Genomic DNA, 114,134 nt, shown 5'->3' with positions numbered 1-114,134 from the left:
TCAGAAAAAGCGTAAGCGTATCCGAAAGCGGTTCGGCTGTCAGCCAGTTGGCATAAGCAGGTCGGTCACACGACGCTGACACTCGGGCAATCCGAATGCTTCGTCGTATCCCACCCCCACCAGATAAAGTCCACCCGGTGCAAAGGTTGGCGGTGCGAGCGTACGATTCCGCTCGGCCAGCAAGGATTTCATCCATTCCGGCGAATAGCTTCCTTTTCCGATATAGACCAGTGCGCCGACCATGTTGCGGACCTGATGATGCAAAAAGGCATTCGCGCTGAACTCGAACAGGATGGTCTCTCCGACGCGACGCACTTCAGCGCGTTGCAAGGTTTTAACTGGGGATTTTGCTTGGCATTCCGCCGCGCGGAAGGCACTGAAATCATGCTCGCCCAGCAGATAGCTTGCAGCTTCCCGCATGGCTTCGGCATCCAGCGGCAAATGAAACCACCCCGCCTTGGCAGCCATGATGGCAGGTGCAACGGGGCGATTAAGCAGAAGATATTGATAACTGCGCCGGTATGCGGAAAAACGGGCATGGAACTCATCGGGCACCATTTGTGCCCACAGGACGCGCGCACCTGCCGGCAAGAATGCGTTGACGCCTCGCACCCAGGCCGTCATGGGGCGCTCTACCGTGACATCGAAATGCGCCACCTGCGACATCGCATGCACGCCCGCATCCGTGCGGCCGGCTGCGTGCACGGTGACGGAATGGCCGGCCACTTCCCGGATCGCTTTCTGCAGATGATCTTGCACGCCGCATCCGCTCGGCTGGCTCTGCCAGCCGCAGAAACCGCTGCCGTCGTACTCCAGGCCGACGGCTATCCTCATAACATGTACCCCACGATCAGAATGATGGTCAGGAATCCAACGCCCCAATCCATGCGCGTGAACCGCGGAAGATGAAACTTCACGGTATCCATGCCTGCCCCCTCCTCGGAATTGGAGGCCGACTCGAATCGCTCCCAGAATGCAGTTTTACTCTTGGGGCGCTCTGTCTCCACGTAATGCATCGTCAACCAAAGCCGGGCCGTGAAGCGATCGACGGATATGCCGACGTAACGCAATGGCCGAATCAGCTGATAGATCCCGGCCATCATATCTGCTCGCGGCGTAATCCCCAGCAAGATAGCAAGCCCGACCAGCATTATTGCCAGACGCATCGCCTGTAGCAAACCTTGCCGTATCCCCTCATACGTCGGCGCATAGATATCCCAACCTCGAAGATATTCTCCCGGCGTGGTGAAGGCATAGACCAGAAGCAGAGTCAGCAAAAGCCAGCGCGAACGCAGCAGTATCCGAGTCAGCAGACCGATATGCCAATACATGGCCGCCACGAGTAGCACCGCACCTGAAAGTGCGAGTACATATGGCTCCATAAACTGAACTGCTATTGCCAACAACATCAGCAGGAGAATACGCAATGAAGGGTGCATGACCATCGCTTGCAAGCCTACTCAATCGAAAACGAAAGCACAGCGGCACTTCTCGCCCCGCCCGGAACAGGCTCTAAATGAAAAGGCCGGGCATATGCCCGGCCCTGTCGCATAGGTTCGCAAGCTTTATGCCAGCGAATCCAGCAGTTTCTGAGCACGTTCGCGCTGTTGCGGGCCGCCTTCCTGCAACACCTCTTCCAGCAACTCACGCGCACCCTCGGTGTCGCCCATATCCATATACGCCGTTACCAGATCGAGTTTGGTATCGACATCGGACGATTCCGTACCGGAAAGTGTGATCTCCTCGGTAGCGGGTTCGGCTACGCTCGGTGCAGGCTCACCGATCTCCAGGCTGATGCCGGAAAGGTCCAGATCAGGAATAGGCGCCGCCGTGGCGGGAGCTTCTTCCGCTGGGGCTTCAGGCTCGACATCGAGATCAAAGTTGAAATCGAGCGCGCTTTCCTCTTCCTTGGGCGGCTCTTCGAAAGCGATTTCATCGACCACTAATTCAGAAGGCTCGGGTTCAGCCACTGGCTCGGGCTCTGCTGTCGGCACCGGCTCAATGGACTCAGCAACTTCAGGCAAATCAAGCGCAGGAGACTCAGCAGGTGCCGTTGCCAATTCGACAGACTCTTCAAGCGTTTCCGGCATTTCGAATTCGGCGGCAGTTGCCACATCTTCGGCCGGCGCCGCAGGCTCTATCGTCTCCGGAAATACAAATGTTTCCTCTTCGCCAAGGGATTCGGTACCCGGTAATGTCAATTCAGGCAGATCGAAGCTGATTTCTTCTACTTCCCCTTCGATAGGCTCCGTAACCGTCAGGTCCGGAAGAGAGAGATCGCTTGCCAGAGATTCCTCCGCCGTTTTCTCAAGCGCTGGCACCGGCTCTTCGGAAAGCTCGGCAGCATCGGCCACATCCAGCGCCGGCAAGTCGAAGGATATTTCCTCCACTTCCTCAGCAGCCGGCTCCATTTCCGGTAGGCTCAAATCGGCAGCGCTCAATTGCACATTGCCTTCGGCCGCCGGTTCCGGCAATTCAAATTCCATGCCCATGTCGGACGGCTCTTCTACCGCCATCTCCTGAGGCTTCCCGGTTTCTGCGGCAGGAGCAGAAAAAGCACCCAGATCCGGCAAAGGCTCAAGCTCTGCAGTACCTTCGTCATCCTTCTCGATACCGGCCGGCGACTCGCCATCGGCATCAGCCAGCATGCCAAGATCGAAGTCCAGACTGTTATCCTGCACATCTTCTTGCACCGGCTCTTCGGCAGCTGCGCCTGATGTCACGCCGATCGCCGCAGCAGCAACGGCAGCCCCAGCAGCCGCCTGAATGGCAGCAGAACCGGAAGTCGTGGCCGATGCGCCTGCACCCTCTTCGGTCGCTGCATACATCGGATTTTCGGGTTCCAGCCCGCGGCCCATCTCGGCGATCTTGTGCCAAATCGGATCGGTGGTGCCCAGCGTGGCATATAACTCGCCTGCCAGGGTTTCGAATGCGGCGGCATCCTTGCGGTTGGCGTAGATCTCCAGCAATTTCAGGTGGAGCTCGTAACGCTTCGGTTCCTTGCTTATTGCGTCCTTGAGGATCTCTTCAGCCTGAGCATCGCGACCATAGGCCATATACACTTCTGCTTCGGAGATCGGGTCTACGTCGCTGGTATCGATCATTCCCGCGCCGTTGCGATGGGAAAAATCCGACATGAATGAGGTTTCGCCGGTATCGACCGCCGCGCCCGCAGTGCTGCCGAATACCGTATCCGTCTTCAAGCCGCTGGAAGTCAGTATTCCCTTCTCGAAATTATCGAGATTCTTTCTGCGCTGCCTGCGCAACAACAGCCATCCGCCAAGCAGGAGAATCAATACGCCTCCGGCTGCGCCCAGTTTCAGCGGATCCTGCAAAAGCTCGTCAAGCAGACTGGTTTCCTGTGTAGGTTCGGCGGTTGGTTTAGCCGGCGCCGGTGCGGGTTTGGCAGGTTGGGCAGCTGGTTGCCCGGCTGGAGGCTGCTGGCCTTCCGGTTGTGCAGGAGCGGGAGTCGGAGCCTGCTCGGCGCCAGGAGATTGCTGTGCGGACTGCGCCTTCTGCAACTCGGCCAGCATCTGGTTCTGGACCAGCAGCAGTTTTTGCATATCCTGAATCTGCTTTTCAAAAAAAGCGATCCGCTCGTTGACTTCGTCAATCGCTTTTTCCTGTGAAGTGGATTCTTCTTCCAATGCCCGCATCTTTTCTTCGGCAATCGCGGCATTGCCGCTACCTGCCGGGCCTGCCTTGCTGCCGCCAGCCTCGCTCCTGGAAAGCTTGACGACATCTCGTGGACCGGAAACGGGAGGAGCCGCCTTGTCTTCCGCCTGCGCAGTGATCTTGCCGCTGGAAGATTGGGGTTGCTCGTCCGCGGGTGCAGATTTCGATTGCGCGACCGCTTGGGCCACATCGTTGCGATAGGCATTCCAGTTGGAAGTATGGACGCGCACTTCCTGCAAGGCGTCCTGCGGCTTGATCGCACGCAACTCCTCTTCGCGAGGAGCGCGCATGATCTGGCCGACCTTGAGCTGATTCATGTTGTCGCCCATGAACGCTTCGCGGTTGTTTCGATACAGGCCAACCAGCATTTGTTCAAGCGTGACGTCGTCGACCTGCATGTGGCGCGCAACATTGCGCAGCGTGTCGCCGCGCTTGGTGACGTACGTATCTACAGGGGCCGCGGAGGATGCCGGCTTTGAAGTTCCGGCTACAGCGGATGCGCTTTTAGTAGTGTTTTTTTTTGAGGGGGCCGTCACCGACGGCAATCTGGCGCCTTCCGCTGCTGCCTCGGGATTCGAAGCCGTGCGGTCGCCGTAACCGGGAGGATCCAGCAAGGCGGTATATTCGCGCAACAGTCGTCCTGTCGGCCAATCCACCTGAATCAGCATGTCAAGAAAAGGTTCGTTGACCGGTTGCTGGCTGCTGATCTTGAGTATGGGCGTGCCATCCGGCTTCTTGCCGAGTTCGACGCGTACGCTACTGAGCGATGAAGCACGCTCCACGCCCTGTTCGGCATAGGTTTCGGAGGGTGCGATGCGTGCCGACAATGAAGAAAGCTCTTCCTTGTTTGCCGCAATTTCGATTTCGGCATTCAGCGGCTCCCCCAACCCCGACATTACCGTCATTTTTCCCAAACCGGCAGCACCGGCCGAGAACGGCATCAGCGCTAGGCATACTGCCAGGGTAATCCGCTTGATTTTGGAGTTATGCACTATCCCACCCTTAATCCAAATTTTGTCTTTATCACGCTAACATCAATTAGTTAGACATGCAAGCTCATCCCACACATGAGAAGAGGTTATGAAAATATACGCTAATGCGACGATTCCGAATGTTCGCAAAACTGATGATCAGGTTTCCACCAGAATACGCATCATTCTGCGTAAAGGCTCTGCCGCACCCCACAATAACTGATCACCCACGGTGAACGCAGAGAGATATTCGCTGCCCATGTTCATCTTGCGCAAACGGCCCACCGGCACGGCAAGAGTTCCGGTGACTGCAGTTGGGGTCAGTTCGTGCATGCTGGCTTCGCGCTCATTGGGCACAACTTTTACCCAGCTGTTGGCAGAAGCGATGATAGCGTCGATTTCGTCCAATGGCACGTCGCGCGTCAGCTTGATGGTCAGGGCCTGGGAATGACAGCGCATTGCGCCGATGCGTACGCACAAACCGTCGATAGGTGTCGGATTGGCTTCGCGGCCGAGAATCTTGTTGGTTTCGGCACCGCCCTTCCATTCTTCCTTGCTTTGACCATTGCCCAAATCCTTGTCGATCCAGGGGATCAGGCTGCCGGCAAGAGGCACGCCGAAGTGCGCGGTCGGGAAACGTTCGTCGCGCAGGGTACCGGCGACCTCGCGGTCGATATCCAGGATCGCTGAGGCTGGATCGCGCAACAGATCGCCCGCCACGCGATGCGCTTCGCCCATCTGCTGAAGAAGCTCGCGCATATTCTGCGCACCGGCGCCGGATGCGGCCTGATAGGTCATGGAAGTCGCCCATTCCACGAGGTTTTCGCGAAACAGCCCGCCCAGCGCCATCAGCATCAGCGACACGGTGCAATTGCCGCCAATCCAGTTGCGGCCGCCCTTGGCGAGCGCGTCCTGGATGACGTTGCGATTGACCGGATCGAGAATGATGACGGCATCCTTTTCCATGCGCAGCGTTGAGGCGGCATCGATCCAGTGGCCGTTCCAGCCATCGGAACGCAGCTTCGGGAATATCTCGGTGGTGTAATCGCCGCCCTGGCAGGAAACGATAATGTCCATCGCCTTCAATTCGGCGAGACTCCTGGCATCCTTGAGCGGAGGCACATCACGACCGACATCCGGACCCTTGCCGCCTGGGTTGGAGGTCGTGAAGAACACCGGCTCGACCAGGTCGAAATCGCGCTCCTCGCGCATGCGCTGCATGAGCACCGATCCCACCATTCCGCGCCAACCGACAAAACCGACTTTCAACATGATGTTTTCCTGTAATTACAGCGCCGCGACCACCGCGTCGCCCATGGCATTGCAGCCAACCTTGTTCGTGCCTTCCGTCCAGATGTCGCCGGTGCGATAGCCTTGTGCCAGCGCCTTCTTGACGGCATCCTCGATGCGCACCGCATTTGTTTCGTCATTGAAAGTGTAACGCAGCATCATGGCGGCCGACAGAATGGTCGCCAGCGGGTTGGCAATGTCCTTGCCCGCGATATCGGGTGCGGAGCCGTGGCTGGGCTCGTACATGCCCTTGTTGTTGGCATCCAGCGAGGCCGACGGCAGCATGCCGATGGAGCCGGTCAGCATCGAGGCTTCATCCGACAGGATATCGCCGAAAATGTTACCGGTGACCATCACGTCGAATTGCTTGGGCGCACGCACTAGTTGCATCGCGGCGTTATCGACGTACATGTGGGAGAGTTCGACTTCCGGATACTCCGCGGACAGCTCGATCATCACCTGACGCCACAGCTCGGTGGTCTCCAGCACGTTGGCCTTATCCACGGAACACACTTTCTTGTTGCGCTTCATCGCGATATCGAAAGCCACGCGGCCGATGCGCTTGATCTCGGATTCGTTGTAGCGCATGGTGTTGATGCCTTCGCGCTCGCCGTTTTCCAAAGTGGAAATGCCGCGCGGCTGGCCAAAATAGATGTCGCCGGTCAGTTCGCGCACGATCATGATATCCAGGCCGGAGACCACTTCCGGCTTCAGCGTGGAGGCGGAAGCCAGTTCCGGATACAGCAGCGCCGGACGCAGGTTGGCAAAGAGATTCAGTTCCTTGCGGATGCGCAGCAGGCCGCGCTCAGGACGCAGGTGGCGCTCCAGCTTGTCGTACTTCCAGTCGCCGACGGCGCCGAGCAGTACGGCATCAGCTTCTTTCGCCAGCTTGAGCGTGGCGTCCGGTAGCGGATCGCCCGCTGCTTCATAACCAGCGCCGCCGATGGGGGCCTCTTCCATTTCCATACCGATATTCAGCGCCTTCAGCACCTTGACGGCCTGCGCCACGATTTCGGGACCAATGCCGTCGCCCGGCAGAACTGCGATTTTCATGAAACTCTTCCAGATGAATTAATTAAACAACCAGGGCTGCAATATTGCTTAATTAAACAGCCAAGGCTGTTTAATGCGATGCCGACCTTCGAATGCCTTGATCTTGTCCACTTGCTGCAAGGTCAGGCCGATATCGTCGAAGCCGTTGAGCAGGCAGTATTTGCGGTGTGCGTCCACGTCGAAGGCAAATGACTCGCCGGAAGGCGTGGTGACCGTCTGTTTCTCCAGATCGACAGCCAGTCGATAACCTTCGTTTGCCGCTACCTCATCGAACAGCTTGTCGACAATCGACGCCTCCAACCTGATCGGAAGAATGCCGTTCTTGAAACAGTTATTGAAGAAGATATCCGCAAAGCTCGGCGCGATGATCGCGTGGAAACCGTAATCCAGCAACGCCCACGGCGCATGCTCGCGGCTGGAGCCGCAGCCGAAGTTTTCGCGAGCGAGCAGCACGCTCGCACCTTGATAACGCGGCTGATTCAGCACGAAATCCGGGTTCAGCGGGCGCTTGCTGTTATCCATGCCGGGCTCGCCATGGTCCAGATAGCGCCATTCATCGAAAGCGTTCGGGCCGAAACCGGAGCGTTTGATCGACTTCAAGAACTGCTTGGGAATGATGGCGTCGGTATCGACATTGGCGCGATCCAGCGGTGCGACCAAACCATCAAGAGTGGTAAAACTGTCCATTAATAACTCTTTTTCTCTTCGGCCTTGTTTTCGATCTTGTCGCCCAGCTTGGAAACATCCTTGCCCAAACCTTGCATGGTATTGCAGCCCGGCAAACCAATAACGCCAACCCCGATCATGCCCAGCATGACGAATTTTAGAATTGCTGTTTTTTTCATGGTAACTCCCAGATATTATTGATAATTTCTGACATCCACAAAATGCCCGGCAATCGCCGCCGCCGCAGCCATTTCCGGACTGACCAGATGCGTACGACCGCCCTGGCCCTGACGTCCCTCAAAATTGCGATTGGACGTCGCGGCGCAACGCTCCCCCGGCTCCAGGCGGTCGGCGTTCATCGCCAGACACATGGAGCAACCCGGCTCGCGCCATTCGAAACCGGCATCCTTGAAAATCTTGTCCAGGCCTTCCTTTTCGGCTTGCGCCTTTACCAGTCCGGATCCGGGCACCACCATTGCCAACTTGACGTTGGCGGCAACACGCTTGCCCTTGGCAATCGAGGCGGCTGCGCGCAGGTCTTCGATGCGCGAGTTGGTACACGAGCCGATGAACACCTTGTCGATGGCGATATCCTCGATGGCGGTGTTGGCCTGCAAGCCCATGTAGGCATAGGCGCGCTCCCAGTCGCCGCGCTGCACTTCGTTGCGCGCCTGCGCAAGATCCGGCACGCGGCCGTTGACCCCGACCACCATTTCCGGCGAGGTACCCCAGGTCACCTGCGGCTGGATGTCGGCGGCATCGAGTTCTACCACGGCATCGAACGAAGCGCCGTCATCGCTTTTCAGCGTGCGCCAGTAGGCCACGGCATTTTCCCACTGTTCGGCACGCGGAGAGTACGGGCGGCCCTTGAGATAATCGATGGTGGTATCGTCCACGGCCACCATGCCGGCGCGCGCACCGGCCTCGATGGCCATATTGCACAACGTCATGCGACCTTCCATCGACAATGCGCGGATCGCCGAACCGGCGAATTCGATCGCATAGCCGGTGCCGCCTGCGGTACCGATCTTGCCGATCACGGCCAGTGCAATGTCCTTGGCCGTGACGCCTTTTTGCAGCGCGCCTTCCACCTTGACCTGCATCGCTTTGGATTTCTTGGCGACCAGGCATTGCGTTGCCAGCACGTGTTCCACTTCGGAAGTGCCGATGCCGTGCGCCAGCGCGGCGAAGGCGCCGTGCGTGCTGGTGTGCGAGTCGCCGCACACCACGGTCATGCCGGGCAGCGTTGCGCCCTGCTCGGGGCCGATCACATGCACGATGCCCTGACGCAGGTCGTTCATCTTGAATTCCGTCACGCCGAATTCGGCGCAATTATTGTCCAGCGTTTCCACCTGCAAGCGCGAGATCGGGTCGGCGATACCCTGGCTGCGATCCGTCGTCGGCACGTTGTGGTCGGGCACGGCGAGGATACTGCCCACACGCCACGGACGGCGGCCAGCCAGCTTCAACCCTTCGAACGCCTGCGGGCTGGTGACTTCATGCACCAGATGGCGGTCGATGTAAATCAGGGCTGTGCCGTCGGACTCTTCATGGACGACATGGGATTCCCAGAGTTTGTCGTAAAGCGTTTTTGCGGTCATATCGTTCTAAATAAATTAATCGCGGAAGTTACCGAATTTCAACGGGAAATCCGTCACCGACTTCTTTACATGCGCGATGGCATCTTGCAGCATATCGCGCTTGGCACCATTGACGCGTACCGTGTCGCCCTGGATGCTGGCCTGTACTTTGAGGCCGGAATCCTTGATGAGTTTCACCAGGCGCTTGGCAAGATCGCTGTCGATGCCGTCGCGGATCTTCATCTCCTGCTTGACCTTGTTGCCGGATACTTTTTGCACATCCTGCAGGTCGAGCCGCTTGCTGCTGTCGGGCTCCTTCTTTTCCAACGCAGGGAAGAGAATATCCTTGATCTGGTCGAGCTGAAAATCCGAATCGCCGAACAGCGTGATCAGATTGTCCTTTTCGTTGAGCTCGACGTTGGCCGACGTCCCCTTGAAGTCGTAACGATTGGTGATTTGCCGTTGAGCAACGTCAATCGCATTCTTCAGCGCGACCATGTCGGCTTCGGATGTAATATCAAACGATGGCATAGAATTCTCCTGACCCGGTATCGGCGCCGCCTCTGCTAGGCGGCTTGCGCGCAGACAGTACGATTAGTACGGCAAGCGCAAGCAACAACGCAGAGGCAAGCAGCCATCACTCAAAATGACAGACGTAATCCAGCGTTTCGACAGTCTCGATATCGAAACTGGAATTGCCCGGCACGGAGAACTTTTCGCCGGCCTGGTAGGTATTCCATTCCTCTTCGCCCTTGAGGCGAACCTTGCACACGCCGGCATTGATTTCCATCAGTTCCGGGGAACCGGTATTGAAGGTCAGGCTGCTGGGGAAAATAACGCCTACGGTGCAGCGCGTACCGTTAGGAAACATGACGGTATGGCTGACGCACTTGCCGTCGAAATAAACGTTGGCTTTCTTCTTGACGCTGACATTGTCGAACTGGGCCATGGAATCCCCCTAGGAAGCAATTGAAAGCCTTGGATTATCGCAGAAAAACATTCTCTCGACTAATGCCCCATGTTCCTTGACGCTACTTTTTCAGGCAAGATGCTTCGATAAAAAATACCAATAGCGAAGGAAGTATATGCCTGCCCAGTTCATCTCCTTTTTACGCAGCATCCTGTCATTGATATTGATGGCCGCGCGCGTTGCGGGACGAGGGCTGGGGTGGACTTTACGGCACATGCTGGGATCGCTTTCCTGGCAGGCGCCAGGCTGGGCTGGCTGGATGGGCGGACAATTCGCACAAGGCCGGCATTGGGCCGCACGCAACCCGAAACGGGGCGCGGCCATTTTGTTGGGCCTCTTGCTGGCGGCAACAGCCGGGTGGTACGGGGTGAAATGGTATCAAAGCCAGCCCAAACCGGTGCTGACCAAATATGAGGTCAAGCCACCCGCCGTGACCACTTACGACGAGAGCGGCAAGGCCAGCATTCATCCGCTGATTGTCGCATTCAACGAATCCGCCGCGCCTGTCAGCATGATGGGAAAGCCCGTCGCCGACGGCATCAGGATGCATCCCGATTTTGCAGGCGAATGGGCATGGGACGATGACCGCACGCTGGTTTTCCGTCCAAAATCCGACTGGCCGGTGGATGCGGTTTTCGATGTCGCGCTCGACAAGAAAAAACTCTTTGCGCCGCAGGTCAAACTGGAAGAGTATTCCTTAGAGTTCCGCTCCGCGCCTTTCAAGACGGGAATTTCGCAAACGGAGTTCTATCAGGATCCCGTCGACCCCAACCTGAAAAAACTCGTCGCTACCGTGCAGTTCAGCCATCCGGTGGATACCGACGAGTTCAAGGAACGCGTCAGTCTCAAGCTCGGCGGCGGCCTGAGTTTTCTTGGGCTGACCGACGACCCGAAAGCGACCATCAGCTTCGACAAGCTCAAGCTGCAAGCCTTTATCCACTCCGCTCCGCTGGCGATTCCCACCGAGGATACGCGGCTCTCCATGACGCTGGATAAAGGCATCCGTTCCAGCCGCGGCGGCAACAAGACCGAGGCCGAGATCAGCCGCGACATCATCGTGCCCGGCCTCTATAGCCTGCATTTCGGCAATATCGGCATGACCCTGGCGGACAATGAGCGCTACGAGCCGGAGCAGGTGTTGCTCGTCGGCGCCAGCGCCACGGTAAGCGAGGCTGCGCTGAAAGACCGCGTGCGCGCCTGGCTGTTGCCGGAATTCAACCCCAAGACGCCAGCGGAAAATCGCAAAGAGCTCTACAACTGGTATAGCGAGGAAGTCTCCCGCGATGTCCTGGCGCAATCCCAGCCGTTGACGCTCACGGCCCTGCCCTCTGCCGACGAGTTTGAAGCCACGCACAGTTACAAATTCAAGGCGCCTGTCGGCCGTTCGATTTACGTGGTGGTCGATGGCGGTGTGCGCGCGTTCGGCGGCTATCAATCCCGCAAGCCGTCCATCGCCACCATACAGGTACAGCCGTATCCGCAATCGGTCAAACTGCTCTCGCAGGGCGCGCTGCTTTCACTCTCCGGCGACCGCAAGCTGGCCTACATGGCACGCGGCCTCAAAGGCGTGAAGGTGGAAATCGGCCGCTTGCTGCCCAACCAGTTGCATCATCTGGTAGACCAGAACCACGGCGGTTTCGCCACGCCGGATGTTTACGAAAGCGTGCTGGATACCTTGGTGGAACGTTCAATCGACGAGCGCCCGCTGCCGGAAAACGAGAACGGCAAACCGACCTACGATAGCCTGGATTTCGGCACATACCTGCGCGAGAAAACCACTCATGCGGGTGGAGTGTTCATGGTCAGGCTGCAAGGCTACGACCCCAAGCATCCTTACAACACCGAAGGCGAGCCGGATACGCGCTTTGTACTGGTCACCGACCTCGGCATCATCGCCAAGAAGGCCGTGGACGGCAGCCAGGACATATTTGTGCAATCCATCCGCAGTGGCGAGCCGGTCAGCGGTGCGAAGGTGGAAATCGTCGGCCGCAACGGCCAGGCGACGATGACGGAAACCACCGATGCCGGCGGTCATGTGCGCTTCCCGCACCTCAACGATCTGCGGCGCGAGAAACAACCGCTGATGATCATGGTGAGCAAGGATAGCGACGTTTCATTCCTGCCCATCAACCGCTACGACCGCGAACTCAATATGAGCCGCTTCGATGTCGGCGGCATCGACAACGCCGTTTCGGCTCAGCAGCTCTCCAGCTACGCCTTCACCGACCGCGGCATTTACCGCCCGGGAGAAACCGCGCACATCGGCATCATCACGCGCACCGCCAACTGGGCGGGGCAACTTGCGGGCATTCCGCTGGAAGCCGAAATCACCGACCCGCGCGGCCTGCCGGTGTTGAAACAGCGCCTGCAGCTTTCTGCCAGCGGATTCGAAGGTTTGGATTACGCCACGCACGACACTTCCGCCACCGGCGATTACCACGTCGGCATCTATCTGGTGCGCAACGACAGGCGCGAGCAGGAAATCGGCAGCGCCAGCTTCAAGGTGCGCGATTTTGAGCCGGACCGGCTGAAGGTCAACGCCTCGCTGGCCGACCGCGCCGTCGAAGGCTGGATCAAGCCGGAAGAAGCCGTTGCCAAGGTCAAGGCCATGCACTTGTTCGGCAGCCCCGCCAACGGCCGTCGCGTGGAAAGCGAAATAACGCTGAGCCCCACCCTGCCCGCGTTCACCAGATACAAGGAATACAGTTTCCAGGACAAGTTCAAGCTGAAAGATCCGTTCAGCGAAAAGCTCGCGCCGGCGATCACCGATCCCAACGGCGAAGCCACGCTCAACCTCAACTTGCAGCGCTTCGCCCGCGCCACTTACCGCCTGTACCTCTCTGCCAAAGTATTCGAAGCGGAAGGCGGACGCGGGGTGGCGGCGGAATCCGCGGTGCTGGTATCGTCGGCTCCATATCTGGTCGGCACCAAGACCGACGGCAATCTCAACTACATCCAGCGCGATGCCCAGCGCGCGACCCGCTGGCTCGCCATCGACCCGACGCTCAAGCCTATCGCTGCCGAGCGGCTCACCCAGCAGTGGATAGAGCGCAAATATGTGTCGGTATTGGTGAAGCAGCCCAACGACACCTACAAGTACGAATCGCGCAAGAAAGAAATCGTGCGCGAAACCAAGCCCTACACCCTGCCCGCTGGCGGCGCGGACCTGCCGCTCATTACCTCCGAGCCGGGTGATTTCGCGCTGGTATTGAAGGATGCGAGCGGCAACGAGCTCAACCGTGTCGAATACAGCGTGGCCGGCGAGGCCAATATCAGCCGCTCGCTGGAACGCAACGCCGAATTGCAGCTAACGCTCGACAAGAACGATTACGCGCCCGGCGACACCATGGAAGTCAGCATCCGCGCGCCCTATGTCGGCGCCGGACTGATCACCATAGAACGCGACAAGGTGTATCAGCATGTCTGGTTCAAGACCACGACCACCAGCTCGGTACAAAAAATCGCACTGCCCAAGGATTTCGAGGGCAACGGCTATGTGTCGGTGCAGTTTGTGCGCGACCCGGGCTCGGACGAGATTTTCATGAGCCCGCTGTCGTATGGCGTGGTGCCGTTCGCGGTCAACCTCGACGCGCGGCGCGAGCCGATCAAGGTGGTTGCGCCAGAGGTGATCAAACCCGGCCAGACCGTGGATTTCAAGGTCAGCACCAGCCAGCCGTCGCGCGTGGTCGTGTTCGCGGTGGACGAAGGCATCCTGCAGGTCGCGCGCTACAAGGCGCCCGACCCACTCGGCTTCTTCTTCCAGAAGCGCGCCTTGCAGGTCAATACCACGCAAATCCTGGACATGATCCTGCCGGAATTCCAGCGGCTGATGAATGCTGCCGCGCCCGGCGGGGACGGCGATGCCGTGCTCGGACGGCATCTCAACCCGTTCAAGAAAAAACGCCAGCCGCCGGTCGCATACTGGTCGGGCATCGTGGACGTGGACAAGAACGGCAAGACACTGCGCTATACCGTGCCGGACAGCTTCAACGGCAAGCTGCGCATTTTTGCAGTAGCGGTAAATCCCACGCGTATCGGCGTGTTCGACGGTGGCACCGAAGTGCGCGGCGACCTGATCCTCTCGGCCAACCTGCCGGCAATGGTCGCGCCCGGCGACGAGTTCCTGGTGTCGGTGGGTGTGTTCAACAACCTGCGCGGCGGCAGCACCAGAACGCCGGTCGCCGTCAGCCTCAAGGTCGATCCGGCGATTACCGTGCTCTCCGCACCCAAACTGAGTCTGACGATCCCGCAGCAGCAGGAAGTCGCGGCGGAATTCCGCCTCAAGGCCAACGACGTGCTCGGCCCGGCCAACCTGCGCTTCATCGCGCAGGCAGGCGACAAGCAAGGCAAGGCGGCAGACGCGATCAGCATTCGTCCCGCCGTGCCTTTCGCCACCAAAATCAGCGTGGGCCGCTTCGACCGCTCCACATACGCCCAGGCGCTCACCCGCAACCTCTATCCGCAATTGCGCGACGTGGAGGCCGGTGTTTCCCTGTCGCCGCTGGTATGGGCGCAAGGACTGGATGGCTTTCTGGAGGCTTATCAGTATTCCTGCACCGAGCAACTCGTGAGCAAGGGCATGCCGGCACTGGTGCTTGCGGGAGGGCGCAACGCCCGCACCGACACTTCGGGCTTCGGCAAGGTAATCCAGATTCTGCGCGAACGGCAGAACGACGACGGCAGCTTCGGTCTGTGGTCGGCCAACCTGCAAGTCGAACCCTTCACCTCGGTGTATGCCGTGCATTACCTGATCGAGGCAAAAGAGCGCGGCATGCCCGTACCCGCCGACATGCTGGACAATGCCAACCGCTGGCTGGAAGCCACCGCCACCGCCGGCAGCGAAGGGCTGACCGGCGCCCGTACGCGCGCCTACGCCATCTACCTGCTCACCCGCCAGGGCCGCGTTACCAGCGGCATGACAGGCGCGCTGCAACAGGAACTGGACGCCCGCTATGCCAAGGAGTGGCCGCAAGACCTCACCGCCGCCTACCTCGCCGCCAGCTACAAGTTGATGCAGCAGGATGGACTGGCCGTGAAGCTGCTGAAAAACATCCCGTGGCGGAGCAACGAAACCGTCAAGGATGACGGCTACGCTTATTACGACCCCTTGGTGCATGACGCACAACTGCTCTACCTCACGTCCAGACATTTCAAGGATCGCCTGAACAGCGTGCCGGAAAAAGTCATCGCCAACATGGGCGACGCCGTTACCGAAAACCGCTACCACACGCTCTCGGCCGCCTACCTCATCCTCGGCTTCGACGCTTACGCCGCAGCCGGCGGTCAGGGCACCGGCAAGCTCGCCATCGCGGAACTGGACAAGGCCGGCAAAAGCACGCTCATGGCGCTCTCCGAAGGCCTGCTCAAATATGGCAAAGTCTCGACGCAAGCGGCCCGGCTCCAGTATTCCAAGCAAGGTGACGCCCCAGCGTTCTATGTCCTCTCCGAAAACGGCTTCGACCGCAAGGCGCCAGTTGGTACGGTGTCCGAAGGTCTCGAAATCGCGCAGGAAATCACCGGACTGGACGGCAAGCCGATCGTCAAAGCCAAGGTCGGCGAGGAGTTCCTGGTCAAGCTCACCTTCCGCAGCACCCGCCGCGACAAGCTATCGCAAGTCGCGATTGTAGATCTGCTGCCCGGCGGCCTCGAACCGGTACTCCGCGCCCGCGCCGAAGCGCAACAGCCGGAATATCAGGGCGACTACGACGGCGGCGAAATCCCGCCCGCCCCCGCCTGGCAATCGCCCATGGGCGAAGCCGGAAGCTGGCAACCGGAATATGCTGACATTCGTGACGATAGGGTGATCCTGTACGGGACGCTTAGCCGGGATGTCGGCCAATTCACTTATCGCGTCCGCGCGACCAATGCCGGCAAGTTCTTCGTCCCGGCGCCGTTTGCGGAAGGGATGTATAACCGCAGGCTGCAAGGGCTTGGGAAAGGCGGGGTGCTAGAGGTAGTGAAACCTTGATTGGCGGCCAACGGTTAATCAAACGTACTCACTACGTTTATTGCGCACAACGGTGGGCGGCAATATTAGCGCTCGTCGTTGTCGCGTTTGCCGCACTCCGTCTCTGGCCCCAGCCGCCTCTTTCCGTATACGCCCCCTCTTCCACTGCAGTTCTGGCCGCTGATAGCGCCTTGCTCCGCCTGACACTGGCGCAGGACGAGCAATATAGGCTGTGGGTGCCGCTGGAAAATATTTCGCCTACGCTGGTTGAAGCGGTGAAATTACAGGAGGACCGCTGGTTTTACTGGCATCCCGGCGTCAACCCTCCCGCCCTGCTGCGCGGGGCGTGGGAAACATACTCCGGCGGTAACAAGCAAGGCGGCTCTACGCTGACCATGCAACTGGCGCGGCTGATGTATGGGCTGAGTACGCGCACGCCGACGGGCAAACTGCGGCAAATCGGCCATGCCTTATGGCTGGAGGCACGCTACAGCAAGCATGACATGCTGGAGGCTTATCTCAACCTTGCGCCATATGGCGGCAACATCCAGGGCGTCGGCGCAGCGAGCCTGATTTATTTCGGCAAGACGCCGGATCGGCTGACCTTGCCGGAGACGCTGACGCTGGCGGTGATTCCACAGCGGCCCAATCACGCCGATCCGCGTCCGGCGCGCAACCGGCTGTTTGCGCGCTGGCAGCAGCACCATGCGGTATCGGCCAGCGAACAACGACTGATGACCCTGCCGCTGCCCTTGCGCAGCATCGGACAATTGCCGTTTACCGCACCGCATTTTGCGGAACAGGTGCTGTGGCAATCCGAAGCGTATCGTCACGAATTGCAGACGACGCTGCAACCGCGTCTGCAAGCCTTGCTGGAGCGGCAGATCAGCCAGTACATCGCACAAAACGGCGCGCGCGGCTTGCGCAACGCAACGGCGATGTTGGTGGATACGCGCAACCAGGCGGTGGTGGCGATGGTGGGGTCGGCGGATTATCGCAATACGGAGATCGACGGGCAGGTGAACGGCGTGCTGGCGAAGCGTTCGCCCGGCTCCACGCTCAAGCCTTTCATCTATGGGCTGGCGTTTGACCAGGGCGTGATCCATCCGCAATCCATTTTGAAGGATGCGCCCACGGCTTTCGGGCCGTTCCAGCCAGAGAATTTCGACGGGCGCTTCGTCGGACCAATTTCAGCACACGATGCCTTGATCCATAGCCGCAACATTCCGGCGGTGCATGTCGCCAGCAAGTTGAAACAGCCCAGCCTGTACGACTTCCTCAAGACCGCCGGCGTCTCGCGCCTGCGATCCGAGCAGCATTACGGGCTGGCGCTGGTACTGGGCGGCGGCGAGGTGACGATGGAGGAGCTCGCGACGCTCTACACCATGCTGGCGAACCAGGGCACACTGCGGCCGTTGCGCTACCTGGCGGACGACCCTGCCGGCGACAGCATCCAGCTCCTGAGTCCGGAAGCCAGCTACATGACGCTGAACGTGCTGAGCGACAATCCGCGTCCGGACAGCGTGGCGATGGCGCGCGGCAACCGCTGGAACATTGCCTGGAAAACCGGCACTTCCTGGGGGTTCCGCGATGCGTGGAGCGTGGGCGTGGTCGGGCCTTACGTGCTGGCGGTATGGATAGGCAATTTCGATGGTTCGTCCAACCCGGCGTTTATCGGCATCGAAGCCGCCGCGCCCTTGTTCTTCCGTATTGCCGACGCGCTGCCGATCACCTTGCCGCAAGACCGCGACCCGCTACGCCTGCCGCCGCGCAAGTTGAAGAAAATCCCGGTCTGTTCTGCCAGCGGCGACCTGCCCAATGCCTGGTGTCCGCAAACCACCGACACCTGGTTCATTCCCGGAAAATCGCCGATCCGCGTCAGCAACCTGCACCGCCCCGTGGTGGTGGACAACCGCACCGGACGCGCCGCGTGCCCGCCTTACGACCCGGCGGCCACGCACACCGAAATCGCCGAATTCTGGTCGTCGGACATGATGCGTTTATTCCGCGAAGCCGGCATGCCACGTCGCGCGCCGCCCACGGCCGGTTGCGCCGGGGCAGGAATCGCCAGCGACGAGGCCGACGTCCCGCATATTACCTCGCCCCTGCTCAACGTCGCCTACACGCTACGGCTTTCCCGTCCGCAGGAAACCATTGCCCTCCAAGCGACTGTGGGAGCCGACGCGCGAACGCTCTACTGGTTTTCGGACAAGGCCTACCTGGGCAGCCAGCCGGCAAACAGCGGCGGCATCGCCTGGAAGCCGGACAGCGCTGGCTGGCACAGCCTGACGGTAGCAGACGACAAGGGACGCAGCGCAAGCCGGGATGTGCGGGTGGAAGTGGTGCCATAGTCCGGTCAGGACTGGGCTTTGGTTTTCGGCTGAAACGCGAGGCAGGACGTGCCGGAAGTTTCCAATACATCGAGGCACGGCTTGCGCTTGCCCTTGAACCCGAGCGCGTGGCAAGCATACGGAAAACTTGCCTCGTAGGTGATGTAGTAATGCACGCAGCGTGCCGCAATCGGGCGCTTCTTTCGATACCGCTTTCGTTTTCTGTTGCATCTGGATTATCGGGAAACCAAAACCGTGCAGGGCACCGTAGCGCAGGCGTTTTGCCTGCGCTAGAAGTACTCCTCGCTACAAACAACAACGGCGGCGTACCGCGCTGTGGATACGTCGCCGTTCTGTATAACCGCTCCGCTTATTTCTTGCGGCTGCGCAGGTTAGCAGCGATACGCATGCGCAGCGCATTGAGCTTGATGAAACCGCCCGCGTCCTTCTGGTCGTAGGCGCCGGCGTCGTCTTCAAACGTGGCAATGGTTGGGTCGAACAGCGAATCGGTCTTGCTGTCGCGGCCGACGACGATCACGTTGCCCTTGTACAGCTTGACGCGCACGAAGCCGTTGACGCTCTTTTGCGTATGGTCGATCAGCGTTTGCAGCGCGACGCGCTCCGGGCTCCACCAGTAGCCGTTGTAAATCAGGCTGGCGTAGCGCGGCATCAAATCATCCTTCAGATGCGCCACTTCGCGGTCCAGCGTCAGCGATTCGATGGCGCGGTGCGCCTTGAGCATGATGGTGCCGCCCGGGGTTTCATAGCAGCCACGCGACTTCATGCCAACATAGCGGTTTTCAACGAGATCAAGACGGCCGATACCGTGCTTACCGCCCAGGCTGTTCAGCTCGGCCAGTAACTCGTGCGGCGCCATCTTCTTGCCGTTGAGGGCGACGGGATCGCCGTTGACGTATTCGATATCCAGATATTCGGCGGCATCCGGAGCCTTTTCCGGGCTGACAGTCCAGCGCCACATGGATTCCTCGGCTTCGGCGGCCGGGTTTTCCAGATGGCGACCTTCATAGCTGATGTGCAGCAGATTGGCGTCCATGGAGTATGGGCTGCCGCCCTGCTTGTGCTTCATTTCGACTGGAATGCCGTGCTGCTCGGCATAGGCCAGCAGTTTCTCGCGGGACAGCAGGTTCCACTCGCGCCATGGAGCGATGATCTTGACGCCAGGCTTGAGCGCATAGGCACCCAGTTCGAAACGCACCTGGTCGTTGCCCTTGCCGGTCGCACCGTGCGAAATGGCATCGGCGCCGGTCTCGTTGGCGATCTCGACCAGGCGCTTGGCGATCAGCGGGCGCGCAATCGAGGTACCCAGCAGGTATTCACCTTCGTACACGGTGTTGGCGCGGAACATCGGGAACACGAAATCGCGCACGAATTCCTCGCGGAGGTCGTCAATGTAGATTTCCTTGACGCCGAATTTCCTGGCCTTTTCGCGCGCCGGTTCCAGCTCTTCGCCCTGGCCCAGGTCCGCGGTGAAGGTCACGACCTCACAGTTGTAGGTATCGGTCAGCCACTTCAGGATGACCGAGGTGTCCAGCCCACCGGAGTAGGCCAGCACCACTTTCTTAACATCGCTCATACTTCATTCCTTAATCACAATTTTTATTGAATCTCGTCAACGCTTACGCGGCTCAATCCGTAAAGAGTTCGAACGCCACCAGAAAGCTTACGGATACCATGATCGCCATACCCAGCAGGAACAGGCGATCCGCATACCGCTCGTATTGCAGGGATTGTTCCTTGTGGCGGATCGACCAATAGGACAGGAAAGTGCTCGACAGGAATGCGAAACTGTCGATCGCCAGCAGCTTGTCTGCCCAGTTTGAAATGGCTCTGTCCGGCGCGATCTGGATAACCGACACGACGGTGACGCATACCCCGACCATTGTCGCGGCCACTGGCAGAATGTGGTTGGACAGCCCGACCGGCGTTTCTCCCTGCCGCATTAGCTCTGCACTCGCCCCAGCAGCAAATATTCCATCAGTGCTTTTTGCGTATGCAATCTATTCTCCGCCTCGTCCCACACCACACTGTGCGGCCCGTCGATGACTTCCGCCGCAACCTCCTCGCCCCGGTGCGCCGGCAAGCAGTGCATGAACAGCGCATCCTTGGCCGCGACACGCATCATGTCGCCATCGACCTGCCAATCGGCAAAGTCGCGCATGCGCTCTTCGTTCTCGGCTTCGAAGCCCATCGAGGTCCAGACGTCGGTGGTCACCAGATCGGCGTCGCGCGCGGCCTCCATCGGATCGGCGAATTCTTCGTAGTGCTCGTGGCCGTAGAGTCCGGCACGCTCCTGCTCGACCTCGTAACCGGGGGGCGTGGATACATGCACGTTGAAATCCAGCACTTCCGCCGCTTGCAGCCAGGTATTGCAGACGTTATTCGAATCGCCGATCCAAGCCACCGTCTTGCCCTGGATCGGGCCGCGATGTTCGATGAAGGTGAAAATATCGGCCAGGATCTGGCACGGATGGTATTCGTTGGTCAGCCCGTTGATCACCGGCACACGCGAGTTGGCGGCAAAACGCTCGATGATTTCCTGCTCGAAGGTGCGGATCATTACCATGTCGCTCATGCGCGAAATCACCTGCGCGGCGTCTTCCACCGGTTCGCCGCGCCCCAATTGGGAATCGCGGGTGTTGAGATAGATCGCGGCACCGCCCAGTTGCTGCATGCCAGCCTCGAACGACAGGCGCGTGCGGGTGCTGGCCTTCTCGAAAATCATCACCAGCGTGCGGTCGAACAGCGGATGGTAAGGCTCGTAGCGCTTGAACTTGTCCTTGATCCATTTGGAGCGTGCGAACACATGTTCCAGCTCTTCTTTTGAAAGATCCTTGAACTGAAGAAAATGTTTGATCGACATGATTATTGGCTCAGAAAGTTTTTCACCAGCGGTGCCAGGATATCCACCAGTTGCTGTGCTTCCGCCTTGCTCATCACCAGCGGCGGCAACAAGCGGATCACCTTGTCGGCGGTCACGTTGATGAGCAGACCGAGGGCCAGCGCCTGTTTGACCAGCTCGCCGCAAGGACGATCCAATTCGATACCGATCATCATGCCGGCATTGCGGATGGTGACGACGCCAGGCACGTTCTTGAATTCCTCGCGCAAGGCGTGATTGATGAAATCACCGATTTCCACAGCCTTGGCACCAAGTGATTCTTCCTCGATAGCCGTCAATGTCGCCAGCGCGGCACTGCACGCCAGCGGATTGCCGCCGAAAGTGGAGCCGTGATTGCCCGGCTGGAATACGTCGGCCGCCGGCCCCTTGGCCAGGCAAGCGCCAATAGGCACTCCGGAGCCCAGGCCCTTGGCCAGGGTCATTACATCCGGATAAATCCCGCTATGCTGAAAGGCGAACATCGTGCCAGTGCGCGCGATACCGCTTTGCACTTCGTCCAGCATCAGCAGCCAGCCGTTCCGGTCGCAAATCTCGCGCAAGCCTTGCAGATAGGCCTTGGCATCCTGGGGAATCACCACGCCGCCCTCGCCTTGCACCGGCTCGACCAGCACGGCTACGACATTCGAGTTGTGTTCTGCCACCTGCCGTACAGCTTCGAGATCGTCGAAAGGCACGCGAACGAAACCCGCCACCAGCGGCTCGAAACCGGCCTGCACCTTGCGGTTGCCGGTGGCCGACAAGGTCGCCATCGTCCGGCCGTGGAAGGCCTTGTCCATGACGATGATTTCCGGGTGTTCGATGCCCTTCTTGTGACCGTGCAGACGCGCCAGCTTGATGGCGGCTTCATTGGCCTCGCAACCGGAATTGCAGAAGAAGATGCGGTCCATGCCCGACAGCGCGCTCAGGCGATCTGCCAACCGTGCCTGCTCGGCGATGTTGTAGACGTTGGAGACATGGATCAAGCGTGCGGCCTGCTCGGAAATGGCCTTGACGAGCGCGGGATGCGCGTGCCCCAGGCCATTGACCGCGACGCCCGCCAGGCCGTCGAGGTAGCGCTTGCCTTGATCGTCCCACAACCAGACGCCTTCGCCCCGAACAAAAGTGACCGGTTGCCGGCCATAGGTATTCATTAAATGTTGCGACATATCAAATTACCAAAAAGTAAAAATGCACACGGCGGCAAAAGCCGCCGTGTGCAGCAATTGCCAGTTAAGCTTAAAACCCGAACAGCGCTCGATGCGACAATCCGCCAGCCATGAAGAACAGCATCGGGATGGAAAGCATCATGTTCGTTCGCGATGCAAGGAATGCGATTCGTCGCGCCTTGTTTTTCTCTTCGTCGGTCGCGGGCTTGATGCCCAGGATTTTCTTCTGGTTCGGCCAGATGAGCCCCCAGACATTGAGCAGCATGATGGTACCCAGCCATGCGCCGATACCGATGGGAGCCATTTCCGGCTGCAAGGTGAACGCCGCGGTAAATCCTGCGCCCAGCAAAGCCGCGCCAGCCAGCCATGTCACCAGGGAAGACCAGCGGAACCAGAACAGCGCACGGGGAGCAACATGCTTGGTAATGCCGGCTGCGGTGCCGTCAGCTGCGGCATCCTTCAGTGCAGGCACCTGAACGAGGTTGAAATAGTAAAGCAGGCCGATCCAGGTGATACCGGCCAGAAAATGGATCCAACGCGCGAGTGCTGGCAGGAGTTCCATGATTACACCCCCGCCAGAATGAAATTCTTGAGGAAAAAATACAGGACTATAGTCAGAATCAGGCCGGAAACGATCGTTCCCGGAATGGAATCCAGTGGATTTTTCATTTTTTCTCCCTGTTCAATAATAGTGTTATGGTGAATTTCGAAGCGTATCGTAAAACACGCGGCCGGGCAAGAAAGAAGCTGCGCCAACTATCGATCAATACAGCACTTTTCGGCTGTACGGATGACGAATGAACATGCACGCGACACTTTGACTTCAAGAGGTTTTCATCTTGTAAAAATCCCCCATTCAGGCAAAATGCCGAGTTCATCATTTTCGGCCGGAAATCGGCCAATTCCTCCGTGTTCTCCGGATGAAGTTTGCATATGTCCCTAGCGAAAATTACCCCATTAAAACGCCCGACCCAGCCGCAATTGCCGGTTTCGTGGTACGTCGACCCCGAAATTTACGCGCTCGAACAAAAGGTGCTGTTTCCGCACGCGCCGAATTATCTCGGCCATGAGCTGATGGTCCCCAATGCCGGCGATTATCACTCGCTGGAATGGATGAACCACGGCAAGGCGCTGGTACATAATAGCCAGGGCATCGAGCTGATCAGCAACGTCTGCCGCCACCGCCAGGCCATCATGCTGAAAGGCAAGGGGCATGCGCAGAATATCGTCTGCCCGGTACACCGCTGGACTTACGACCTCAAGGGCGAACTGATGGGCGCGCCCCACTTCGACGAGAAACCCTGCCTCAACCTCGGCAAGACGTCGCTGCAAAACTGGAACGGCCTTTTGTTCGACAGCAAGCGCAATATCGCCGATGACCTCGGCAAGCTGGGGTTCCTCAAGGATTTCGATTTCAGCGGCTTCATGCTCGACCGCTTGATGATCGACGAATACAGCTTTAACTGGAAGACCTTCATCGAGGTCTACCTGGAGGATTACCACGTCGCGCCATTCCACCCCGGCCTTGGCAACTTCGTCGATTGCGACAACCTCAAGTGGGAATTCGGCGAGTGGTACAGCGTGCAGTCGGTAGGCGTAAATCGCGGACTGGAAAAATCCGGCTCGCCGGTTTATCGCCACTGGCAGGACCAGGTACTGAAATACAACGACGGCACGCTGCCGAAATACGGCGCGATCTGGCTGGTGTACTACCCTTTCCTGATGCTGGAGTGGTATCCGCACGTGCTGGTGGTTTCCCATATCATCCCGCGCGGCCCACATGCCTGCACCAATGTGGTGGAGTTTTATTACCCCGAAGACATCGCGCTGTTCGAGCGCGAGTTCATCGAAGCCGAACAAGCGGCTTACATGGAAACCGCCGTCGAGGATGAAGACATCTGCCAGCGCATGCACGATGGACGCAAGGCGCTGCATGCGCAGGGCCTCGACGAATTCGGCCCGTATCAGCATCCGATGGAAACCGGGATGGAGCATTTCCATCTATGGGTAAAATCCCAGCTGGAACCGCACCTTTAAAATAAGCGTCAGCTATCGTTCCGGGCTGCCACGGGCAGAACCCGGAATCCAACGGCCCTGAATAACAGTTTGGAACCGAATTCCACCGCCATCGGCTGTGCCCTTTAATTCTGGAAGCCGGCTCGGCATCACCTTGACATAGTGAGTGGTCGTCAGCGTATACCGGACAAACGGCCTGGGCATGCCCGGTCAAGGCTCTTGAAAAATCGCCCCAAGCGCCTACACTGTAATCAGCCGTCAAGAGCCTGTTTCCATAGGTATCCGCATTGCGAGAGGAAGAAAATGATCACCATCAATCAAGAATCGAACAACCTCGTCATCGCCATGGTGCTGAGCGAATTCACGCTGGCCGACTTCAAGGAACTCGAAAAAGCGGCCGACTATGCACTGCAATCGCAAGACAAGGCCAGCCTGCTGATTGATCTGAGCGATATGCTGGGTTTCACCGTCGACGTGGCATGGGAGGAAATTCGCTTTGCACGGCAGCACGCCAAGGACTTCGACAGGATCGCCGTCGTGACCGACGACCAGTGGGTGCAATGGAGCACCTGGCTCGCGCGCATCTTCACGGATGCCGAAATGCAGGTATTCGATGATTACGTCACCGCGCTGGCGTGGGTGCAAAAAGGATAGGCGCGTCATTTCAGGTACCGGTCATCCGCATTGCCCACTGATCGCCCCTTGATGCGAACCCCGAAAACGCAGCCGCTAGCCAGGCTGCCCCATCGCAAGCCTTCTATTTTGGTTTTACTCTGCTCTGCCGCCCTGGTATCCGGCTGTATGGGCGGTTCCATTGCTCGCCAGATCGCGAGTTCGATCGCCATGCAGGTCGCCGATAAAGCGGTCGGGCGCGCGCTGGACGAACCGCAAGTCGAAGAGCAAGGCAAAACCAATCAACTGCTGATCAGCCACGGCCTCGATCCCTATCAGGATGCATTCCTGCGCGCGAAACTCATAACGCCGCCAACCGTGCCGCCGGCATCGCCTCCCTTGCCTCAACCCGATCCAGCCGAGTCGGCGGTGCCTCTGGTAACGCGTTTGGCCACAGTAGAAGTTTGGGGACTGGTGCTCGGAGATGAAAAGCGCTCGATGCTGGAAAATATCCGTGATCTCGGCATCACGGCGCTTCCACCGGAAGAGGCGTGGGATCAATGGCAACTCGCCGAAGGCGGAATTCAGGGAGACCACAGCCGGCCGTTATTGATACTGGTGCCGCCGGAACTCGGAAAATTGCGCAGCGGCGATCATGCCGTGATCGAACTCGGAATGACGAACGGGTTTTATGTGGCCCAGGATCGATTGGAGTAGCAGGCGTCCTCGCCTGCAACAAACCATTATTGATCGAAATGCAGGCGAGGACGTCTGCTCTACGGTTCTATCAGCCCGCTACGCATTGCAATCAACGCGATTTCCGCCTGATTGCCGGCATTCAGTTTTTGCTTGATGTTGTAAAGGTGGGTGCCGATGGTGCGTGGCGAGAGGCATAGCGTTTCGGCGATTTCATTGGTGGATTTTCCGAGCGCCAGCGCCATAAAGACTTCGAACTCGCGGGCGGAAAGTACATCCACCGGATTTTTCTCGCCCGATAGCTGCTGCAATGCCATTTGCTGAGCGATGTTGGCTTCAAGATACATCTTGCGTGCAGCCACCATGCGGATAGCCTTGATCAACTCTTCCGGCGCGCTGCGCTTGGTCAGATAACCCAGTGCCCCGGCGTTCAAAACACGCTTCGGATGCACGGAGTCCTCGTGCGCGGAAAGAACAAGAATGCGAGCCGACGGGTCTTTTGCCATGATGCGCTCGATAGCCTCCATGCCGCCGATGCCGGGCATGGTGATATCCATCACCACCACGTCGGGATGAAACTCGCCGTAGAGCTTGACGCCTTGCTCGCCGCTCTCGGCTTCAGCCACCACCTTTACATCCGGCGCCGCTTCCAGCAGCAGTTTGAACCCCATGCGCACAACCGCATGGTCGTCCACCAGCATTACATTGATCACACCGCTCATTTTTTCTCCCGTTTTGGCACTGTTACGCGGATACAGGTGCCCTCTCCCATTTGGGAATCCAACTCGAATTGACCATGCAGGGCTTGCACACGTTCGCGCATGCCCAGCAGGCCGAAATGCCGGGTTTGGTCCACTTGGCATAAATTCATGCCGACGCCATTATCCTTGACTGTGAGCATCAGGTCGCCGTTTTCGTCACGGGACAGCACGATATCGAGCTGCGTCGCATCGGAATAACGCAGGGCGTTGGTTACCGCCTCCTGCACGATACGATATAAATTGATGTTGAGCGACTCGCCAAGATGATCGAGATCGCCGAAAAATTCCAGGCTGAAACGCAACTCGGGGCTTTGCCGTTGCCACTCGGCGACCGCATCGTGCAAGGTTTCCTTGAGCCCGAGGTTATCCAGTGCGCCGGGGCGCAACTGCCGGATGATGTTGTGCATGCCGTCGTAAATATGTTCGGCGGCGGCGGCGATGGTTTTTGCATTGGCCTCGACATCCGGCATCTGCTCGCGGGTTTTGTTGCCGATGGCAACAGCGAAAGTCTTGATCGCGGTGACATACTGGCCCAGTTCATCATGCAATTCGCGCGCGAGATTGCGGCGTTCTTCCTCGATATGGCGCTGAATCAGATGCGTCAGCTGGCGGTTTTCCTCCAGCCGCCGCTCGGCCTCTTCCGCCAGCTTGCGCTCGGTAATATCGCGCATGCTGCAAATTTCGCCAATCACCCGGTCATCGTGCGGGTCCACCAGCGGGCCTGCCGACAGCGACACATCCACAATCCGGCCTTCGCGCGTCACGCGCTGGGTATCGTAATTTTCGATGGTACGGCGCGCGGCGATGGATTCGAGATTCTGCCCCAGCTCGGCCTCCTGCCCCTCAGGCGTCAGAATAGCCGCCGACTTGCCGATAATGCTGTGCGAAGGATAGCCGAACAGCCGCTCCGCCGCAGGATTCCAGAACGAGATATTGCCGTCCATATCGTGAATCATGATCGCATCGTTGGTCTGCTTCACAATCAGCGCCAGCCGACGGTTCTCTTCGGTGCGCGTTTCCAGCGACCCCGCCATGCGATTGAAGCTCTGGCCGATCTGGTGAAACTCCGGCAGGCTGAACTCCCCGAGCCGCACGCTGAGATCGCCGTGCTCCATGCGATGGATCGCGCCGAGAATATTTTCCACCGGACGCACCGCGCGCCCCAGCATCCAGTACACGCCGATATTGAGCACAAAAAACAGCCCGCCAGCCACCCACAGCAACGGCTTCATTCCGCTCCAGGCCTCGCGTATCGCCCCGCTCGGGTTGGAAACCACACGCATCACGCCATAACGGATACGACGCTGCACGATCTCCTGCTCCGGCGCCACCAGTTCCACAAACCATTGCGGCGGATTCTCGTCAGCCTTGAATGTCGACTGCGGCGACTGGTAAATCAGCCGCCCCTGCATGTCGTAAAGGTAGATATCGGTACTGCGTACCCGTCCTAGGGATTCGAGGAATTGCTGCAGCAAGTCATGCGTCGTACCCCAGTCCGGGTTGATGAACGCGCTCACGATCACCCGATCCAGCATCTGCGTCGTCACCCGCGTCGCCGACTCCACCCCTTCGCGGATCGAGACCCGCGTCTCCTTGACGAGAATCGTACCCATTGCCGCCATGAACAGCAGCAGCATCACGGTAATCAGCAAGTTCAGGCGAAAACGCAAACTCATAGCGTATCCAGCGGATTCACGTCACCGCGCCTGTCTTTATTCAATACATGGGTATAAATCATCGTTGTGCTCACGTCGAAATGCCCCAGCAATTCTTGGACAATCCGAATATCGTAACCGCTTTGCAGAAGATGTGTGGCAAAAGAGTGGTGCAGCGCGTACAGCGTAACGGGTTGGACAAGGCCCGCCTTAATCTTTGAATACAGAGCTAATGTTATTAAAAATCAGCTTACTTAAGGTTATACATCCACGAAACCACGCTTGTCAGTATTTATTCAACGTTAGCATTGCCTGCCATGGCCAATACACAGCCTCCCGTCCATGTCACCCAACACTTCTGATAGTGTCCTCAACCTCAGCATTTATTTATCATCTCCGCATGCTCAACCCACATTACAAACCTAACCAGGTAATCAGGCTGGGCGCGCGAAAGCGCGCCCCTTATGTCAAACGTTCGCGATGATTACGTTCCACGTTTCCGCTGAACATATGAAGGCACAAAACCGCAAGGCGATTTATGCCATGATCGTCCTTGCCGCTTTGGCAATCGGATCCATTTCACTGCTTTTGAAAGCCAACGACATAGGTGGCATGATCTTTCCTACTATTGGAGTATTTCTCTTTGCTCCTCCTATCGGAAGAGCCTACAGGACCATCAAGGAAGGTGCTGCTTCGTATCCAGTTGTTGAAATTGATGACTCAAGTGGGGAGCTCATCGTTAAACACAAAGATATTAGTGTTGTCGTCGATGTAGCGCGGAATGCAAACCTCAGAGTCCAGTACAAATCGGGTCGTTTGGTATCTGCGATAGTTAAGACATCTTCTGGCGAGCTCATGCGATTTGAAGGTTACGAAAATCTAGAAGCACTTGTTTCATTCTTAGAGTCCGTTACTCCAAAGGAAAACATAACCCGTGCAAGTTTCTATCATCGCTAACCCCACTGTAAGCGGACCTGCGCGAAAAACCGCGCAGGCCGCTCACTTCCACGTTAGGCCTATAAAACATGCATGCTTTTCGCATCGTCCTTCAAATCATTTTCGGGCTGCTCTCGGCACTTATTATTTTTGTTTTTATGAGGGCGCCGAACGCCAACTACACCTCAAATCTCTCCATGTTGGCATTCATCGTCTTGATCATTCTTCTTCTTGGCCCTTGGTGGCCAAATCAAGAAAACATCGAGCGTTGGACCCATAAGTGGAAACTACAACTCCCCACTGACAATCCACAGGTCGCGAGTTATGTTGTTAATTTCCTTTGCGCTGCATATGGCTTCTACAAAGCGTGGGAAACCTATGAGAAGCCCAACAAAACACTCTGGCGTCTTGAGAAGACAGCTTACTCAATTGCGGGAATACACGGAGTAATTGCCTTCTGGCTTTTTCTAGCCATCGCGTGCCTTGCTTATGGAATGATTGCGTATGGCAAAACAAAATAGGCCTAACCTGCCGGTCGAGAGGGACCGCCCAAAAGCTGCGCTTTTGGATCCCCTCCGCGGCTTCGCTGCTCCGGCGGCCTCTCACCTAGCACGTTGGGCCCAAAAACTGTGATCTCCAAATTATTGGTCATTCTGTGCTGTATTGGTCTGGGTGCTTGTCGTGGCGCATCTGAATCAGAAACCGAAGTTCTCTTGGAATGCCGCTCACCAAATGGAAAAGCCGTTGCAATTTTCTATCGAGAATTTGGTGGCGGCGCTGCAGGCTGGCAATATGAGATAGTTACCGTACATCAGCCAGACGATCATATTCCATCGAAAGTGTTAAAGCTCAAGAGTGGTTACGAAGTTACTCTCCGTTGGATAGATTCGAAGCGACTTGAAATTGGATATCCAGACTCGGCGCGCGTAGATCATTGGCAAAACTGGTTTGGACGAATGGGGGATGGCAAAGTCGAATTACTTCGTCTCGCCTCAAAACACGGAATGTTCGTTGACGAAAAGAGCGGATGCAAAAAATGATCGTATTATGGTCTGCTATTCAGCCCAACAATGTTGGTCAAACGGGACGCGCTAAACGTGCGCCCCTTACTTAAGCGTTAGACATGACTTACTAATTGATGAATGTCATTTATAAAATTCTTTATCCCAACGGAAAAATTTATATTGGTCAAGATCGCACTAATTCCATTAATTACTTTGGTAGTGCAGACGATAACTTGATCGCCAAAGACTTCAGTCCGGAACAAAGACAAAGTTTTACTATCACACGCGAAATTTTATGGGAGTCAGAAATAGCCTCCCGTTCGGAAGTTTGTCAAAAAGAAGTTGAGTTTATAAAACTTTACCGATCGAATGATCCATCTATCGGATATAACCAATGGCCAAAATTTGAGGCTCCATATGATCCAGCCTAACCCATCCATCAAGCGGCACGCGTTAAAGCGCGCCCCTTATATCAAACGTTAGCGCCTCATACCATGAAGTTCATGGTCGCCATCTTTCTTCTGCTCGCATCGGGTATTGCCTTCGCCCAAAGCCCCTCGCCCACCACAGTTCGCGAGATCAATCAGTTGTTCGTGGCTCTTGAAAATTCCAAGTGCGAGTTCAATCGCAATGGGGCTTGGTACAACGCTCAAAAGGCGACCGAACACCTTCGCCGGAAATACGACTACCTATTCAAGAAAGGCCTGGTCACATCCACGGAGTCTTTCATTGAGCTTGCGGCCGCAAAGAGCAGCATGTCGGACAAGCCGTATCTCGTTCGTTGTGGCAACGCGCAGCCAATTCCAAGCAAGTCGTGGTTCACCGGCAAGCTCAAGGAGTTGCGTGCGCGACCTGCCGGCGCTAACAATTCATTCAAGCCGACGCCGCTTCGCGGCGCGGCTTAATTCAGGCGTTAGGCATCAGCCAACCCTGTATGGACGATCCAAGATTCATCTTCGCAACGCAGGAAGAGTGGGAGGTTTGGCTTGAGCGAAACGGGAGTGCCTCGTCAGGTGTATGGCTCCGCCTAGCGAAGAAAGGTACAGCCGATGCAACCGTCTCCTACGCCGATGCGCTGGAAAGTGCACTGTGCTACGGATGGATCGACGGTCAGAAGCAGGCAGAGAGCGAGCACCATTGGCTTCAACGATTTACGCCTAGGGCAGCCAGGAGCATTTGGTCGAAGATCAACAAGGCAAAGGCGGAAGCTCTCATTGCATCGGGCCGAATGCGCCGGGCCGGCTTGGACGAAATCAATCGAGCCAAGCAGGACGGTCGTTGGGATGCCGCGTATTCATCCGCGGGCAATGCAACCATCCCAGACGACTTGCGAGAGGCGCTTGACGCGAGTCCGAAAGCGAAGGCTTTCTTTGCAACGCTCAACAGTCGGAATCGGTACGCTGTTCTATTCAGGATCCAGAATGCGAAGAAGTCCGAAACCCGCGCAAAGAAGATTGCTCAGTTCGTCGAAATGCTCAACAACAGTGAAAAGCTCTATCCATGACTCCGCAACTGATGCCTCACCCTTTCTTCAAGCGGACCTGCCTACGGCAGGCCGCTTAAGTCAAACGTTAGGACTTCACAAATGGTTGTCTCGAAAGAACTAGCTTCTGCGATAAGCAAATCCGGAGAGACCTTTATCAAGGACATAGGACACGTGCTTGATATAGCAAAAGAGTTATCGCCACCTGCTGAGTTCGAACAACTCAAAAAAGCCATTGCTAACGTCCTGGGTACCATCGAAGTTGATTTATTAGGCCCTCTATATCGCATGCATCCTGACCTTGAGCCCGAATATATGAAAGGATGGGAAAATGAATCCTAACCTTTCCATCAAGCGGGACGCGCTAAAACGCGCCCCTTACTTTCAACGTTAGGCGTCAATCGAAAGGAAGGCATGAAAATGACACGCGTCCGAGTTGAGAGCTTTACCATTTCGCTTGACGGATACGGAGCTGGTCCGAATCAGGACATCAGGAATCCGCTCGGCGTGGGTGGGGAAGATTTGCACCAGTGGTTAGTCCCGACACGCACGTTCCAACGGACCCTATTTGGCGCCGACGGTGGCACAACGGGGATCGATGACGACTTCGCTGCGCGGGGCTTCAAGAATGTTGGCGCCTGGATTCTCGGAAGAAACATGTTCGGACCGATTCGCGGTTCCTGGCCCGACATGAACTGGAAAGGCTGGTGGGGGGACAACCCACCCTATCACGTTCCAACTTTCATCTTGACTCATCACGCGCGCCCGCCCATCCAGATGGAAGGCGGAACGACATTCCACTTCGTCACAGGCGGTATTCACGAGGCGCTTGACCGGGCACGCGACGCAGCCAACGGAATGGATGTGCGCATTGGCGGCGGACCTAACACTATCCAGCAATATCTTCGTGCGGGCCTCATCGATGAGCTGCACCTCGCTATCTCGCCGGTCCTGCTGGGCGGAGGCGAGCGACTGTTCGAGGGGATTGACATGCGTGCGCTGGGATACGAATGCGTTCAGTTCGTTGCGTCGGAGAAAGCCACCCATGTTGTACTCCGGCGCCAAGGGGACAATGACGCCTAACAACCGGTTGGTAGCGGACGGTGCTGAACCGGAACGTTGGCCGAGAGAATCCTCGGCACATACTCTCACCTCTTTGAAACGATTGAATAGCAAATGGCCTCCGATTTAGCCTTCGTCGAATACGTCTGCGATCAGATGCGCGCCGCCGGAACAATTGCATTCCGCAAGATGTTTGGTGAGTACGCGATCTATTGCGAGGGAAAGGTCGTCGCTTTAGTTTGTGACAATCAATTATTCGTTAAACCGACATCGGGTGGACGTTCCTTTGTTGAACGAGTCGCCGAAGCACCACCATATCCGGGCGCCAAGGCTCATTTCCTGATCGGCGAAGAACTAGACGACCAGGAGTGGATATCGAACCTCATCAGGATCACTGAGAGAGAACTTCCGCTACCGAAACCAAAGAAGCCAAAGCGCTCGTGAGGCAAAAGTGAGGCGTTGTCCTGGCTGCATAAAATATCGGCTAACTCTACGGTAACCTGTGAACTCAGTCGTTGGATATCACGAGGAGAAATTTACATGAGCCTCACGATCAAACGCATTTATGAGCCTGCCGCACCCAAAGACGGATTTCGCATTCTGATCGACCGGATTTGGCCACGCGGTTTGTCAAAGGCCAGCGCAAGCGTCGATCTATGGTTCAAAACCTTGGCTCCGAGTACTGAATTGCGTCAGTGGTTTGGGCACGATCCGGAAAAGTGGGTGCAGTTCCGGCAACGCTATTTTGCCGAACTTGACGGTCAGGCAGAGGCTGTCGATCAAGTGCTCAAAATGGCGAAGCGACGGCGAGTAACACTGCTCTACGGTGCGAAAGATACTTTGCACAATAATGCCGTCGCGCTCATGGAATACCTTGATCGTGGGGTCTAGCAATTCGTTCAGGCCGCTGCCGCCCATCGGCTCGACTTGCTGGAAGAACAGCCCCAAGGCGAAAACGTAAGCTCATCATGACGTAAGGTATTGCGACGCCGCAACCGTGGCGGTGGCGCTACCGGCATGATTGCCTGCAAGTTTTCATTATCTCCGGTTTGTAACCTAGTATTTCTACTAGTGCCCAGAGAGCTCTCTCCTCGACTAACATCCATGTATCTTCCAATTCAATCTTCAGCCAGGAATGTCCATGTATTCAGCCACCTTCATCTTCGATATCAAACAATTTGATGAAGATTTTTACGAGCTTGAGCAGGAAATCGCAAATCTTGCAAAACAGACGGTGGGCTACCTTGGCGAGGATACCTGGGAAAACGCGGATACCGGCCGCATAGGAACCGTCTACTACTGGGAAAGCATGGATGGGCTGCAGCAACTGATGAAAGATCAAAAACATATGGCAGACAAGATTTCTCAATTCGGATGGTTGAATGGCTACCATATTGTCGTCTCCCGCGTTTTGCATACTTACGGAGACGGCGTTATCTCGCACCCCACGACAGCGCCCGTGAACTGTTAATTCAATCCAGCAAAGATGTCACGCTATTGCGGTGGATAGCAATGCGGCTAACCACCGCAATCCGCTATCTGGCTGATATCCCATATATCAACTCAAACACAGGAGAACCCTCATGCATCCCATCGTTCGGAAAACACTCGGCGGCTTGTCACCCCAGTATTACTTTCGCCAGTTCTTTTTTGGCCTGGTTGTGGCTTCCTTCGTCTTTTTCATGTCTACCCAGGGCGGTCGAACAATGCCAGCGAGCATGCTGTTCTTTACGATTATCAGCACATTGCTTTACCCGTATTCGCGCTTCGTCTATGAAAGCATCGTCGGCTTCATCATGGGATCCAACGTTTTCTTTGTTAATGCCATTTTCATGCTGGTGACAAAGTTCATCACCATGGCAATGTGCTGGGCATTTGCCTTGCTCGTAGCGCCTATCGGGCTTGCTTATCTTTATTACCACCACAGCAAGGTTGAGCGCTAAGAGGTCACCTCGGTACTATGCAAAACAATTTGCGGATGGCGGCTACGATTAACAACACTTAATCCATCCAGCGGAGCGTGTTAAAACATGTCCGCCACTGATCGATTACTCTATCAACCTAGCCGCCTTAAGGAATAAAAATGCGTATCTTGATGCTCGGTGCAGGTGGAATTGGCGGCTATTTCGGCGCGAGGATACATCACGCCGGCGGCGACATTACATTTCTGGTAAGGCCGGCACGGGCACGCGGCTTGTTGGAGGATGGCCTGCATGTCTTGAGCCCGCTTGGCGATGTACACATCGCTCCAAAACTCATCACCTCGGTTCAAGACAGCACTGCGGGAAAATTCGACGCCGTGATCCTGTCGTGCAAGGCATACGATCTTGACTCGGCCATGGACACCATTGCGCCTGCGCTTGCCTCTGACGGCATTGTCGTTCCCTTGCTCAATGGCATCGCCCATCTGGCCCGCCTGGATGAGCGATTTGGCCATGCAAGAGTATTGGGCGGCCTGGCACACCTTGGCGTGACGCTGACGGCAGAAGGAAAAATCCGACATCTCAATGAACTTCATCGCATGGTTATTGGTACGCGCGCCGCGCCAGCGCCTTCGCCGGTCGCCGCGCTTGCCAAGGTGCTGGGTAGCACCGACATCGACTTTCACTTGTCCGGGAATATTGAAGGCGAGATGTGGGACAAATTCGTTTTTCTTTCCGCACTGGCAGGGGCTACATGCACGATGCGGGCTTCGATTGGCGATATCCTGCAAACCGCTACTGGAGAAGATTTCATTCTCGGGCTGCTGGTTGAGTGCAGTGCCGTCGCCCGGAAACACGGCCACATGCCAGGCGAAGAGCGCCTTGCGCAATCCCGGATGCAGCTCACCGCACGAGGCTCCACGAGCACGGCATCCATGCTGCGGGATATCGAACGAAATGGGCAAACAGAAGCCGACCATATCCTGGGCGATATGGTGCACCGGGCAATGGCTCACGGTATTGATGCTCCGCTCCTGAAGGTCGCCTACACTCATCTGCAAAGTTACGAGGCGCGCAGGCGCCGCGAACAGTCCTGACCTTGCAACCAGCCGGACTGCTCAAGAAGCCGCGCAGCCCGGCCTCCGCGTTGGATTCTTCCGCTGGCGGAAACCCAGCCCTGTGCTTTCAAGGTGAGACGGCGCAAACTTGTCTCTAATATTCTGCATTTGGGAGCCCGCAATGAGCATCCAACTCGACCACACGATCATCCCGGCGCATGACAGCAAGGCCGCAGCGAAGCTGTTAGCCTTCATTCTCGACGTTCCCTGGGCAGAGTCGGGCACCGGCCCTTTTTGTCCCGTGTATATCAACGACGGCCTGACCTTCGACTTCGATCAAACTGAAGGCCCCTTCCCCATCCAGCATTATTGCTTCCGGGTCGGCGAGGCCGAATTCGATGCAATCGTTGAAAGACTGAAAGCCCATGGGATCGCATACAGAAGCACTCCGCACGGCCCGGTGGATATGCGAATCAATACAGAACACGGGGGCCGGATCGTATACTGGAATGAGCCCGACGAGCACGTATGGGAGGCGCTGACCGTCAGTTATGCTCGACAGCCATCGCATTAAATGCAGGATTGACGTGTAACATACATCCTTGAATTTGAAGCGCAATGATGGACCTTACCCAGGGAGAGACAACCATGACTTACGATAAAAAATACCTTGTATGGGCCTTGTGTTATGCAGTCGCCGGGATGGGAGTGGGCATTTTCATGGGGGTATCGCAGGATCCCGCGCAGCATGTGACCCATGCGCATATCCTGCTGGTCGGATTTGTGACGTCGCTGATCTATGGCGTCATCCACAAGCTGTGGTTAACCGACAAGATGCCCAGGCTGGCCATGGCGCAGTTTATCGTGCATCACGCGGGCGCGGTGACGATGTTTGTCGGGCTGCTTTTGCTTTTTGCCAATGTATTGCCTTTGGCGCAGCTTGACCCCGTGCTCGCACTGGCTTCGCTTACGGTGACGCTGGGTGTTGTACTCATGCTGGTCATGGTGGTGAAAAGCAATACGCTTGAAGCCTGATTGTTAACTCGTTGCTTCTTTCGAGCAGTCCATACGTTTATGCATACAATCAAAAATATTTGTGTTTATTGCGGTTCCAGCCCGGGGCGTCACGAAAACTATGCGGGCGCGGCCAGGATACTTGCGGAATCGCTGGTGAAGCGCGACATCGGACTGGTGTACGGCGGAGCGAGTGTGGGAATCATGGGCGTGGTGGCCGATCATGTGCTGCATCTGGGCGGGCGGGTTGTAGGGGTCATTCCCGAGGCGCTCGTAAGCAAGGAAGTTGCGCACCATCACTTGACCGAGCTGCATGTCACGCAATCCATGCATGAGCGCAAGACGCTGATGGCCGAGCTTGCGGACGGGTTTATCGCCCTCCCCGGCGGCATCGGCACGCTGGAAGAGATTTTTGAGATCTGGACGTGGGCGCAGCTCGGGCTGCACCACAAGCCGTGCGGCCTGCTCAATGTGCAAGGGTACTACGATCCCTTGCACGCATTTCTCGATCACACCGTGGCGGAGCAGTTCGTCAGACCCGCTGTGCGCAGCATGTTGATGGTTGAAGATGAGCCCGAAGCACTTCTGCAACGCTTTCTGGATTACCGGCCGCCTGTTGTGAAAAAGTGGGTGGGCGAGAAGGAAACCTGATCGTCGTACCCATGCGTCCGACGAGCCGCTAAAGCCCCCGCTCCACCATATCGATCAGCCGCTGCCCCAGCGCCTCGGCCTGCGCCTGCCCTGATCCGCGCATCGGACCGTCGATCAACAACATCGCCAGCCCATGTACGGCGGACCAGGCGAGAAACTCCGATGCCACTCTTCGCTCCGCCGGAAGCTCCCCGGCAGACACCAGATCGTCTAGCGCGCCGCTCAATATCTGAAAAGGCGTCAGGCCGCCATGGCCAGTGCTGGCCGGATGGGTGGCGTTGCTCATGTCGGCATGTTCGGAAAACGCCATCCTGAACAACCCCGGCTCGGATTGTGCAAAGGTGAGATAGCCGGTACCGACCGCTCTCAGCCGGGCACGGGCATCTTCGGCCTTGTTGCCGGAAGGTTTAACGGTGGCGAGTTCTTTTTCCATGGCGTCGGCCAGTTGCGCCTGCGCGGCCATGGAGACGGCGCGCAGCAGCGAACCCAGGTCTTCAAAATGGCGATAGGCGGCATTGGGCGCAACGCCCGCCTGCCGGGTGACTTCGCGCAGCACGATGGCATTCTTGCCGCCTTTTCTGGCCAGCTCGATCGCCGCTTCCAGCAAGGCGCGGTGGAGATCCCCGTGCCGATAAGTACTGCGTTTTGCGATTTTTTCCATATTTTCTTTGTCCAACGTACTTGTGTACAGCGTCCACATTAGGTAGCATTTGTGGACGCTGTACACATTAATCTTATCATGAGCCTGGATAAATGCTACCGACACAGGCTCTTCATATAAGGAGATGATGGTCATGAATACCCCCAACCCCATCCCGCCGGGAATGCATACGATTACGCCCCACCTGGTTTGCGCAGGCGCGGAAGACGCGATCGAGTTTTACAAAAAAGCGTTCAACGCGCAGGAACACGGACGCCTGAAAGGTCCGGACGGCAAGCTGATGCACGGGCTGATCCAGATCGGCGATTCCATGCTCATGCTGGTCGATGAGTACCCCGATTGGGGCTCGCTCGGCCCCAATGCGCGCAACGGCACCAGCGTGACATTGCATCTGTACGTAAAAGATGCCGACCAGCAATTCAAGCAGGCCATCGCCGCCGGGTGCACGGTACGCATGCCGCTCGATGACATGTTCTGGGGCGACCGCTACGGCATCGTGCAGGATCCCTTCGGGCATCAATGGTCCATTGCCACACATATGCGCGATGTCAGCCCGCAGGAAATCCAGGCCGCCGCGGCCAAAGGCTGCCCCGAAGCAGCCAGCTGAAAAGGAGAACCCCATGGCAACCCTGCACAAGATCACCCCTTGCCTGTGGTTCAACGATCAAGCCGAAGCGGCGGCAGCGTTTTATTGCGATATCTTTCCCAATTCGCGTATCACCGCCGTTTCCCATTACGGTGAGGTCGGGCAGGAAATCCACGGCCGGCCGCCGGGCTCGGTGATGACGGTAGCCTTCGAACTCGACGGGCAGCCCTTCACCGCGCTGAATGGCGGGCCGACTTTTACGTTCAACGAAGCCATTTCTTTCCAGATCAATTGCGAAAGCCAGCAGGAAGTGGATTTCTACTGGGAAAAACTGTCTCAGGGCGGCCCCGTGGAAGCGCAGATATGCGGCTGGCTGAAGGATAAATTCGGCGTTTCGTGGCAGGTGGTGCCGACCGTGCTGATCGAGATGCTGCTGGATAAGGACAAAGCCAAATCCGGGCGCACCATGGCAGCGCTGCTGCAAATGAAGAAGCTCGACATTGCCGAATTGAAACGCGCCTATTCCGGGTAGCGTTCTTCCGTAACTCCAAGGCCGGCCCATGTCGGCCTTTTTCATGTTGCATCTTCACTGGGCAGACGTTCGCGAGTAATCTGGAAATCTTCAATCGTTTTCAGAAAACAAGGAAGCCTCATGTCCAAAGATCATTTCCTGCATCTTCAGCATAGCGAAACCGTCGTCGCCGGCATGGCCGCCACCTTGCTGGCGGCCTATATCCAAAAAGGCGATTTGAACGAACAAAACGAGGATGTCCTGATCGAAAAATCGATTGCGCTCTCCATCAAACTCGCCGCCTGCACCGACAAGCTTGTCAAAAGCGATGAAGAATGGGTGAAGAAAGGCAATGATTCGGCTTACCTGCTGGGCTGAACGAGATGGATCCAAGAGTATTCTTTGCCGCAGAACGCACCCTGCTGGCCTGGATACGCACCGGGCTGACGGTGATAGCGCTCGGTTTCGTGGTCGCCCGTTTCGGATTGTTCCTGACACTGTTTCATAGCGGGAGTCCAAAAGCCGAGCTGCATGACTGGTCCAGCATGTTAGGCGTTGCATTGATCATTGCCGGGGCGCTGGCAATGATGGGCGCACTGCATAATCATCGCAGTTATATCGAAACACTGCCGCGCCAGGACATCCCGCAGATTGCGATGCCGTGGCTCACTTCCGCAGTAACGCTCGTGGTGGCGTGTTTCGGCCTGATTTTGGCCATTTACCTTGCCGTGGCCTGAACAAACCTTTTACCGCCTGCTGGCCGACCTCACCCTGCTGGCGCATTTTGCATTCATCATTTTCGTACTGCTGGGTGGCTTGCTGGTATTGAAGTGGCCGCAAGTAGCCTGGCTGCATATTCCCGCCGCGCTCTGGGGTGCGTTGACGGAGTTTTTCAGCCTGCCTTGCCCGCTTACGCCGCTGGAAAAGCATTTTCAGCGCCTGGCCGGCGATACGCCTTATGAGGGCGATTTCATTGCGCGCTATCTTCTTCCATTGATCTACCCTGCCGGGCTGACGCCCACGGTGCAGATCGTGCTCGGCGCAATTGTCGTGGCCCTGAATATCCTCATCTATGGTTGGCTGCTGGCTCGCCAGCCGCATGGCTGACAGCTTCCGAAAACACCGCTTTCCGACAGTGGAATCAGTCGTTTCCTACACCTCGTAATCCCGCGGTTGGCTATTCTCATTACAAGCACTTCGCCATCCAACTTTTCGATGGAGCCCGCCATGAAAACCGGAACCGAACCGCAGACGCGCCCGCCACAACATCAGAACCGCCAACCAGGCATCGAACATGAAATGATTCCCCGTCCGGAGTATGTGCGGGCGGATTATCACGCCAGCGGAAAACTTCAGGGCAAGGTAGCCATCATTACCGGCGGTGACAGCGGTATCGGGCGAGCCATTGCGATTGCCTTCGCAATGGAAGGCGCAGATATCGCGATCCAGTTTCTGGACGAAGTTGTCGACGCCAACGAGACCCGCGATCTGGTAGAGGCACACGACGCGCAATGCCTGCTTTTTGCCGGCGATCTCAGCAACAAGGGCTTTTGCGACAAGCTGGTGGCCGAAACCGTAAAGGAATACGGTCACCTCGATATCCTGGTCAACAACGCTGCCGAGCAGTTTCCGGCCGAAAGCGTCGAAGAACTGGATTTGGATAACCTTGAAAGCACGTTCCGGGTGAACTGTTTTTCGATGTTCTACCTGACGAAAGCTGCACTGCCCTATCTCAAGAAAGGCAGCAGCATCATCAATACCGCTTCAGTCACCGCTTATCGCGGCAGCCCTCATCTGCTGGATTACTCCGCCACCAAGGGCGCCATTGTGGCGTTTACCCGCTCGCTTTCCAAGCAGCTGATCAAGCAGGGAATTTACGTCAATGCCGTGGCCCCCGGCCCGGTCTGGACGCCATTGATCGCCGCGACCTTCCCGCCCGACCAGGTCGCCAAATTCGGTACCGACGTGCCGATGGGGCGCGCCGCGCAACCGAGCGAGATCGCACCGTGCTACGTTTTCCTGGCGTCGGACGATTCTTCCTACATGTCGGGCCAGGTGTTGCACCCCAACGGCGGCGAAATCATCAACGGATAAACAAGGAGATTTTCATGGGTCACGCACATTACCAAGCCTGCATCGACGCCTGCCAAGCCTGTGCGGAAGCCTGCGACCATTGCGCCGCCGAATGCCGCAAGGAACCCAATCCGGGGCGCATGGCGCGTTGCATCGCGCTCGATATCGATTGTGCCGCGTTTTGCCGGCTGGCAGCCGAATTCATGATGCGCAACAGCGAACTCGTCGATCTGATCTGCGAGGATTGCGCGGAAATTTGCCATATGTGTGCCGAGGAATGCCAGCAGCACGAGATGGGGCATTGTCAGCAATGCGCCGAAGCCTGTCGTGCATGCGCCGAAAAGTGCCTGAGCATGACGGCCTGATCGCCGCCTTCCGCGGCGCCTCAGTATTTCATATCGCGTATTCATTACCCGTTGCCATCGCGAACGTCTGCGTCGTACTATTTCTCACGATACCCTGCATTGAATGCCGCATTGTGCGGCGAGGCCTACAATAGCCGGAATCGCTCACGCCCAACAATAATGCCGCAAAGAGCCTCTCGACTCCGAAGGAGAAAGACAAATGCGCATCCGTACGCTTATTCTGCTGATCGCTCTTGGCGCGATCGCCATCTTTGCCGCGCTCAACTGGAGCGCTTTCACCACATCGACAACGCTTTCGCTCGGTATTACTGACTTCCAGGCGCCGCTGGGTTTGATCATGCTGATCGCGATTGCGGTGCTGACCGCCCTGTTCCTGGTATTCATCATTACCCTGCAAACCACGGTGCTGCTGGAAACACGGCGCCAGACGCGCGAACTGCAAACGGCGCGCACGCTGGCCGAGCAGGCGGAGGCTTCGCGGTATTCCGAGTTGCGCCTGTATATCGACGGCGAATTGCAAAAGCTGGACGTCCGGAATCAGGCATCGGTTGCCGCGACTACGGCCTGTCTGGACCGTATCGAACGCGAAGTGCGCACCGCCATCGATGAATCGGGCAATTCGCTTGCCGCCCTGATTGCCGAGCTGGATGACCGCATCGCCCGCAGCAATCGAACGGGCTAATGGTCACCCGCGTTGATCGCCGCTATGATGTATTTCTCCAACACCAAGAAAGGTAATCCATGAATTTCCTCAAGATCGTAGCTATCGCATTGATCGTCGCAGGCACGCTGGGCCTGGTATATGGCGGCTTCAGCTATACCGAAGAAGAGCATGTTGCAAAACTCGGATCGCTGGAGTTTTCCGTCAAGGATGAAGAAAAAGTCAGCATTCCGCTCTGGGCCAGCGTCGCCGGCATCGTCATTGGCGCGGGTCTGCTGCTGTTCGGCAACCGTAAAAGCTGAGATTTACCGTCCATCCGTAGCGCTGGCGAGGACGACTGCGCTACGGCCAAACTCCGGAAACGGACATCACTTCTTTCCGAACACCCTCTCCCATAACTCCCGCACCGCCGCCGCTTCTGCGGCTACACTTTCCGGCATGATTTGCGCCTGGGATTCGCCTTGCAGGCGGAAGGCATGCTGGCAGCGCCGGAATTCGCGATAAGCGTCGGCGACTTGTTCCGCAAGCGGCTCGGGGATCAGCCCCAGGCGCGCGGCATAGCCCAGCAGGGCGATATTCCCCCGATTTTCGGTCAGCTCGGCATGCGCTTGCGCATGCGCAAGCACCAGATATTGCACGATGAATTCGACATCGACGATACCGCCCGAGCCGTGCTTGATATCGAAAAGATCGGTTTTATTCGGGTGCCCGTCACGCATTTTCTCACGCATCGCGATGACCTCCTCGCGCAGGCTGGCGAGATCGCGCTGCTGACTGAGGATATCGACACGAATGCGATGAAATACCTGGCCGATTTGCGCGTCGCCGGCGCAGAAGCGCGCACGGGTTAGCGCCTGATGTTCCCACGTCCACGCCTTGGATTTCTGGTACCCCTCAAAGGCTTCAACAGAGCTGACCAGCAAGCCGCTGGCGCCATCCGGCCGCAAGCGCAGATCGGTTTCGTATAACAGCCCCGCCGAGGTCAGGCTGTTGAGCCAATTGGCAATGCGCTGGCCGAAGCGCGCATACACCTCGCCCGCCTCGGGCGCAGGGTCGTCATAGAGAAAGATGATGTCGAGATCGGAAGCGTAGCCCAGCTCCTTGCCGCCCAATTTGCCATAGCCGACGATGGCAAACGCGGGCGTGTCGCGGTGCTTTCCGCGCACGTGCGGCCATACCGTTTTCAGAACAGCTGCCAGAATCAGATCGGCCAGCGCGCTCAGGTAATCGGAGAGCGTTTCCAGCGGCAGGTCGCCGGCGAGATCCTGCGCGGCAAAGCGAAAAATATGCGCATGCTTGAAATGCCGCATTACATCCATCTGCCGCTCGATGTCGCCCTCGACTTCGGCGAGGCGCCGATCCAGTTCGGCAGCCAGCACTGCAAAATCGGGCGCGGCATACAGCGTGCGGGTATCCAGCAATTCATCAAGCAATATCGGATGCTGCGCCAGATATCCCGCGAGCCACGGACTGGCGCTGGCAAGTTTGGTCACCAGTTGCAGGGCTTGCGGATATTCCGCCAGCAGCGCCAGGTAGCTCGCCCGGCGGCAGATGCTCTCCAGCAGGTGCAGCATGCGTTTCAATGTGTCGTCAGCGTTGTCGAATTCCCCCGCCAGCTTCAGCACGGCGGGCAGCAGCGCATCGAAGCGCTCGCGGCTTGCCGTCGGCAAATGCTGATAACGCGCGCTGCGCTTGACCGATTGCAGGTGATTGCGGCATTCGTCGGCGTTTCCATAGCCGTGCTCGGCCAGGCGCCGGTCGATTTCCTCGTCCGGCAGCGTGCCCAGCCAGACATCCGCCAATGGGTTGGCCATCGGCGCGGCGGGCTGCTGCATGCTGAACACCTGCGAAAAGTGGTGCTCGACTGCATCGCGATGCGGTTGCAGCACGGAAAGGAAGGCTTCCCAGTCGGCATGGCCCATGCCGCGGGCAATGCGCAGGCGGTTTTCGTCGTCGGACGGCAGCATTTGCGTCTGCGCATCCTGAAGATATTGCAGGCGATGTTCGAGGTTGCGCAGGAATACGTAAGCCTCGCTCAGCTGGTGGACGGTTTCCTGCGGCAGCAATCCCTTTTGTGCGACACGCGCCAGCACGGCCAGCGTAGGCCGGATCTGCAACTCGCCATCGCGGCCGCCGCGCACCAACTGGAATACCTGCGCGATGAATTCGATCTCGCGGATGCCGCCCGGCCCCAGCTTGATGTTGTCCCGCATGTCGCGGCGCGCGACTTCGCGCTGAATCTGCGCCTTGAGGTCGCGCATCGAAGCGAAGGCGCTGTAATCGAGGTATTTGCGGAACACGAAAGGCCGCAGCAAATCCTGCAAGGCCTTTTCCGGCCCGGCGATCACGCGCCCCTTGATCCAGGCGTAGCGCTCCCATTCGCGGCCCTGCGACTGGTAATACTGCTCCAGCATCGCAAAGCTGCACACCAGGGGGCCGGAATCGCCATAGGGCCGCAGCCGCATATCGACGCGAAAGACAAAACCGTCGGCCGTCGATTCGCCGATGGCGGCGATCAGCTTCTTGCCGAGGATGGAAAAGTATTCGTGATTGCCGACCTGCTTGGGCCCGGTAGTCTCGCCGTCTTCCTCGAAGGCGAAAATCAGGTCGATATCGGAGGACACATTGAGTTCGCGGCCGCCGAGCTTGCCCATGCCGACCACGATCAATTGTTGCGGCACGCCGTCGTGATCCACCGGCACGCCGTAAATGGCCTGCTGCCAGCGTTCCAAATGCTCCAGCGCAAACCCGACCGTCACTTCGGCCAGATCCGTCATCGTGCACATCACCTCATCCAGTTCGCCCAGGCGATTGAGATCGCGCGCAATCACCCGCAGCATCACGCGCTGCCGCAGCTTGCGCAACGCCTGCTTCAGGGCGGCATCATCCGCAACGGAACTCTCCGCCAGAAAAGCGCGCATCTCCGCCGCATCCCACGGGCGATGCAAATGCGCGAGCAGGGGCGGAAGCAGGGATGCATCCGATTCCAGCAAGCGGCGCATGTATGGACTGCATGAAAGCGCGTGACGCAACAAGCTGCCCTCCAGCGGCACGGCGGCAGTGTCATCGAGTATCAGATCGAGTGAGGTCATCGGATTTTTTGCCTGGAATGTTATGATTGCCAATTCTTCAAACATTATAGCTTCTGGGAGTAAGCCCCATGTCGTCGATAGAATCCGTGCTCACCGAAAACCGCGTTTTTCCCCCGAGCGAAGCATTCGTTAAAAATGCCGCCGTCTCGGGCATGGAAGCCTACAAGGCTTTGTGCGCGCAGGCCGAGCAGGATTACACCGGTTTCTGGGCGAATCTCGCCCGCGAGGAAATCACCTGGCAAAAGCCGTTCACGCAAACGCTGGATGAATCGAACGCGCCCTTCTATCGCTGGTTTCACGACGGCAAGCTGAACGCCTCCTACAACTGTCTGGATCGCCATCTCGCCGCGCGCGGCGACAAGACCGCGATCATATTCGAAGCCGACGACGGCACGGTCACCAAAGTGACCTACAAGGAACTCCACCAACGCGTCTGCCGTTTTGCCAACACACTCAAGGCACAAGGCGTCGGCCTCGGCGACCGCGTGATCATTTATCTGCCGATGAGCGTACAGGCGGTCGTGGCCATGCAGGCCTGCGCCCGCATCGGCGCGATCCACTCCGTCGTATTCGGCGGCTTTTCGGCGAAAAGCCTGCATGAGCGCATCACCGACATGGGTGCAAAACTCGTCGTCACCGCCGATGGCCAGTTCCGCGGCGGCAAGGCGATGCCGCTGAAGCCGGCCGTGGATGACGCGCTGGCGCAGGCAGGCTGCGAAGGCGTGGAAAAAGTCATCGTCTATCAGCGCACCGGCGGCGAAGTTGCCTGGAATGCCAGTCGCGATATCTGGTGGCACGACGCCGAAGCCGGGCAAAGCGACGCGTGCGAACCGGAATGGGTCGATGCCGAGCATCCGCTGTTCATCCTTTACACCTCCGGCTCGACCGGCAAACCCAAGGGCGTGCAGCACTCCACCGCCGGTTACCTGCTGGGCGCGATCATGAGCATCAAGTGGGTATTCGATTACAAGGACAGCGACGTTTTCTGGTGCACCGCCGACGTGGGCTGGATCACCGGCCACAGTTATGTGACTTACGGTCCGTTGGCGCTCGGCGCGACCGAGGTGGTGTTTGAAGGTGTGCCGACGTGGCCCGACGCCGGACGTTTCTGGCATATGATCGAAAAGCACAAGGTCAGCGTGTTCTACACCGCACCCACCGCGATCCGCTCGCTGATCAAGCTGGGCGCCGATCTACCGAAAAAATACGATCTTTCCTCGCTGCGCCTGCTTGGCACGGTGGGCGAGCCGATCAACCCCGAAGCCTGGATGTGGTATTACGAAACCGTCGGCCAGAGCCGCTGCCCCATCGCCGATACCTGGTGGCAAACCGAAACCGGTGCGCACATGATCGCGCCGCTGCCGGGCGCCGTCGCGACCAAACCCGGCTCCTGCACCCTGCCGTTGCCCGGCATCATGGCCGACATCGTGCACGAGGACGGCTCGCCGGTGGAGGGCACCGAGGGCGGCCTGCTGGTAGTGAAAAAACCGTGGCCGTCGATGATACGCACGATCTGGGGCGATCCCGAGCGCTTCCAGCGTGGCTACTATCCCGATACCCTGCCCGGCTATTATCTCGCCGGCGACTCCGCGCACAAGGACAACGACGGCTATTTCTGGATCATGGGCCGCATCGATGACGTGCTGAACGTTTCCGGCCATCGTCTGGGCACCATGGAAATCGAATCCGCCCTGGTCGCCAATCCGCTGGTCGCCGAGGCCGCCGTAGTCGGCAAGCCGCACGAAATCAAGGGTGAGTCCATCGTGGCTTATGTCGTTCTGAAAGGCGCGCGACCGGAAGGCGAAGAGGCGAAGAAGATCGTCGCCCAATTGCGCGACTGGGTCGGCAAGGAAATCGGCCCGATTGCCAAACCTGATGAAATCCGCTTCGGCGAGAATCTGCCCAAGACCCGTTCCGGCAAGATCATGCGCCGTCTGCTTCGCTCTCTTGCCAAGGGTGAGGAAATCACGTCGGATACTTCCACGCTGGATAACCCGGCGATTCTTGAGCAATTGAAACAGGCAATATCGTGAGCCAGGATTCAGGAGCGGCATGAACCCCGCAAATCCGGACCTGTCTGACCGGACATGACAACCCCAATAAATTCCGGCATCAAAGCATGATAAAAAAATCGCTGGTCTGGCTCTACAGCATTTCCACCTACCTGCTGTGGGCAGTCATTATTGTGGTCGCGGCAGTCGTACTCGGCTTGCGCTGGTTTGTCCTGCCCAATGTCCATCATTACAAGGACAATATCGCGCAGGAAATCAGTCGCGCCGTAGGGCAGAAAGTCACGATAGGCAGCATACAGGCAAGCTGGGACGGCATGCAGCCACACCTCGACCTGCGCCAGATCGTGGTCCATGATGCGCAGAGCCGTGCGGCATTGTCGCTGGACCACATCGAAACCAGCCTGTCCTGGTTAAGCCTGCCGCTAATCGAGCCGCGCCTTGCCACCCTGACGATACATCAGCCCAAGCTCACAGTCCGCCGCGAAGCCGACGGCACGATATATGTCGCCGGCATGCCGATGGGCGGGCCGAGCCGGCCGCAGTTCCCCAACTGGCTATTGCGGCAATCCCGCATCGACGTGCTGAATGCGTACGTCGTGTGGGAGGACGACATGCGCAAGACACCGCCGCTGGCGCTGCAAGACCTCACGCTGCAAATCCAGAACCCGACATGGGAAAGCTTTTACGGCCGTCATCGTTTCGGTTTGCGCGCCAAGCCGTCCGCGGGCGCTTCGCAGCCCATCGACATTCGCGGCAACGTGCTCGGACGCGATGTCGGCCAGCCTGACGAGTGGCGCGGCACCGTCTACGCCCGCCTGGAAGGCACGGACGTTGCCGCCTGGCGAACCTGGGTGGATTTCCCCGTCGGCATCAGACAAGGTTTCGGCGCGACGCAGGTCTGGCTGGATTTTGCCAAGGGCCGCGCAGACAAGGTCGTCGCCGACGTCGTGCTGGCAAATGTCGTCACGCCGCTGGGACCGAAATCTCCCGAAACTGCGCTGAAGTCGCTCACCGGGCGTCTCTCGTGGGCACGCATGGCGGATGGGCAGGAAATGCGCGCCGAGCATATCAAGCTGGTCTCCGAAGGCCTGGAAATGCAGAACGGCAACGTCCGCGTCCGCAATCGCCTGGACAACGGCAAGGAACTGACGGAAGGCAGCATCCGCCTGGACGAAATCAGCCTGGAACAATTGTCGGCGTTTGCAGACCATGTATCCCTCGGCGAGGAAATTCGCAAAGCCTTGACGGAGGCCGCACCTTCCGGCTTGCTGAAAGATTTCGAACTCGACTGGGGCGGCGCCGCTTCCAACATTGAAACCTATGGCCTCCGCAGCCAGTTCAGTCAATTGAGCATGCGGCCGTATCAAGGCATTCCCGGTTTCAGCGGACTGAATGGCTCGGTGAAAGCCAGCGAAAAAGGCGGAACGCTGACATTTGCCGCGAACGACGCGCAAATCGAGGTCAAGGACATCCTGCGCTGGCCGATCCCGATGGACACATTGAGCGGCCGGGCAAACTGGACTCGCAAAAACGGCAAGCTGGACGTCAAGGTCTCCAACCTGGCCGTCAGCAGCCCGCATCTCAGCGGCACCGTCGAAGCGGATTACCAGTACAGCGGAAAAGGCAGGGGGTTCCTCGACCTGAAAGGCAAATTCAATCGTGCCGACGGACGCTTTGCCCAGTTCTACTATCCCATGACACTCGGCCATGACACATTGAACTGGCTCGATACATCCATTCTCGGCGGTCGCGGTGAAAACGTTTCCGTCACGGTCAAGGGCAACCTGGACGAGTTCCCGTGGGATGACAACAAGAAAGGCCTGTTCGAAATCAGCGCGAATATTTCCGATGGCTTATTGCATTACGCCGACGGCTGGCCGCAACTTGAAGGCGTGAAGCTGGCCATGCTCTTCCGCGGCAACCGCATGGAACTGAATGCCAGGGAAGGCCACCTTTTCGGCAACCAGATCACCCGCGCGAAAGCGGTCATCCCGGTACTGGATACGGAACACCCAGTGCTTGAAGTGACCGGAGAGTTGCAGAGCCCGCCAGCCGAGCTGGTACGCTATCTCAACAACAGCCCGCTGCTCGATGCCATCGACCGCTTCACCGAAGGCATGCAGGCCAGCGGCAACGGCAAACTGGCGATAGGCTTGCGTATCCCTCTGTCGACCGAAGGCGTAGGCACGCGCGTCAAGGGCAGTTATGCGATCGCCAACGGCATGCTGGGCGGCAACGGCGAAATGCCGACGCTGGAAGGCATCAACGGGCGCCTGGACTTCACCGAATCCACATTGCGTGCCCAAAACGTCGTTGCGCGCGTATTCGGCGGGCCGGCACAAATCAATATCGAAAGCGGCAAGGAGGGCCTGCTGCGCGTCACGGCTCAAGGAAACATCGATAGCAATGGCATTCGTCAGGCAGTCGCGTCGCCGCTCGCGGATAAATTGCAGGGCAGCACCGACTGGACCGCGGAAATCAATGCCCGAAAACAGCAGGCGGATATTGTCATCAAATCGTCGCTCGTCGGGCTAGCCTCCAGCCTGCCCGCTCCTTTCGCCAAAGGCGACTCCGACAGCCTGCCGCTGCTGATTGAAAAGAAAAGGGAAAACGAAACCCAGGACACCATCGCCATCAACCTCGGCAAAACAATGAGCGCCCGCTTCCTGCGCGCCGATCAGAACGGAACGATGGTGCTGGATCGCGGCGAGGTCAGCTTCGGCGGCACGGCGAATCTGCCGGAGCAGCGCGGCATCAGCGTTCGCGGCAACCTCCAGCATGTGGACGCGGATCAATGGCAAAGCGCGCTGGCGGGGACTTCGTCCACACCGGTCTCGGATAACCTGCCCACCAACCCCGGCGCGGAAATCAGTTCCGTCAACATGGCGATAGGCTCGCTGGATATTTTCGGCCGCCGCATCAATACGCTGAACCTGGATGCAAAACCCGTTTCCAACGGCTGGCGCACCAATATTCAGAGTCAGGAAATTACAGGGGAAGCGCTGTGGATCAAGGGCGGCAACGGCAAGATCGTCGCTCGGCTCAAGTCCCTGATTTCGCCGAATCCCGCCCCGGCCAAGCTCAGCGTTCCGGACGAGCCCGAGCAGCAGAAGGAGATGCAATATCCCGCGCTGGACGTGATCGCGGAAAACTTCGAAATCAAGCAGAAAAAACTGGGCCGCCTGGAACTGGCTGCCAGCCAGCAGAATATCGACTGGAATATCGACAAGCTGATCATCAGCAACCCGGACAGCACGCTCTCTGTGAACGGTGTGTGGCACAGCTGGAAGCGACGCCCCAATACGCGGCTCAACCTGACCTGGAATATCGAAGATCTCGGCAAGACGATGGATCGCTACGGCTACCCCGACACCATCAAGGGCGGCAGCGCCGATCTGACCGGCAATCTACGCTGGCCGGGCAGCCCTCACGAATTCAATGTGGCGGGCCTGGGCGGCAAGCTCAATCTGGAAGCAAGAAACGGTCAGTTTCTCAAGATTCGTCCCGGCGTTGGCCGCCTGCTGGGCGTGCTCAGCCTGCAAAGCCTGCCGCGCCGGCTGACTTTCGACTTCCGCGACATTTTCAGCGCCGGTTTCTCGTTCGACAAAATCGGCGTCAATGCCAGCATAGACAACGGCATCATGCGCAGCGACGACTTCATGATGGAAGGCCCGGCCGCCCAAGTCGCGATCAAGGGCGAAACCGATCTGGCGCGCGAAACGCAGAAACTGCACATCAAGGTCACCCCATCGATCAGCGACAGCCTTTCCGTTGCGGCCTTTGCCGGCGGTCCGGCGGTAGGTGTTGCCGCCATCGTCGCGCAGAAATTGCTGAACGACCCGTTCAACAAACTGATCGCCTACGAGTACGACATTACCGGCACCTGGGACGACCCACAGGAAGTAAAAACAAAAAGCAGCACGCCTGCGGCACCCACGCCGCTGGGGCCATAGCTCTCAAAAACAGGCGCCAAAAGTTTACTGCTGAAACCGCATCGCGATTATGGTAGGCTTGAATAAAAACAGCACCACGGAAATCGCTATGCCCATCAAGTCCCGCACAAAAACAGCAAAACCCGCCAAGGCCACCAACAAAGCTGCTACCGCTCCCGGCATCGTCAAGATTGCCGGCATCCAGATGGCTTCCGGGCCCAATGTCTCCGCCAATCTGAGCGAAGCGGAACGCCTGATCGAAATTGCCGTATCGCAAGGCGCCAAGCTAGTTACCCTGCCGGAGTATTTCGCCATCATGGGCCTGAAGGATACCGACAAGGTTGCGGCTCGCGAAAAGGAAGGCAGCGGCCCGATTCAGCGTTTCCTGTCGCGCATGGCGAAGAAGCATCAAATCTGGCTGATCGGCGGCTCCGTACCCATGGAAGCCAGCACTCCGGACAAGGTGCGCAACGCCTGCCTGGTGTTCGACCCGACGGGCAAGCAAGCCGCGCGCTACGACAAGATCCACCTGTTCGGCCTCAATCTCGGCAGTGAGCATTATCACGAAGAGACCACCATTGAGCCTGGCGACAAGGTCGTCGTACTCGACACGCCGCTGGGCAAGATCGGCCTTTCCATCTGCTATGACCTGCGCTTCCCGGAGCTCTACCGCGCCATGGGCGAAGTGGACCTGATCGTCGTGCCGGCCGCATTTACCGACACCACCGGCAAGGCGCACTGGGAAACCCTGATCCGCGCCCGCGCCATCGAAAACCTGTGCTACGTGCTGGCCCCGGCACAGGGCGGTTACCATATCTCCGGTCGCGAGACGCATGGCAACAGCATGATTGTCGACCCCTGGGGCGTGGTGCTGGATCGCTTGCCGCGCGGTTCCGGCGTGGTCATCGCCGGATTCAACCCGGCCTACCAGGCCAGCCTGCGCAAGAGCCTGCCGGCACTGAAACACCGCACCCTACACGAGTGCTGACCCCGCAAGGAAAGTCCCACTGGACAGTGGGCTTTCCTGCCCCGAGTTTCAAGCCTTTGCCTAGCTAATCCAAGCCTGCCAACGGCAGCACAAGGTATCCATTCCGAACATTTCCCTGCCGAAACTGTCCTCTCATACATGCAGGTATCCAGCCAGTTAATTAAAACTGCACTTCGTTTTCCAGATTTTACGTAGCGTCCGGCCTCTTTCAGGCTGGTATGATGGCGCTCTATACGATGAACATCCGATAGGATTGCTTGACCATGAAACCTGAAGAAATCCCCTCCGCCTCCAGTCCTGAACCGGGCACCCTGTTTGCGACAGCGAATTCGACCTTGCTTGCGCCCTATGCGCTTGACATGAATTCCCTGCAAGGCGTGCTGGGCAGCATCATGACGCACAAGGTGGACTACGCCGACCTGTATTTCCAGTACAGCCGCTCGGAAAGCTGGGGGCTCGAAGAAGGCCAGGTCAAATCCGGCAGTTTCAGCATCGACCAGGGCGTTGGCGTGCGCGCGGTTTCGGGCGAAAAAACCGCATTCGCTTACTCCGACGACATCAGCCTTCCGGCGCTGCAGCAAGCAGCCGAAGCCACGCGCGCCATCGCCGCGCAGGGCAACGAACACCGTGCCAAGGCTATCGGACGCGCCAGCGCGCCGCAGCTTTACGTGCCGCACGACCCCATCGCCAGTTTGAGCGACGCGCAAAAAGTGAAGCTGCTGGAACGGCTGGAGGATTACGCTCGCAAGCTCGACCCGCGCGTCATCCAGGTCATGGCGTCGCTGGCCGGCGAGTACGAGGTCGTGATGATCGCGCGCCATGACGGCATGATGGCGGCAGATATCCGGCCTTTGGTGCGGGTTTCGATCCAGGTGATCGCCGAGCAGGACGGCAAGCGCGAACAAGGCGGTGCCGGCGGCGGCGGGCGTTTCGATTATGCCTATTTCACTGACGAAGTGCTTCAGGATTATGCCCGCAGGGCAGTACACCAGGCGCTCACGAATCTGGAAGCACGCCCTGCTCCGGCCGGTTCGATGACCGTCGTCCTCGGTTCTGGCTGGCCCGGCATTCTGTTGCATGAAGCCATCGGCCACGGCCTGGAAGGCGACTTCAACCGTAAAGGCAGCTCGGCTTTCTCCGGCCGCATCGGCCAGCAAGTGGCATCGTCCGGCGTGACGGTGGTCGACGACGGCACCATCACCAACCGTCGCGGCTCGCTCAACATCGATGATGAAGGTGCGCCAACCCAACGCACGGTTCTGATCGAGAACGGTATCCTGAAAGGCTACTTGCAGGATTCGCTGAATGCGCGCCTGATGGGCATGGGCCTGACCGGCAATGCCCGGCGCGAATCCTATGCGCACATCCCGATGCCGCGCATGACCAATACCGTCATGCTGAATGGCGACAAAACACCCGAAGAAATTATCGGCTCGGTGAAAAAAGGCCTGTATGCGGTCAATTTCGGCGGCGGACAGGTGGACATCACCAGCGGCAAGTTCGTGTTCTCGGCGGCGGAAGCATGGATGATCGAAGACGGCAAGCTGACCTATCCGGTCAAGGGTGCGACCCTGATCGGCAACGGCCCGGATGTACTGACGCGCGTCTCGATGATAGGCAATGATATGCAACTCGACACTGGCGTCGGCACCTGCGGCAAGGAAGGCCAGAGTGTCCCGGTGGGAGTAGGCCAGCCCACCCTGCGCATCGACGGTCTGACGGTAGGCGGAACGGGCTAGAAGCCGGTTTCATCCTTCGCGCCGCAAAGCTAGAGATGCAGGCGGGTTGTGCCGCTTGCCACCCCATCCGTATAACTCGCATTTTGCATCCATCCACGCTCAAATCCAGCCCGAGGGACGAAGTCTGTCAAAACAGGCTCTAAAATTGCTTGATTTGGTTAGGAAAATCCTTATGATTTAACCCAACCATCCCAGCAACCCCAGAAAGGAAGCGTACCATGGCCGAAGCCAAGCCCAAGACCGCCGCCCAAAAGGCAGCACCAAAAAAAACCGCTGCGGTGAAAGCCGCCCCCGCCAAGAAAGCAGCCGCTCCCGCGAAGGCTGCCGCTCCGGCCAAAGCCACTGCAAAGCCTGCGGCCGCCAAGAAGGCTCCGGCATCCAGGAAAACGACTCAGGCCGCATGGAATCCGGGCAACGAAGAACGCTACAACATGATTCAGGTTGCAGCCTATTACCTGGCCGAGCGCGACAATTTCGCCGGTAGCCCGCTGGGATACTGGACAGCTGCCGAGATGCAGATCAGCAGCATGCTACCCAAGAAGTAACGCGATATATCATGCAATAACCGCTGGCGCCGCGCGCAGCCAGCGGGTTTCTTTTGGCTGCGCCCGCGCCGACCGCTATAATAGGCCGTCTTATGCAGTCATCACTCCCCATACCCGCCCCCGGCAAATCGGAACGCATTTCCGGCCTTTATCAAGGAGCCGACGCGCTTGCCTTGGCCCGTCTCGCGCGCGAACTGAAATCGCCCCTGGTGATCATTACCGCCTCGGCCTTCGATGCGCAACGCCTGCTGGAAGAAATGCGCTGGTTCGAACCCGGCCTTGCCATGCATCTGCTGCCGGATTGGGAAACCCTGCCCTACGATCATTTTTCGCCTCACCCCGACCTCGTTTCGGAACGGCTGGCGACGCTATACCAGATTTCGCAGAACGCCTGCGATGTCATGATCGTGCCTGCAGGCACCGCATTGGTGCGCCTGCCGCCGCTGGCTTTTCTTGCCGCGCACACCTTCATGCTCAAAAAAGGGCAGAAGCTCGATACCGACGCCCTGCGCGCGCAATGTGCCGCTGCCGGCTATCATCACGTCAATCAGGTGATGTCGCCCGGCGAATTCAGCGTACGCGGCGGCTTGATCGACCTCTACCCGATGGGCAGCGCCCTGCCCTATCGCATCGATCTGTTCGACGATGAAATCGAAACCATCCGCACTTTCGACGTCGACAGCCAGCGCAGCGTCTACCCGGTCAATGAAATCCGCCTGTTGCCGGCACGCGAGTTCCCGCTGGACGACAAAGGCATCACGCATTTCCGCAAGACATTCCGCGAGATCTTCGAAGGCGATCCTTCCAAATGCCGCATTTACAAGGATGTCAGCGGCGGCATCGCGCCAGGCGGGATCGAGTGGTATCTGCCGCTATTCTTTGAAGAAACCGCCACAATCTTCGACTATCTGCCGAAAAACGCCACGCTCTGCATGCACGGCGACCTCGATGCCGCAGCGCAGACATTCTGGAAGGAAACACAAAGCCGTCACCGGCTGCTGGATCACGACCGCGAACGCCCCATCCTGCCGCCCAAGACGCTGCTGATCGATACCGCGGATTTCTTCGTTGCCGCACAACGCTTCGGGCGGCTGCAAGTCATCGCCAATGCACCGAGCGCGCTGCCCGACCTCAACGTCGAGCGCCGTGCGGAACATCCGCTGCACAAACTGACCGCTTTTTTGCAAGCGTATGACGGCCGTGTGCTGATCGCCGCAGAAAGCCTCGGCCGCCGCGAAACCATGGCGCAACTGCTCGCCGAACATGGCTTGCGCCTGAAGACCTGCGACAACTGGGAGCAATTCCTGGCATCGGGCGAGCGCATGATGCTGGGCGTCGCGCCCTTGCATGGCGGTTTTGTCACCGACCACACCGCACTCATTACGGAAGTCGAGCTCTACCCCACTCAGGTACGCCAGGAGCGCCGGCGCGAAAAAGACCGTGCCCGTAGCGCCGAGGGCATGCTCAAGGATTTGTCGGAGCTGCGCGAAAACGATCCGGTGGTGCACGAACAGCACGGCGTCGGGCGCTATCGCGGGCTGGTGAATCTGGATCTGGGCGAAGGCGAAACCGAATTCCTGCTGCTGGAATATGCGGGAGCCGACAAGCTCTATGTGCCTGTTTCGCAACTCTTCCTGATTTCGCGCTACTCGGGTGGTCCCCCCGAATCTGCGCCCTTGCACAAGCTGGGCAGCGGCCAGTGGGACAAGGCGCGCAAACGCGCGCTCAAGCAGATCCGCGATACCGCCGCCGAGCTGCTGAACCTCTACGCGATGCGTGCTGCGCGCAAAGGCCACGCGTTCAAGCTCAGCCTGCACGATTACGAAGCGTTCGCGGAAGGCTTTCCGTTCGAAGAGACGCCGGATCAACTGTCCGCAATCGAAGCCGTCATCACCGATATGCAGTCCGGCCGTCCGATGGATCGCCTGGTGTGCGGCGATGTGGGCTTCGGCAAGACCGAAGTCGCCTTGCGCGCCGCTTTTGTCGCAGTCATGGGCGGCAAGCAGGTGGCGGTGCTGGTGCCCACTACCCTGCTGGCCGAACAGCATTACAACAACTTCACCGATCGCTTCGCCGAATGGCCGATCAAGATCGCAGAGATTTCGCGCTTCCGCACCGCCAAGGAGCAGAAGGAAGCGCTGGCTGGCCTGGAAGCCGGGCACATCGATATCATCATCGGCACGCACCGCCTGATCCAGAAAGACGTCAAGTTCAAGAACCTGGGCCTCACCATCATCGACGAAGAACATCGCTTCGGCGTACGCCAGAAGGAGCAGTTGAAAGCCATGCGCTCCGAGGTCGACGTGCTCACGCTCACCGCGACACCGATTCCGCGCACGCTGTCGATGGCGATGGAAGGGCTGCGCGAGTTTTCGATGATCTCCACGCCGCCTCAAAAGCGGCTGTCGATCAAGACCTTTGTTTCCTCCTGGTCGGAAGGCGTGATCCGCGAGGCCGTAATGCGCGAATTGAAGCGCGGCGGGCAGGTATATTTTCTGCATAACGAGGTCGAATCCATCTACGCGATGCGCGACAAGCTGGAAAAGATGCTGCCCGAAGCGCGCATCAGCATTGCCCACGGCCAGTTGCGCGAGCGTGAGCTGGAACACGTGATGCGCGACTTCTACCAGCAGCGCTTCAACCTGCTGCTGTGCACCACCATCATCGAAACCGGCATCGACGTGCCGACCGCCAACACCATCATCATGAACCGCGCCGACCGTTTCGGCCTGGCGCAATTACACCAACTGCGCGGCCGTGTCGGACGCTCGCACCACCAGGCCTACGCTTACCTGCTGACCGAGCCGGATGTCAAAATCACGCCACAAGCCGAAAAGCGGCTGGATGCGATCCAGCTGCTGGAAGATCTCGGCGCCGGTTTCCACCTGGCGATGCACGATCTGGAAATCCGCGGCGCCGGCGAACTGCTGGGCGACTCGCAATCCGGCGAAATGCAGGAGATCGGCTTCAATCTGTACAGCGAAATGCTGGCGCATGCAGTGAAGCAACTGCAGGCCGGCAAGGAGCCCAATCTCGATGCGCCGCTGGGCGTCACCACCGAGATCAACCTGCACACCCCCGCGCTGCTGCCTGACGCGTACTGCCCGGACGTGCACGAGCGCCTGGTGATATACAAGCGCCTTGCCAACTGCATTGAGGCCGATCAGTTGCAACTGATGCAGGAAGAACTGATCGACCGCTTCGGTATGCCGCCGCCGCAGGCCGAAGCGCTGCTGGAGTGCCACAAGCTGCGCATCCTGGCCAAGCCGCTTGGCATTGTGAAAATCGACGCCAGTGCGGACATCGTTCAGCTGCAGTTCGACCCGCATGCGGACCTCGACCCGACCAAGCTGATCAAAGTCCTGCAAACCAATCGCCATGCGCGCATGAACGGCCCCGACAAATTACGCGTCGCGGTAGGCAAGGAAGATATCGCAGAACGTGCCGATTACATACGTGACCTGATCGATAATCTGCAATAAGAATGCAATGGCCCACCCAAATCAATGTTATTTTTCCCGCAAAGGCTGCGGCGGTTAGAATTCGATCATGATAGAAAAACTCATCACCCTCCTCGCCGTCTGGATCATCGGCGTCATTTCCACGCTGGGCTACGGCGGCGTTGTGCTGCTGATGGCCATCGAATCGGCCTGCATCCCATTGCCTTCTGAAATCATCATGCCGTTTTCCGGCTATCTGGTTTTCAAGGGCGAGATGACGCTATGGGGTGTGGCCCTGGCTGGAGCCACAGGCTGCGTGCTTGGCTCCATTCCGGCGTATTACCTCGGCATGTTCGGCGGCCGGCCACTCGTTGAGAAATACGGGAAATGGGTGCTGATTTCACACCATGACCTGCACATCGCCGACCGGTGGTTCGAGAAGCACGGCGAAATTATCATTTTCATCGGCCGCATGCTGCCCGCAGTACGCACGTTCATTGCTTTTCCCGCCGGCATCGCACGCATGCACATGGGGCGTTTCATCCTCTATACTTTTGCGGGATCGTTGTTGTGGTGTTGGCTGCTGGCGTATGCCGGCATGAAGATGGGCGAAAACTGGGAAGCGCTGAAAGTATATTTCCATCAGTTTCATTACGTAATCGTGTTCGCCGCGGCGGTCTTCATGATATGGTACATACGGCGGCATCTGAAGGCATTGAAACGTCATCATCATTGAACCGACAAGAAAAACCGCGGCGTAATTCCAAGGGGGATTGATTCATGCAGTGGCTTGGCAACCTGATTACCGGAAGTATTCGCAATAAACTCATGCTGATCACCGGCGCGGGAACAATCCTCCTGCTGTCAGCGGCGCTCTTCGGCCTGTGGCAGCTATGGGAAGCAGGAGCCAATCTGCCTGAAGCCGCAGCAGCGGAATTGAAGCAAGATGTGTTTACCAGTCTCGGCCTGATGGGCCTGGCCATCGTCATAGCGTTCTTCACGTTCATCGCACTAGTCCAGAAAAACATCGTGTCTCCGGCCCACCAGCTGGCGCACGATCTCGACCGCCTCGCTCAGGGCGATTTTTCACGGCCGGTCACCCGCACGACGCAGGATGAGATCGGCAAGGTTGCCGCCAGCGCGGAGAAAATCCGCAACGACCTGGGCGCGATTATCCTGAACGTACAGAAATCCACGGATCACGTCATGCAGTCGGCATCCACCCTGGCCGATTCATCCCGTCACATCGTGCAAGGGTCGCAAGCCCAGACTTCAGCTGCCACCAGCACCGCCAGCGCCATCGAGCAGGTCACCGCCAGCATCAGTTCCGTCGCGGAAAACGCCGAACACGTACGCAGCCTGTCGCAATCCAGCCTTCACGAAACGGAAATCGGCAATGAAAAGCTGGTGTTGCTGTTGCAGGAAATGGAAAAAGCCGTGACCGCGATGCAGGAAATTGCACAGTCAGTAACAGCATTCGTCAGCAATACCACCATCATTACCTCGATGACGCAGCAGGTGAAGGATATCGCCGAGCAAACCAATCTGTTGGCGCTGAATGCCGCCATCGAGGCGGCTCGGGCCGGCGAAGCCGGGCGCGGATTCGCAGTCGTCGCCGACGAGGTACGCAAGCTGGCCGAGAAATCCGCGCAATCCGCCAACCAAATCGACAGCGTGACCCGCTCCATCGAGGAACAGTCAACCAAGGTAAGCAGCACCCTGGATCGCGGGCGGCAGTTCCTGGAATCCAGCCGCGAATTGACGCAGAACGCGGCGGAAGCACTCGCGAAAACACGTGCCGCAGCATCGCAGGCCAATACCGGCGTCGACAACATTACCGTTTCGGTGCGCGAGCAGAATCTCGCCAGCGGCGAGATTGCACGTAACATCGAGCAAATCGCAGTGATGGCAGAAGAAAATACCGCCTCGATCACACAAACCGCGGGTGCGGCAACACAGTTGGAAGACCTGGCGCGAAGTTTGAAAGAGTCCGTCAGGCGCTTCCAGGTATAAGAACAAAAGCGATGAAAGACGATTTCCCGTTTGCGATTCCTGCGGCTGCCCAAAGCCACGCAATGCCTTCCGACAGATCCTTGCCGGATACGATTACGTCCCTGTTCGATCCGCTTGAACGCATACGCAGCCTGGAACATGCGCTGGACAGCCTGGGCCAGGCGCTCGCCCTGCTCGGCCAGAATGCAAGGATTCTTTACGTATCGCCGCATGCAATGAGAATCCTGCAGGAAAACGACGGCCTGACCGTTGTCAACCAAGCCTTCTGCGCCAATCTCGAAGAAGATCATCTCAATCTTTCTTCAGCGCTTGATGCCCTGCTGGAACGCAACGAAGCGCCCATGAAGATGGAACTCAACATCCACCGTCCCTCGGGCAAGCTGCCGTACAAGTTGCGCGTCAATGCGCTGCTCGATACGCAACAGGCGATGGTCATCATCCATGACACGAACGCCAACCACATGGCCTGGTACGACCGTTTGCAGGCCCGTTTTCAACTCACGCCGCGCGAATGCCAGTGCACCATGCTGCTCACCGACGGCTACAGCATGGCGGAAATTGCCGACCGCATGGGCGTCAGCATGCAAACCCTGCGCCAGCACCTGAAACACGCGTTCAACAAGACCGGCACGCACAAGCAGCACGAACTCGTCGGCATCGTGCTGCAAATGCAGCGTAAACGCTAGAGTTCCACCAGCTTGCCGTGTGCCAGGAAAAATACCGCCTTGCGCACGGGCAAGCCCTCGCCTTCGAATAGTCCGGCATAGCGTTCCAACTGGGCGCGATACCGCTCCGCGTGTTGTGACAGGCCAGCGCTATCGATAGCGCCCTGCAATTGCACGGATTTGTAATCGATCACCCAGCGCTCGTTGTTCTCGATGAAAGTACGGTCGACGATGTGCGTCGCGACACGCTTGTCATCGGAAGTGGAGAGCACGAGTTCGACATCCGCCAGGTCGCGTTTTTGCAGTACCCAGCGGCCATGCTCGCTTGCCAATGCCGTGATGACAATCGCAGCGACCTGCGCAGCGCCCTCTTCGGCTTCTGCGACGCCGTGGCCGAAGCGCTCCAGCCAGGATTGCATCGCAGGCCGCAACGCATGCAAACGGTTTGCCGTCCAAAGCTCGGGGCCGTCGCGCGCGATCATTTCCATGTAAAGATGGCTGAGCGTACCGCAGCGCGCTTCAAGGCTGCTCTCTTCGGCCACGGCTGCGGATTCCTCCAGGGCAATCGTTGCAACGCCGGCGTCGGCCACGGACAGCAATTCGGGCATGCGCGGATGCGGCAATCGCACTAGCTGCGGAATAAAATCTTCGTTATTGCGCTTCGCAAGCGTTTGTACGGGCGTTTCGGCCGCACGCATGAATTCGCCGCCGACCGCGCCCCAGACCATTTCGAGAAAACTGCCCGACGGCGGTTTGACTCCATCTCTGGCATCCAGGCAGGCCGCTCCCACCAGATGCAAGCGGCGTATCGCTCGTGTTGCGCCGACATACAGCACCCGCGCCGCTTCGTTGGCCGTGCGCTCGCCCTCCAGGCCGCACAGGAAATCATAAGGTGACGGCAGACCGTCGCGCAGATGGCGCGGCACCCACGGCGCGGCCACCAGTTGCGGCACGCCGCCGTCGATCTGCACTTCTTCCCACAACAGCAATGAAGCGTCGTTGTTTTTGGGCTGGCGATGCAGGCCGGGCAAAATCACGGTATCGAATTCCAGCCCCTTGGATTTATGCAGCGTCATGAATTGCAGGCTGCCGTCCGCCTCCACATCGGGCGCTGCGTAGAGCTCCGCCAACGCGGCCTCCAGTCGGTCCGGGTCGAAGCTGCCGCTGGCGTCCAGTTGCTCGATCAATGAAAAATACGCCTGCACGTCGCGCACATCGCCCGTATCCCACAAGCACTCCGGTCCGCCGAGCCGTAGCCATGCCGACTCGACCCAGCGCCGCAAGGTCTGCCGCCCCTGATGGGCAAAAGCTTCCTGCAATACGGCACGCACATGCAGCAAACGCTGCTGGCCGTCCTCGCTCAGCCGGGCCACGCGCGCTTCGTCCTGCATCAATCGCCAGACTGTCGAGTACTGGTCGTCTGCCGCCAGGCTATGCATATCCTGCAGCATCAAGCCGCACCAGGGGGCACGCAACACGGCCAGCCAATGCACGCGGTCGGCCCGATGCACCATCGCCCGTGTCAATGCCATGACATCCTGCACCGCCTGCCGCCCTCCCAGGGATTCGATTTCCACTGCCTGGAATTTCAGCGCGGGACGATTGCGGCGAATCTCGGCGACCAGTGCCTCAAGATGGTTGCGCGCGCGCACCAGCACCGCGATGGTACCGCCGGGGTAGATGCTGCGTTCCTGCTCGATGAGATTGGCGACGTATTGCGCTTCAATCTCGGCCAGCCCGCCCGAGCCGGCACCGTTTTCCGCAACCAGCGGATGCACCAGCACCCCCTCGCCCGGCATGGGGTCGCGCGTGGCGGCGAAGCGGCGATAGCTGATCGCACCGCGCGTCACGCTATCGTGCAGCGGAAAAACTTTATCGAACGCCTGGTTTACCCAATTGACCACCGCCGGGCAGGAGCGGTTGTTGCGCGTCAGGTGCAGGCGCTCCAATGTGAGGTGACCGATACCGCTATCGGCCACATGCAAAAAAAGGCCGACATCCGCTTTTCGGAAACGATAAATCGATTGCATCGGATCGCCGACGCAAAAAATCGTCCGGCCGTCTTGCGGCTCCCAGCCTTGCGTCAGCCGACGCAGCAGCTCGACCTGTGCCGGGCTGGTGTCCTGGAACTCGTCCACCAGCAGGTGCTGGATGCGGTAATCGAGACGCATGGCAAGTTCGGTCGGGCCGGTTTCGTCTTCCAGCGCTTCCAATGCGCGACTGGAAATTTCGACGAAATCCACCTCGCCGGCCTCCTGGAAGACGCCCATCAAATGTGCGGCGGCCAATTGCAATAGCCGCGCCAGGCTGCCGACGACATGCCATTCCTCGTCGTGATTGCGCGGGTCGGGCAGGCTGCGTATGCGCGCCAGCGGCTGCGGGTCGGCAATCGCCGCAATCACGTCCAGCAAAGCTTGTTTTTGCGCTCGGCCTGCGTCCGTTGCAGGGAAACCATTCTTGACGTTGATGCCGCGCTCCTTGCGTGGTTCGCCTTGCGCGGTCAGCAGCAAATCGCATAGTGCACGCCATAAGGAAAGCGACTCGGGAATCGGCCGGACCGGCGTTTCCCAATCCAGCAACAACGCCACGGAGTGGTCGCACGGCAGGTTGGATGCTGCGTAGCGTGCAGCCGGCATGAGATGGCGCTGCAGGCGTTCGTCGAGCACCTGCGCGGCGCGGGCGATATCGTGCTGTACCAGATGGTAGAGGCCATCCATTGCTTCTTCCTGCGCCGAAGAACGGCCGGCGTGCTGCAGCCATTGGTCGCGCTTGGAAAGCATATCGGCCAGCAAACCGGCGAGGCGGCCGGCGTCGTTGTCCAGATAGCGCAAGGCCTCGGTTACCGGCCCATCGCCTGCTTCGTCTTCCAGCATCGCAATCGCGCGCCGGGCGGCTTCGCGGTAATGCACACTCGCATCGTCGCTGACGCCGGGCTGCGCGCCGAACCGGCTCATCAGCGGCATCTGGCGTGCCAGCAGGCTGCACAGGGAATCGATGGTGTTGATGCGCAGGCGGCCGGGTTGCGCCAGCAGATCCCAGCCCAGCTCGCGCGAACGCGCCAGCGCGGCGATAGCAAGCTTGCGGGTTGTCAGTTTGTGCGCCTTGTCCACCGGAATGCCGTCCTCTGCATCCTGCAGGCTTTGCAGCACGCGGCCGCGCATTTCGGCGGCGGCCTTGTTGGTAAAGGTGATCGCGACGATCTCTTCTGGCTCGCGCACGATGGTGAGCAGCTTGAGATAGCGCTGTGTCAGCAATTCGGTCTTGCCCGCGCCGGCAGGGGCTTCGACGATGAAAGATGTCAACTCCAAAGCGCGTTCGCGATTGGCGGCATCCTGTAATAGCAGATCGGGTTCGTTCATGTCGATAAAGCGCGGCCCTGGAGTGTGCGGCAAATATTGGATGCTGCCATGTTTTGTCTCTTTCTAACAACCTGATCCATCACTAAAACCATCAAATAACCCAAATGGGTTAGCCAACATGTCACGGCGGCAAAACTTTATGCGACACTAATCAAAATGCATACGAATAAATCCTGAACATGAATCCCATTCGCTGCTCCATCATTATGCTTGCCTTGTCATGCGCAAGCATCTCTTCCGCGCACGCCACCAACGGCATCAACCTGATCGGCTTCGGCGCAGAATCGACCTTGATGGCGGGAGCCGATATCGCCGTCGCGCGCGATACCAGCGCGCTGAACACCAATCCGGCAGGGCTGACGCAAATCAAGGGTCCGCTGGCAGACATCTTCGGTTCGATGCTGCGCACCACTGACCTGGTGCACAAGGACAGCAACGGCAATCAGGAGCATGCCTCCAACCGCTACACCTTTCTTGCCGGTGGCGGTTATGCGCAGCCCTTGGAAAATCTCCCGTGTACTGCGGGCGTCGGCCTCTTTGCGCAGGGCGGCGCAGGCGGCGTGTTCGAAAATATCCGCACGCCCTTCGGTAATCGCGACGACCTCTCATCGCTGTTCGGCATCGCCAAGATCATTCCGGGCATTGGCTGCCAGGTAAACGACAAATTATCCCTGGGTGCCAGCCTCGGCATCGTCTACAGCTCCATCGAACAGGATTTCTTTTCCAATACTTCGGTCGGCTCGGCATTTGCCGGCTACAAACTCGAAGATGCCGCCGCATTGCGAATGGGCCTGAAGTTTGGCGCGCAATACCGCGTGAATCCGTCGCTGACCCTGGCGGCGACCTATACGGAAAAAACCGAGCTGCCACTGACGGGCGGTACCCTGGTGGCGAATTACACCGGACTCGGCCTGGGCAAGGTGAAGTATTCGGATGCATCGGTAAAAGGGTTTGCGCTACCGCGCGAAATCGCGCTGGGTGTGGCGTTCAAGCCTACCGATGCTTTGTTGCTTTCATTCAAGGTCAATTGGCTTAATTGGGACGACGCGATCAATGACGTCACGATTCGCGCTACCGACCCCAATAATCCCGCATCCCCCGCCGTCTATCCGATACCCACCGCCCAAGGCGACTGGAAGGACCAATGGGTCATTGCCACCGGCCTCGCCTATACCTGGAACGACTGCACCACCCTTTACGCCGGGCACAATTACGGACAGAACCCGATTCCCACAAGGAACTCTACCCCTTTGCTGGCCGGGATACTGGAACACCATGTCACTTTAGGCGCCGCGCGCAAGATCGATCAGAACTGGCTTTTGACCGGAGGCGTTGAGTGGATGCTGCCCGTCGGAGAGAAATACAACAGCCCACTGTTCGGCGAGGCCGAAATCCGCAACGAGGCCATATTTTTCCACATGATGCTAAGCCGACGCTGGTAACCCGCCTGCAAAAACAAAGCCGCCCGAGGGCGGCTTTATTGTTTCATTCACACCTTAGCTGCTCTTCTCGGAGTCGAGCAACCGGGTATCAAATCCGAACACCTTGCCTGCCCAGATGAACATCACCCACCAGAATGCCGAACGGCATGTAGCCAAAATAACCGAGCAGCGGCATTTCGGAGAGGATATGGACTACATTGACATGCCTATCCATACCACCCAGAACAAAGGGATGCGGCAAGAAGACCAGAGCCATCACCAAGGCGAATCCACCCCCTTGGACTGCAACCTTTCTTTTCGTTGTTAAAGCTTTTTATCCAGTCCGCTAATCGATCCTGCTCACCTGCAATTCCAACTCGAGTTGCTTGCGTTGGCGCTTGTTCTGATACATGCGCGTATCGGCAATGTGTTTGAGCTCACTCTTGCCGACAGCCTCATGAAAATGCACGTGACCGGCACTGGCGCCGGCGAATTCAAAACCCGAGATATGCATGCAGCGGATCGCATTCGCCAGGATGGACTCCAGCCATGTCACGTCACCGTCAGGGCAGGTAATCGCGAACTCGTCCCCGCCGATCCGATAGAGCCGGCCATTACCGTCCAGGCATTCGACAAGATGATGCGCAAAGCTGCGGAGCAGATCGTCGCCGCGCACGTGGCCGTATTGATCGTTGTAATACTTGAGGCCGTCGAGGTCGATGAAGGTCAGGCTTGCCTGATTGGACAATTGATCCAGTTCGACATCCAGCGCATAGCGATTCGCCAGACCGGTAAGTGCATCGGTATGGGCTATCCGGTTGCTGAGTTCCATGCGTTCCAGTGCGATTTCCTTTTCACGGTGCAATTGCGCGAATTGATAGGAAAGCACCAGCGCCAGCAATATCACCTCGACCGCCACGGCCAACAGGCCGATATGCTCGATGTAAACGGTATATACCCCATTCAATTGCGCTTGCGTGATGGCGACTCCGCCCAGTAAAAAGAACATGGCAATTGCCACCAGATAAAGCTTGGCTGAAACGCTGCCTTGACGCGTGCGCACAATACCTGCGGTCAAACCGTAACTCAGGAACAATCCAACTCCATATCGATCCAGTTCCAGCGACCAGTTGGGCTTGATGACAGCAAGGAGCGCAAATGTGCCCATAATCGCAAGCAAAATGATTCCGGCCTTGTAAAGACGGGGCTGCGAGATATTGCCGATTTCCAGCAAGGCCAGCACGAAGACGATATAAGCGGCATTGGAGAACAGTATCGGAAAGCTGACCAGATAGATCCAATGCATGCCGAACAATTCGGGAAACACCAGCAGGGCACTGCCGTTGAACAGGAAATTGCCGAGGATGAAAAGCGCATACATCCCTTCGGCAGCACGCTTGCGCACCAGTGCCAGCGCGGCGTAATAAATGCCCAGCCCGAGGAATACGCCCAGCCCGAACAGTACAAGCGCGTTGCCAGGCTTGATGGCTTGACGATAATCATTCAGGGTGTCGAGGTACAGCTCGGGGGCGCCAAGAAAAAACGGAGACTCGAGCTCCGTGACCAAATGATATCGACCTGCAGGAAGCTCAAGCTCTCGTCCATGCCGCAGGAAGAAAGGATTAGTCTCGGTGCTCTGGATGCCGCCCGCCTCTAATGCCACGAGCCGGTTTTTTTCATCGAAAATGCGATGCCGGAAATGGCCGATGACACTCGTATTCTTGAAATCGATGACATAACGACCAGGGACATCCAGCGTGAAATCGGTCTTGAACAGGAAGTGCCCGCCAGTGACCGCCACCTTGGCGACCCGGTTGATTTCCTGCTTGTTGAAGTCATGCGGACGTTGTCCGGATTCATTGCCGCTCGCCGCCTCATACCAATCCCCGACGAGATCCCGAGGTGCCGCCTGAACGGAAAGGGAAAGCGCGAGAAGCACCCAGACCATGAGTTGGACCGCATACCTGGGCAGGCAGGTAAATGACAATGGATAAGTCATGTGGTGTGCGATTGCGGTCCCTGTATGTGTTATTACCACCAGTTGCCGAATCTATCGTCCGGCTACGCCAGTAGGAGTTGATCCCAAGGTTAACACTAGTTTACAAACTCCCAAGTGCTAGATATTACTTACTTTTAAAGTCAATGGATATCGCGTCGGCACTTCCCCGCCAAGCCTAAAATCAACCGCAAGACTAGTACCCAAAGTACTAAGCGTTAAAATTTACAGAGCCAATTTCTACCCAATATGGGCTAGGACTTCTTGCAGCAGCCTGAAGCAAACCGTCACTCATGCTCTGCATGGCGTTCCAACTGCAGCTTGCGCTCAGGCAGGCGCAATAGCGGTTTTACGTCGCAATCACGCAAATCCTCTTCATTGCGGAACTTCACTGCGGCTTCGCCGGCCTTGATCTCGGCTGCGATCGCGGTGATGCTGGCCTGCCAGTGACGGATCAGGGCCGCCCAATCGGGGAAGCGGTCTTCGGGAAAGAGCTTGCGTGCGCCATCAAGCGCACATACTCCCGGCAGTACCTCCGCCGAGTCTGCGATACCGATGAACTTCTGCTCCGCCGCCTGTACCTTGGCGAAACAGACAGCGGCCACTTCGCCGTCGCATAACGCGAGAGCCGCATAAATCGGCAACTGCGGCTCCGCGATGCGCTCTTCAGCCCAGCTTTTGTGGCTGACGCTGGCGCCCGTCTTGTAGTCGAGCACCACCAGCCGTCCGTCCGGCAACTCATCCACCCGATCCAGCACCAGATTGACCTGCAAGCCGTCGATATCGAGGCTGATGCGGCGCTCGCATTCCAGTACCGAGAACGGCTCGCGCGTTTTCTCCAGCTCCAGCCAGGCGGCCAGAATCCGCTGCAATCGGAGTTTTTCAAGAGCGGCGAACTGCGGCGGCAAAGGCTCATCCGACTGTTCGACAAATTGCCGTATCCCTGCTTCCACCGCCATGCCTATGGCGGCACCCAGCGCAGCTTCGTCCATCGCATGGAGGTCCGCCGAGGTGCGGTCCGTCCAGAACGCCTGCAATACCATGTGCAGCAGATTGCCGCGTGCCAGCGCATCCAGCCCCTCTACCGGCTCGTCCAGCGCGCGCGCACCCAGCCGGTATTGGTAATAGGCCCATGCCGGGCAGATCGCCTGCGCCTTGAGCAAACCGGTTCCGCCGCGTTGAATCTCGCCTGGGGCTACCGGCGGCGCCACATGATCGTCCAGCCACTGCATCCCGGAAGGTTGCGCCAAACGCTCCGCCAGAGTAGCGGCCAACTCGGGCATCTCGGCTTGCTGCGGAATTTCGCTCAAAAGCGGGCTGGGGCGCAATTCACGCTCGCCATCGCGATGCGACCATGAAAATACGATCTCCGCGGCGCCGTGCATCAGCCGCGCATGTATCGCCTGGGCGAACTCGGTCTGCACGCCGCTGCATGCATTCGGGGCATTCGCCCGCCGTTGCGCTTCGGCGGGCAGCAAAGGATTGGGCCGGGGCGGCGGTGGCCATTGATGGTCGTTCATCCCCAGTACCCACATCGCATCCAGCGGCGCGGCAGCGGCTTCGAGCATGCCCATGACGAGCAGTCGAGGCTCGCCTTCGGCCTCGGGCTGAAAGATACGCTCCTGCACCAGGCGGGATAAGCGATGCAATGCCGCGCCTGCATCCAGCGGCCCGAGCAGCGCATCCAGCATGTCGAAATCGTTCAGCGCCGCGTCCCAGGCCTGCCGTGCCTGGAATTCGTGACTGGAAAGACTGCGCTCGCCCGGCCAGCCGGCCGCCTTGAGCAAGCCTGCGAATGCCGCGGCCCACGCCCGGGAGGATTGTTTGCGCGGCCAGCCGGCAGTTGCAACACTGATCGCCTCGAGATGCTCTACCAGTCGCGCAACGCCCAGACCATCCAACTGCGCCTTGCGCGCCAGCCGCAGCAGTTGTTCGAGCTGCAATCGCGAAGAAAGCCTGCTGCGCATGCGCGCTTCGAGCCGCGCCCGCGCGTCCGCCTCGCCGACACCGGCCGACCAGTGAACGTCGCGCAGCAGCATCCCTGCATCCTGCTGCGGAATGCGGTAGCGTCGAACCGACAGCCGCAATAACGATAAGGCGCAGGCAATGATCGAATGCGCGGAAAGCGGATCTCCCAGCGAAAAATCGTAAGAACGCGGCATTTCCGCGCGCGCGGGATGAATCGAGGCCGGGTGCAAGGCGTCATCGAGCATGACAAGCAGCCTGGCACGCAACACGCCCAGCTCCGGCGCGACAATGGCAAGCCGCGCCTGCGGCTCCTGTGCAAGCCGACGCGCAGCCCACGCCACCGCTGCGCGGCATTCGGCTTCGGCGTCGTCGCAGGCGATCTGCACGGCGGAGGCCGGTTGATCGAATCCGAGCGGCCAGCGTAGCACCTGCACGCCGCGCGTGGTCAACGCTTCCAGCAGGCGTTTTTCCTGTGGGCTGAACCGGTCGAATCCGGCGAGATGGAGCTCGGCGGGCAATGAGCCCACGCCGCGCTGAATGGCATCGATCTGACGATCCAGGTAACGGGCTGCTTCAAGCGTCTGATATTGCCGGCAAAGCGCTTGAAAAGTCTCGCGCCAGCGCAGGAACTGCCGGGTTTCCTCGGTCTGCTCGCCGCCTGCGAGGTGGACATTCCACTCGATCAGGAGCCGATTGGCTTCAGCGGCAGATTGCGCCAGTCCAGCCATATCGAACAGGGCCTGCGCTGCATCGCCCTGCGTGTTTTTCTCGATGGCACGTTCCCACAGCAGGCGCTCTGCCATGTTGTCCAGCATCTGCCTAGGCAGGTAATCAGCCGGAAGCTCGCCTGCCAGCATGGCGCGCGTAATCGCATCATCCAGCCATTGCGACAGGGTAAGGATGGTCGGCGGCTGCCATTGCGTCGCCCCGCGCATCCGCTGGATGCGCCCCAGCTCCATGCGAAGACTGCGCGCAAGCCGAGCCGTCGAGCACAGAACAAGGGCATTTCCGGCCATGCCCTGCGGCATATGATCAATTATTGCCAAATCCCCCTCCTGATATAGAATACCCAGCAAAACTGGTCGATTATTCGGTAATGCGGCGCACGACCATGCCTGAGCATTATCTTGCCTGAACCGGTTCAGGCGCACTTTGAGCCAACTGAAGCAGCTCTAAGGATACTTGATAAGTATTATAAAAATTAAGGGCGCCGAATCGTGACACCTCCATTTTTTTCCCGCCTGCGCGTCCAGATTCCGCTTGCATTCGTCAGCCTGTCGGCCATTGTGGCCATCCTGATTTCGGTCGACCATCAGCGCGACACCGCAGAGCGTATCGTCAGCGAGAACCGCGATCTCCTGCACATCATGATGCTGCAGCTGGACGGCATGATCGCCAACGACACCTTTGAAGAAAGCATGTTACAGGGAGAAAGCCGGATTCCGACGACCGCCTTGCATACCAACATGCGACGGTTGCTGCTGGTGGACGAGCAAAACCATGTATTGCAGGCATCGGACAGCGACTGGCTGGGCAAGACTGCGTCCGAAATATCGGCGTTTCGACCCGATCTCGCTTTGCTCGCGCAAAAAAGACAACGTGGCGAAATCCTGAGCAACGACAATGAAACCTTGCTCTATGGCTATTACCCTTTGCCGTTGGGCGTGCAATTGTCCGGCACAAACTCACGCCAGCGCTGGGGCACCCTGTTCGTGGAGTACGACCTTGGCGAACCTCTGGCGCAGGCACGACGCCACGCCATGAACAAGGCGTTTCGTTTTCTCGGCCTTTCCCTTGCAGCGGCAATCCTGCTCGGCATGCTGATCGACGCGCTCGTTTCACGACGCACAGAACGGCTGGTGTCCATCGCCAGCCGCATTGCCAGCGGTGAAATGAGCGCGCGCTCGGGGCTCGTCAAACCAGACGAAATCGGCCTGCTGGGCCGAGCCATCGACCGGATGGCCGACGATCTGGCGGCCGACCGCGAAGCGCTGGGACGCGAACGCAAGTTTTCCGAGGACGTCATCCAGTCCGTCACCATCCCGCTGTTCATCCTCGACAAGGATCATCGCGTCATCATCTGGAATCGCGCCTGTGAAATGCTGACGGGCATCAAGGCCATCGACATCGTCGGCACCACGGAAGCGTGGCGTGCTTTTTATTCCCGCCCTCGCCCTTGCCTCGCCGACCTGGTGCTGGACGGCAAGAGCGACCATGCTGGCGAGTATTACCAGGTCGTCGGGTCTTCGGTTTTCAATGCCCACAGCTTCCATGCGGAAAACTGGTTCTCCGGGCTCAACGGTCAGGATCGCTACCTGATGTTCGATGCGACGCCGATTTATGGCAACGACGGGAAGCTGATCGCGGTCATCGAAAACCTGCAGGACATCACCAGCATCAAGAAAGCCGAGGATCACCTGCGGCTCACCGGTCAGGTCATCGAAAGCACGCGCGAGGCCATCGTGATTACCGACGCGGAAAACCGCATCGTTTCGATTAACCGCGCATTTACCGATGTCACCGGCTACGCGCGGGAAGACGTGCTCGGTCGCGACCCATCAATGCTGGCCTCCGGCAGGCACGACAAGGCGTTTTTTCACAATATGTGGGAAAGCCTGCATGTGCGCGACTCCTGGCAGGGAGAATTATGGAATCGGCGCAAGAACGGCGAGGTTTTCCCGTTATGGACCAATATCAGCTCGATCCGTGACAATAACGGCAACCTGACGCATTTTGTCGCCATTTTTGCCGATATCAGCGAGCACAAGGCAACGCTGAAGCATATCGAGTTTCTTGCGCATCACGACACGCTGACCAAGCTGCCCAACCGCCTGCTCCTGCTCGACCGCCTGCAACAGGCGATCAACCTGGCCGAGCGCGAGAAGCACCGAGTCGCGCTGATGTTCCTTGATCTCGACCGGTTCAAGCAGGTCAACGACAGCCTTGGCCACCATGTTGGCGACGACCTGTTGGTCGCGGTGGTAGAGCGCCTGAAATCCTGCGTGCGCGAAACCGATACCATCAGCCGCCAGGGTGGCGACGAATTCGTCATCGTGCTGCCCGACATCCTCGACAGCAATGCCGCCACCATCATCGCCGAAAAAATCCTTGAAACGCTGCGCGAGCCTTTCGTCATCGACGGACACCAGCTTTCAACCTCGTTCAGCATCGGCATCAGCCTGTACCCCGACGACGGCCGCGAAATCGCCACGCTGATGCAGAACGCCGACACCGCGATGTACCACGCCAAGGAAAGCGGCCGCAACAACTGTCATTACTACGACGAATCGATGAACGCCAATGCGGCGGAACGCCTGAAGTTGCAGAACAAGCTGCGCCAGGCGATGGAGCACGGCGAGTTCCTGCTGCATTTCCAGCCGCTGATATCGTTAAAAGATCACACCATCATTGGCAGCGAAGCGCTGCTGCGCTGGAAAAGCGCGGAAGACGGCTGGGTTCCGCCGGCAAAATTCATCCCGTTGGCAGAAGAAACCGGCTTCATCCTCAACATCGACGCCTGGGTACTGCGCGAAGCCTGCCGACAAGCTCAGGAATGGGTCAACATCGGCCTGCCGCAGCTCACCGTCGCGGTCAACATCTCGGCGCTGCAATTCAAGCGCGGTAGGATACTCGACAGCGTCAACGAAGCGCTCGCCGCGTCCGGCCTCGCCCCCCACCATTTGGAAATCGAACTGACCGAATCGGTGCTGATCCAGGATACGCAGCACACCCGCAAGCAGCTCAACCAGCTGAACAGCCTCGGCGTGCGCTTATCCATCGACGATTACGGCACGGGTTATTCCAACCTGTCCTACCTCAAGCAACTGGACGTGGACAAGCTCAAGATCGACCAGTCCTTCGTCAAGGATATGCTGGTCGATGAACTCGACGCCATCATCGTCCGCTCCACGGTTGAACTCGCGCATAATCTGGGCCTCCAAGTGCTTGCCGAAGGCGTGGAGGATCAGGCCATCCTGACGCTGCTGCAAAACCTCGGATGCGACCAGGCACAGGGTTACCACATCGGCAAGCCAATGCCGCCCAAGGAGTTCGAAAAACTGCTGCGCAGCAAGCTTTGAACGCCCGCCCCTCCGCAATGGATTCCGCAGTTTTATGGCACAGCGGATGAAACCCACTAAAATAGCTTCATCATGAGTGAATACAAAAATTACATCACCCCGGAAGGCTACGCCGTCCTCAAGGAAGAGTTCGACCAGCTTTACAAAGTCGAGCGCCCCAAGGTCGTAAGCGATGTTGCCTGGGCGGCCGGCAACGGCGACCGCAGCGAGAACGGGGATTACATTTACGGGAAGAAACGCCTGCGCCAGATCGACTCGCGGCTGCGCTTCCTGATGAAACGCATGGATGCGGCGGAAGTGGTCGACCCGGCACGTCAACAAGGGCTGGACAAGGTATTTTTTGGCGCCTGGGTCACGCTGTATTCGCTTACCCACGACACCGAACATACTTACCGCATTGTCGGCCAGGACGAACTCGACCCGGGAAAAGGCTACATCAGCTGGATTTCGCCTCTGGCGCGCGCGCTGATGAAAAAAGGCGAAGGCGACACGGTACGGCTGGAGACGCCGGGGGGAGAAGAGGAATACGAGGTTATTGCCGTGAGCTACAGCGCTCCGCAGTAAGCGCCTGCTGCTGTCCTGGCCGGCGTCAATTGCACTTGTTCAGCATGCGCGCCGCTTCGGTACATTGAAACGGCGCGTGGTCAGCTTTCCTGTCGGCAGATGGCTGTTTCGCATGCGCGTCCTTGACCGTCCGGGCCGGGTCCAGGCCAGGCGGTCCGGCTTTCATCGGCGATGCTGCGGACGAAGACTCGAAAAGGTGCGACAACAGCAACACCAAAGCCGTTAGCCCCATCAAGCCCAGCGTCACTGCGCGCATCCAGAATGCCGGATTGGGGTGGATTTTTCCCAGCTGTCCGGATACTTCACGCCAGACGGTCCGGCTTTCACTCTCCGCACGCCCCACGATATACATGTCGTATTCGCGTGCGTCATTGTCTTTTCTGATGCCGAAATGCGAAAACAGACGGAGAACGTCGTCGTTTCCCGGCGCGACGATCTCGTAGTAGGAGCGCGAGACCAGTATCCGATTGGGCGCGGCAAAACTCATCACCTGCTGCGAAGCATTCAGCCCGTCGCCAACAATATTGAAGATGTCGTTGATGTCGCGAACCACGCGCACCGGGCCGAGATTGATGCCCATTCGCAATTCGAAAGGATGTTGCGGATGGAGGCGATTATCGTCCGAAACACCGTCGCGTATCAGCAGAGCCGCCGTTAGCGCATCTTCGGGGGCGCCAAAAAACGCAATGGCCGCGCCGTCGCCCGTGTCGAGAATCACACGATCGTTCTTCGACACAGTGCTCAGTGCTGCTTCGACCAGTTCATTGAAATGTTCTTTTTGCCGGATCTGATCGGCATCGGGCTTGCGCGAATGGCCGACAATGTCGACGCACAGCACGCTACAAATCGTGGTCTTGTTAAGCCGGTTGTGCATGACGCTCAGCGGCCGGCCGGAAACAAGGAAACAAAAACAGGGCTATGCACGGCAAAAGGCAATGAGGATTCTCAATATCAACCAGGAGGAGCGAGATGAGCTTTTTCCTAGCACTGCTTCAGCATGCGCTGCGCGTCTGAGCATAATGAACTGCGATCCGACTCGTGACGCACCCGATGGGAAACGGTTTTCGTTTCCTTCGCGCGGGTCTTTTTCACCGCAGCGGCCTCATCCGATGAAGCGGTTTTTGCGGGTTTATCCGCGCCGGTCCCGCGTTCCTTCCTGATCTCCGCGAAGACATCGCCAGCCGTCGACTCCTGCGCAGCAAGGCTGATCCATACCCCCCAAACGATGGCCAGCAACATCAAGCCTGCCGACGCAGGAATCCAGTATTTGCGGCATAGTGCAAGCGCAGTCGTCCGAGAACCCCAAAGTGCGGTCTCGGCAGGCACGGCCGGCGCTTCAGACTGCCCATCCAGGACAATATAGATCTCATGCTCGCGCACGTATTTATCGGTCTTGACGCCATAGTAGGCAAACATCGCGGCAATTTCCGAACTCAGGCGCGAGGCGATTTCGTAATAGGAGCGCGACACCAGTATCAGATTGGGTTGCGCAAAACTCATCACGCGCTGCGCGGCGTTGATGCCGTCGCCGACCACGTTCAGCATGCCGTTGAGATCGTTGACCACCCGCACCGGCCCGAGGTTGATCCCGATACGCACGGCAAAAGAAGGTAGAGACGCCATGACGCGCTCGCGAATATCCAGCGCAACGAACAGCGCTTCCTCGGGCGCACCGAGCAGTGCAAGAGCCGCACCGTCGCCGGTATCGAGTATGATGCGATCGTTTTGCGCCACGTCCTTGACGGCCTCGTTGATCAAGGCGTTGAATCGCTCCTTGAGCGCGATCTGGTCATCCACCGTTGCCTGCACGTAATCCACGATATTGATGAATATCACCGTGCAAATGGATGTTCTGTTCAAACGCTCGCTCATGATTCCGCCGACATTCCCGCCATGAAAAAGGCGCCATTAAACTACAAAAAGTGCTTGAACTGAAAGAAAAATTACATTTGGATACCAAGTCTTCCCGCTGGGATATTTTCTGCGCTGTCATCGATAATTTCGGCGACATTGGCGTCTGCTGGCGGCTGGCGCGGCAACTGGCGGCAGAGCACGGGCTGGCGGTGAGATTGTGGGTGGACGATATCGAGCGTCTGCTGCCGCTCAATCCGCAAATCGACCCCGCGCTCGACGCCCAATTGTCCTGCGGCGTGGAAATCCGCCGCTGGGACAGCGATTTTGCGGAAACCGAAGCGGCCGATGTCGTCATCGAAGCCTTCGGCTGCCAGTTGCCGGAACTCTATGAAACTGCGATGGCCGCACGCGAAACGCCACCCGCATGGATCAACCTCGAATATCTGAGCGCGGAAGCCTGGGTAGAAAGCTGCCACACGCTGCCTTCGCCACACCCACGCCTCAAGCTGACGAAATATTTTTTCTTTCCCGGATTCACCCCCGGCACGGGAGGCCTGCTCCGCGAACAGGGCTTGCTCGAAGCGCGTAATGCCTTTCGGGCGTCACCGGAAGCCTTTCGGCAATCCCTCGCCTTGCCGCCCGCCGACCCGCAGGAAATACTGATCTCGCTATTCTGTTATGACACTGCGCCGATCGGCGAATTATTGACAGCTTGGGAAGCTTCCACCCACCCGGTTCGCTGCCTGCTGTCTGTCGGCAAGCCGCTGGCGCATGCCGCGCAGCATTTCGGCGCGGAATCCCTCCAGCCCGGCGATATTCTGCAGCGCGGCAACCTGATCCTGCATGTCCTACCCTTCCTGCCGCAAGACGATTACGACCGTCTGCTATGGCTATGCGACTGTAATTTCGTACGCGGCGAAGACTCTTTTGTTCGCGCCCAATGGGCCGCTCGACCGCTGGTGTGGCAAATCTATCCGCAGGAAGAAAACGCACACCGGCCCAAGCTTGACGCATTTCTCGACCTGTACTGTCTCATTCTGCCCGAGCAAGCCTCGGCCGCGATGCGCTCTTTCCACCTCGGCTGGAACGGTTTCGGCAGCCCCTCCTGGGAGGATTTTCTTCGCCACCGGGAGGCTTTTGAGCACAATGCCACGACTTGGGCCGAGCACTTTTTCGAAACGCCCGACCTCGCGTCTAACCTAGTGATTTTTTGTAAAAATCGGGTATAATGCGCCCCTTTTTATCCCCGAATCCGCAGGACATCAGATGAAAACAGCCCAGGAACTCCGCGTAGGTAACGTGTTTATGGTCGGCAACGACCCCATGGTCGTGCTGAAGGCCGAATACAGCAAGTCCGGCCGCAATTCTTCCGTGGTGAAGATGAAGTTCAAGAACCTGCTCACCGAATCCCCGAGCGAAGCCGTCTACCGTGCCGACGACAAGTTCGACGTGGTGGTGCTGGACAAGAAGGAAGTCACCTACTCCTACTTCGCCGATCCGATGTACGTGTTCATGGACACCGACTACAACCAGTACGAAGTCGAAGCCGAAACCATGGAAGACGCGCTGAACTTCCTGCAGGACGGCATGGAGTGCGAAGTGGTGTTCTACAACGGCAAGCCGATCTCCGTTGAGCTGCCGAACTCCGTCGTACGCGAAATCACCTACACCGAACCCGCCGTCAAGGGCGACACTTCCGGCAAGGTGATGAAGCCCGCGAAGATCGCCACCGGCTTCGAACTGCCGGTGCCGCTGTTCTGCGAAATCGGCGACAAGATCGAAATCGACACCCGCACGCTGGAATACAAGAACCGCGTGAAGTAATTCATCCGCGGCATTGAGAAAAGGGGCTTCGCGCCCCTTTTTCTTTTTGCCTTGCCCTGCCGTACAATGCAGGGCCGCCGCATAACTCATGCCCAAATGAATCGTCCACACTGCCATGTTAAAAAGTAAAGTTGATGTGTTGCTTGTCGGCGGCGGCGTAATGAGCGCCACGCTGGGTACGATGCTCGCTCGGCTCAATCCCTCGCTGAGAATCGCGTTGGTGGAACGCCTTGACGCGGTCGCGCTGGAAAGCACCGACGGATGGAACAACGCCGGTACCGGCCACGCCGGCTATTGCGAGCTCAACTACACGCCGCAGCAGCCGGACGGCAGCGTCGCCATCGCGCGCGCGCTGGCAATCAATGCCGCTTTCGAAGTTTCGCTGGAATTCTGGTCCACCCTGGTCGAGCAGGAGGCATTGCCCTCCCCGCGTCACTTCATCAATCGCACGCCGCATGCAAGCTTCGTCTGGGGCGAGGACGATGTCGCATTCCTGCGGGAGCGCCATGCCAAACTGAGCGCGCATCATCTGTTCGAGGATATGGAATACAGCGAGGACGCGGAAACCCTGCGTGCATGGATGCCGCTCGTCATGCAGCAACGCGCAGCAGGGCAGAAGTTGGCCGCGACGCAAGTGAAATACGGCACCGACGTGGATTTTGGTGCGCTGACCCGCAGCATGGTCGAATCGCTGCAAAAGCAGGCCAATTTCGAATTGCTGCTGAACCGCTCGGTGAAGGATCTTCGACAGCTAGCCAATGGCCGCTGGCGCGTAAGCCTGAGCGACGGCGAAGTGGTCGATGCCAGCTTCGTGTTCCTCGGTGCAGGCGGCGGCGCGCTGCCGCTGCTGCAGAAGTCCGGCATTCCGGAAAGTAAGGGCTACGGCGGCTTTCCCGTCAGCGGCCAATGGCTGGTATGCAACAACCCGGAAATCGCGAAACAGCATTACGCCAAGGTGTACGGCAAAGCCCCGCTCGGCGCCCCGCCGATGTCGGTGCCGCACCTGGACACGCGCATCATCGACGGCAAGCCCGCGTTGCTGTTCGGGCCGTATGCCGGCTTCACCACCAAATTCCTCAAGCGCGGCTCCTTCCTCGACCTGATCGCCTCGGTCAAGCCCGACAACCTGAAGTCCATGCTGGTCGCCGGCCGCGACAACATGGACCTGACGCGCTACCTGATCGGTGAGGTGCTCCAGTCGCACCAGGAGCGCATGGACGCGCTGCGCCGCTTCTTCCCGGAGGCAAAGGAAAGCGAATGGACGCTCGCCAATGCCGGGCAACGCGTGCAGGTCATCAAGCACGGCAAGCTGGAATTCGGCACCGAGGTGGTCACTTCGCAGGATGGCTCGCTGGCAGCCCTGCTTGGAGCCTCTCCCGGCGCCTCGGTCGCGGTGCAGGCGATGATGAATATCGTCGAACGCTGTTTCAGGGAGCGCTTGCAGGATGCCGGCTGGCAGAAGCGCATGAAGGAAATGATTCCGTCCTACGGCGACTCGCTGGTCGAGAATGCCGATTTGCTACGATCAGTGAGAGCACGCACGCTGAGCACGCTCGGCTTGAGTTAAGCAACCCGCTTCACCAAGCGCAAGCTGGCTAGAAGGACAAAGTACCGTCGATACAAGTAATTGCGTTTCCGCCGACGCGGATCGCTTCGCCGGTGATGGATAGCCGATACTTCCCGCCCGACAACGACTACGCCTTGCGTTGAGGAAATCGCTCCCGAATTCCGCGGTCTGTCAGGTGTGGCGGGTATATAGACGGCAACGCTACCGTTCCCGATCTTTGTGTTTTCGTGCCATTCATGTTGAGCTGTCATCCGGCATGACGGTGCGTATCGGACGCGTCCCAATCCTGGCGCCCGTCACCTCATCCACGGCCACGGCCTTGATTTCTGTGCCCATTTCCGCGTCCAGGAAACGCACCAGCTTGCCCCCGCCCCGGTGTTGACGTCCCCACTCGCCTATCATGAAGAGCACCGGCAGAAAGTCGCGGCCGGCAGCGGTCAACACATACTCCTCACGCGGCGGATGCTCCGAGTAGCGCCGTTTTTCCAGCAAGCCCTCATCGGTCAGCGCCGCCAGCCGGCGGGTCAATATCGTCGGCGCAATGCCCAGGCTTTTGCGAAACTGGTCGAAGCGCGTAAGGCCGGCATGCGCATCGCGGAGGATCAGGATGCTCCACGTATCGCCGAACAGAGCCAGGCTGCGCACGATGGGGCAAGGCTCATTGCAAATATTTTCATTGTCCATACTATTTCGATAGTGACTATTTTCCAAATTGCTAGTATCGTTACTTTCGAATTGATAGTAACACTTCGATGATGAGCAATCTACCCTGGATGGAGAATTGAATTATGAGCAAGAACGATAGGGGCGTCGCCCTGGTAACAGGCGCATCTTCAGGCATAGGCGCAGCCACGGCGGAGCGGCTTGCAAAAGCTGGTTACAAGGTCTACGGCACCAGCAGGCGCGTAGTTCAGGCAGACCAACGATCACACGAAATACTAGCTCTCGACGTGACCAGCGATGAATCCGTCGAAGCCGCCGTCAGCGAGGTATTGCGACATGAAGGTCGCATCGACCTGCTCGTAAACAACGCCGGCTTCAGCGTTGCCCCCGCCGGCGCGGAAGAGGTTTCGATCAACCAGGCCAAGTCGATCTTCGATACCAACTTTTATGGAATCGTCCGGATGACGCGTGCGGTTGTACCCCATATGCGAAGCCAGGGAAGTGGCCGTATCATCAACATCAGCTCCGTGCTGGGGTTCCTGCCGGCGCCGTACATGGCGCTTTATGCCGCAACCAAGCATGCGGTCGAAGGCTATTCGGAATCGCTCGACCACGAGCTGCGCACGCGGGGAATCCGGGTTTCCATCATCCAGCCCGCCTATACCAAAACAGCGTTCGAATCGAACCTCCTGGAACCTGACTTGAAGCTCGATGAATATCGTGAGATTCGTACGGCTTTGGCCAAGAGGGTAACGGAGGCAGTTGAAGCCGGGGACGATCCTGTCGTTGTGGCCGATGTTGTGCTGAAAGCAGCTATCGCGGCTCGTCCTAAAATCAGATACACGGCCGGCGGTCTCGCCTGCCGCTTGCGATTTCTTCGGAGATTCGCACCCGCATTTCTGGTGGATGCCGGGGTTCGCAAGGATCTGCGGCTCGACGCCACAACACTTCCCAATTAATGGAAAAGCTTATGAAACTCGACTTTCGAAGTCTCGCGACCCTGAGCGCGTTCCTGTTCCTCTCGTTGGCGCTCATCTGGATGTTTGCACCCGATCTCCCGCTGTCAAGTTGGGGCGTCGAATTCTCGCCCGAAGTCGGCCTGGTTGCCCGGCGTGCAGCGGCGCTATATGCGGGGATCGGGGTCATGCTCTTCTCGGCTAGAAACGCGGAACCGTCACCATCCCGTTCAGCTTTGGTCGCCGGTTTGGTGGTGGCCTGTTTGACGCTAGCTGCCCTTGGGAGTTTTGAGCTTGTAGCCGGTCATGCCAACCGCAGCATCCTGACTGCGGTCCTTATCGAAGTCGCTCTTGTGCTGGCGTTTCTGTATGTCGAACGCGTACCCAAAAGGCAATTACATTCAACAATAACCCAGGGATGACATGATGAAAGCACTTGTCTTGAAGCGTTATGGCAAATCCGATCAGACCGCATTCGCCGACATTCCCAGACCTGCGATCCAGCCGGACGAAATGCTCGTCCAGGTCCACGCCGCCGGCCTGAACCCGATCGACTACATGATCCCGAAAGGAACGTTCAAGCCCATCCTCCGTTTTCAGCTGCCGGCCACGATGGGCAGCGATCTGGCGGGTATCGTCGTGGAGCTGGGCAGCCGCGTGACACGCTTCAAGCCGGGTGATGCCGTTTTCGCCAGTACCTTCGATCTGGGCACGGGAGCGCTCGCCGAATTTGCTGCCGTCCCCGAGAGCGCTGCTGCGCTTAAGCCGGCAAACCTGGACTTCGTGCAAGCCGCCTCGATCCCGATGGTGGGTCTCACTTCGTGGCAAGCACTCAAGGAACGGGCACGTCTCCAGCCCGGCCAGAAGGTGTTCATCCCCGCAGGTTCCGGAGGCATAGGCACATTCGCGATCCAGCTCGCAAAATACCTCGTAGCAAAAGTGGGGACGACCACCAGCACGGGTAACGTGGACCTGGTTCAGAGCCTCGGTGCCGATGAGGTGATTGATTACAAGAAGCAGGAATTCGAGGAGGTGCTGCAGGATTATGATGTGGTGCTGGGTACTGTCAGGGGTGATGGGCTCGAAAAATCCCTGCGGATTTTGAAACCCGGGAGCAGTGTCGTTTCGCTCATCGGCCCGCCGGATGCCGCGTTTGCTCGCGCCAGGGGCATGAATTTCTTCATGACGCTCCTGTTCGGGTTGATAAGCGGCAAAATCATTCGTCGCGCCAGGAAACGCGGCATCGGGTATTCATTCCTGTTCGGACATCCCGATGGTCGCCAGCTCGCAGAAATCGGTGAGCTTCTCGTCGCGGGACATATCCGTCCAGTGATCGACAAGGTATTTCCGTTCGATCAAGCACAGGAGGCACTGGCCTATCTCGAAAAAGGCCGGGCCAAGGGCAAGGTTGTTGTGCAATTGATAAAATCCTGAAGGGTATGGAGTCCCACAACCGTCATCTAGACTGATGGATATTGCCGGCTTGCAACAAATCCATATTTCCAGAATAATGGAAATATGGATAACGCCAACGCAGTAAAAATCTTCGCCTCGCTCGCCCAGGAGTCTCGCCTGGGCCTTTTTCGCCTGCTGGTGCAAGCTGGGCCGCAAGGCCTCGCTGCCGGCAGCATCGCCGAACAGATGGGTCTGCCCTCCAGCACGCTCTCGTTTCATCTCAAGGAACTGGTTCACGCCGGCGTCGTACAGTCGCGGCAGTCCGGGCGCTTCATTTATTACTCCGCCGACTTCGCGACGATGAATGCGCTGCTTGGCTTCCTTACCGAAAACTGCTGCGGCGGTCAGCCGCAGGACTGTTGCCCTCCCCTCATGCAAATCCAGGAGAACAAATCATGAAACGCATGCACATCCATATTTCGGTGGACGACCTCGCCCGCAGCACCGCCTTCTATAGCCAGCTATTCGGCGCTTCGCCCAGCGTACAGAAGCCTGACTACGCCAAATGGATGCTGGACGATCCGCGCGTCAATTTCGCGATCAGCCAGCGCGGCGAAATGCCGGGGCTGAATCACCTCGGTATCCAGGCTGAAAACGACGGCGAACTGACCGAGATCAAGACGCGTCTCGACGCCGCGGGTATGGCCGTATTGACCGAAACCGGCACCACCTGCTGTTATGCCAAGTCCGACAAGCACTGGGTGCAGGATCCTTCCGGCATTGCGTGGGAGACCTATCTAACATTGGACAGCGCACCGACCTTCAACGCGCCGGATGCGGCAAGCCCTTGTTGCGTGCCGTCGGCGGAAACTGTTTCCTTCGCTCCGCGCAAAAAGGCTTCCTGTGGCTGACGCGCGCATCGGCGCCTTCGAGCGCAACCTGACCTGGTGGGTGGCCGGCTGCATCGTGGTCGGCATCCTGCTGGGAAAGCTAGCCCCGGATGTATTCCAGGCCATCGGCAACCTGAAAATGGCCGAGGTCAATCTGCCGGTTGCCGTGCTGATCTGGCTGATGCTTATTCCCATGCTGCTCAAGATTGACCTGGCTGCAATGGGCGAAGTCGCAAAGCATGCGCGCGGTATTGGCGTGACGCTGGGCATCAACTGGCTGGTGAAACCGTTCTCGATGGCGCTGCTGGCATGGCTGTTCATACGCCACTGGTTTGCCCCCATGCTGCCGGCGGAGCAGATCGACAGCTACATCGCCGGCTTGATTCTGCTGGCGGCTGCGCCCTGCACGGCCATGGTGTTCGTGTGGAGCAGCCTGTGCGACGGCGAGCCAAAATTCACGCTGTCGCAAGTCGCAATCAACGACGTGATCATGCTGTTCGCCTTCGCACCCATCGTCGCATTGCTGCTGGGTTTGTCCAGCATCAGCGTGCCGTGGGATACGCTGGCAATTTCGGTCGGGCTGTTCATCGTGGTGCCGGTAGTTCTGAGCCAAGTGTGGCGCAAGGCGCTGCTGAAACGAGGCGGCGAAGCAGCGTTGCAATCGACTTTGAAGACGATGCATCCGATATCGCTCTCGGCGCTCCTGGTCACGCTGGTGCTGCTGTTCGCCTTCCAGGGCCCACAAATCCTGGCGCAGCCGTTGGTCATCGCACTGCTTGCCGTGCCTATCCTGATCCAGGTGTATTTCAACTCCATGCTCGCCTACTGGCTGAACCGCAAACTCAAGGTGGCGCATTGCGTGGCCGGGCCTTCGGCGCTGATCGGCGCTTCCAATTTCTTCGAGCTGGCGGTCGCAACCGCGATTGCACTGTTCGGCTTTGAATCAGGGGCAGCGCTGGCCACGGTCGTCGGCGTGTTGATCGAGGTGCCGGTCATGCTGTCGGTGGTCGCCATCGTCAATCGCACACGGGGTTGGTATGAAGGTCAAACACTTGGCTCAACCGCCAATACGGCAAAAGGCTTTAAACCATGAATATCCTCTTCCTCTGCACCGGCAACTCCTGCCGTTCCATTCTGGCGGAAGCCACCTTCAACGCCCTCGCGCCTGCAGGCATGCAAGCGATGAGCGCGGGCAGTCATCCTGCCGGATATATTCATCCGCGCTCGCTGGCATTGTTGCAGCGCAAGGGCATCCCGACCAAAGGGTATTACAGCAAGTCGTGGGATAGCCTGCCGCATGCGCCGGATATCGTAATCACGGTCTGCGACAACGCGGCGGGCGAGACATGTCCGGCATACCTCGCCCCGGCTGTCCGCGCACACTGGGGCGTGGCAGATCCGGCCAGGGCCACCGGAACGGAGTATGAAATCGATGCCGCATTCGAGCTGGCTTACAATCTGCTGCGAAAACGCATTGAGGCTTTTCTGGCGTTGCCGCTAGAGCAGTTGCTGAATGACAGAACCGAACTGAAACGCCGGCTGGCTGCGATCCATACCTCCACTATGTGAGCAAGCACCTGCCGCATCGCGAAAAATCAACGCGGACCTTAAGCACCGCTTAAGTTGGATCTCCTATCCTGCCTGCGTCATTCATGAAAAAGGAGACGGCAATAGCCATGCGCATACTGGTAGTCGAAGACGATGTCTTGCTGGGCGATGCGATCCAGGCCGGCCTCAAACAGGCCGGCTTCGCGGTGGACTGGGTCAAGGACGGCATGCAGGCCGATCAGGTACTCAGCACCGAACCGTATGACGCCGCAGTGCTCGACATCGGTTTGCCGCGGCTCTCCGGCCTGGAAGTGCTGCGCCGTTTGCGGAAGCGCAAGGCAATCCTGCCAGTGCTGCTGCTCACCGCGCGCGACACGGTGGGCGACCGCATCCAGGGGCTGGACGGCGGCGCCGACGATTACCTGGTCAAACCCTTCGACATGGGCGAGCTCGCCGCCCGGCTGCGCGCGCTTATCCGCCGCGCCAGCGGCAATACCGCGCCATCCCTGCGTGCCGGCGACGTCACGCTGGACCCTTCCGCGCATGTCGTAACCTGCCGCGAAAACACAATCGATCTCTCGGCCACGGAATTCGCATTACTGCACGCGCTGTTGCTTAATGCGGGAAAAGTACTGTCACGCGCCCAACTGGAAGAAAAGCTCTATGCCTGGGGCGAAGAAGTCGAAAGCAACGCGATCGAGGTCCATATCCATCACTTGCGCCGCAAGCTTTATCCCGAACTGATCGAAACCATTCGCGGCGTGGGCTACCTGGTTCGCTGACATGCAGCACGCCTCACTGAAAAAAAGATTGCTGCTGCCGGTACTGGCGGCAATCGCGCTGGTCTGGATTGCCGCCACGGCCATTACCTATATCGATGCCAGAAGCGAACTGGACGAAGTGCTAGACGCGCATCTGACACAGGCAGCATCGCTGTTGGCGGCACAATCGCCGCATGAGATCGACGAGATCGACACCGAGCACGCGCCGCAGTTGCACAAGTATTCGCGGCGAGTCGCTTTCCAGATATGGGAAAACGGCAAGACGCTGCGCCTGCACTCGCTCAACGCCCCGCAAGAGCCGCTAGCCGCTATCGATCACGGATTCAGCAATCGACTCATCGATGGCCATCCGTGGCGCGTTTTCAGCACCTGGGATGAAAGCGGTGTCCATTTGATCCATGTCGCCGAGCGTTCGGATGCACGTGAGCGCATAGCGCGCGAAATCGCCGGCCACCTGCTATTGCCGCTGCTGATTGCGCTGCCGATACTTGCCGTCCTGCTGTGGCTGGCGATTACCAACGCGCTACGGCCGCTCATCGTTCTGGCACAGGATGTGGAGCGCCGCGACCCGGACAACCTCGCGCCGCTCCAGACGACTTCCGCTCCCGATGAAGTCCTGCCGTTGATCGAACGGCTGAACCGACTGTTCGTCCGTATCCGGGAAACCTTCGACAACGAGCGGCGATTCACTGCCGATGCGGCGCATGAACTGCGCACCCCGGTCGCTGCGATCAGAGCGCAGGCGCAGGTGGCACGGGGTGCAAGCGACGATGCTGCGCGCCTGCATGCGCTGGACAATGCCATCGCCGGTTGCGACCGCGCCACGCACCTGATCGAGCAGCTATTGACGCTGGCCCGCCTCGATGCTGCGGGGAACACCGCCATGGCGAGCACCTCCGTGCGGCAACTCGCAGCAGAAGTCATCGCCGAACTTGCCCCGGCAGCATTGGAGAAAAACGTGCACATCGAGCTTGCCGACGGTGAAGACATTGCCATCACCGGGCTCCCCGTGCTGCTGCGCATCCTGCTGCGCAATCTGATCGACAATGCCGTCCGGCACAATCCATCCGGCACACTGGTCACCGTGAAAACGACGCGCACTGAAGGCAAGCCCGCGCTGACCGTCGCCGACAACGGCGCCGGCGTGGCGGGCGAAGATATTGCAAAGCTGTCCGAGCGCTTTTTCCGTCCGCTTGGTACCGCCGAGAGCGGTAGCGGGCTGGGGCTTTCCATTGTGCGACGCATCGCAGAAATTCACGGTGCGAAATTCCGCATTTCTTCTGCCGGGGCCGGCGGCCTGTGCGTTGCCATTGTTTTCCCTGTCGACTGACTTTTCCGGCTTCACGGATTATCCGAGGCAAAAAAAACGGGGCTTGCGCCCCGTATCGATAGAATTCGCAGAGTTCTGCGGCTATATATGTCCCAACAAAAGCAGTATAAGCAGTACGAGCAGGACCAGGCCCAGCCCGCCGCTCGGACCGTAACCCCATGAACGACTGTATGGCCATGCGGGGATCGCGCCGATCAACAGCAAAATAACGATGATGAGTACTATCGTTCCGATTGACATGATTCTTCTCCTTGGGTGAAGTACCTCCTGTTAAATGGCTTCATCCATCGCGTTGAATCGAAGAGCCGCTGCATGCTGGGCACGTAAACGTCAGCCCGATGCAACTCGCAGGGCAACATGGATAAAGTCTGCAGTAAAGAGGCTCTATGTTTTTGATCGTGGCTTCCTGTCCAGTCGACCGATTGCCTTAACCCCATGAAATCCATATCCGGCCTTGTTTTCCAGGCCTTCTAGCAGGGTTTGAATAAGGTTCTCCCGCCTGAGTTCCCGGATACCTGCCGAAGCGGGGAGCAGGCGTTTCCAGTATCATGTCGGCTTTGCAGAAACCGCTTGCTTTTACAGCCTCATGACCGACACCACCGAACTCACCCTCGCCGCCAAAAAACGGCGCACCTTCGCGATCATTTCCCACCCTGACGCGGGTAAGACCACGCTCACCGAAAAGCTGCTGCTGTTCGGCGGCGCGATCCAGATGGCGGGGACGGTGAAGGCGCGCAAGAGCGGCAAATATGCGACCTCGGATTGGCTGGACATCGAAAAGCAGCGCGGCATTTCCGTCGCCAGCTCGGTGATGCAGTTCACCTACGGCGATTGCGTCATCAACCTGCTGGATACCCCCGGCCACTCGGATTTTTCCGAAGACACCTACCGCGTGCTGACCGCCGTGGATGCCGCAGTGATGGTGATCGACGCCGCCAACGGCGTGGAAGACCAGACCATCAAGCTGCTGGAAGTCTGCCGCCTGCGCAACACGCCCATCATCACCTTCGTCAACAAGCTGGACCGCGAAGTACGCGACCCCATCGAGCTGCTGGACGAAATCGAATCGGTGCTCAATATCCATTGCGCCCCGATTACCTGGCCTATCGGCATGGGCAAGCGCTTCCAGGGTGTGTACCACCTGCTCAACGACGAAGTATTGCGCTTCGCTCCGGGTCAGGAAAAAGCCGGCGAAGTCGAGACGCTGCAAGGGGCAGCCATCGATCGCCTGGCCGAAACCTGCCCGATGGAAATGGCCCGCATGCGCGACGAGACGGAACTGGTCGCCGGCGCAGGTGCGAGCTTCGACCTCGAAGCATTTTTGGCCGGCATCCAGACTCCGGTATTTTTCGGTTCCGCGATCAATAACTTCGGCGTGCGCGAAATCCTGCGTGCGCTGGTCGACTGGGCGCCGCCGCCCGCCGCGCGCGATGCGGAAACCGCCAAAGGCGACATCCGCCAAGTGGCTCCTGACGAGCCAAACTTCACCGGCTTCGTGTTCAAGATCCAAGCCAACATGGACCCCAACCACCGCGACCGTATCGCTTTCTTTCGCGTGTGTTCCGGCAAGTATGAACCCGGCATGAAGGTGAAGCACCGAAGAAGCGGCAAGGAATTGAAAATCGCCAACGCCGTCACCTTCATGGCCAACGAGCGCGCCCGCATGGAAGAAGCCTACGCCGGCGACATCATCGGCATCCACAACCACGGCAACCTGCAAATCGGAGACGTGCTGACCGAAGGCGAAGCGCTCACCTTCAAGGGCATTCCTTACTTCGCGCCGGAATTGTTCAGCCGCGCAAGACTGCGCGATCCGCTCAAGGCCAAGCAGTTGCAAAAGGGACTGCGTCAGTTGGGCGAGGAAGGCGCGGTACAGGTGTTCGAGCCGCTAGCGGATACTTCAGCGCTACTTGGCGCCGTCGGCCAACTGCAATTCGAAGTCGTCGAGCACCGGCTCAAATCCGAATACGGCGTGGATGCGCTCTTCGAACGCGCCGGCATTCATACCGCACGCTGGGTGACATGCGAAGACAATAGGCACTTGGAGGAATTCGTGCGCGCCAACCAGGCGCGGCTAGCGAAGGATGTGGACGGGAATATCGTTTATCTGGCGGATAACCACGTCAATCTGAGTCTGACGATGGAGCGATGGCCCAAGGTGAAATTCCATGCGACACGGGAGCATGGGCAGAAGTTGGACAACTGAAACAATGGGCGAGGTGTCAACCGACACCTCGCATCCTCCGGCTCGTCAGGGATGGCGGGCACCCAGCATGATGATGGCCATTCCCAACACGCAGACCGACACCCCCATCCAGTCCGTCAGCGTCGGCTTGATGCCTTCCACGAGCCAAAGCCAGACAATCGCAACCCCCACATAGACGCCGCCATAGGCTGCATATACACGCCCTGCGCCTGTAGGGTGCAGTGTCAGCAACCAGGCAAATAGCGCAAGACTCAAGGCTGCCGGAAAAAGCAACAGCACCGATCCGCCCTGTCGGAGCCACAGATAAGGCAAATAGCATCCGACGATCTCGGCGATCGCAGTCAGGACAAACAATCCAAACGTTCTAGCGAGATCGGTCAACATACCAGCCTAATTCGCAATATGCGTTTCCAAACGGCATCGCCTGTCCGTATCCCCCGCCTCAATCTGCACCGTCGCATGATCGATATCGAAACGATCATGCAGTTCATGTGCCAGATCATGCAGGAAATCATCCCCCGGATGTCCGCCCGGCATGACCAGATGTACAGTCAGCGCAGACTCAGCAGTACTCATCGCCCATATGTGCAAATCGTGGATATCGGCCACTCCCGGCCGCTCCTGCAGATATGTGCGCACCATGCCCAGATCAATGGATGACGGTACGCCGTCGAACGTCAGGTGCAGCGACTGACGGAACAGGCCCCAGGTCGCATAGAGGATCAGCAGCGCGATAACCAGGCTCAATAGTGGGTCCAGCCACAGCCAGCCGGTCTTGAGGTAGATGACGCCCGCGACAACGACTCCCAGCGACACCAGCGCATCGCCCGCCATGTGGAGGAAAGCGCCGCGAATATTCAGATCGCCATGGCTGCCGGCCATGAACAGCCAGGCGGTAATGCCGTTGATGACCACGCCCGCCGCCGCGACGGCAATGACGATATCGCCCTGGATGGGCAGCGGATTGGTGAAACGATGCACCGCCTCCCACGCCATGCCGCCCATTACCGCCAACAGTATCAGCGCGTTGACCAACGCGGCGAGAATCGACGCGCGCTGGCGGCCATAGGTATAGCGGTCGTTGGGCGCAACGCGCGCGACCATCATGCCCAGCCAGGCCAATATCAGGCCCAGCACGTCACTCAGGTTATGGCCCGCGTCGGCCAGTAGCGCCAGCGAATCGGCACGCCAGCCGAAATAGGCCTCGACCGCGACGAAAACGACATTGAGCGCAATACCGATACCGAAGGCGCGATTGTGGGTGTTGCCGTGACCGTGATGATGATCATGGCTGTGATGATGACCGCTCAAGTATTTCTCCTGTATAAACGCTAGCTCGTTAGCTTACTCATTCCGCCATCCGTAGCGCAGGCGTCTCGCCTGCATACCCTTACCTTCTCCCGCAAGGGGAAAGGGGAGTTAAACAGGAGGCGTCGCATGGGCCGATGCAGGCGAGACGCCTGCGCTACCGGTCGCCAGCATGGAAACTGCGGAAATAGTCAAAATGGCGGGATAATAAGCACCCATGCCCTGCTCCGCCATCACAACGCATAATGGTATCACTCAAGCTGCCCGATAACGCCTTCACGCGTGCCTTGCGCGACTGGAAAACGCTGCTGCGCACCGCTCGACCGGCCAGCCGGATTGCGGTGCTTGATCGTCGCCATGTCTATATTCTGCCGACGCGGCAAGGCATGCTGTTCGCGCTGGTGCTGGTCTGCATGCTGGTCGGCTCCATCAATTACGCGCTCAGCCTGGGGTTCGTGCTGACTTTCCTGCTGGCAGGCCTAGGCGTAATCGCCATGCTGCACACCTGGCGCAATCTCGCCGACCTGACACTGGAAGCGGGCAGGACGCAGCCGGTTTTTGCCGGCGAAGAAGCCCGTTTCGGACTGATTGTGGCGGACAACCGGCGACGCGAACGGTATGCCGTTGCGGCGTCCTATAACGCAGCGCATACCTTGTTTTTTGACGTATCCGCCGATAGACGCACTGAATTCGCGATTCCCGTTGCAAGCGCGCAGCGCGGGTGGCTGGCACCCGGACGATTGACCGTCTACACCGAATTCCCGCTTGGCCTGTTTCGCGCGTGGTCGTATGTGGCCCTGGAAAACCGCTGCCTGATCTACCCTCGACCCGCCCCTTCCGACAGCATGCCACCGCTATCCGGCGCCAGTGGTAGAGCCGGCGGCCATGCCTCCGCCAAGGGCGACGACGACTTTTCCGGCCTGCGCCATTACCAGCACGGCGATTCGCTGCGACGCATCGACTGGAAGGCATCCGCCCGCGAGCAAGGCATGTTCACCAAGCAATTCCAGGGGGCAAGCAGCGTACTGCTGTGGCTGGATTGGCAATTGGCCGAAGGCGATACCGAAACGCGGATTTCGCAGCTCACGCGCTGGGTGCTGGATGCACATGCGGCCGGTATGTCGTACGGTTTGCGTTTGCCTGGAATCGAGGTTGCGCCGGACACGGGTGAATCGCATTTCCGGCTGTGCCTGGAAAGACTGGCGCTTTACGGGATCACGCGATGAAGCCTGCCCCCTTGCCGCCGCTCTCATTCAGCAATTTGCGCTGGCTGCTGCTCTCCATGGCACTGGTGCTGGCGCCGATGTTCCTGCACCTGACGCTCTGGGTGCCGATATTCGCCCTGCTGATCGGCGCTTGGCGCTATTCCCTGGCGGCGCGGCAACAGCCCCTGCCCGGCACGCGCATTCTGCTGCCCATGACGCTGCTCGGCGCGGGCGCCATCGTCGCCAGCTACGGCGGCTCCTTTGGGCGTGATGCCAGCGTCGCGCTGCTGACGTTGATGCTGTCGATGAAGCTGCTGGAATCGAATAATCGCCGCGATGCGATGCTGCTGATTTCGCTCTCGTGGTTTCTCTCGATTACGACCTTCCTGTTCACGCAATCGCTGCTGATGGGCCTGTATCTGGCCTTGCCTGTGTTCGCATTAACGATCACGCTGGTCGGCGTCAGCCATCCCAACAGCAGTCTGCCGTTCCGGACATGCTGGCGACTTTCCGCCGGCATGCTGGGTCAGGCCCTGCCGGTAATGCTGGTGCTTTTCCTTTTGTTCCCGCGCCTTTCCGGCCCGCTCTGGCGCACGCCTGGCGACGCGACCAGCGGCATGACCGGGCTCTCGGAAAGCATGTCGCCCGGCAGCATAGGTGAATTGAGCCTGTCGGACGAGCCCGCCTTCCGCGCCGAATTCAGCGGTGAGTTGCCCGCCCCCAACCAGCGCTATTGGCGCGGTCCGATTTTCTGGCACTTTGACGGCCGCACCTGGCGCCCGGGCACACAGGCATCAACCCTGGTTCAGGAAACACTGGAGAGCACCGCCGATGCCATTGATTACACCGTTACCCTGGAAGCACACAACCGCAACTGGCTGTTTGCGCTCGATCTCCCTGCAATGGCACCGCCCGACGGCATACTGCGTCACGACTACCAACTGGTTACGCGCCAGCCGGTCAATACCCGGGTGCGTTATCAGGCGCGCTCCTACCTGACCTACCGCTTGCAGTTACAACTCGACGACGCATCGCGCAGGCATGCACTGCAACTCCCCAAAGGCAGCAATCCGCGCAGCCATGCGCTGGGAGAAGAATGGGCATCCTCGAGCCTGGCTAAGGACGCCATCGTGCGCAAGGCGCTGGATATGTTCCGCGAGCAGCCTTTCGTTTACACGCTCTCGCCTGCGCTGCTGGGGCGCAACAGCATGGACGACTTCTTGTTCTCTACCCGACGCGGGTTCTGCGAGCACTACGCAGGCAGCTTTGTGTTTCTCATGCGTGCCGCCGGAATCCCGGCCCGTGTCGTCACCGGCTACCAGGGTGGCGTGGTCAACCCGCTGGGCAATTACATGATCGTACGCCAGTCCGATGCCCACGCCTGGGCAGAAGTATGGCTGGAGGGCAGCGGCTGGGTACGCATAGACCCGACTGCCGCCGTCGCTCCGCAGCGCATCGAATCCGGCCTATCGGCCCTGCCGGAAGGAGAACCCGTTCCCTTGCTCGCCAGGGGTAAAAACACATGGCTGAAACAGGCCTACCTCGGCTGGGATGCCATCAACAATGGCTGGAACCAGTGGGTGCTGGGCTACAATCAGAAACGCCAGATGGAACTGCTATCGCGTTTCTTCGGCGAGAATATTTCCATGCACGGCCTCGCCATCGGCATGGTCACGGCAGTCGGGCTGATCATGCTTGCAATCAGCTGGATGCTGCTGCGCGGCGCCGTGCGCAAGCTTGACCGGCTGGAAAGCGCATACCGCAAATTCCAACGCAAACTGGCACGGGCGGGCATCCAGCATGCGCCGCATGAAGGGCCGCTTGATTTCGGGCAGCGCGTCGCTGCGGCAATGCCGGAAAAGACGCAGGAGGTGATGAATATCGCCGTCCTCTATGCGAATCTCCGTTATGGCAATGCGTCAACACCGGAAAAAATCAGAACATTGGAAAATGAAATCAGGGAATTCAAGGCATGACCGATAGCGAATATATGCAGATGGCGCTGGAACTGGCCGCCGAGGCAGCCGCAGCTGGTGAAGTGCCGGTCGGCGCGTTGGTGGTAAAGGACGGAGAAATTGTCGGACGCGGCTATAACGCACCGATTTCATGCCATGACCCGAGCGCGCACGCCGAAATCCGGGCCATGCGCGACGCTGCACAGCGCATCGGCAATTACCGGCTGGTCGGCTGCACGCTTTACGTGACGTTAGAGCCGTGCGCGATGTGTGCGGGTGCGATTCAGCATGCGCGCATCGCGCGCCTGGTCTATGGCGCCAGCGACCCCAAAACCGGCGCCTGCGGCAGCGTGGTGAACCTGATGGCGGAAACCCGGCTCAATCACCACACCGAAGTCGAAGGCGGCGTGATGGCGCCGGAATGCGGCGGCGCGCTTAGTGCTTTCTTCGCTGCCAGACGCGGAAAATAGCCTTGTGATGCAATCCGAACCACATCAGTGCAAGGATGCCCACCAGGATCAATAAGTGTGCAAGTCCGGCATAGGTGCTGATCAGCGCCACCTTGCCGAAGGAGTTCAGGAATACCAAAGGCAGTGCCGCCAGGACCAGCAAAAGAAATATCAGTACCATAGTTGCGCCCTCCTTACGCTTGAATCTTAAGCAACAAGAATGCCACGGCCGTTTTTCATCCGGATGACATCATGGAAACAAAAAACCCGCCTTTCGGCGGGTTTCTGTTAAAGCAAAAATCGTCTGGAAGTTATTCGCGCTCGCCCAGCAAAGCCATCAGCAGTTGCAGCAGGTTGACGAACAGGTTGTAGATATCCAGGTAGATCGCCAGCGTCGCCATCACGTAGTTGGTTTCGCCGCCGTTTACCACACGGCTCACGTCATACAGGATGAAGCCGGAGAACAGCAGCACAGCAACGCCGGACAAAGCCAGCGCCAGCGCCGGAATCTGGAAGAACATGTTGGCCAGCGACGCGATGATCAGCAGAATGATGCCGATCATCAGGAAGTTGCCCATGAAGCTGAAGTCCTTCTTGGTGGTCGTCGCGATGCCGGCCAGCGTCAGGAAGATGATGCCGGTGCCGCCAGCGGCCAAGCCTACCAGTTGTGCGCCGTTCTTGAGATGCAATGCGACTTGCAGGATCGGGCCAAGCAGGACGCCCATCAAGCCAGTCAGTACCAGCAACAGGATCACACCCAGCGCAGAGTTACGGTTGGCCTGAATACCGAAGAACAGGCCGAACATCGCGGCCAGCGAACCCAATGCAAACATGATGGGATGCTGAGCCGCCCATGCGAAATTCATCGTCATGCCGACCATCGCGCCGATGACCGTCGGGATCATCGTGATGCCCAGCAGCATATAGGTGTTGCGCAGAACCTTGTGCGCACCGACGGCGAGCGTGGAGCCAGCGGTATTTGCGATTTGATAATCGGATTGCATAGTAGGGTTAAAACCTCATGTGATTGAAACTGCGGATAAGACTAGCGGAAGGGCCGGGAAGTTTCAAGCGCGAGCCTACAGTGTAGAGACGTTGAAATAAGTGGTGACCGCATTGCGTGCGGCGAAACTGCCGGCATTGGCCAGCTGCGCCGACAACAACTGGCGGAAATTCTCGCGGGTATCCTGCTGCGAACGCTGCTGTTCGCGTACTTCCTCGTCGGCAATCGCCTGCCGCACAGCCTGCGCCTGCTGCGTGCTGTCGCTTTCCGAGCGAGTGGTCGCGCCGTTCAGCTGCTGCTCGGCGGTGCGGTCAATGCGTTCGGAAAGTTCGTTCAGCGCGGATTGCGTCTCGGACGGATCTGCCTGGAACGATAGCTCCAGTTGCCGCTGGTTGACGGTGAATGTTCCGTCCTGCTGCGTAGCGATGCCCAACCGCTGCAGCGCACTCACGCCGTCCTCGGTGGTGGTGTTCTCGGCTGTATTGCGCACTTCATTGAGCGCCTGCTGCGGGCGGCGATCGGTGCTGTTCGTATCGGCGGCACGCGCGGTCTGATTCAGCGCATTCAGCGACTGCACCACGCCCTGTACTGCGCTTCGGAACTCGGACAAGGCAGGAGGATTGTTAAGGTTGCGCGCCGTCTCGGTCGAGGTTCGCAGATCCTCCAGCGCCAGCTTGGTGCGGCCAAAATCGCTGAGTTGGGTACGGCTGCTGCCATTGGCATCCTCGCGCGGCAATGCCTGCAGCGAATTCTGGTTTCTCTGCCCAGCATCCGCCTGCACCTGCGTGGCTGCGGCGCCTATGACATTCTGGTTGAGTGAAACACTGGAAACGGCCACTTGCCATTACTCCGTTGTAGACGATGGGAAAGCTACTCTCTTTCCCGAAGCAAATCAATAGGATTGCCGTCAGGCAGGAAACCTCAGCGCGCCTTCGCTGACGCCGATATTGGCCACTGCATGCAACGCATGGACGAACTCCGCGTTTTCATGCAGTTCCACCATCGTGGCCGGGTGCAGCTTGCCGTGCATGCGCGCCAGGCGTGCCAGGCTGACCGCGGAAATCTTCCATTCCAGATTGCGCAGCAGTTCATCCGCCAGGTCCGGGCGATTGCATAGCAACACCATGTCGCAACCGGCATTGAGGGCCGCCATGGCGCGTTGCGTCACATCGCCGGCCACCACCGCGCCTTCCATCGACAAATCATCGCTAAAGATCACGCCATTGAACTCCAGACGTTGGCGCAGCACTTTTTGCAGCCACCGTTCGGAAAAACCGGCCGGCTTGTCGTCCACCTTCGGGTAGATCACATGCGCCGGCATGATGGCCGGCAAGCCGTCGTCTATCATCTGGCGGAACGGTTGCAGGTCTTCCTCGGCAATGCGGTCGAATTCGCGCTCGTCCACGGGAATCGCCACATGCGAATCCGCCGCGACGAAGCCGTGACCGGGGAAATGCTTGCCCACTGCCGCCATGCCGCCGCGCTTGAGGCCATGCATCAAGGCACGCGACAATTCGGCAATCGCCTGAATATTGCGATGGAACGCGCGATCGCCTATCACGCCGCTATTGCCGTAGTCGATGTCCAGCACCGGGGTGAAACTGAAATCCACGCCATATGCGCGCAGCTCCGCCGCCAGTATCCACCCCGCCTCTTCCGCCAGTTGGCGTGCGCGGCGCGGATTGTGGTCCCACACCTTGCCCAGTTCACGCATCGGCGGGATGCGCGTAAATCCTTCGCGGAAACGCTGCACACGTCCGCCTTCGTGATCCACTGCGATCAGCAGCGGCGGCTGGCGCACCTTGTGGATGGCAGAGGTCAGCGCCTTGAGCTGTTCCGGGGATGTGTAATTGCGCGAAAACAGGATGATGCCGCCGACCAGCGGATGCTGCAGGCGACGAATATCGTTTTCATTGAGTTCGGTGCCCTCGATATCGAGCATGACGGGGCCGAGAGACATGGGGGTTCCTTAATTTTTAACGTCCAGAGTATCGCGCAGTGTATCGCCCAACACGTTGACCGCCAACACCAGCGACATCAGGCTGAAGCCAACTGCGAGCACGTAGTGTGGAGCAACCAGCAGATAACGCACGCCGTCGCGCAGCATGGAGCCCCACGAGGCGTGCGGCGGCTGTATGCCGAGGCCGAGGAAGGACAGGCTGGCTTCGGCGACGATCAGGCTGGCGATGCTGAAGGTCGCCTCCACCAGCAAAGGCGCCATCAGCAAGGGCAGCATGTGCCGGAACAGAATACGCGGCGTGGTCGCGCCCAATACCTGCGCCGCCAGTACGTGCTGTCTGCCGCGCAAGGACAAGGCCTGCGCGCGCGTCAACCTGGCGTAGCCTACCCAGGAGGTCAGGCACAACGCGAGGATAAGGTTGTTGAGTCCTGGCCCCAGCACGGCAGCAAACGCAATCGCCAGCAGGATGCCGGGGAAAGCGAGAAACACATCGGTCACGTGCATCAGCACGCGATCAACCCAACCGCCGTAGTAGCCGGCGACGAGCCCGAGCGCGGTACCGAAGGTCATGGTCGCGGCCGTGACCAGCATAGCGACTGTCAATGAGACTTCCGCTCCGGCGATCAGTCTGGCAAATATGTCGCGGCCGAGATCGTCGTTGCCCAGCCAGGCTTGAAGCGTTGGCGTCGCGAGAATGTGACCGAGATCTATCGCGTCCGGCTGCAGGCCGAGCCAAGGTGCTGCCACGGCGGCGAGTAGCCAGAACAGGATGACAATGGGTGCCAGTCGTGCCATGCCGAAACACCCGCTCCGTAGCGCAGGCGTCCTCGCCTGCATGTGGGGATGCTTACCACGGGTTGATGCAGGCGAGGACGCCTGCGCTACATTAGGCATTGAATCGCACACGGGGGTCCAACCTCGAATAAAGAAGGTCCGTCAGCAGATTGACCAGCACGTAAGTCAGCGCAATCGCCAGTACGCAGGCTTGCGTCACCGGATAATCGCGCTTCTCGATGGACTCCACCAGCAGGCGCCCGACGCCTTCCCAGCCGAACACGGTTTCAGTAATGACTGCCCCGGCCAGCAACGAGCCCAATTGCAGGCCCACCACCGTCACCACCGGCAGCAGCGCGGCTTTCATGGCGTGCCGCAGAATCACGGTGCGCTCCGGCAGCCCTTTGGCGCGGGCGGTGCGCACGAAATCCTCATCCAATACTTCCAGCAGGCTGGCGCGCGTCATGCGGGTGAGGATTGCTGCGAGGCCGCTCGCCAATGTCAGCGCAGGCAACACGATAGAAGCATCGTTTTCCATGCCGCTCACCGGCAACCACCCCAGCCACAACGCAAACACCAGCATCAACAACGGCCCCAGCCAGAAATGCGGCATCGCCGACAAGGTCAGTGCTGACAGCGTTGCCGCGCGGTCGGGCCAGCGGCGGTAATGCAGCGCGGCTGCAATGCCCAGCGGCAAACCGATGGCAAGCGCAATTACCAGGGATAGCAAGGCAAGCCGGGCCGTCGCCGGAATGCGCTCGGCCAGCAAGCCGGCAATCGGTGCGTGGCTATGGATGGAGACGCCGAAATCACCATGGATTAGTTTAGTCAGGTAATCGGCAAATTGCAGCGGAAGTGGCTTGTCCAGCCCGAGTTCGGCGCGTAGCACACTGCGGTCAGCCGAGGTCGCGGATTCGCCCAGCATCACCTCGACGGGGTCGCCGGGAACAAGATGCACCAGCAGAAAAGTCAGCACCAGCACGCCAAACACCACCGGCAATATGCCGACGAGACGCTTGAACAGCATCAGCGGATGACCACCGGCGTACCGGCTGGCACGCGGTCGAACAGCTCAATAACTTCGGTGTTGCGCATGCGTATGCAGCCATGCGAGCGCGGGACGCCCATCGGTTCGGTGTCGGGCGTGCCGTGGATGTAGATATAACGCTGCATGCTGTCGACGTCGCCCAGGCGATTCACACCCGGCTCGCAGCCGGAGAGCCACAGGATGCGCGTCAGTATCCAGTCGCGCTCAGGGTTCTGCGCGGCAAGTTCCGGCGACCAGGTTTCGCCGGTCGGGCGGCGGCCGATGAATGCCGTGCCGGGCGGCTTGCCTTCGCCTATCTTCGCACGCACGATGTGCCTGCCGCGCGGCGTGCAGCAGGAATTCTTGCGTTCGCCGGGACCATTGGCGGCAGTGGAGACGGCGTATTCGGCCAGCACCTTGCCCGTCTCGTCCAACAGGCGCAGGCGTTGTTCGGCAATGGAGATGTCAATGAGCACGTTATTTGACGGCCGAAAACTCAAGCGCGTTGCCGTCCGGATCGCGGCAGAACAGCGCGGCGCGGCCGGATTTGCTCATTGAGTACGGCACACCGGCCGCTTCCAGCGTAGCGCGCACCGGCTCGACATCGTCCACGAAAAAGGCGATATGGGTGTCGCGTCCTCCGTGCTCGGGATGGACGACATTGGTATAAGGATTGGGCACCACCATCAGATGCACCTGATTCTCGCCGATGTCATACCAGACGCCGGCGAAATCGAATTTCGGACGCGCCGGGTTGGGCGTGAGGCCGAGCAGGCCTTCGTAAAAGGCGCGAGACTTTTCAAGATCGGTGACGATCAACCCGGTGTGCATCATGCGATTGATTTTGATCATTTAAAACTTCCCTAAGCTGTAGCCTATGGCTTCTCAATATGCTGAGACAGAAACTCAGAAACTGCCGTATCTGTCTCATAAAAATCATTAACCTGATTTTTGGGAACAAGGTATTGAACAGTTAGTTCATCATTGATTTTTCTTCTAAATGAATATTTTCCATCAGTACTGCCAAGCACAAGAACATTTTGCCCATCGCTACCTTTAAATACGTAATACGTACCAGATGACTTGGGAACAAATGGCGGTTTCACCCTACTGAATATCTCATAAATCCCATCCTCACCAGCTTTGAAATTCGCCCCGGGCTTGTTTTCATCGTAACTGGAGCTATTGATATGCGACTTGAAACTTGCAACCGGGTCTTTTCGATCCACAATGACTTGTACCAACGTGCTCTTACGCGAGTTAAGCGGTACGGCCGGATGCATTTCCGGATAATAAATATCTAATGTCGCCATCCAGTCGCCCCCTCGGTCGCTGTCATACAGGAAGTAGTCTTGGCGAAACTTAAGTGTTACAAAACCCGACGGTGTTTTAAGTCGCACCTCTTTCTCGGTACTCCCTTCATCATCCAACATACATCCGCCTATGACGATGACGAACACCATGCAGGCTAGAAGAAAATACCTTTTGAAAATTGATTTATTCATGTTCTTTTAATTTTCAAATTCAGCAATGTTTTTCGAAATCCTAACCAGCCCGTCCCAGTTGCCATCAGACGCCGGCGCGTAATCCGTGACATTGCGATTCATCGCTGCGAACTGGCCTTCGTACCACAGCGGCGCATAGGGCAATAGCGCGTGGATGCGCTCCGTCGCCGCCTGCCAGTTTTGGCGCGCGATCAGACCATCGAGTTCCGCATCCTGCATCCTGCCGCGATTGGCGCCGGCGGGCGGCACGGATTGGCTATGGAACGCCAGGCGGTAAATCTCGGGCGTCTTGATGCCCACCCAGGTCAGGCCATAGAGCTGGAATTTACCATGTTTGACATCATCGAAAAACGTGCCCCAGTCTAGGCTGCGGATTTCCAGGTCGATGCCGGCCGGGCGCATTTGCGCCTGCAATATCGTCGCCAGGCGCACGCGCTGGGCATCGGTGGAGGTCTTGTAGATCAGTTTGAGCGGCAACGGCACGCCCGCCTGTTGCAGCAAGGATCTGGCCTGCTCAGGATCATACGGATATGGCGGAAGCTGGGCGTTACCAGCCCAATGTTCGGGCGGAAGGATGGCCGTGGCAGGCCGGCTGCCGCCCACCAGTGCCTGGCGCACGATGGTGTCGCGGTCGATGGCGAGAGTAACGGCCCTGCGTACGCGCGGGTCGCGCAGCAAGGAATCCTGCAGATTGAATCCGAGATAGGAATAATTGGCGCCGGGGACTTCCTTCACTTGTACGCTCGGCTGGCTCCGCAGGTAAGCGACCAGTTCCGGCGGCAAATCGCCTTGAACCAGATCGGTCTCATGACGCAGCATTTTCAACACGCGCACAGTAGGGTCGCGGACTTCCTCCAGCACAATGCGCTGGCGGTCGGAAATACGTTCCAGCCTGAGGGCGCGATTCCACTCCACACAGCGCAATGGACCGCTGCCGACAGGATGGCGCGCGAAGTCGTGATTCTGTGCGATCAACGCAGCGGGAAGAATGCCAACGACGAGGCGCGCCGGGAATTGCGCATCCGGCGCCTTGAGCGTGAAATCGATGGTGTTTTCATCCGCCGCCGCAACCTCGGCGATGTTGGCGAATTCAGCGGTATGCGGAGAATTCTTCAACGCCAGCAGCGAGCGATAGGTGGCCACCACATCGAGCGAGGTCAGGCGCGTGCCGTTATGGAATTCCCGCCCCTCGGTGCCCAGCTTAAAGCGGCAATGCAACGCATCCCGGCATTGCCAGTTCGCCAATGCAGGCACGGGACGGAAATGCACATCGAAATCGACCAGCGGCCGATAGATCAAACGATTGACGCGCTCCGAAGCGGCGTCGGTCGCGTAGCGCGGATCGAGCGTCAGCGGCGCCTGAGCGATGGCAAAACGGATTTCGGTTGAGCTATTCGGCCTGGAGCAGCCGATAAGAACGACGGGCAGTATCAGGGCGGCCAGCGCCAGGCGCAACCACCGCCCTGCACTCATTCAGCAGCCTGCTTTTCGAACAGCGCAATGGATTCCACGTGCGCGGTGTGCGGGAACATGTTGACCACGCCCGCCGCGACCATGCGGTAGCCCTTGACCTGCACCAGCAGCCCGGCGTCACGCGCCAGCGTGGCAGGGTTGCAGGACACATAGACGATGCGTTTCGGCGCGGTGTTTTCTTCTATCGCCTTGATCAGTTCCATTGCACCGTCGCGCGGCGGGTCGATCAGCCACTTATCGAAATGGCCGAGCGCTGCCAGGCTGTCGGCGGTTTTCTCGAACAGATCGGCCTCGCGGAATTCCACCGCATGCATCAGCCCGTTGCGCTCTGCGCTCTCTCTGGCGCGCTGCACCAGAGCCGCCGAGCCTTCCATGCCAAGCACGCTGGCGCCCATGCGAGCAATCGGCAATGTGAAATTGCCGAGACCGCAGAAGAAATCGGCAATGCGCTCACCCGGCTGCGGATCGAGCAATCGCAATGCGCGGCGTACCAGCACGCTGTTGATTTGCGGGTTGACCTGGGTGAATTCGGTCGGCTTGAAGGGGTAAACCAGATCGTATTCGGGCAGCGAATAAGAGAGTTCCGGCGCATCCAGCGGGTGGAATGGCTTTGCGGTTTCCGGCCCCTTGCTCTGCAGCCAGACCTGCACGCCGTAGGTGTCGGCGAACTCGCGGATCAGCGGTTCGTCTTCCGGCGTAACAGGGTCAAGAACGCGGAACACCAGCACCGACACGTGCTCGCCAACGGCGACTTCGACCTGCGGCATGCGATCCTTGATGGAGAGCTTGGCGAGCAACTCCTGCAACGGCACGATCAGCGCCGAAATATGCGGTGGCAGCACATGGCATTCGTGCATCACTGCGACATAGCTGCTGGATTTTTCGTTAAACCCGACCAGCACCCCGCCCTTCAGCGGCACATAGCGCGCCCGCAATCGCGCCTTGTGGCGATAGCCCCAGGCCGGGCCGTAGATCGGCGGCAGCATGGTTTCCGGCTTCACCTTGGAAATATGCCAGAGGTCGTCCTCCAGCATGCGCTGCTTGGCCGCCACCTGTGCTGCAATATCCATATGCTGCAATGCGCAACCGCCGCACACGCCAAAATGCGGGCATTGCGGCTGGGTGCGCATGGGCGAAGCCTTGAGGATCTGATCCAGCTTGCCGATTTCGTAACTGGCCTTGCTGCGCGTGGTTCGGTAGGTAATTTTCTCTCCGGGCAAGGCGCCGTCGATGAAAATGACTTTGCCCTCGATACGGCCGACGCCGCGGCCTTCCTGATCAAGGGATTCGATAAGGGCGATATTGCCCGGGATAACGTTGGATGCTTGCATGAAAATTGATGGCCGCGATAAAAACTGCACGCGGTTTTTAGTTCCAGTGTTGTAAGAATTCCTGCCAGTGACTGCCGCTGTAGGTTGCCAGGCTATCCCGCACCAGCGCAATCTCGCGCTGGTAAGCCTCGGGGCTCAATGCCCCGCGCATCTGCTGAAAACGCAGATAAACGAGCCAGGTGTTCACCACGTCGGTTTCGCAATAGTTGCGAATCGCCTCGATCTCGCCAGCCTGGAATGCATCCCATACCTTGGAGCCGTCCATGCCCAGCTTGCCGGGGAAACCGCACAATTGCGCCAGCTGATCCAGCGGCGCATTGCCGCGCCCCTGGTACAGCGCGAGCAAATCCATCAGGTCGGTATGACGCATATGATAGCGGCTGATGTAGTTGTTCCACTTGAAGTCGCGGTCGTCGTCGCCCATATCCCAGTAGCAAGGCGCGACCACGTTATGAATCATGCCGCGATAATGCAGCACCGGCAGGTCGAAACCGCCGCCGTTCCAGGAGATCAGGTTGGGCTTGTATTTCTCGATGCCGTCGTAGAAACGCTGGATCAGCGAATTTTCGTCCTCGTCCGGCGCGCCGAGCGACCACACCTTGAAATTGTCGCCTTCGCGCAGCACGCAAGAGATGGCCACCACCCGCTGCACATGAAGCGGCAGGAATTCGGATTGACCGTTCTGTCGGCGCTGATGGAAGGCGATCTTCGCCACGTCCCCCGCCGTGGTGTCGGCAGGCAAATCCATCAGCTTCGCGAGGCCGGCGGTATCGGGGACGGTTTCGATGTCGAAAACAAGGGTCGGTGTCATGGGATGTAAAGCCTAACCACGGAGCACACAGAGATCACGGAGTGAAAAACTCAGGTTTTTCTCAGTGTGTTCTGTGCCCTTCGTGGTGAAAGATTGATTGATTTATTTCTTCGCCCAACCGCCGCCGGCGTCCTGGTACCACCAGCCGCCTTGCGCCTTTTGCACCCAGCGCTGCGCAAAGGTGTTGCGCACTTCGGATTCCCACTCGGGATGACCGTTGGCGTTGGCGATTTCCTTGTAGAGCGCGTTGCGATCCTTGTTCTCGGCTGCCACCAGCGAATTCACGCCCTGCCTGTCCTTGAGCGGCACGGCGTTGGCGTCGCGCACTGCCACCAGCCCGTCGCGCGTCAGGCCGACGGCACCGCTGGCGTAATACGGAGCCAGTTGGCCGTGGCGGGCCTGCATGCTGCCCTGAATCGCGGCAATGGCCGGCGTGTTGATTTCGAGATCGGCGGCGGCGATGGCCGCTGGCATGGCCGTCAGCGCGGCGAGCAGGAATGTAATCGCATAGAGGTATTTTTTCATGATGTTCTCCTTATTTTTCCGCCGGAGCATCGGCAGGCTTCTGCTGGTTTTGCTGTTCCTGCTTGAGTTGCCATACCTCGTCGATGATCTTGTCGGCCGCTTTTTCCGCTGCCGCAGCGGGAAAATAGATGTTGATGGTGACGCAGGCCGGCAAAATCAGGGCTGCCGGAAGCAGCCAAATCCAGTGTTTCATTGTTTTTCCTTTACTTGATAATAGGCGCCGTATTGCCCTGCGTGACGCGCTGCAAGCGCGACAGCAATTCGCCCCAACTGACGCTGTGATTGTAACCCAACACCGTAATGGCCGGCACGCCGCTGCCCTTCACGATGACGTAGCCTTCCTTTGCCGGCTCGACGCCATCCATCTGGCAGACACCTTTGCGCAACTTGCAGGAGAGGCCGATTTTCGAATAGTTGAACTCCTTGAAAAATCGCAGGAAGCTGCGCTGTATCGCCGCTGCCGCACCCGCCCCGCCGAGCGCGGAAATATTTTCCACCGCGCGCTGCGAAATTTTCTTCGGATATCGGCCCGGACTGCTGCGGAACGACGCGTCGAACTGCTCCGGTTGCCAGCGCGACAGCACCAGATTGTTGACGTCGCCGTCGAGCCTGCCGGTCATCGCACCGAAAGAGAACGTGCGCGTCAGCAGGTCGAGGTCGAGGTTGCGCATGTGGATATCCGCCTGGAATCGCGGCGCAAGCCCCAACGGGTTTTGCAGCGCCAGCCTGTCCACTGTGATCGAGCCATCGAAGATATCCAGTCCCATCGCGCCATCCATCGTCATCATGCCATTGGTATAGGTCACCATCGGAATTCCCGCCGCCAGTTTTCCGTCCATGGCCGGCCAGCCCACCGCATGGCTGAAGTCGGCCATCGATATAGGCGACAAGGCCGCTCCCAGATGCCAATGCCATTGGTTCTGCAAAAACGCTGCGGAAACGTCGGTCAGGGTCAGCGTGCCGTCCAGGATAGGTAATCGCAGTACCGGCGTAGTCAGGGAATAACCGTTAAGCGTCGCCGCAAGATCGGTCGGCCCGAGCCTCATTTTCAGCAAGTGCCCGCCGCCGTACTGCAATACGGCCTGTGTCACATCGTTCAACGCCCAGGGGATATGCGCGTTGACCTTGTAAAACGCGAACTTGCCGTTCATGTCTTCCACATCGAAATCGCGCAAGGCCACGTCGAAGGATTTCAGCTCGCTCTCGCGCATTCCCACGCGAACATCGGTGCGCCCGGCCATTTCAAGATTGCCGAGCATGGTTTTTTCAAGGAAGGGTTTGAGCACTCCGGCATACGCACCGCCCATGTCGAGATTTTCGGCGCTGACGTCAAGCGCTGCCAGGCGATTATCCGGACGATGCAATGTAGCTGTCAGGGTGGCGGCACCGACACCGCCCATGCTCAACCGGCCCTGTTCGACGGCAAGCGCGGCATCCGACAGCCAGCCGCGCCCCTGGAAACCGATATCGACCTTGGCCAGATAAAGCGGCTGCCAGAACACTTCGCCGTTGGTGCCATCCAGCCGGCCCGACCAGCGCCAGCGGTTGCCGTCGCGCATTGCAGTCGCATCGAGATGCAAATCGACTTTTTCGCCGGCATGCAGCCCGGCCTCGTCGCTGAATGCGGCATCCTTCAGGAAAAGATCGCCCTTGAGTTGCCGCAGTTCGCGCTGCTCGCCGGAGAATTCCGCCGTGCCGCGCACGGTGCCTTTGCTGACCGCCACCGGCAATGGATATTCGCGCGCCAGTTGCGCCGCGTCGCCTTGCTTCAGCGTCGCCTTACCGCGCCAGCGGCCGTCCATGTCCAGCGTGCCGGAGAAGTTTTCAAGTTGCGCGGCAGGATGACTGACTTGGTCGGCGTGGATTTCGATGCGGTCGATGGCCTGTGCGGAAAAAGCCAGCCAGCACAGGTAAAACAAACACAGCCGCGATAAGCGGCCGGTGCTCATTCGGGGAAAACTCCTGTCGAGAGGTAACGATCTCCCCGGTCGCAAATAATGGAGACGATCACGGCATTCTCGACTTCCTGCGACAACTGCAACGCCGCAAATAACGCTCCGCCAGAAGAAATGCCGGCGAAGATGCCCTCCTCGCGTGCCAGGCGGCGCGTCATTTCTTCCGCGTCCGGCTGGCCGACTTCGATCATTCGGTCGATGCGCGAGAAATCGCAGATCTCGGGCAGGTACTCCTTGGGCCATTTGCGGATGCCGGGAATCTGCGCGCCATCCTTGGGCTGCACGCCGACGATCTGGATCGCCGGGTTCATTTCCTTGAGATAGCGCGAGGTGCCCATGATGGTGCCGGTGGTGCCCATGCTGGAAACGAAATGGGTAATTTTGCCCTCGGTGTCGCGCCAGATTTCGGGGCCGGTACCTTCGTAATGCGACAGCGGGTTGTCCGGGTTGGCGAACTGGTTGAGGATCACACCGCGCCCTTCGGCCTGCATCTTGTCGGCAGTGTCGCGCGCCAGCTCCATGCTGCCGGCCTTGGGCGTCAGCACCAGTTCCGCGCCGAAGGCTTTCATTGTCTGACGGCGTTCCAGGCTCTGGTTGTCCGGCATCACCAGGACCATCCTGTAGCCCTTGATCGCCGCGGCCATTGCCAGCGCAATGCCGGTATTGCCGGAAGTCGCCTCGATCAGCGTATCGCCGGGCTTGATGTCGCCGCGCGCCTCGGCGTTGGCGATCATCGACAGCGCCGGCCGGTCTTTTACCGAGCCGGCGGGGTTATTGCCTTCGAGCTTGGCGAGGATGATATTGCTGGTATTGCCGGGAATGCGTTGCAGCCGCACCAGCGGCGTGTTGCCGACGAATTCGTCTATGGTTTTGTAGTGAGTCATGTTCTTTTTACAATGGCAAGAAGGATGGCGTACAGCCCAAGCAGGCTGAATGCCAGCAGGGAAAGTTGCGGGATGGTCATGCCCAGCCAGGTCCAGTCTATGCTTGAGCATTCGCCGGTGCCCTGGAAAATCAGTTGCAACGCGCGCTGCATCGGGAAACTTTCGAACAGGTAGTCGAAACCGACACCGCATTCGCTCATCACCTTGTCCGGGTTGGCCTGAATCCAGATATGACGCGAAGCGATGCCCGCACCGGTCGCGGCAGCGGCGAATTGCAGCACGCCGTAAACCCGGCGGCCGATCTCGCCGGGGTTGTGCAGCGCCGCGACAAGAAACAATGCGCCCAGCGCCATGAAGGCGATGCGCTGCGAGATGCATAGCGGACAAGGTTCAAGGCCATGCTTCTGCTGGATGTACAGGGCGAAGGCGACAAGACCGAAAGAGGCGATGAAACCGATCAGGTAACCGGCGCGGCCGGAAAGGATTCTGTTCAGCATTGGAGAGCTCGCGGCTTATAATGAAAAGGATCATTGTAACGGAAGTACGGGCCCTCTTTGACCACCGACCTGCCTTTTGAATCCCGCCGCCCCAATGTACTCTCCGTCAGCGCCCTCAACCGCATGGCGAAAGATGTGCTGGAACGCAGCTTTCCCTTGTTCTGGGTGGCCGGCGAAATCTCCAACCTGACGCGCGCCGCATCCGGTCACTGGTATTTTTCGCTGAAGGACGAGCGGGCGCAGGTGCGCTGCGTGATGTTCCGCAATCGCAACGGCGCGCTGGACTGGGTGCCGCGCGAAGGTGACCATGTCGAAGCGCGGGCACTGGTGACGCTTTACGAAGCACGCGGCGACTTCCAGCTCACCATCGAGGCCTTGCAGCGCGCCGGACTGGGAGCCTTGTTCGAAGCATTCGAACGGCTTAAAGCCAAGCTCGAAGTCGAAGGCCTGTTCGAAGCTTCACGCAAGCGCTCCATTCCCGAACACCCCTGCCAGATCGGCATCGTCACCTCGCCCGATGCGGCGGCACTGCGCGACGTGCTGACGACTTTGCGGCGACGCATGCCGGGCATCCCGGTCGTCATCTATCCGACGCCAGTGCAAGGCAAGGGCGCGGCAGAATTGATCGCCCGCGCCATTCGCACCGCTGGCGAACGCGCCGAGTGCGACGTGCTGATCGTCTGCCGCGGCGGAGGCAGCATCGAAGACTTATGGCAATTCAATGAAGAAATCGTCGCGCGGGCGATTGCCGCCTCGCCGATGCCGGTAATCGCCGGCGTCGGCCATGAAACGGATGTCACCATCGCCGATTTTGCCGCCGACCGACGCGCACCCACCCCGACCGCCGCCGCCGAAATGGCGACGCCGGATCGCCAGGCGCTGCTGCAATCGGCAAACGCACTGAGGATGCATCTGCAGCGGCAAATGCTGCATCAGCTTTACCAGCGCATGCAGCAACTCGATTACCTCGCACGCCGCCTGATCCATCCCGGCGAGAAAATCCGCCAACAGCAAGAACGGCTTGGCCACCTGCAAGCACGTCTGAATGCCACCTTGCTGCGCATGCTGGATCGGGCGAACGCACGCTTCAAGCCGTTGCCGCAGCGATTACAGATGGCCGAGGTGCGGCATCTCGGTTTTAAACGCGAGACACTGCAGCGCCTGGAACAAAACCTGCGCCACCTGAGTCCACATGCTGTATTGGAGCGCGGCTACAGCCTGGTGCAGCAAACGGATGGCAGTATCGTCCGCGACAGCCGTCAGGTACGCGCCGACGAGGCGCTGACGCTCACTTTCGCGCTAGGCCAGGCCGATGTCAGAGTGGAGAAAACCCGCGACAAATCTTAGGCGTATCGCATATTTGCAATACGCCTCACGCACCATTAGCGTTAAAATTGCGCCCACATACAGCTAACAAGGCCATTGATGGCATCCACACCCGCTCATAAATCCGGAGTTCCCGCACTCGCCTTTGCCGCTCTGGGCGTGGTTTTCGGGGATATCGGTACCAGCCCGCTGTATACCATGAAAGAAGTCTTCGCCAGCCACCATCCGGTGCCGGTGACGCCGGAGAATGTGCTGGGCGTGCTGTCGCTGATCCTGTGGGCGTTGATCATGGTGGTCACCGTCAAGTACGTGGCGTTTGTAATGCGCGCCGATAACCGCGGTGAGGGCGGCATCATGGCGCTGATCGCGCTGGCAACGCAGCAGGCGGGCGATGACAAGCGCAAGCTGCGCTTCATCATGCTGGCCGGCATTATCGGTGCCTGTATGTTTTTCGCGGACGGCATGATTACGCCGGCGATTTCGGTGCTGTCGGCGGTAGAAGGCCTGGAAGTGGCTGCACCACAACTCCATACCTGGATCATCCCGATCACGCTGACCGTACTGTTTATCCTGTTTTCGGTGCAGCGGCACGGCACGGCCACCGTCGGCAAATTGTTCGGTCCCATCATGCTGTTGTGGTTCGGTACGCTGGCCGTGCTCGGCATACTCAACATCCTGCACGACCCGGCGGTGTTGCGCGCGGTCAATCCGATCTATGCCGTGCATTTCTTCATGGACAATCACTGGCTGGCTTTTGTCGCGCTCGGCGCGGTAGTGCTGGCGGTGACCGGGGGCGAGACGCTGTATGCCGACATGGGGCACTTCGGCCGATTGCCGATCCGCATCGCGTGGTTCGGCCTGGTTTTGCCCTCGCTGCTGCTCAACTACTTCGGCCAGGGAGCGCTGCTGCTGCATGATCCCGCCGCCGTCAAAAGTCCGTTTTACCTGCTGGCCCCGGAATGGATGCTTTATCCACTGATCGCACTCGCCACGCTCGCTACAGTAATTGCATCGCAGGCAGTGATTTCCGGCACGTTCTCGGTATCGCGCCAGGCGCTGCAGCTTGGCTACATGCCGCGCACGCAAATCCAGCACACCTCGGAAAGCGAAGCCGGACAAATTTACCTGCCGCGCGTCAACTGGGGCCTGATGGTCGCAGTGATGGTGCTGGTCATCGGTTTCGGCTCTTCCTCCAACCTGGCCGCTGCCTATGGCATCGCGGTGACCGGCGATATGGTGATCACTACCCTGCTCGCCGCCATGGTGTTCCATGGCGTGTGGAAATGGAACTGGCCACGCACGCTGGCCATCGCGGCGATTTTTCTCACCATCGACCTGGCCTTCTTCGGCGCCAACATCCTGAAAATCCCGGCTGGCGGCTGGTTCCCGCTACTCGTTGGTGTAGTGATTTTCACGCTGATGCTGACCTGGAAAAAAGGGCGCGAACTGCTCTACAAGCGCCTTGCAGATGATGCGATGGAACTGGACGGCTTTATTCACGCCATCGGCGCGCACCCCCCCACCCGTGTACCCGGCACGGCCATTTTCATGACACCCAATCCTGCCGGCGTGCCGCATGCAATGCTGCATAACCTCAAGCACAACAAGGTGCTGCACAAGCAGATCGTACTGGTCACCGTAAAAATCCAGGATGTCCCGCATATCGCGCAGGAAGAGCGTGTCTCGGTCGAAAAACTGCCGCATGAGTTTTACCGCGTCGTTGTCGAATACGGCTTCAAGGACGACCCTGACCTGCCTCGAGAACTGGAATGCTGCGTCGACATGGGCCTGAACCTGGATGTCATGGATACGTCGTTCTTCATTGGCAAGGAAACCCTGATCGCCCGGCGCGACTGCCCCATGGCTTTCTGGCGCCAGAAAATCTTTATCGGGCTGTTCCGCAATGCCGACAGCGTCACCAATTACTTCAAGCTGCCGCCCAACCGCGTGGTTGAACTGGGCGCACAAGTCACTCTCTAACTGAATGTCGGCCGAACGGAAACCCGAAATGAAAAAAACTCTCGCCACTTTCCTCGTTGCGCTGTTGCTTGCCGGCTGCGCCACCACGCAAACGACCCAGTCCGGCGCCGTCGGTGTGGAACGCAAGCAGTTCATGATGCTTTCCGAGAAACAGGTGGAGTCCATGTCCGCCCAGGGTTATCTGCAAACGCTCAAGGAAGCCGAAAGCAAGAAAATCCTGAATACCGATCAACGCCAACTGGAGCGCGTCCGGGTAATCTCCAACCGACTGATTGCGCAGACCGGCGTATTTCGTCAGGACGCGCTGGATTGGAAATGGGCCGTCAACGTGCAGGACAGCAAGGAGATAAACGCCTACTGCATGCCCGGCGGCAAGATCATGGTCTATACCGGACTGATCGATACGCTGAAAACCACGGACGACGAACTCGCTGCGGTCATCGGCCACGAAATCGCCCATGCCCTGCGCGAACACGGCCGGGAGCGCATGTCGCGCGCCTATGCGCAGCAGATCGGCATCCTCGGGCTGGCTGCAGTCGTCGGCGTCACCACCAAGAGCGAGAACAAGACCGCAATGACTGTGCAGGCCGCCTCGGTAGTAAGCGCACTGGCACTGACGCTGCCCAATAGCCGCGAGGCGGAACGCGAAGCTGACCGTATCGGCCTGGAACTGGCGGCGCGCGCCGGCTACAACCCGAATGCCGCCATCAGCCTGTGGCAGAAAATGAATGCCCAGGCCAAGGCCAACCCGCCTGAATTCATGAGCACCCACCCATCCAACGAGTCGCGCATCGGCGATTTGCAGAAACTGGTGCCAACGGTGATGCCGTTCTACGAAAAAGCTAAAAAAGGCTGAATCAGGGGCGCCGAGGGCGCCTTTCATTTTTTAGGGGTACGACATGAATCCGAAAATCGGCGACATCCTCGAACGCATGAAGTCGCTGGAACTGGAACTCGAAAAAGAACTGGAAAACACCCGCCAGAACTTCCGCTACAAGCTGATAGACCACAAAGTACGCTTCGAGCGGGATATTCTCGCGCAGCAAAAGAAATTCCGCGCCGGGCTGCTCAAGTACATCCTGTTCGCCCGCCCTGTGCATCTCCTGACCGCACCCATCATTTATGCGGTAGCGATTCCCTTGGTATTGCTGGATTTAATGGTCACGCTCTACCAGGCGATCTGCTTTCCTCTGTACGGCATTCCCAAGGTGAAACGCAGCGATTACCTGGTGTTCGACCGGCATCACCTGGCTTATCTCAACCTGCTGGAAAAGCTGAACTGCTTTTATTGCTCTTACGCCAACGGATTGATCCCCTATTTTGCCGAGATCGTCGGCCGCACCGAGCAGTACTGGTGCCCGATCAAACATGCAGAACGCCTGCGCGCTCCGCACTCGCGCTACAGCTTGTTCAGTGAATATGGAGATGCCGAAGGCTTTCGGCGGGATATTGCGAAGATTCGAAAGGATTTCGAACCATGACTCCCGCCGAACGAGGCAGCGGGAGCCTAATACGATAAATCAGGCAGTGGCCGTATCAGCCTTGATCAGGCGCAATGCGAAGGGGAAGGTATACAGCTCACCCTTCTGCACCTTGAGCGTACCCATGATCAGCAGGACCAGAGCGGCAAGGCCGATCGCCAGCATCGCAAGCCAGCCGATAATGGGAATGAAAGCCAGCACGAAGTTGGCGATAAAAAGAGTAATGCCGAAATTCAGCAGCTCAACCGCGTTCTTGTAGACGAACTCGTCGTCTTTCTTGACCAGGAACATGATCAGCGCCGGCAATATCCAGAAAAAGATCGAAAGAATAAACATCAGTACCGTCATGTTGCGACTGTCTTGTGAAGCTTCCATGGCATATCCCCTTGTATTATTGATTGGAAAGACAATTTGCTCCGCAACGGCCGCGTTCGTTTCCCCTTGTAAACGGCCAGCGGAGTGCATCCGTAAAATAAGGGATTCGCTTGCCACTGTCTACTGAGCCGCGCAATTCAGCCCCATAAAAAAGCAATGCATCGCAAAGACTGACGCGCGGCGTTTATCCAAGTAAAATCACGCTTTTTCCAAAGCTTAGGAATCGCCATGCAAGAACTGCAAGCCTTTATCGAAGACGCTTTCGAGCGCCGTGCCGACATCAACCCCGCCAATGCCGACAAGAAGACCAAGGATGCCGTGTTTGGCGTACTGGAAGAACTGAATGCCGGACGCCTGCGCGTGGCGGAGAAGATCGACGGCCAGTGGATCACCCACCAATGGATCAAGAAGGCCGTGCTGCTGTCCTTCCGCCTTGAAGACAACGTGCTGATGGATGACGGCGTGACCAAGTATTTCGACAAGGTACCGCCCAAGTTCGCGAATTACACCGAAGCTGACTTCAAGGCGGGCGGTTTCCGCGTGGTGCCGAATGCGATCGTGCGCCGCGGCTCCTTCATCGGCAAGAACGTCGTGCTGATGCCCTCTTATGTGAATATCGGCGCTTACGTCGACGAAGGCACCATGGTCGACACCTGGGCCACTGTCGGTTCCTGCGCGCAGATCGGCAAGAACGTGCACCTTTCCGGCGGCGTCGGCATCGGCGGCGTGCTGGAACCGGTGCAGGCCGGCCCGACCATCATCGGCGACAACTGCTTCATCGGCGCACGTTCCGAAGTGGTCGAAGGCGTCATCGTCGAAGACAACTGCGTGATCTCCATGGGCGTATACATCGGCCAGTCCACCAAGATCTACGACCGCGAAACCGGCGAAGTCTTCTACGGCCGCGTCCCGGCCGGCTCCGTCGTGGTCAGCGGCAACCTGCCTTCCAAGGACGGTTCCTACAGCCTGTACTGCGCCGTCATCGTGAAAAAGGTCGATGCCAAGACATTGGGCAAGGTCGGCATCAACGAACTGTTGCGCGGCATTTAAACCTACTGCGCTTGACAAGACTTTGTCGGCAGCGCTGCGCGGCTCCTCGCCGTACTGAAGTACTGTCTCGTCGCTGCTCGTTCGCCTTCGCGTCTTGTCTGCGCTCGTAACGGTTTAAAGGTAAACATATGAAGCTGTACGGCATTCCCAATTGCAAT

112 protein-coding genes and 1 pseudogene (1 of these 113 only partly in view) are annotated in these 114,134 nt (G+C 58.6%); 64 read left to right on the top strand and 49 right to left on the bottom strand.

Features of this window, described 5'->3' with window-relative positions; genetic code table 11:
* Positions 1-39: 39 nt before the first annotated feature.
* The 10 genes from truA to A7976_RS06150 form a co-directional block, all read right to left on the bottom strand.
* Entirely contained in the window at positions 40-834 is a 795-nt protein-coding gene (truA, locus tag A7976_RS06190) for a tRNA pseudouridine(38-40) synthase TruA (RefSeq protein WP_067108698.1), read from the bottom strand.
* Positions 831-1,445, bottom strand: a complete 615-nt coding sequence (locus A7976_RS06185; RefSeq protein ID WP_067108695.1) for a CbiQ family ECF transporter T component — start codon at positions 1,443-1,445, stop codon at positions 831-833. Before A7976_RS06185 ends, truA begins: the two co-directional genes overlap by 4 nt.
* Before the next feature lie 120 nt (positions 1,446-1,565).
* Positions 1,566-4,667, bottom strand: coding sequence for a FimV/HubP family polar landmark protein (locus tag A7976_RS06180; RefSeq protein ID WP_067108692.1), 3,102 nt, complete (start codon positions 4,665-4,667; stop codon positions 1,566-1,568).
* A gap of 138 nt (positions 4,668-4,805) precedes the next feature.
* Positions 4,806-5,918, bottom strand: a complete 1,113-nt coding sequence (gene asd / locus A7976_RS06175) for an aspartate-semialdehyde dehydrogenase (protein ID WP_067108688.1) — start codon at positions 5,916-5,918, stop codon at positions 4,806-4,808.
* A gap of 15 nt (positions 5,919-5,933) precedes the next feature.
* Positions 5,934-6,989: a 3-isopropylmalate dehydrogenase gene (gene leuB / locus A7976_RS06170; RefSeq protein ID WP_067108685.1), complete on the bottom strand. Its 1,056-nt coding sequence runs from the start codon at positions 6,987-6,989 to the stop codon at positions 5,934-5,936.
* A gap of 48 nt (positions 6,990-7,037) precedes the next feature.
* The gene (gene leuD, locus A7976_RS06165; protein ID WP_067108682.1) at positions 7,038-7,676 is read right to left on the bottom strand and encodes a 3-isopropylmalate dehydratase small subunit; all 639 of its coding nucleotides are present in this window, start codon (positions 7,674-7,676) and stop codon (positions 7,038-7,040) included.
* Positions 7,676-7,834, bottom strand: a complete 159-nt coding sequence (locus tag A7976_RS14760) for an entericidin A/B family lipoprotein (RefSeq protein WP_082878014.1) — start codon at positions 7,832-7,834, stop codon at positions 7,676-7,678. Before A7976_RS14760 ends, leuD begins: the two co-directional genes overlap by 1 nt.
* 15 nt (positions 7,835-7,849) lie before the next feature.
* Positions 7,850-9,256: a 3-isopropylmalate dehydratase large subunit gene (leuC, locus tag A7976_RS06160; RefSeq protein WP_067108678.1), complete on the bottom strand. Its 1,407-nt coding sequence runs from the start codon at positions 9,254-9,256 to the stop codon at positions 7,850-7,852.
* A gap of 15 nt (positions 9,257-9,271) precedes the next feature.
* A complete protein-coding gene (locus A7976_RS06155; protein ID WP_067108675.1) occupies positions 9,272-9,766 on the bottom strand; it encodes a YajQ family cyclic di-GMP-binding protein in 495 nt (164 codons plus the stop codon).
* A 106-nt stretch (positions 9,767-9,872) separates the two neighbouring features.
* Positions 9,873-10,184, bottom strand: a complete 312-nt coding sequence (locus A7976_RS06150) for a pyrimidine/purine nucleoside phosphorylase (RefSeq protein WP_067108672.1) — start codon at positions 10,182-10,184, stop codon at positions 9,873-9,875.
* Positions 10,185-10,320: 136 nt separating this feature from the next.
* Between A7976_RS06150 and A7976_RS06145 the strand changes: the two genes are divergently transcribed.
* Positions 10,321-16,173: an alpha-2-macroglobulin gene (locus tag A7976_RS06145; RefSeq protein ID WP_088178389.1), complete on the top strand. Its 5,853-nt coding sequence runs from the start codon at positions 10,321-10,323 to the stop codon at positions 16,171-16,173.
* Complete coding sequence (pbpC, locus tag A7976_RS06140; RefSeq protein WP_205633459.1) at positions 16,170-18,503, top strand: penicillin-binding protein 1C; 2,334 nt, start codon at positions 16,170-16,172, stop codon at positions 18,501-18,503. The genes A7976_RS06145 and pbpC overlap by 4 nt, the downstream gene beginning before the upstream one ends.
* 5 nt (positions 18,504-18,508) lie before the next feature.
* Here the strand turns inward: pbpC and A7976_RS15155 are convergent, their stop codons facing one another.
* The 6 genes from A7976_RS15155 to A7976_RS06115 all read right to left on the bottom strand — a co-directional run bounded on the left by A7976_RS15155 (position 18,509) and on the right by A7976_RS06115 (position 23,109).
* Positions 18,509-18,658, bottom strand: coding sequence for a hypothetical protein (locus A7976_RS15155; protein ID WP_165601724.1), 150 nt, complete (start codon positions 18,656-18,658; stop codon positions 18,509-18,511).
* Positions 18,659-18,852: 194 nt separating this feature from the next.
* Entirely contained in the window at positions 18,853-20,076 is a 1,224-nt protein-coding gene (locus A7976_RS06135; RefSeq protein ID WP_067108669.1) for an argininosuccinate synthase, read from the bottom strand.
* A 52-nt stretch (positions 20,077-20,128) separates the two neighbouring features.
* Positions 20,129-20,443, bottom strand: coding sequence for a hypothetical protein (locus A7976_RS06130; RefSeq protein WP_067108666.1), 315 nt, complete (start codon positions 20,441-20,443; stop codon positions 20,129-20,131).
* Positions 20,443-21,363: an ornithine carbamoyltransferase gene (gene argF, locus A7976_RS06125; RefSeq protein WP_067108663.1), complete on the bottom strand. Its 921-nt coding sequence runs from the start codon at positions 21,361-21,363 to the stop codon at positions 20,443-20,445. Before argF ends, A7976_RS06130 begins: the two co-directional genes overlap by 1 nt.
* Positions 21,364-21,365: 2 nt before the next feature.
* A complete protein-coding gene (locus A7976_RS06120) occupies positions 21,366-22,547 on the bottom strand; it encodes an acetylornithine transaminase (protein WP_067108660.1) in 1,182 nt (393 codons plus the stop codon).
* Positions 22,548-22,617: 70 nt separating this feature from the next.
* The gene (locus A7976_RS06115) at positions 22,618-23,109 is read right to left on the bottom strand and encodes a urate hydroxylase PuuD (protein WP_067108658.1); all 492 of its coding nucleotides are present in this window, start codon (positions 23,107-23,109) and stop codon (positions 22,618-22,620) included.
* Positions 23,110-23,480: 371 nt separating this feature from the next.
* Here A7976_RS06115 and A7976_RS06105 point away from each other — a divergent pair, with 371 nt between their 5' ends.
* The 3 genes from A7976_RS06105 to A7976_RS06095 all read left to right on the top strand — a co-directional run bounded on the left by A7976_RS06105 (position 23,481) and on the right by A7976_RS06095 (position 25,892).
* Complete coding sequence (locus A7976_RS06105; RefSeq protein ID WP_067108648.1) at positions 23,481-24,584, top strand: SRPBCC family protein; 1,104 nt, start codon at positions 23,481-23,483, stop codon at positions 24,582-24,584.
* A gap of 282 nt (positions 24,585-24,866) precedes the next feature.
* On the top strand, positions 24,867-25,217 hold the full coding sequence (locus A7976_RS06100; RefSeq protein ID WP_067108646.1) for an STAS/SEC14 domain-containing protein: 351 nt from the start codon (positions 24,867-24,869) through the stop codon (positions 25,215-25,217).
* Positions 25,218-25,364: 147 nt separating this feature from the next.
* A complete protein-coding gene (locus A7976_RS06095; protein ID WP_067108645.1) occupies positions 25,365-25,892 on the top strand; it encodes a hypothetical protein in 528 nt (175 codons plus the stop codon).
* Between the two features lie 59 nt (positions 25,893-25,951).
* Here the strand turns inward: A7976_RS06095 and A7976_RS06090 are convergent, their stop codons facing one another.
* The 3 genes and pseudogenes from A7976_RS06090 to A7976_RS14755 all read right to left on the bottom strand — a co-directional run.
* Positions 25,952-26,593 (bottom strand): response regulator transcription factor, encoded by a 642-nt coding sequence (locus A7976_RS06090; protein WP_205633458.1) that lies wholly within the window; start codon positions 26,591-26,593, stop codon positions 25,952-25,954.
* Positions 26,590-28,308 carry a PAS domain S-box protein gene (locus A7976_RS06085; RefSeq protein ID WP_067108636.1) on the bottom strand — a complete coding sequence of 573 codons (1,719 nt, stop codon included), beginning with the start codon at positions 28,306-28,308 and terminating at the stop codon, positions 26,590-26,592. The genes A7976_RS06090 and A7976_RS06085 overlap by 4 nt, the downstream gene beginning before the upstream one ends.
* Positions 28,305-28,496 (bottom strand): annotated as a pseudogene (locus A7976_RS14755) (tyrosine-type recombinase/integrase); the annotation flags it as partial. The pseudogene A7976_RS14755 and the gene A7976_RS06085, both read right to left, overlap by 4 nt.
* 334 nt (positions 28,497-28,830) lie before the next feature.
* Between A7976_RS14755 and A7976_RS06080 the strand changes: the two are divergent.
* From A7976_RS06080 to A7976_RS06015, 16 genes are all read left to right on the top strand, one after another.
* Positions 28,831-29,244, top strand: coding sequence for a hypothetical protein (locus tag A7976_RS06080; protein WP_131801004.1), 414 nt, complete (start codon positions 28,831-28,833; stop codon positions 29,242-29,244).
* 68 nt (positions 29,245-29,312) lie between these two features.
* Entirely contained in the window at positions 29,313-29,744 is a 432-nt protein-coding gene (locus tag A7976_RS06075; protein WP_067108631.1) for a hypothetical protein, read from the top strand.
* 108 nt (positions 29,745-29,852) lie between these two features.
* Positions 29,853-30,263, top strand: a complete 411-nt coding sequence (locus tag A7976_RS15055; protein WP_131801003.1) for a hypothetical protein — start codon at positions 29,853-29,855, stop codon at positions 30,261-30,263.
* A 98-nt stretch (positions 30,264-30,361) separates the two neighbouring features.
* Positions 30,362-30,658 (top strand): GIY-YIG nuclease family protein, encoded by a 297-nt coding sequence (locus tag A7976_RS14750; protein ID WP_082878012.1) that lies wholly within the window; start codon positions 30,362-30,364, stop codon positions 30,656-30,658.
* A gap of 63 nt (positions 30,659-30,721) precedes the next feature.
* Positions 30,722-31,132, top strand: coding sequence for a DUF5329 domain-containing protein (locus A7976_RS06070; protein WP_067108628.1), 411 nt, complete (start codon positions 30,722-30,724; stop codon positions 31,130-31,132).
* A gap of 29 nt (positions 31,133-31,161) precedes the next feature.
* The gene (locus tag A7976_RS06065) at positions 31,162-31,731 is read left to right on the top strand and encodes a YdeI family protein (protein WP_067108625.1); all 570 of its coding nucleotides are present in this window, start codon (positions 31,162-31,164) and stop codon (positions 31,729-31,731) included.
* An 81-nt stretch (positions 31,732-31,812) separates the two neighbouring features.
* Positions 31,813-32,052: a hypothetical protein gene (locus A7976_RS06060; RefSeq protein WP_067108622.1), complete on the top strand. Its 240-nt coding sequence runs from the start codon at positions 31,813-31,815 to the stop codon at positions 32,050-32,052.
* A gap of 72 nt (positions 32,053-32,124) precedes the next feature.
* The gene (locus tag A7976_RS06055) at positions 32,125-32,793 is read left to right on the top strand and encodes a dihydrofolate reductase family protein (protein WP_240483810.1); all 669 of its coding nucleotides are present in this window, start codon (positions 32,125-32,127) and stop codon (positions 32,791-32,793) included.
* A gap of 93 nt (positions 32,794-32,886) precedes the next feature.
* Complete coding sequence (locus tag A7976_RS06050; protein WP_067108617.1) at positions 32,887-33,216, top strand: TfoX/Sxy family protein; 330 nt, start codon at positions 32,887-32,889, stop codon at positions 33,214-33,216.
* A 96-nt stretch (positions 33,217-33,312) separates the two neighbouring features.
* Complete coding sequence (locus tag A7976_RS06045; RefSeq protein WP_067108614.1) at positions 33,313-33,663, top strand: DUF488 domain-containing protein; 351 nt, start codon at positions 33,313-33,315, stop codon at positions 33,661-33,663.
* Between the two features lie 250 nt (positions 33,664-33,913).
* Positions 33,914-34,243, top strand: coding sequence for an antibiotic biosynthesis monooxygenase (locus tag A7976_RS06040; protein ID WP_067108611.1), 330 nt, complete (start codon positions 33,914-33,916; stop codon positions 34,241-34,243).
* A gap of 112 nt (positions 34,244-34,355) precedes the next feature.
* Positions 34,356-34,715, top strand: a complete 360-nt coding sequence (locus A7976_RS06035; RefSeq protein WP_067108608.1) for a hypothetical protein — start codon at positions 34,356-34,358, stop codon at positions 34,713-34,715.
* 140 nt (positions 34,716-34,855) lie between these two features.
* The gene (locus A7976_RS06030; RefSeq protein ID WP_067108604.1) at positions 34,856-35,791 is read left to right on the top strand and encodes a ketopantoate reductase family protein; all 936 of its coding nucleotides are present in this window, start codon (positions 34,856-34,858) and stop codon (positions 35,789-35,791) included.
* Positions 35,792-35,933: 142 nt separating this feature from the next.
* Entirely contained in the window at positions 35,934-36,326 is a 393-nt protein-coding gene (locus A7976_RS06025) for a VOC family protein (RefSeq protein ID WP_067108601.1), read from the top strand.
* Between the two features lie 74 nt (positions 36,327-36,400).
* Entirely contained in the window at positions 36,401-36,787 is a 387-nt protein-coding gene (locus tag A7976_RS06020; protein WP_067108597.1) for a TonB-dependent receptor, read from the top strand.
* A 39-nt stretch (positions 36,788-36,826) separates the two neighbouring features.
* Complete coding sequence (locus A7976_RS06015; RefSeq protein WP_067108594.1) at positions 36,827-37,417, top strand: TIGR00730 family Rossman fold protein; 591 nt, start codon at positions 36,827-36,829, stop codon at positions 37,415-37,417.
* Between the two features lie 28 nt (positions 37,418-37,445).
* Here A7976_RS06015 and A7976_RS06010 read toward each other — a convergent pair whose 3' ends face one another.
* Entirely contained in the window at positions 37,446-38,078 is a 633-nt protein-coding gene (locus A7976_RS06010; RefSeq protein ID WP_067109150.1) for a TetR/AcrR family transcriptional regulator, read from the bottom strand.
* Positions 38,079-38,211: 133 nt separating this feature from the next.
* Here A7976_RS06010 and A7976_RS06005 point away from each other — a divergent pair, with 133 nt between their 5' ends.
* The 9 genes from A7976_RS06005 (at position 38,212) to A7976_RS05965 (ending at position 42,576) form a co-directional block, all read left to right on the top strand.
* Positions 38,212-38,685 carry a VOC family protein gene (locus tag A7976_RS06005; protein ID WP_067109148.1) on the top strand — a complete coding sequence of 158 codons (474 nt, stop codon included), beginning with the start codon at positions 38,212-38,214 and terminating at the stop codon, positions 38,683-38,685.
* A 13-nt stretch (positions 38,686-38,698) separates the two neighbouring features.
* Complete coding sequence (locus A7976_RS06000; RefSeq protein WP_067108590.1) at positions 38,699-39,196, top strand: VOC family protein; 498 nt, start codon at positions 38,699-38,701, stop codon at positions 39,194-39,196.
* A 120-nt stretch (positions 39,197-39,316) separates the two neighbouring features.
* Positions 39,317-39,553 (top strand): hypothetical protein, encoded by a 237-nt coding sequence (locus tag A7976_RS05995; protein ID WP_067108587.1) that lies wholly within the window; start codon positions 39,317-39,319, stop codon positions 39,551-39,553.
* A 5-nt stretch (positions 39,554-39,558) separates the two neighbouring features.
* Positions 39,559-39,912, top strand: coding sequence for a YidH family protein (locus A7976_RS05990; protein WP_067108583.1), 354 nt, complete (start codon positions 39,559-39,561; stop codon positions 39,910-39,912).
* Positions 39,899-40,282 carry a DUF2784 domain-containing protein gene (locus A7976_RS05985; RefSeq protein WP_067108581.1) on the top strand — a complete coding sequence of 128 codons (384 nt, stop codon included), beginning with the start codon at positions 39,899-39,901 and terminating at the stop codon, positions 40,280-40,282. Before A7976_RS05990 ends, A7976_RS05985 begins: the two co-directional genes overlap by 14 nt.
* A gap of 120 nt (positions 40,283-40,402) precedes the next feature.
* Entirely contained in the window at positions 40,403-41,269 is an 867-nt protein-coding gene (locus A7976_RS05980) for an SDR family oxidoreductase (protein WP_067108578.1), read from the top strand.
* A 14-nt stretch (positions 41,270-41,283) separates the two neighbouring features.
* Entirely contained in the window at positions 41,284-41,613 is a 330-nt protein-coding gene (locus A7976_RS05975) for a four-helix bundle copper-binding protein (protein ID WP_067108573.1), read from the top strand.
* A gap of 199 nt (positions 41,614-41,812) precedes the next feature.
* Complete coding sequence (locus A7976_RS05970) at positions 41,813-42,295, top strand: Signal transduction histidine kinase (RefSeq protein WP_067108570.1); 483 nt, start codon at positions 41,813-41,815, stop codon at positions 42,293-42,295.
* A 59-nt stretch (positions 42,296-42,354) separates the two neighbouring features.
* Entirely contained in the window at positions 42,355-42,576 is a 222-nt protein-coding gene (locus tag A7976_RS05965) for a hypothetical protein (RefSeq protein ID WP_067108567.1), read from the top strand.
* Positions 42,577-42,642: 66 nt separating this feature from the next.
* On the opposite strand, the gene glnE is transcribed toward A7976_RS05965, so the two are convergent.
* A complete protein-coding gene (gene glnE, locus A7976_RS05960; protein WP_067109145.1) occupies positions 42,643-45,366 on the bottom strand; it encodes a bifunctional [glutamate--ammonia ligase]-adenylyl-L-tyrosine phosphorylase/[glutamate--ammonia-ligase] adenylyltransferase in 2,724 nt (907 codons plus the stop codon).
* A 68-nt stretch (positions 45,367-45,434) separates the two neighbouring features.
* Here glnE and acs point away from each other — a divergent pair, with 68 nt between their 5' ends.
* The 9 genes from acs to A7976_RS05915 all read left to right on the top strand — a co-directional run bounded on the left by acs (position 45,435) and on the right by A7976_RS05915 (position 60,721).
* Positions 45,435-47,399 carry an acetate--CoA ligase gene (gene acs / locus A7976_RS05955; protein WP_067108564.1) on the top strand — a complete coding sequence of 655 codons (1,965 nt, stop codon included), beginning with the start codon at positions 45,435-45,437 and terminating at the stop codon, positions 47,397-47,399.
* A gap of 86 nt (positions 47,400-47,485) precedes the next feature.
* On the top strand, positions 47,486-51,331 hold the full coding sequence (locus tag A7976_RS05950) for a YhdP family protein (RefSeq protein ID WP_067108560.1): 3,846 nt from the start codon (positions 47,486-47,488) through the stop codon (positions 51,329-51,331).
* An 88-nt stretch (positions 51,332-51,419) separates the two neighbouring features.
* Positions 51,420-52,298 carry a carbon-nitrogen hydrolase family protein gene (locus A7976_RS05945; RefSeq protein ID WP_067109142.1) on the top strand — a complete coding sequence of 293 codons (879 nt, stop codon included), beginning with the start codon at positions 51,420-51,422 and terminating at the stop codon, positions 52,296-52,298.
* A gap of 263 nt (positions 52,299-52,561) precedes the next feature.
* The gene (gene tldD, locus A7976_RS05940) at positions 52,562-54,037 is read left to right on the top strand and encodes a metalloprotease TldD (RefSeq protein ID WP_067108557.1); all 1,476 of its coding nucleotides are present in this window, start codon (positions 52,562-52,564) and stop codon (positions 54,035-54,037) included.
* Positions 54,038-54,255: 218 nt separating this feature from the next.
* Positions 54,256-54,582, top strand: a complete 327-nt coding sequence (locus A7976_RS05935) for a DUF2934 domain-containing protein (RefSeq protein ID WP_067108554.1) — start codon at positions 54,256-54,258, stop codon at positions 54,580-54,582.
* Between the two features lie 92 nt (positions 54,583-54,674).
* Entirely contained in the window at positions 54,675-58,064 is a 3,390-nt protein-coding gene (mfd, locus tag A7976_RS05930) for a transcription-repair coupling factor (RefSeq protein ID WP_067108551.1), read from the top strand.
* 67 nt (positions 58,065-58,131) lie between these two features.
* The gene (locus A7976_RS05925; RefSeq protein WP_067108548.1) at positions 58,132-58,758 is read left to right on the top strand and encodes a DedA family protein; all 627 of its coding nucleotides are present in this window, start codon (positions 58,132-58,134) and stop codon (positions 58,756-58,758) included.
* Between the two features lie 44 nt (positions 58,759-58,802).
* Positions 58,803-60,035, top strand: coding sequence for a methyl-accepting chemotaxis protein (locus A7976_RS05920; RefSeq protein WP_067108545.1), 1,233 nt, complete (start codon positions 58,803-58,805; stop codon positions 60,033-60,035).
* 11 nt (positions 60,036-60,046) lie between these two features.
* Positions 60,047-60,721, top strand: a complete 675-nt coding sequence (locus A7976_RS05915) for a helix-turn-helix transcriptional regulator (protein WP_067108542.1) — start codon at positions 60,047-60,049, stop codon at positions 60,719-60,721.
* Here A7976_RS05915 and A7976_RS05910 read toward each other — a convergent pair.
* Complete coding sequence (locus A7976_RS05910; protein WP_067108540.1) at positions 60,718-64,059, bottom strand: exodeoxyribonuclease V subunit beta; 3,342 nt, start codon at positions 64,057-64,059, stop codon at positions 60,718-60,720. The genes A7976_RS05915 and A7976_RS05910 overlap by 4 nt on opposite strands.
* Before the next feature lie 179 nt (positions 64,060-64,238).
* On the opposite strand from A7976_RS05910, the gene A7976_RS05905 reads away from it, so the two are divergent.
* Positions 64,239-65,501 (top strand): OmpP1/FadL family transporter, encoded by a 1,263-nt coding sequence (locus tag A7976_RS05905; RefSeq protein WP_067108537.1) that lies wholly within the window; start codon positions 64,239-64,241, stop codon positions 65,499-65,501.
* 88 nt (positions 65,502-65,589) lie between these two features.
* Here the strand turns inward: A7976_RS05905 and A7976_RS15005 are convergent, their stop codons facing one another.
* The 3 genes from A7976_RS15005 to A7976_RS05895 form a co-directional block, all read right to left on the bottom strand.
* Positions 65,590-65,760, bottom strand: coding sequence for a hypothetical protein (locus A7976_RS15005; RefSeq protein ID WP_205633456.1), 171 nt, complete (start codon positions 65,758-65,760; stop codon positions 65,590-65,592).
* A 66-nt stretch (positions 65,761-65,826) separates the two neighbouring features.
* Entirely contained in the window at positions 65,827-67,428 is a 1,602-nt protein-coding gene (locus A7976_RS05900; RefSeq protein ID WP_067108533.1) for a diguanylate cyclase, read from the bottom strand.
* 335 nt (positions 67,429-67,763) lie between these two features.
* Entirely contained in the window at positions 67,764-70,490 is a 2,727-nt protein-coding gene (locus A7976_RS05895; RefSeq protein ID WP_240483809.1) for a PD-(D/E)XK nuclease family protein, read from the bottom strand.
* 171 nt (positions 70,491-70,661) lie between these two features.
* Between A7976_RS05895 and A7976_RS05890 the strand changes: the two genes are divergently transcribed.
* Together A7976_RS05890 and greB are read left to right on the top strand one after the other, a co-directional pair.
* Positions 70,662-73,523 carry a bifunctional diguanylate cyclase/phosphodiesterase gene (locus A7976_RS05890; RefSeq protein ID WP_067108530.1) on the top strand — a complete coding sequence of 954 codons (2,862 nt, stop codon included), beginning with the start codon at positions 70,662-70,664 and terminating at the stop codon, positions 73,521-73,523.
* 72 nt (positions 73,524-73,595) lie between these two features.
* The gene (greB, locus tag A7976_RS05885) at positions 73,596-74,087 is read left to right on the top strand and encodes a transcription elongation factor GreB (protein WP_067108527.1); all 492 of its coding nucleotides are present in this window, start codon (positions 73,596-73,598) and stop codon (positions 74,085-74,087) included.
* A 25-nt stretch (positions 74,088-74,112) separates the two neighbouring features.
* Here the strand turns inward: greB and A7976_RS05880 are convergent, their stop codons facing one another.
* On the bottom strand, positions 74,113-74,961 hold the full coding sequence (locus A7976_RS05880; RefSeq protein ID WP_067108524.1) for an adenylate/guanylate cyclase domain-containing protein: 849 nt from the start codon (positions 74,959-74,961) through the stop codon (positions 74,113-74,115).
* A gap of 107 nt (positions 74,962-75,068) precedes the next feature.
* Entirely contained in the window at positions 75,069-75,959 is an 891-nt protein-coding gene (locus tag A7976_RS05875) for an adenylate/guanylate cyclase domain-containing protein (RefSeq protein WP_067108518.1), read from the bottom strand.
* A 77-nt stretch (positions 75,960-76,036) separates the two neighbouring features.
* Between A7976_RS05875 and earP the strand changes: the two genes are divergently transcribed.
* The 3 genes from earP to mqo all read left to right on the top strand — a co-directional run bounded on the left by earP (position 76,037) and on the right by mqo (position 79,332).
* On the top strand, positions 76,037-77,170 hold the full coding sequence (gene earP, locus A7976_RS05870) for an elongation factor P maturation arginine rhamnosyltransferase EarP (RefSeq protein WP_067109136.1): 1,134 nt from the start codon (positions 76,037-76,039) through the stop codon (positions 77,168-77,170).
* 37 nt (positions 77,171-77,207) lie between these two features.
* Positions 77,208-77,765 carry an elongation factor P gene (efp, locus tag A7976_RS05865; protein ID WP_067108516.1) on the top strand — a complete coding sequence of 186 codons (558 nt, stop codon included), beginning with the start codon at positions 77,208-77,210 and terminating at the stop codon, positions 77,763-77,765.
* Between the two features lie 115 nt (positions 77,766-77,880).
* Positions 77,881-79,332 (top strand): malate dehydrogenase (quinone), encoded by a 1,452-nt coding sequence (gene mqo, locus A7976_RS05860; protein ID WP_067108514.1) that lies wholly within the window; start codon positions 77,881-77,883, stop codon positions 79,330-79,332.
* A gap of 234 nt (positions 79,333-79,566) precedes the next feature.
* Here the strand turns inward: mqo and A7976_RS05855 are convergent, their stop codons facing one another.
* Entirely contained in the window at positions 79,567-80,016 is a 450-nt protein-coding gene (locus A7976_RS05855) for a helix-turn-helix domain-containing protein (protein ID WP_067108511.1), read from the bottom strand.
* A 104-nt stretch (positions 80,017-80,120) separates the two neighbouring features.
* Between A7976_RS05855 and A7976_RS05850 the strand changes: the two genes are divergently transcribed.
* The 9 genes from A7976_RS05850 (at position 80,121) to A7976_RS05810 (ending at position 86,896) form a co-directional block, all read left to right on the top strand.
* Positions 80,121-80,954 (top strand): oxidoreductase, encoded by an 834-nt coding sequence (locus A7976_RS05850; RefSeq protein ID WP_067108509.1) that lies wholly within the window; start codon positions 80,121-80,123, stop codon positions 80,952-80,954.
* A gap of 11 nt (positions 80,955-80,965) precedes the next feature.
* Positions 80,966-81,373, top strand: a complete 408-nt coding sequence (locus A7976_RS05845) for a hypothetical protein (protein WP_088178397.1) — start codon at positions 80,966-80,968, stop codon at positions 81,371-81,373.
* Between the two features lies 1 nt (position 81,374).
* Positions 81,375-82,385 (top strand): NADP-dependent oxidoreductase, encoded by a 1,011-nt coding sequence (locus A7976_RS05840; RefSeq protein ID WP_371440605.1) that lies wholly within the window; start codon positions 81,375-81,377, stop codon positions 82,383-82,385.
* Positions 82,386-82,469: 84 nt separating this feature from the next.
* Positions 82,470-82,805, top strand: coding sequence for a helix-turn-helix transcriptional regulator (locus tag A7976_RS05835; RefSeq protein WP_067108504.1), 336 nt, complete (start codon positions 82,470-82,472; stop codon positions 82,803-82,805).
* Positions 82,802-83,257 carry an ArsI/CadI family heavy metal resistance metalloenzyme gene (locus A7976_RS05830; protein WP_067108494.1) on the top strand — a complete coding sequence of 152 codons (456 nt, stop codon included), beginning with the start codon at positions 82,802-82,804 and terminating at the stop codon, positions 83,255-83,257. Before A7976_RS05835 ends, A7976_RS05830 begins: the two co-directional genes overlap by 4 nt.
* Entirely contained in the window at positions 83,250-84,329 is a 1,080-nt protein-coding gene (arsB, locus tag A7976_RS05825; protein ID WP_067108492.1) for an ACR3 family arsenite efflux transporter, read from the top strand. Before A7976_RS05830 ends, arsB begins: the two co-directional genes overlap by 8 nt.
* The gene (locus tag A7976_RS05820; protein ID WP_067108490.1) at positions 84,326-84,805 is read left to right on the top strand and encodes an arsenate reductase ArsC; all 480 of its coding nucleotides are present in this window, start codon (positions 84,326-84,328) and stop codon (positions 84,803-84,805) included. Before arsB ends, A7976_RS05820 begins: the two co-directional genes overlap by 4 nt.
* A 107-nt stretch (positions 84,806-84,912) precedes the next feature.
* The gene (locus A7976_RS05815; protein WP_067108487.1) at positions 84,913-85,566 is read left to right on the top strand and encodes a response regulator; all 654 of its coding nucleotides are present in this window, start codon (positions 84,913-84,915) and stop codon (positions 85,564-85,566) included.
* 1 nt (position 85,567) lies between these two features.
* Complete coding sequence (locus A7976_RS05810; RefSeq protein WP_067108478.1) at positions 85,568-86,896, top strand: ATP-binding protein; 1,329 nt, start codon at positions 85,568-85,570, stop codon at positions 86,894-86,896.
* 81 nt (positions 86,897-86,977) lie between these two features.
* Here the strand turns inward: A7976_RS05810 and A7976_RS05805 are convergent, their stop codons facing one another.
* A complete protein-coding gene (locus A7976_RS05805; protein ID WP_205633470.1) occupies positions 86,978-87,130 on the bottom strand; it encodes a DUF3309 family protein in 153 nt (50 codons plus the stop codon).
* 352 nt (positions 87,131-87,482) lie between these two features.
* Here A7976_RS05805 and A7976_RS05800 point away from each other — a divergent pair, with 352 nt between their 5' ends.
* A complete protein-coding gene (locus A7976_RS05800) occupies positions 87,483-89,102 on the top strand; it encodes a peptide chain release factor 3 (protein WP_067108474.1) in 1,620 nt (539 codons plus the stop codon).
* 45 nt (positions 89,103-89,147) lie between these two features.
* Here A7976_RS05800 and A7976_RS05795 read toward each other — a convergent pair whose 3' ends face one another.
* Together A7976_RS05795 and A7976_RS05790 are read right to left on the bottom strand one after the other, a co-directional pair.
* The gene (locus A7976_RS05795; RefSeq protein ID WP_067108472.1) at positions 89,148-89,486 is read right to left on the bottom strand and encodes a YnfA family protein; all 339 of its coding nucleotides are present in this window, start codon (positions 89,484-89,486) and stop codon (positions 89,148-89,150) included.
* Between the two features lie 6 nt (positions 89,487-89,492).
* Entirely contained in the window at positions 89,493-90,413 is a 921-nt protein-coding gene (locus A7976_RS05790; RefSeq protein WP_067108469.1) for a cation diffusion facilitator family transporter, read from the bottom strand.
* Between the two features lie 242 nt (positions 90,414-90,655).
* On the opposite strand from A7976_RS05790, the gene A7976_RS05785 reads away from it, so the two are divergent.
* Genes A7976_RS05785 through tadA form a run of 3 tightly spaced genes read left to right on the top strand, consistent with a single transcriptional unit; the run spans position 90,656 to position 94,040 of the window.
* On the top strand, positions 90,656-91,636 hold the full coding sequence (locus tag A7976_RS05785) for a DUF58 domain-containing protein (protein ID WP_067108467.1): 981 nt from the start codon (positions 90,656-90,658) through the stop codon (positions 91,634-91,636).
* Positions 91,633-93,591, top strand: a complete 1,959-nt coding sequence (locus A7976_RS05780) for a DUF3488 and transglutaminase-like domain-containing protein (protein ID WP_067108464.1) — start codon at positions 91,633-91,635, stop codon at positions 93,589-93,591. Before A7976_RS05785 ends, A7976_RS05780 begins: the two co-directional genes overlap by 4 nt.
* Entirely contained in the window at positions 93,588-94,040 is a 453-nt protein-coding gene (gene tadA, locus A7976_RS05775) for a tRNA adenosine(34) deaminase TadA (RefSeq protein ID WP_067108463.1), read from the top strand. The genes A7976_RS05780 and tadA overlap by 4 nt, the downstream gene beginning before the upstream one ends.
* Here the strand turns inward: tadA and A7976_RS05770 are convergent.
* The 17 genes from A7976_RS05770 to A7976_RS05690 all read right to left on the bottom strand — a co-directional run bounded on the left by A7976_RS05770 (position 94,006) and on the right by A7976_RS05690 (position 107,764).
* Positions 94,006-94,200 (bottom strand): hypothetical protein, encoded by a 195-nt coding sequence (locus tag A7976_RS05770; RefSeq protein WP_067108460.1) that lies wholly within the window; start codon positions 94,198-94,200, stop codon positions 94,006-94,008. The two genes, tadA and A7976_RS05770, sit on opposite strands and share 35 nt — an antisense overlap.
* 130 nt (positions 94,201-94,330) lie before the next feature.
* A complete protein-coding gene (locus A7976_RS05765; RefSeq protein WP_067108457.1) occupies positions 94,331-95,023 on the bottom strand; it encodes a Bax inhibitor-1/YccA family protein in 693 nt (230 codons plus the stop codon).
* A gap of 75 nt (positions 95,024-95,098) precedes the next feature.
* Complete coding sequence (locus A7976_RS05760; RefSeq protein WP_067108454.1) at positions 95,099-95,860, bottom strand: hypothetical protein; 762 nt, start codon at positions 95,858-95,860, stop codon at positions 95,099-95,101.
* Positions 95,861-95,929: 69 nt separating this feature from the next.
* A complete protein-coding gene (gene nagZ / locus A7976_RS05755; RefSeq protein ID WP_067108452.1) occupies positions 95,930-96,982 on the bottom strand; it encodes a beta-N-acetylhexosaminidase in 1,053 nt (350 codons plus the stop codon).
* A 9-nt stretch (positions 96,983-96,991) separates the two neighbouring features.
* Positions 96,992-97,777: an ABC transporter permease gene (locus A7976_RS05750; RefSeq protein WP_067108448.1), complete on the bottom strand. Its 786-nt coding sequence runs from the start codon at positions 97,775-97,777 to the stop codon at positions 96,992-96,994.
* A gap of 91 nt (positions 97,778-97,868) precedes the next feature.
* Positions 97,869-98,780: a nickel ABC transporter permease gene (nikB, locus tag A7976_RS05745; protein ID WP_371440607.1), complete on the bottom strand. Its 912-nt coding sequence runs from the start codon at positions 98,778-98,780 to the stop codon at positions 97,869-97,871.
* A gap of 2 nt (positions 98,781-98,782) precedes the next feature.
* Positions 98,783-99,259 carry a L,D-transpeptidase gene (locus A7976_RS05740; protein ID WP_067108442.1) on the bottom strand — a complete coding sequence of 159 codons (477 nt, stop codon included), beginning with the start codon at positions 99,257-99,259 and terminating at the stop codon, positions 98,783-98,785.
* 1 nt (position 99,260) lies between these two features.
* Entirely contained in the window at positions 99,261-99,635 is a 375-nt protein-coding gene (locus A7976_RS05735; RefSeq protein ID WP_067108439.1) for a VOC family protein, read from the bottom strand.
* Between the two features lie 23 nt (positions 99,636-99,658).
* Positions 99,659-100,216, bottom strand: coding sequence for a hypothetical protein (locus A7976_RS05730; protein WP_131801002.1), 558 nt, complete (start codon positions 100,214-100,216; stop codon positions 99,659-99,661).
* A 78-nt stretch (positions 100,217-100,294) separates the two neighbouring features.
* On the bottom strand, positions 100,295-101,761 hold the full coding sequence (locus A7976_RS05725; RefSeq protein ID WP_067108434.1) for an ABC transporter substrate-binding protein: 1,467 nt from the start codon (positions 101,759-101,761) through the stop codon (positions 100,295-100,297).
* Positions 101,758-103,092: a 23S rRNA (uracil(1939)-C(5))-methyltransferase RlmD gene (rlmD, locus tag A7976_RS05720; RefSeq protein WP_067108431.1), complete on the bottom strand. Its 1,335-nt coding sequence runs from the start codon at positions 103,090-103,092 to the stop codon at positions 101,758-101,760. The genes A7976_RS05725 and rlmD overlap by 4 nt, the downstream gene beginning before the upstream one ends.
* Positions 103,093-103,129: 37 nt before the next feature.
* The gene (locus A7976_RS05715; protein ID WP_067108428.1) at positions 103,130-103,903 is read right to left on the bottom strand and encodes a 3'-5' exonuclease; all 774 of its coding nucleotides are present in this window, start codon (positions 103,901-103,903) and stop codon (positions 103,130-103,132) included.
* Positions 103,904-104,005: 102 nt separating this feature from the next.
* On the bottom strand, positions 104,006-104,428 hold the full coding sequence (locus A7976_RS05710; protein ID WP_067108425.1) for a YdbL family protein: 423 nt from the start codon (positions 104,426-104,428) through the stop codon (positions 104,006-104,008).
* Positions 104,429-104,438: 10 nt separating this feature from the next.
* Entirely contained in the window at positions 104,439-104,621 is a 183-nt protein-coding gene (locus A7976_RS05705; protein ID WP_067108423.1) for a hypothetical protein, read from the bottom strand.
* A gap of 10 nt (positions 104,622-104,631) precedes the next feature.
* Positions 104,632-106,377 carry a hypothetical protein gene (locus A7976_RS05700; RefSeq protein ID WP_067108420.1) on the bottom strand — a complete coding sequence of 582 codons (1,746 nt, stop codon included), beginning with the start codon at positions 106,375-106,377 and terminating at the stop codon, positions 104,632-104,634.
* Positions 106,374-107,267: a cysteine synthase CysM gene (gene cysM / locus A7976_RS05695; protein WP_067108417.1), complete on the bottom strand. Its 894-nt coding sequence runs from the start codon at positions 107,265-107,267 to the stop codon at positions 106,374-106,376. Before cysM ends, A7976_RS05700 begins: the two co-directional genes overlap by 4 nt.
* Positions 107,264-107,764, bottom strand: a complete 501-nt coding sequence (locus tag A7976_RS05690) for a disulfide bond formation protein B (RefSeq protein WP_067108415.1) — start codon at positions 107,762-107,764, stop codon at positions 107,264-107,266. Before A7976_RS05690 ends, cysM begins: the two co-directional genes overlap by 4 nt.
* 123 nt (positions 107,765-107,887) lie before the next feature.
* Between A7976_RS05690 and xseA the strand changes: the two genes are divergently transcribed.
* From xseA to A7976_RS05670, 4 genes are all read left to right on the top strand, one after another.
* Complete coding sequence (gene xseA, locus A7976_RS05685; protein WP_067109130.1) at positions 107,888-109,111, top strand: exodeoxyribonuclease VII large subunit; 1,224 nt, start codon at positions 107,888-107,890, stop codon at positions 109,109-109,111.
* A 78-nt stretch (positions 109,112-109,189) separates the two neighbouring features.
* Entirely contained in the window at positions 109,190-111,070 is a 1,881-nt protein-coding gene (kup, locus tag A7976_RS05680; protein ID WP_067108412.1) for a potassium uptake protein, read from the top strand.
* Between the two features lie 28 nt (positions 111,071-111,098).
* Positions 111,099-111,926 carry a M48 family metallopeptidase gene (locus tag A7976_RS05675; RefSeq protein ID WP_067108409.1) on the top strand — a complete coding sequence of 276 codons (828 nt, stop codon included), beginning with the start codon at positions 111,099-111,101 and terminating at the stop codon, positions 111,924-111,926.
* A gap of 43 nt (positions 111,927-111,969) precedes the next feature.
* Entirely contained in the window at positions 111,970-112,551 is a 582-nt protein-coding gene (locus A7976_RS05670) for a hypothetical protein (protein ID WP_067108406.1), read from the top strand.
* 39 nt (positions 112,552-112,590) lie between these two features.
* On the opposite strand, the gene A7976_RS05665 is transcribed toward A7976_RS05670, so the two are convergent.
* Positions 112,591-112,926, bottom strand: coding sequence for a DUF4870 domain-containing protein (locus tag A7976_RS05665; RefSeq protein WP_067108404.1), 336 nt, complete (start codon positions 112,924-112,926; stop codon positions 112,591-112,593).
* Between the two features lie 228 nt (positions 112,927-113,154).
* Here A7976_RS05665 and dapD point away from each other — a divergent pair, with 228 nt between their 5' ends.
* Positions 113,155-113,976 (top strand): 2,3,4,5-tetrahydropyridine-2,6-dicarboxylate N-succinyltransferase, encoded by an 822-nt coding sequence (dapD, locus tag A7976_RS05660; RefSeq protein WP_067108401.1) that lies wholly within the window; start codon positions 113,155-113,157, stop codon positions 113,974-113,976.
* A gap of 128 nt (positions 113,977-114,104) precedes the next feature.
* Positions 114,105-114,134: the 5' end (the start) of an ArsC family reductase gene (locus tag A7976_RS05655; RefSeq protein WP_067108398.1), read on the top strand. It continues 315 nt past the right edge of the window; the window shows 30 of its 345 coding nt (coding positions 1-30); it begins with the start codon at positions 114,105-114,107; the stop codon falls past the right edge of the window.

Origin of the sequence: Methylobacillus sp. MM3 (genome assembly GCF_001645185.1) — a bacterium.
In the GTDB taxonomy this organism is placed as follows: Bacteria; Pseudomonadota; Gammaproteobacteria; order Burkholderiales; family Methylophilaceae; genus MM2.
The sequence above is the reverse complement of the archived record's forward strand: the minus strand, read 5'-3'. Positions and strand labels throughout refer to the sequence as shown.

What these genes read in the sequence shown, in the direction of transcription:
- truA (WP_067108698.1), bottom strand. Translation starts at nt 834, where the DNA reads ATGAGGATAGCCGTCGGCCTGGAGTACGACGGCAGCGGTTTCTGCGGC.
- A7976_RS06185 (WP_067108695.1), bottom strand. Translation starts at nt 1,445, where the DNA reads ATGGTCATGCACCCTTCATTGCGTATTCTCCTGCTGATGTTGTTGGCA.
- asd (WP_067108688.1), bottom strand. Translation starts at nt 5,918, where the DNA reads ATGTTGAAAGTCGGTTTTGTCGGTTGGCGCGGAATGGTGGGATCGGTG.
- leuB (WP_067108685.1), bottom strand. Translation starts at nt 6,989, where the DNA reads ATGAAAATCGCAGTTCTGCCGGGCGACGGCATTGGTCCCGAAATCGTG.
- leuD (WP_067108682.1), bottom strand. Translation starts at nt 7,676, where the DNA reads ATGGACAGTTTTACCACTCTTGATGGTTTGGTCGCACCGCTGGATCGC.
- A7976_RS14760 (WP_082878014.1), bottom strand. Translation starts at nt 7,834, where the DNA reads ATGAAAAAAACAGCAATTCTAAAATTCGTCATGCTGGGCATGATCGGG.
- leuC (WP_067108678.1), bottom strand. Translation starts at nt 9,256, where the DNA reads ATGACCGCAAAAACGCTTTACGACAAACTCTGGGAATCCCATGTCGTC.
- A7976_RS06155 (WP_067108675.1), bottom strand. Translation starts at nt 9,766, where the DNA reads ATGCCATCGTTTGATATTACATCCGAAGCCGACATGGTCGCGCTGAAG.
- A7976_RS06150 (WP_067108672.1), bottom strand. Translation starts at nt 10,184, where the DNA reads ATGGCCCAGTTCGACAATGTCAGCGTCAAGAAGAAAGCCAACGTTTAT.
- A7976_RS06145 (WP_088178389.1), top strand. Translation starts at nt 10,321, where the DNA reads ATGCCTGCCCAGTTCATCTCCTTTTTACGCAGCATCCTGTCATTGATA.
- A7976_RS06135 (WP_067108669.1), bottom strand. Translation starts at nt 20,076, where the DNA reads ATGAGCGATGTTAAGAAAGTGGTGCTGGCCTACTCCGGTGGGCTGGAC.
- A7976_RS06130 (WP_067108666.1), bottom strand. Translation starts at nt 20,443, where the DNA reads ATGCGGCAGGGAGAAACGCCGGTCGGGCTGTCCAACCACATTCTGCCA.
- argF (WP_067108663.1), bottom strand. Translation starts at nt 21,363, where the DNA reads ATGTCGATCAAACATTTTCTTCAGTTCAAGGATCTTTCAAAAGAAGAG.
- A7976_RS06120 (WP_067108660.1), bottom strand. Translation starts at nt 22,547, where the DNA reads ATGTCGCAACATTTAATGAATACCTATGGCCGGCAACCGGTCACTTTT.
- A7976_RS06115 (WP_067108658.1), bottom strand. Translation starts at nt 23,109, where the DNA reads ATGGAACTCCTGCCAGCACTCGCGCGTTGGATCCATTTTCTGGCCGGT.
- A7976_RS06105 (WP_067108648.1), top strand. Translation starts at nt 23,481, where the DNA reads ATGTCCCTAGCGAAAATTACCCCATTAAAACGCCCGACCCAGCCGCAA.
- A7976_RS06100 (WP_067108646.1), top strand. Translation starts at nt 24,867, where the DNA reads ATGATCACCATCAATCAAGAATCGAACAACCTCGTCATCGCCATGGTG.
- A7976_RS06095 (WP_067108645.1), top strand. Translation starts at nt 25,365, where the DNA reads ATGGGCGGTTCCATTGCTCGCCAGATCGCGAGTTCGATCGCCATGCAG.
- A7976_RS06090 (WP_205633458.1), bottom strand. Translation starts at nt 26,593, where the DNA reads ATGAGCGGTGTGATCAATGTAATGCTGGTGGACGACCATGCGGTTGTG.
- A7976_RS06085 (WP_067108636.1), bottom strand. Translation starts at nt 28,308, where the DNA reads ATGAGTTTGCGTTTTCGCCTGAACTTGCTGATTACCGTGATGCTGCTG.
- A7976_RS06080 (WP_131801004.1), top strand. Translation starts at nt 28,831, where the DNA reads ATGATCGTCCTTGCCGCTTTGGCAATCGGATCCATTTCACTGCTTTTG.
- A7976_RS06075 (WP_067108631.1), top strand. Translation starts at nt 29,313, where the DNA reads ATGCATGCTTTTCGCATCGTCCTTCAAATCATTTTCGGGCTGCTCTCG.
- A7976_RS14750 (WP_082878012.1), top strand. Translation starts at nt 30,362, where the DNA reads ATGAATGTCATTTATAAAATTCTTTATCCCAACGGAAAAATTTATATT.
- A7976_RS06070 (WP_067108628.1), top strand. Translation starts at nt 30,722, where the DNA reads ATGAAGTTCATGGTCGCCATCTTTCTTCTGCTCGCATCGGGTATTGCC.
- A7976_RS06065 (WP_067108625.1), top strand. Translation starts at nt 31,162, where the DNA reads ATGGACGATCCAAGATTCATCTTCGCAACGCAGGAAGAGTGGGAGGTT.
- A7976_RS06060 (WP_067108622.1), top strand. Translation starts at nt 31,813, where the DNA reads ATGGTTGTCTCGAAAGAACTAGCTTCTGCGATAAGCAAATCCGGAGAG.
- A7976_RS06055 (WP_240483810.1), top strand. Translation starts at nt 32,125, where the DNA reads ATGAAAATGACACGCGTCCGAGTTGAGAGCTTTACCATTTCGCTTGAC.
- A7976_RS06050 (WP_067108617.1), top strand. Translation starts at nt 32,887, where the DNA reads ATGGCCTCCGATTTAGCCTTCGTCGAATACGTCTGCGATCAGATGCGC.
- A7976_RS06045 (WP_067108614.1), top strand. Translation starts at nt 33,313, where the DNA reads ATGAGCCTCACGATCAAACGCATTTATGAGCCTGCCGCACCCAAAGAC.
- A7976_RS06040 (WP_067108611.1), top strand. Translation starts at nt 33,914, where the DNA reads ATGTATTCAGCCACCTTCATCTTCGATATCAAACAATTTGATGAAGAT.
- A7976_RS06035 (WP_067108608.1), top strand. Translation starts at nt 34,356, where the DNA reads ATGCATCCCATCGTTCGGAAAACACTCGGCGGCTTGTCACCCCAGTAT.
- A7976_RS06030 (WP_067108604.1), top strand. Translation starts at nt 34,856, where the DNA reads ATGCGTATCTTGATGCTCGGTGCAGGTGGAATTGGCGGCTATTTCGGC.
- A7976_RS06025 (WP_067108601.1), top strand. Translation starts at nt 35,934, where the DNA reads ATGAGCATCCAACTCGACCACACGATCATCCCGGCGCATGACAGCAAG.
- A7976_RS06020 (WP_067108597.1), top strand. Translation starts at nt 36,401, where the DNA reads ATGACTTACGATAAAAAATACCTTGTATGGGCCTTGTGTTATGCAGTC.
- A7976_RS06015 (WP_067108594.1), top strand. Translation starts at nt 36,827, where the DNA reads ATGCATACAATCAAAAATATTTGTGTTTATTGCGGTTCCAGCCCGGGG.
- A7976_RS06010 (WP_067109150.1), bottom strand. Translation starts at nt 38,078, where the DNA reads ATGGAAAAAATCGCAAAACGCAGTACTTATCGGCACGGGGATCTCCAC.
- A7976_RS06005 (WP_067109148.1), top strand. Translation starts at nt 38,212, where the DNA reads ATGAATACCCCCAACCCCATCCCGCCGGGAATGCATACGATTACGCCC.
- A7976_RS06000 (WP_067108590.1), top strand. Translation starts at nt 38,699, where the DNA reads ATGGCAACCCTGCACAAGATCACCCCTTGCCTGTGGTTCAACGATCAA.
- A7976_RS05995 (WP_067108587.1), top strand. Translation starts at nt 39,317, where the DNA reads ATGTCCAAAGATCATTTCCTGCATCTTCAGCATAGCGAAACCGTCGTC.
- A7976_RS05990 (WP_067108583.1), top strand. Translation starts at nt 39,559, where the DNA reads ATGGATCCAAGAGTATTCTTTGCCGCAGAACGCACCCTGCTGGCCTGG.
- A7976_RS05980 (WP_067108578.1), top strand. Translation starts at nt 40,403, where the DNA reads ATGAAAACCGGAACCGAACCGCAGACGCGCCCGCCACAACATCAGAAC.
- A7976_RS05975 (WP_067108573.1), top strand. Translation starts at nt 41,284, where the DNA reads ATGGGTCACGCACATTACCAAGCCTGCATCGACGCCTGCCAAGCCTGT.
- A7976_RS05970 (WP_067108570.1), top strand. Translation starts at nt 41,813, where the DNA reads ATGCGCATCCGTACGCTTATTCTGCTGATCGCTCTTGGCGCGATCGCC.
- A7976_RS05965 (WP_067108567.1), top strand. Translation starts at nt 42,355, where the DNA reads ATGAATTTCCTCAAGATCGTAGCTATCGCATTGATCGTCGCAGGCACG.
- glnE (WP_067109145.1), bottom strand. Translation starts at nt 45,366, where the DNA reads ATGACCTCACTCGATCTGATACTCGATGACACTGCCGCCGTGCCGCTG.
- acs (WP_067108564.1), top strand. Translation starts at nt 45,435, where the DNA reads ATGTCGTCGATAGAATCCGTGCTCACCGAAAACCGCGTTTTTCCCCCG.
- A7976_RS05950 (WP_067108560.1), top strand. Translation starts at nt 47,486, where the DNA reads ATGATAAAAAAATCGCTGGTCTGGCTCTACAGCATTTCCACCTACCTG.
- A7976_RS05945 (WP_067109142.1), top strand. Translation starts at nt 51,420, where the DNA reads ATGCCCATCAAGTCCCGCACAAAAACAGCAAAACCCGCCAAGGCCACC.
- tldD (WP_067108557.1), top strand. Translation starts at nt 52,562, where the DNA reads ATGAAACCTGAAGAAATCCCCTCCGCCTCCAGTCCTGAACCGGGCACC.
- A7976_RS05935 (WP_067108554.1), top strand. Translation starts at nt 54,256, where the DNA reads ATGGCCGAAGCCAAGCCCAAGACCGCCGCCCAAAAGGCAGCACCAAAA.
- mfd (WP_067108551.1), top strand. Translation starts at nt 54,675, where the DNA reads ATGCAGTCATCACTCCCCATACCCGCCCCCGGCAAATCGGAACGCATT.
- A7976_RS05925 (WP_067108548.1), top strand. Translation starts at nt 58,132, where the DNA reads ATGATAGAAAAACTCATCACCCTCCTCGCCGTCTGGATCATCGGCGTC.
- A7976_RS05920 (WP_067108545.1), top strand. Translation starts at nt 58,803, where the DNA reads ATGCAGTGGCTTGGCAACCTGATTACCGGAAGTATTCGCAATAAACTC.
- A7976_RS05915 (WP_067108542.1), top strand. Translation starts at nt 60,047, where the DNA reads ATGAAAGACGATTTCCCGTTTGCGATTCCTGCGGCTGCCCAAAGCCAC.
- A7976_RS05910 (WP_067108540.1), bottom strand. Translation starts at nt 64,059, where the DNA reads ATGAACGAACCCGATCTGCTATTACAGGATGCCGCCAATCGCGAACGC.
- A7976_RS05905 (WP_067108537.1), top strand. Translation starts at nt 64,239, where the DNA reads ATGAATCCCATTCGCTGCTCCATCATTATGCTTGCCTTGTCATGCGCA.
- A7976_RS05900 (WP_067108533.1), bottom strand. Translation starts at nt 67,428, where the DNA reads ATGGTCTGGGTGCTTCTCGCGCTTTCCCTTTCCGTTCAGGCGGCACCT.
- greB (WP_067108527.1), top strand. Translation starts at nt 73,596, where the DNA reads ATGAGTGAATACAAAAATTACATCACCCCGGAAGGCTACGCCGTCCTC.
- A7976_RS05880 (WP_067108524.1), bottom strand. Translation starts at nt 74,961, where the DNA reads ATGCACAACCGGCTTAACAAGACCACGATTTGTAGCGTGCTGTGCGTC.
- A7976_RS05875 (WP_067108518.1), bottom strand. Translation starts at nt 75,959, where the DNA reads ATGAGCGAGCGTTTGAACAGAACATCCATTTGCACGGTGATATTCATC.
- efp (WP_067108516.1), top strand. Translation starts at nt 77,208, where the DNA reads ATGAAAACAGCCCAGGAACTCCGCGTAGGTAACGTGTTTATGGTCGGC.
- mqo (WP_067108514.1), top strand. Translation starts at nt 77,881, where the DNA reads ATGTTAAAAAGTAAAGTTGATGTGTTGCTTGTCGGCGGCGGCGTAATG.
- A7976_RS05855 (WP_067108511.1), bottom strand. Translation starts at nt 80,016, where the DNA reads ATGGACAATGAAAATATTTGCAATGAGCCTTGCCCCATCGTGCGCAGC.
- A7976_RS05850 (WP_067108509.1), top strand. Translation starts at nt 80,121, where the DNA reads ATGAGCAAGAACGATAGGGGCGTCGCCCTGGTAACAGGCGCATCTTCA.
- A7976_RS05845 (WP_088178397.1), top strand. Translation starts at nt 80,966, where the DNA reads ATGAAACTCGACTTTCGAAGTCTCGCGACCCTGAGCGCGTTCCTGTTC.
- A7976_RS05840 (WP_371440605.1), top strand. Translation starts at nt 81,375, where the DNA reads ATGATGAAAGCACTTGTCTTGAAGCGTTATGGCAAATCCGATCAGACC.
- A7976_RS05835 (WP_067108504.1), top strand. Translation starts at nt 82,470, where the DNA reads ATGGATAACGCCAACGCAGTAAAAATCTTCGCCTCGCTCGCCCAGGAG.
- A7976_RS05830 (WP_067108494.1), top strand. Translation starts at nt 82,802, where the DNA reads ATGAAACGCATGCACATCCATATTTCGGTGGACGACCTCGCCCGCAGC.
- A7976_RS05820 (WP_067108490.1), top strand. Translation starts at nt 84,326, where the DNA reads ATGAATATCCTCTTCCTCTGCACCGGCAACTCCTGCCGTTCCATTCTG.
- A7976_RS05815 (WP_067108487.1), top strand. Translation starts at nt 84,913, where the DNA reads ATGCGCATACTGGTAGTCGAAGACGATGTCTTGCTGGGCGATGCGATC.
- A7976_RS05810 (WP_067108478.1), top strand. Translation starts at nt 85,568, where the DNA reads ATGCAGCACGCCTCACTGAAAAAAAGATTGCTGCTGCCGGTACTGGCG.
- A7976_RS05800 (WP_067108474.1), top strand. Translation starts at nt 87,483, where the DNA reads ATGACCGACACCACCGAACTCACCCTCGCCGCCAAAAAACGGCGCACC.
- A7976_RS05795 (WP_067108472.1), bottom strand. Translation starts at nt 89,486, where the DNA reads ATGTTGACCGATCTCGCTAGAACGTTTGGATTGTTTGTCCTGACTGCG.
- A7976_RS05785 (WP_067108467.1), top strand. Translation starts at nt 90,656, where the DNA reads ATGGTATCACTCAAGCTGCCCGATAACGCCTTCACGCGTGCCTTGCGC.
- A7976_RS05780 (WP_067108464.1), top strand. Translation starts at nt 91,633, where the DNA reads ATGAAGCCTGCCCCCTTGCCGCCGCTCTCATTCAGCAATTTGCGCTGG.
- tadA (WP_067108463.1), top strand. Translation starts at nt 93,588, where the DNA reads ATGACCGATAGCGAATATATGCAGATGGCGCTGGAACTGGCCGCCGAG.
- A7976_RS05770 (WP_067108460.1), bottom strand. Translation starts at nt 94,200, where the DNA reads ATGGTACTGATATTTCTTTTGCTGGTCCTGGCGGCACTGCCTTTGGTA.
- A7976_RS05765 (WP_067108457.1), bottom strand. Translation starts at nt 95,023, where the DNA reads ATGCAATCCGATTATCAAATCGCAAATACCGCTGGCTCCACGCTCGCC.
- nagZ (WP_067108452.1), bottom strand. Translation starts at nt 96,982, where the DNA reads ATGTCTCTCGGCCCCGTCATGCTCGATATCGAGGGCACCGAACTCAAT.
- A7976_RS05750 (WP_067108448.1), bottom strand. Translation starts at nt 97,777, where the DNA reads ATGGCACGACTGGCACCCATTGTCATCCTGTTCTGGCTACTCGCCGCC.
- A7976_RS05735 (WP_067108439.1), bottom strand. Translation starts at nt 99,635, where the DNA reads ATGATCAAAATCAATCGCATGATGCACACCGGGTTGATCGTCACCGAT.
- A7976_RS05730 (WP_131801002.1), bottom strand. Translation starts at nt 100,216, where the DNA reads ATGTTGGATGATGAAGGGAGTACCGAGAAAGAGGTGCGACTTAAAACA.
- A7976_RS05725 (WP_067108434.1), bottom strand. Translation starts at nt 101,761, where the DNA reads ATGAGTGCAGGGCGGTGGTTGCGCCTGGCGCTGGCCGCCCTGATACTG.
- rlmD (WP_067108431.1), bottom strand. Translation starts at nt 103,092, where the DNA reads ATGCAAGCATCCAACGTTATCCCGGGCAATATCGCCCTTATCGAATCC.
- A7976_RS05715 (WP_067108428.1), bottom strand. Translation starts at nt 103,903, where the DNA reads ATGACACCGACCCTTGTTTTCGACATCGAAACCGTCCCCGATACCGCC.
- A7976_RS05710 (WP_067108425.1), bottom strand. Translation starts at nt 104,428, where the DNA reads ATGAAAAAATACCTCTATGCGATTACATTCCTGCTCGCCGCGCTGACG.
- A7976_RS05705 (WP_067108423.1), bottom strand. Translation starts at nt 104,621, where the DNA reads ATGAAACACTGGATTTGGCTGCTTCCGGCAGCCCTGATTTTGCCGGCC.
- A7976_RS05700 (WP_067108420.1), bottom strand. Translation starts at nt 106,377, where the DNA reads ATGAGCACCGGCCGCTTATCGCGGCTGTGTTTGTTTTACCTGTGCTGG.
- cysM (WP_067108417.1), bottom strand. Translation starts at nt 107,267, where the DNA reads ATGACTCACTACAAAACCATAGACGAATTCGTCGGCAACACGCCGCTG.
- A7976_RS05690 (WP_067108415.1), bottom strand. Translation starts at nt 107,764, where the DNA reads ATGCTGAACAGAATCCTTTCCGGCCGCGCCGGTTACCTGATCGGTTTC.
- xseA (WP_067109130.1), top strand. Translation starts at nt 107,888, where the DNA reads ATGGCGAAAGATGTGCTGGAACGCAGCTTTCCCTTGTTCTGGGTGGCC.
- kup (WP_067108412.1), top strand. Translation starts at nt 109,190, where the DNA reads ATGGCATCCACACCCGCTCATAAATCCGGAGTTCCCGCACTCGCCTTT.
- A7976_RS05675 (WP_067108409.1), top strand. Translation starts at nt 111,099, where the DNA reads ATGAAAAAAACTCTCGCCACTTTCCTCGTTGCGCTGTTGCTTGCCGGC.
- A7976_RS05670 (WP_067108406.1), top strand. Translation starts at nt 111,970, where the DNA reads ATGAATCCGAAAATCGGCGACATCCTCGAACGCATGAAGTCGCTGGAA.
- A7976_RS05665 (WP_067108404.1), bottom strand. Translation starts at nt 112,926, where the DNA reads ATGGAAGCTTCACAAGACAGTCGCAACATGACGGTACTGATGTTTATT.
- dapD (WP_067108401.1), top strand. Translation starts at nt 113,155, where the DNA reads ATGCAAGAACTGCAAGCCTTTATCGAAGACGCTTTCGAGCGCCGTGCC.